The organism is Aliiroseovarius crassostreae (assembly GCF_025137635.1).
Lineage (GTDB): Bacteria > Pseudomonadota > Alphaproteobacteria > Rhodobacterales > Rhodobacteraceae > Aliiroseovarius > Aliiroseovarius crassostreae.
Genome location: NZ_CP080772.1, coordinates 115,343 through 226,512, shown reverse-complemented (window position 1 = coordinate 226,512; position 111,170 = coordinate 115,343). Strand labels below are relative to the sequence as shown.

Below are 111,170 nucleotides of genomic sequence, written 5' to 3'. Positions count from 1 at the left end.
CGTGTTCGAGACCGCCAAGTCATCGGTTCGTGAGATGGTGAGCGAGGGCGACCGCATCTCTGGCGCCAAGCTGGAAGAGCACCAGGCCGCAGCCCACGCCCTGTCCTGGCTCGCCACCTATACGGAAAGCCTGCGCCAGATGAACGCCTGGGCCACCCGCCTGAACGAGGCTGGTCAGCTTGGCGAGATGGAAACCCTGATCCTGCAAATTGCCTTTGGCGAATATCTTGCCCAGATCAAGGGCGGGATGATGATGAGCCAGAACGAAATGGCCCGTCTGGCCGATATGGGGGTGGACGGTGCTGCTCTGAACACCGACGCGATCAACACGCTGGTGGCCGGTGGCAACTCTCAGGCCGCCCGCACCCGCCTGGTTGAACTGATGCGGGACAATGCGGGCCACGCAACATTCGGCGCCACCGGTCTGGATGAAGAGCTGGAGATGATCCGCGAGCAGTTCCGGCGCTATGCCGACGAACGCGTCGCCCCCAATGCCCATGACTGGCACCTGAAAGACGATTACATCCCGCTGGAGATCCTCGAAGAACTGGCGGAGATGGGTGTGTTCGGCCTGACCATCCCCGAAGAATATGGCGGGCTGGGCCTGTCGAAAGCCTCGATGGTGGTGGTCTCGGAAGAGCTGTCGCGCGGGTATATTGGCGTCGGCTCACTGGGCACCCGCTCCGAGATTGCCGCTGAGCTGATCCTGGCGGGTGGCACGGATGAACAGAAGGAACAGTGGCTGCCCAAGATCTCATCGGCTGAGATCCTGCCCACCGCTGTCTTCACCGAACCGAACACCGGATCCGACCTTGGCAGCCTGCGCACCCGCGCGGTGAAAAACGCCGAGGGCGATTACGAGGTGACCGGCAACAAGACCTGGATCACCCACGCGGCCCGCACCCATGTGATGACGCTCTTGGCACGCACCGATCCCGACAGCACGGATCACCGCGGATTGTCGATGTTCCTGGCAGAAAAAACCCCCGGTGACGACGCAAATCCGTTCCCGACCGAAGGTATGACCGGCGGCGAGATCGAGGTGCTGGGTTATCGCGGCATGAAGGAATTTGAACTGGGCTTTGACGGGTTCAAGGTGAAGGGTGAAAATCTGCTCGGCGGGGTTGAGGGTCAGGGCTTCAAACAGCTGATGAAAACCTTCGAAGCGGCCCGGATCCAGACCGCCGCACGCGCCATTGGTGTCGCGCAGAACGCGCTGGAAATCGGCATGCAATACGCTGAAGATCGCAAGCAGTTCGGCAAATCCCTGATCAACTTCCCCCGCGTGGCCAACAAGCTTGCCATGATGGCGGTTGAGATCATGGTGGCACGTCAGCTGACCTATTTCTCGGCCTGGGAAAAGGACCACGACCAGCGTTGCGACCTCGAAGCGGGCATGGCCAAGCTCTTGGGCGCACGCATCGCCTGGGCCTGTGCCGACAACGCGCTGCAGATCCACGGCGGCAACGGGTTTGCCTTGGAATATCAGATCAGCCGGGTCCTGTGTGACGCGCGCATCCTGAATATTTTCGAAGGCGCTGCCGAAATTCAGGCGCAGGTGATTGCCCGCCGCCTGCTGGGATAAAGCTGCCCGAGCGCAATCTCAAATTCTCATGACCTTAAGCACAAGGGCCGCCCACAAGGTGGCCCTTTTCATATATGCGCCACTGTCAGCACCGCGATCAGTAGGCAAAGCGGGCCGTAGAGGATCCTGTTCAACCGGTCAAAGCAGGCTTCCTGATGCCTGCGCCAGACAGGCAGATAACTGGCCCCTCCTCGCAGCGCAAAGACACCCACCATGCCCCAACCCGCGACCGTCGTCAGCCCGGAGGGAAGCGAGACGGGCATGAGATTTGCCAGCATGGCGACCAACAGGGTGACCCCAAAAAGGGCACAGGCCACCAGCGCACTTGCCCATCTCGGGGGCATCCGGGCAATTCCCTTTACGCCGACCACCGCCCTTGCCAACGCCATCTCATCCCGGATCGGCCAGTTGAAACCCAGAGCCCAGATCAGATGCAACACCGCGATGGCAGACAGGATCGCAATCAGTAAGCCGGTCATGCGCGCGCCCTCATTCCAAACAGCATCACTGCCGGGATCAGCAGAAAAATCACCCATTGAGGCATCACCCAAAGCGATCCGAGGATCGTCGCTCCGTAATACAGGAACAACCCCGCATACCCGAGCAGCACCCCAACCAGCAGCACGCCAAGCCCCCTGTTTTCATGACGCACCATCCAGGCCAGTGACAAGGTGAACAGAGTAAGGTTGACGGTCACGGCGTGCCAGAGAACGGCTGATATCGCCCGCAAATCCGCGGGCAGGTTGCTGGACTGTATCGGCAGGTGAATGTCCGGCCCTCCAGCCAGAACATGCACTCCGGTGGTCAGCCCCATCAGGACGGCTGCCAAAATCATAGACCTTTTCATCGGTTCCTCACAAATTCTCACTCCATACGCTTGCGTATGTTAGCCACGACCGATACTCTGTCAATACGCTATCGTATGGTGAGGAAATGACGGAAAAACGAAACCGGCTGAGCAGTGAAGACTGGATAATGGCAGGCTTTCGTGCCCTGGCCCGCCAAGGGGCCAAAGCCCTGAAAGCAGAGCCGCTGGCGCGTGAGCTAGGCACGACCAAAGGGTCTTTCTACTGGCATTTCAAAGACCTGTCGGATTTTCACACCCAGATGCTCCTGCTATGGGAACATCGCGCCGTGGACGCCATCACGGATGGGCTGGCCTCTGAACCCGACCCGGTGCGACGCCTCTACCTGTTGGGAGAGATTGCCACCGCAAATGATGCCACCCATGGCGGAGACGGCACCGAGCCTGCCATCCGGGCCTGGGCACTGGACCATCCCGACGTGGCCCTGGCCGTTTCTCGGGTGGATCAAAAGCGCCTCGGTTACCTTAAAGAGATCCTGGTTGAGCTGGACCTGACCAACCCCGATTTCGCCCGGATCATCTATGGTGCCTATATCGGCCTGGGCACCCTTTCCGCCACGGATGAGGTCGACAATCGCAACGCGATGAGCACGCTGCTCGCCGCCCTTCTGGCCCTGCGGGACGCTTAGGTAACCTGATACGTATTGGAACCGGAAAATGAGACCAATTAACCTCCTGGCCATGTCGCTTCTGATCCTGGCCGCCTGCAATGACGAAACCCTGTCCGGCTATGCCCCGGAAAAAACCACCTGGGTCTGGCAGGAACTTGACGGGGGTCCTGCCCCGGCCCGCGCCACCTTAACGCTCGGCCCCCGCGGGCAGGTTTCCGGCCAAGCGCCCTGTAACAGCTATTCCGCCAAGGTGACCGTTCCATATCCGTGGTTTGAGGTCGAAAACATCATTGCAACCCGGAGAGCCTGCCCCGAGCTTGCAGCTGAAACCGCCTATTTCAGCGCGCTCGAAGCCATGAGCCTGGCCGAAGTGTCAGGCGACACTTTGCTGCTGAGCAATGATGCCGGGCGTGAAATGCTGTTTGTGGCAAGCCCCTGATCAAGCGCAGACGCTCAAACATCAGCATCCCGCCCCAAATCCCGCCCCAAATCCCGCTGCAGCCGGTCCACCAGTCGCGCCCGTGCATCGGGCAATGGGCGATCTCCAAGCGAAGCGGCCAGACGGTGCAGGAGGAAATATCCGGTTGTGCTCAACCCCTCAAGAACATCCGCAAGACGCCCCTGTCCCCGCCCCAGCATGTCCGCTGGAAGTGGCAACAGACGATCCGCCCATTCCCCCGCCCCGGCAGATGACACGGCGCGTCCGGTTCTGGGGGATACGAAACACAGATCATCACGCGTCCCGGTCACGGCACAGCTGCTCAGATCAAGCCCGAACCCCAATTCTTCCAAAAGCGCCAATTCCCATTTCAGATAGGCCACCGGCCAGGCCGGATTGGTGCCCAGCAGGTTCAACATGGATTGCGTCCGGTCATAAAGAACCGGGTGAGGTTCGCGCTCGGGCAGGGCGTAGGACAACAGGGAGGTGATGGCATTCAGACCTGCCAAGGCCGCCCGGTCAGACCAGATCTGCGCACGCGCCCGGACCGGCTCCACGGTGAAACTGCCGATATGCTCTTCCAATCGCGCCCGCCAGGTGACATCAAGCTGCGCACCGGGTTGCAGGATCGGTGTCATCTTGCGACTCACCCCCCCTCGCACCACACCCGCATGACGGCCGTGACCTTCGGTGAATACATCAATGATGGCAGAGGTTTCACCATGCTTGCGCACAGATAGAAGCGCCCCTTCATCCCGCCAGTCCATCACGTATCCTCCTGTTGGGAAGATGAGATCGACTGACCGCAAAGGCAATCCCCCTTTCCTCACGGCCACCTTATTTTCTGGTCAGAAATATCCCCGCCGGAGGCATGGCCGAGCGGAGCGAGGCCCCCCGTGACCGGACAGCCCAGCCCGCAGGGCTGGGCAGGTCGGGCGCAAAACCCGTTGGGACGATCCCTCAGTCGATCAACCCCGGCTCATCCAACAGATGCCGCCCGGATTTATCTTCCACTTCAATCACCCAAAGGTCAGGATCAAAACTCTTCTGTCGTGCAAGAGCGGCATCCACATCCCGCTCCTCTCCTTCCGACAGCACCACCCAGGCACGTTCACCGGTCATCAGATCAAAACTGCGCTGATACGCGACGGCCCGGCCGTCCAGCGTGTTCAGTTTGACCAGAACGGCCCCCGCGGTCACGTCCCCTTTCCGGGTTACAAACGCAGGTATGCCCGCAAGGCGGAGGCGGGTCAGATAAGCCGAGACCCAGACATCCGCGGTCAGCCGCGTCACGCGTTCCCGTCCTTGAAATCAAGCCCCATCTCAGAGTAGCGCTCTTTTTCCTCAAGCCAGTTCGGACGCACCTTCACCTGCAAAAACAGATGCACCTTGCGTCCCATGAACTCTTCCAGCTCCGCACGCGCCGCCTGGCTCACCGCTTTGATGGTCTCACCGCGCTTGCCCAGCACAATCCCCTTGTGCCCGTCCCGCATCACGTAAATCACCTGATCCACACGGGCCGATCCGTCCTTGCGCTCTTCCCAGCTCTCAGTCTCCACCGTCATCTGATAGGGCAATTCCTGATGCAGGCGCAGGGTCAGTTTTTCACGGGTCATCTCAGCCGCGATCATCCGCATCGGCAGATCGGCAATCTGATCTTCGGGGTAGAGCCACGGCCCGTCCGGCAGCTCGCCCGCCAGCCATTCGCGCAGCGCAACAACCCCGTGGCCTTTCTCGGCCGAAATCATGAAGGTTTCCGCGAAATCATACCGTTCATTGAGGTCTTGGGTCAGCGCCAGAAGCACTTCGGATTTCACCTTGTCGATCTTGTTGATCGCCAGCGCCACGGTGCGGCCTTGTGCAATCTCTTCCAGACCTTCAAGGATCTTTTCCACCCCTTCGGTCACACCACGATGTGCCTCGACCAGAAGCACAACGATATCCGCATCCGCAGCGCCGCCCCAGGCCGCGGCAACCATGGCGCGGTCCAGACGTCTGCGCGGACGAAAGAGGCCCGGCGTATCCACAAAGACGATCTGCGTGTCGCCCTCGATCGCAACCCCGCGAATACGCGCGCGGGTGGTCTGCACCTTATGGGTCACAATCGACACTTTTGCCCCCACCATCCGGTTGGTCAGCGTCGATTTCCCGGCATTCGGCTCGCCGATCAGGGCGACAAATCCAGCTTTGGTCATTTTGAACTTTCCAGCGCCGTCAAAAGCGCTTTGGCAGCGGCCTGTTCGGCCATGCGTTTCGAATTGGCGCGGGCCTGCGCCGTCTTGCCGTTCTCAAGCTGCGCTTCGATGGTGAATTCCGGCGCGTGATCCGGCCCTTCGCGTGCAATCTCGACATATTTTGGCGGTGCCAGTTTTCTGGCCTGTGCCCATTCCTGCAACGAGGTTTTGGCATCGCGCGCATCCGCCTCGACCTTGCCAATACGCTCCCCCCAGAGGCGCAGCACCATATCACGGGCGACCTCGAACCCGGCGTCACGATAGACCGCAGCGATCACGGCTTCCATCGCGTCGCCCAAAAGCGCCTGCTTGCGCCGCCCGCCGGTCTTCTGCTCGGACCGGCCAAGTTTCAGCACATCACCAAGGCCCACTTCGCGGGCCACATCCGCGCAGCATTCCTTGCGCACCAAGGCGTTGTAGCGCGGCGCCAGCACACCTTCCGCAGCCTCGGGATCATCTTCCAGCAGACGTTCGGCCAGCACAAGGCCCAGCACCCGGTCCCCCAGAAACTCCAGCCGCTGGTTGTCCGGCCGGGTGCGCGACGAGATCGACCCATGCGTAAGCGCACGGATCAGCAGCTCGGGGTCTTTGAACTCATGCCCGATGCGACCTTCGAAGGCCCGGAGATCCGCCGACAGTTTCACTCGATTGCCTTGAAGAAGCGATCAGACCGCCAGGTCCAGAAATATACCAGCCGTTTGCCCGCCGCCGAGAACATGATGCGATCCGCCCGCCCTAAAAGATACTCAAACGGCACCATGCCCACACCGCCAGCATTCTGGCTGACACGGCTGTCGGTCGAGTTGTCGCGGTTGTCCCCCATGAAGAAGAAATGCCCATCCGGCACGGTGAACACATTGGTGTTGTCCAGGCGGCCCGTCCCGACGTTCAACACGCTGTGTTTCACACCATTGGGAAGGGTTTCGATGCTGCGCTGTTTCTCACAGACACCGCCCAGACCAACCGGCGCATTTGAACAGCGCGGCACGGTTGCAAACCGGCCCTGGGAGGCCTTGATTTCGGTAAAGATCCCATCGGGTTCCTGCGGTGCTTCGCCCCCGTTGATGAAGACAATCCCGTTCTTGATCTGGATCTTGTCCCCCGGCAGGCCAATCAGGCGTTTGACATAGTCGGTGCCGAGGGTCGGATGGCGAAACACAACCACATCCCCACGCTCTGGCTCCGACCCCAGGATCCGACCGGAAATCGGGCAGATGCCAAACGGGCAGGAGTATTTGGAATAGCCATAAGCCATCTTGTTCACAAAGAGGAAATCGCCGATCAGCAGGGTGTCTTTCATCGACCCGGTCGGGATCCAGAATGGTTGAAAGAACAGGGTGCGGAAGACACCCGCGATGATCAGCGCCCAAAAGATGGTCTTGATGGTCTCAAAGATGCCATCGGGTTTTTTCTCGGCCATGTGGTCCTGCCTGTAAATTGGTTGGGGGCGTTGTGGTCGCTAAGGGGAAAAGAGTCAAGTTTCGCCGGGGGACACACCACTTATCGGCCGTGCTTCGATCACAACAAAGGCCTGCGCCCAGGGGTGATCATCGGTAAGGGTGAGGTGCAGGATGGCCTCATGCCCCTCAGGCGTCATCTCATCCAGACGTTCCTTGGCCCAGCCTGTGACCTCCATCACCGGCTGCCCGGTGCCAAGGTTCGACACCGCCATGTCCCGCCATGAGATCCCCATGGAAAGCCCGGTGCCCAGCGCCTTGGAACACGCTTCTTTCGCGGCCCAGCGTTTGGCCAGCGTGCCCGCCTCATCGCGGCGCCTTGCGGCCTTGGCCAGCTCTCGTTCAGTAAAGACGCGGTTGCGAAAGCGATCCCCGAACCGCTCCAGCGTGGCCTGAATGCGATCAATATTCGCAAGGTCTGTTCCGATCCCCAAAATCATTCTGGCCGCACCGTCAGGATCTTAAGCCCTGCCGCACCAAACAGCCCGGCAAAAGCCAGCTCAAACCCGCGGCGGGCGGACCGATAGACCCGCACGGCGGCGGGGGTCGAAAACAGCAAGGCATAGCCGATAAAGACCAGAATACCGCCGCTATAAAGAAAGCCGAACATGCCGAGGATCTGGGACAAGGATGCGGAGGGTGGCAGGATGATGGAAAACACCGCCCCCCAGGACAGGATCGCCTTGGGATTGGTCAGATGGACCAACGCCCCTTTTCTGAACGCTGAGAGATGCGTCCCGCCCGCGATTGCTCCGTCGATCAGCACCTTGTGCGAAAACGCCGATCTGAGCGATTTCAGCGCCAGGTAAAGCAGATAGGCTGCACCGGCGTATTTGATCACGGAGAAAAGCCAGACATGGGCCAGCATCAAGGCCCCCATGCCAAAGGCAGCGGCGAGGCCCCAGAAAGCGCCCCCTGTCAGGATACCGGCCGCAAAGGCGAGCGCCTTTGTGCGCCCCTGGTTCATAGCGGTCGCCGCAATGCCAAGGGTTGCCGGGCCGGGGGATGCCCCGGCCAAGACCCAGCCCAACCAGATCAGAAGAAGTTCAAACCCGGTCACGCGCGCGCCCAATCCATCAGTTTGCGCATCTCGGCCATTGCATCTGGCAGTCCACGGAAAATCGCTTCACCGATCAGGAAATGCCCGATATTGAGTTCCATCACCTCGGGCATTTCAGCGATTGGTTCGACAGTTTCATAGGTCAGACCATGGCCCATATGCACCTCAAGCCCAAGGGAATGAGCAAGCTGCGCACCCTCACGCAGGCGGGCAAGCTCAGCGTCGCGTTCCTCAAACCGGCCTTCGTTATGGAAATCACAATAGGCCCCGGTATGTAGTTCAATCACCGGTGCCCCGATGCGCGCGGCTGCACGGATCTGCGCCTCATCAGCCCCGATGAACAGTGACACGCGTGATCCGGCCTCTGCCAGCGGCGCGATAAATTCGGCCAGACGGTTGTCCTGCGCAGCCACTTCCAGACCGCCCTCAGTGGTCAGCTCTTCGCGTTTTTCCGGCACAATACAAACCGCGTGCGGCTGGTGTTTCAGCGCAATTGCCTGCATTTCATCGGTCGCGGCCATTTCGAAATTCAGCGGGATCGACAGCACATCCATCAGGGCGCCAATATCATCGTCCAGAATATGGCGACGGTCTTCTCGCAGATGGGCGGTGATCCCATCGGCTCCGGCCTCCTGCGCCAGAAGGGCGGCGCGCACCGGATCAGGATAGGTCCCGCCGCGCGCATTGCGCAGGGTGGCTACGTGGTCGATATTCACGCCAAGGCGTAGTTTGCTGCTTGCGTCGGACATGTCGCGCTCCTCAATCTGGATTCGCGCCAAGTGTTACCTGATTTCGTCCTTATCGCCAGCCCGGGAAATCCGTTCGGCCAGCCGTTTTTCATATCTTGCCCTGAGCTTCTTGATCCGGCGACGCTGATAGGCGTGGATCAGCGGGTTCGACAGAAAATAGCCCACCAGCCCGGCCAGAACACCTGGCGCAATCCCCCCCACCAAATAGGGCAGAAACACCCGGTGGTAGAAGTAATCGAACTGAGACCAGTCCCAATCTGCCCCGGTGAAGATGGCAAAGAAATTTGATCCAATATCACTGGTGGCCCCGCCAAAAGCGGCCATGACTGCGGGCAGGTGGATACTTTGCGGTGATCCCAGCATGGTGTTGCCCAGACTGAGGGACAGCTCTGCTATCAGCGGGAAGGTCAGAGGGTTGCCCACAAAGGTTGCCAGAAGTGCCGCCAGAATATTGCCGCGCATGATCCAGGCAAGCGTGGCCGCGATGACAAAATGCAACCCGAACAGCGGCGTAAAGCAGGTGAACACCCCCGCCGCAATCCCACGGGATATCCGATGTGCCGGATCCGGCAGGCGACGCACGCGGTGGATCACATAACGTGCCGCCCGATACCACCCCCCGCGCGGGTAAAAGAACTCTGCCACAATCCGCAGGTAGGAACGTGGGTTTCTTTTGAACAAGGCGGGCCCCTTTCAGGCTGGCGGTTTAAGATGGCGGCGGCCGCATCACGGCTTGCGATCAAGATCCCTGTAACGTTTGATAGAGGCCACGTCGCTGTCAGCTTCGAGCACCAGCATAACGGCGTGCAAATGTTCAATATCGCGTAAATCCACATCCACAAGCAGGCGATAGAAATCCGGCTTGCGATCAAGGAACTTCAGGTCCGAGATATTGGCCTTCTGCTCACCGATCAACGTGCAAATGCGCCCAAGCACGCCTGCATCATTGGAAATGGTCATTTTCAGGCTGACAGTATGGATCGGCGGGTGGTTTCCCGGCGCCCATTGCAGGTCAACCCAGCGCGAACTCTCATCCTCCAGCTCACCCAACGCATCACAGTCAATGGCGTGCACCAGCACCCCTTTGCCCCGATAGGTGATGCCGACGATCCGTTCCCCCGGCACCGCCTGACAACATTGCGCGCGCTTGAACGCCTGCCCGGTTTCCAACCCCACGACAACCGCGTCACCGTCGATCATGTCTTCGGTTTCGCTGGCTTCGGGATACAGGATATGCAGCACGTCCCGGGCTTGCAGCTCAGCCGATCCAAGCCGCGCCAGAAGCTCGACCTCACTGTCGAGCCGCAGCTGCTTGGCAGCCGTCATCAGGGCGCGATCGGTCACTTTGCGTCCGGCGCTTTCAAAGGCCACACGGGCCAGTTCACGACCCAGGCGGACAAACCGCTCGCGGTCTTCGCTGCGCAGGGATTTGCGAATGGCGGCCTTGGCGCGCCCGGTGACCACGATGTCGATCCAGGTGGCCTGCGGTGTCTGCCCCTCGGCGGTCATGATCACCACCGACTGACCGTTCTTGAGGCGGCTCCAGAGCGGCACGCGGATACCATCCACCTTGGCGCCGACGCAGCGGTCCCCGATCCGGGTGTGAATGGCATAGGCAAAATCAAGCGGCGTCGCCCCGCGCGGCAGTTTCACCACTTCCCCTTTGGGGGTGAAACAGAACACCTGGTCCGAGTACATTTCGAGCTTCACATGCTCGAGGAACTCATCATGATCATCGGCGGTTTCAAACCGTTCCGTCAGCGAGGCGATCCATTTCGCCGGGTCCACCGCAAAGGGGTTTTCCACCCGCTGCCCGTCCCGGTAGGACCAATGCGCCGCCACACCGGTTTCGGCAACTTCGTGCATCTGCTGGGTGCGGATCTGCACCTCAACCCGTTTGCCATCGCGCCCCGACACCGTGGTGTGGATCGAGCGATAGCCGTTTGACTTGGGCTGGCTGATGTAATCCTTGAACCGGCCCGGAATGGCGCGCCAGCGCTGGTGCACCACCCCCAGCACACGATAGCAATCCGCCTCATCCAGCGTGACCACGCGAAAACCGTAGATATCAGAGAGGCGCGAAAATCCCTGATCCTTCTCCTGCATCTTGCGCCAGATCGAAAAGGGTTTCTTCGCCCGGCCAAAGGCTTCGGCCTGAATGCCGGCCACGGCCAGTTCGTGACGCAGGTCACCGGTGATCTTCTCGATCACATCACCGCTTTCCTTCTGCAGCCGCAGGAAGCGGCGCATGATCGAACTGCGCCCTTCGGGATTGAGCACATGAAACGCCAGATCCTCCAGCTCTTCACGCATCCATTGCATCCCCATGCGACCGGCCAGCGGCGCGTAGATATCCATGGTTTCGCGGGATTTCTGCACCTGTTTGTCCGGGCGCATCGCGCGGATCGTGCGCATATTGTGCAGACGGTCGGCCAGCTTGACCAGAATGACCCGCATGTCCTTTGACATTGCCATGAACAGTTTGCGGAAATTTTCCGCCTGTTTGGTCTCAGAGCTGGAAAGCTGCAGATTGGTGAGCTTGGTCACGCCATCCACCAGTTCGGCCACCTCGCGGCCAAACATTTCGGCCACCGCAGTATAGGTCGCGCCGGTGTCTTCGATCGTGTCATGCAAGAGGGCCGTGATGATGGTTGCATCATCCAGCTGCATATCCGCCAGGATTTCCGCCACTTCGAACGGATGGGTGAAATAGGGATCACCCGAATGGCGATACTGACCGTAATGTTCCTGCGCGCCGAATTCAAACGCCGCGCGGATCAGTTTCGAATTGGATTTCGGATTATAGGTGGCGATCCTGTCGATCAGGCCGTCAATCTCGAGATGTTCAAGCTCTTCTTGCCAGCTCGCCACCGATGCCTACCCCGTAACCCCGTAAGACCGCAATCAGCCCTGGCCTTGCGCTTCCATCAATGCGCGCAGCAGCTTTTCTTCCGACATGTCGTCGTCTTCCGGCTTGTCGGCGGCCTCGGCCCCCATCAAAAGCGCCATCTGGTCTTCTTCCGGTTCGTCCACTTCGATCTGGGTCTGGTGGCTTTCGATCATCCGCTCGCGCAGCTCGTCGGCGGTCTGGGTCTCATCTGCAATCTCGCGCAGGGAAACAACAGGGTTTTTGTCGTTGTCGCGATCCACCGTGATTTCGGCACCTGCCGAGATCTCGCGGGCGCGATGCGACGCGAGCATTACCAGTTCAAACCGGTTCGGGACCTTATCAACGCAATCTTCGACCGTAACGCGGGCCATGTGCAGCTCCATTCCTTGCAAGGGGATGTGAACCGCCTGTTTAGGGGGTGGCCTGCCGCTTTACAAGCCGAAAGTGGGGGTTACAGGGGGCTCAGCCAAGTTCAATTGGCACAATTTCGGCTTTTTCAGCGTCCGACAGCGCCTCACAAAGCTCCGTCACGGTCTTTCCCAGCAACGGGTGGCACCAGTCGGGTGCGATATCCAGCAAGGGAATCAGCACGAACCCCCGGTCCTGCAGCCGCGGATGGGGCAAGATCAACTGGTCAGGCGCCTGACGTTTCTGCACCTCAAGCGGCAGCTCGATCCACTTACGCAGCACCTCCGGGTTCGGCGCAATTGTCTCTCCGCTGGCCAGCAGGTCAATATCCAGGCTGCGCGGCGCCCAGCGCGAAGGGCGCGTCCGACCGAACATGGCCTCCACCTCATGAAACAGATCCAGCAACGCGCGGTCTGACAACGGGCTTTGCACCTCGATCGCTGCATTGACGAAATCCGGCCCCGCGCCCGCCGGGAAACAGGGCGTGCGGTAGAATCGGCTGATTGCATTGATTCGGACGCCCTCGCCCTTTAGTTGCAAAATGGCATCCCGAACCAACCCATGAGATAATACCAGATCGGAACTGGTGTTACTTCCAAGCGCCACAAGGCGTTTTATGCTATACTTACCCAAAAGTGCTCCTTGCAGCGTCCGATTCTTACCTTAGATTGCACATCATACTTCGTTGACAGCTACTCACATTATCACTCACGGAATTGTTGGCGAAGTAAAATTGGAAAGGACATTAAATGTTTTATCGCGACGAACGGCTTGCGCTGTTCATCGATGGTTCGAACCTGTATGCGGCCGCAAAATCTCTCGGGTTTGACATCGATTACAAACTTCTTCGCCAGGAATTCATGCGCCGCGGCAAACTTCTGCGCGCGTTCTACTACACCGCCCTTTTGGAGAATGACGAGTATTCGCCGATCCGGCCGCTGGTGGATTGGCTGCATTACAATGGCTTCTCCATGGTGACCAAACCGGCCAAGGAATACACGGACTCGATGGGTCGCCGGAAGGTCAAAGGTAATATGGACATTGAGCTGACGGTGGATGCGCTGGAATTGGCGGATCATATCGACCACGCGGTTCTGTTCTCCGGGGATGGGGATTTCAAACCGCTCGTGGCCGCCCTGCAACGTAAAGGCGTGCGCGTTTCGGTCGTTTCGACCATCCGCAGCCAGCCGCCGATGATTGCCGATGAACTGCGCCGCCAGACCGATAATTTCATCGAACTGGACGAGCTGAAGGACGTGATCGGCCGCCCCCCACGCGAATTTGATCGTGAAGGGCCGAGCGAGGACTGATCCGATACGAATTCAACAAAAAGCCGGGGCCAGCGCCTCGGCTTTTTTGTTGCCTCTTTCCTGCACCGGGGAATTGCGGCACAACGGACACAACTGCGGGCGGCCCCGCACTCCCACCGCCAAACCGGACGAGCGCCACCATGACCACAAACACCAAGCCAGACCTCACCCTTTACCTCGCCGCCCCCAACGGGTTTTGCGCAGGCGTTGATCGTGCCATCAAGATCGTCGAAATGGCGATCGAGAAATGGGGCGCGCCGATTTATGTGCGCCATGAAATCGTGCACAATAAATTTGTCGTGGACGGGTTGCGGGCCAAAGGCGCGGTGTTTGTCGAGGAACTGGAGGACTGCCCCGATGACCGCCCGGTGATCTTTTCCGCCCATGGGGTGGCCAAATCCGTGCCCGAAGAGGCGACCCGGCGCGAAATGGTCTATGTCGACGCCACCTGCCCGCTGGTGAGCAAGGTGCATATCGAGGCGGAACGGCATTTTGAAAATGGTCTGCAAATGGTGATGATCGGTCATGCGGGCCACCCGGAAACCATCGGCACAATGGGGCAATTGCCCGAGGGCGAAGTGCTTCTGGTCGAAACCGCCGAGGACGTGGCCACGCTGGAACCGCGTGATCCCGAGCAGCTGGCCTATATCACCCAGACCACCCTGTCGGTGGATGACACCGCCGGTATTGTCGCCGCCCTGCGTGACCGCTTTCCGGCCATCATCGGGCCCCATAAGGAAGACATCTGCTATGCCACCACAAACCGCCAGCACGCGGTCAAGGCGGTGGCGCCAAAAGTGGACGCTCTTCTGGTGATCGGGGCGCCGAACAGCTCCAACTCGCGCCGTTTGGTTGAGGTCGCCAAGGCCAATGGCTGTGACTATTCGATGCTGGTGCAACGCGCGTCAGAGATTGACTGGCGGTCGCTCGAAGGGATCCGCGCCGTGGGCCTCACCGCTGGCGCCTCGGCCCCGCAAGTTCTGGTCGACGAGGTGATCACCGCCTTTCAGGATCGTTTCAACGTGCAGGTTGAGCTGGTTGAAACCGCGCAGGAGAACATCGAGTTCAAAGTGCCCCGCGTCTTGCGAGAACCCGCATAGGACGGAGAGCGGGCCTTGGCAGAAGATCCCCGGACCCTCAGCGTTTACGACAGCCAATCCGCTGAATATGAGGCTCGGGTAGCGGCAAAAGACACACCGGGCTTGAAGGATTTCATCGCCGCCATGCCTGCGGGTGGACGCGTGCTGGATCTGGGATGCGGTCCCGGACTGGCCGCAAAAACCATGTTGGAGCATGGGCTTGAGATCGATGCCGTTGATGGCTCCTCAGCCATGGTGACCCGAGCCATCGCGCGGGGCGTGCCAGCCCGCCAGGCCCTGTTTCACGAAATCACCGGCACCAATTGTGTTGACGGGGTTTTTGCCAATTTCAGCCTGCTGCACCTGCCCCGGTCGGCGTTTCCGAACATGCTGATCCGCCTGCGACACCTCCTGAAAGCCCAAGGGATCTTGCATATCGGGATGAAGATCGGAAATGGAGAGAACCGTGATCGTCTGGGGCGGTTTTACAGCTATTATCAGCCTGACGAACTGGATCAGCTGTTGACCTTGACGGGGTTTACACCCATCACCCGCATTCTGGGAACGGGTGCCGGTCTGGACGGCTGGTCGTCCGAATGGATTGTCATCCACGCACGAAGCTGAGGAAAGGGGTCACGCAGATGGCCGAGTTTTTTGCCTATACCGATGGTGCCTGCTCTGGCAATCCCGGCCCCGGAGGCTGGGGCGCGCTGCTGCAGGCCAAGGAGGGGGGCACAGTTGTCAAGGAACGTGAACTCAAGGGCGGTGAGGCGCTGACCACCAACAACCAGATGGAGTTGATGGCGGCGATCATGGCGCTGGAAACCTTGGGCAAGCCCTGCGCGATCACCGTCGTGACCGACAGCCAGTATGTGAAGAACGGCGTGACCGGCTGGATCCACAGCTGGAAGAAAAACGGGTGGAAAACCGCAGCCAAAAAACCGGTGAAGAACGCCGAACTGTGGCAGCGTCTGGACGCGGCACAGGCCCGCCACCATGTCACCTGGCAATGGGTCAAGGGCCATGCAGGCCACCCGGAAAACGAACGCGCGGATGAGCTGGCCCGAGCGGGCATGGCCCCGTTCAAAAAGTGACCACTTGCCCACCGGCAAACAGGTCGCCGAAAGCGTTCCGCCTCATCAAAACTCCATCCAGATCCCGATATTGAGTTTGCCGGATGATTGCGGAGCAACCTCTTCGCTCCATTCAACCTGCACATGTCGGCCAGCACTGTATTCCCAGGCGACAGACGGCAGCAGTTTGACATAGACATTGTGCGGGTCGGCAAACGCATCCACCGACATCATTGCCAGGAACCGATCATGTGGCTTCAGCCCGGCCTGGGCAATCACACCGAAAGCTGCCCCCTTCCCCTCTGCCGCCAATTCGATCCTGGCCGAAGCATCAAGCCACCCGCCACCAAACCGCGTCTCAAACCCACGTCCGATATGAAAGCTCGGGACAAATGTCAGGTGATCTTCCTGCAAATCAGCAAGCGTAAACCCCAAGGCTTTTTGCCATATCCCCCCAGGCGGAAAATGCCAGCGCGCAAAAAGTTCAGCATCGCTGATGGACATCTCCATACCCGTATAGTTGGAATAATCGACGTAAATATTGCCCTCAACCTTGCCACCCAGCGTCCACTGATCGGTCAGCCCGTATTCGAGATAGGTGGACAGGGTGGGATAGGTCAGCCAATTGCCCCATTCCTGACTGCCGGACATGGCGACAAAAAACGTCCCCTTTTCGCGAGGCCATGCACCGGAAATGGCGGCAGGGGCCTGCAGCAGGCTGATCAGCACAACCAGAGCCAATGTCAGACTGGCGCGGAGGGGGGCCTTGAAAAACATACCGCCAGACTGTCTCAACGATGGTTAACACCCGGTTAACCTGCGTTAAGGTGTTTCGGAATAACCGTGTGTTTAAACTGTATCCTGACCCACTTTCAGAGTGGTCCCGTCCAGATCATTGCCTGAAATACGTCTTATAAATCCACAACACGACCAGAGCCCCCAGGATCGCGCCGACAAATCCAGCCGCCATCCCAAAAAGTGCGGCCAACCCGCGCAGGATCAACCCACCAACCAAGGCACCAAGCACCCCAATAGCAATGGTGGTCGGAACATCTGCCTGAACCCCCATCAGACGCGTGGCGATGAACCCGGCGGCAATACCGAAAATGATCAGAAACAATATGCTCATGACAGATATATGGGGGGAAGGTGCCCCGTCTTAAAGACACCCCCTAAAAACTAGTTTTCTAGTTTTCTAGTTTTGAAAAATCTTGGCCTCGAACCCGGAGCATCACCCCAGTCTTTCAGGAAGCTCCACCCCTCTCAGGAAATCGGCAGCTTGCATCGGCTTCTTGCCGGGGCGCTGGGCACGGGTAATCTCTACCGCCCCTTCACCACAGGCGATGGTCAAACCGTCCAAAATCTGCCCGGGCGCGCCCTGTCCATCCGCCAAACGCGACGACAGCAGCTTTACCTGCTCACCATTCATCTCGCATTTTGCACCGGGAAACGGCGAAAGGCCGCGGATCAGGCGATCCACCTCTATGGCCGGGCGGGTCCAGTTCACCCGCGCCTCTTCCTTCAGGATCTTTTCCGCATAGATAACACCCTCGTCCGGCTGCACTTCCGGCGTGAGTTTATCCAATTTAGACAGCGCCTTAACGATCATCTGCGCGCCCAGCGGTGCGAGACGGTCATGCAATTGCAGCGTGGTCTCCTCATCCCCAATAGGGATGGCTTCTCGCAAAAGAACCGGCCCCGTATCCAGGCCAGCTTCCATTTGCATAATGCAAATTCCAGTTTCCGCATCCCCAGCCATGATTGCCCGGTGGATCGGCGCAGCCCCACGCCAGCGCGGCAAAAGCGATGCGTGAATATTCAAACACCCGTTCTGTGGCGCATCCAGAACCGCCTGCGGCAAGATCAACCCGTAAGCCACCACAACCGCCACATCCGCGTTCAATGCGGCGAAGTCATTTTGTTCCTGCGCCCCTTTCAGCGACACCGGATGGCGCACCTCAAGCCCCAGTTCCAATGCCCGTGCGTGCACCGGCGTGGGGCGGTCTTTCTTGCCCCGGCCTGCCGGGCGGGGCGGCTGGCAATAAACCGCGACAATGTCATGACCAGCCTCGACCAGCGCCTCAAGAACAGGGACGGAAAACTCCGGGGTTCCCATGAAGATTACGCGCATTGTTTCTCTCCTTCAGGCGGCAAGATCCGGCAGGCGACAAGGTCGAGGGGAACACACCGTCAGCGGAGCTTCTTCGACTTTCGCACCAGCATGTCCCGCTTCATCTTCGACAGGTGGTCAAAATACATTTTACCGTTGAGGTGGTCGATCTGGTGCTGCACCGAGGTGGCCCAGAGATGCACGAAATCGCGCTCCTCCACCTCTCCTGCCGCGTTCATAAATCTTACTGTGACCGCCCGAGGCCGGTCGATTTCCGCCCAGACTCCGGGCAGGTTCGGACTGCCTTCCTGATGGGTGCGCAACTGGGTCGAGGCATGCAGGATCTCGGGATTGGCCATGCGGATCGCCTGCCCCCGTTCATCCGACGCATCCACCACCGCCAACCGAAGGGGGATCCCAAGCTGTGGCGCAGCCAGCCCAACACCGGGCATCGCATCCATTGCAAAGATCATCTCATCCCAGATGGCGCTGATCTCATCGGTGATCTCAGTGACAGGGGCCGCAACACTGCGCAGCACCTTGTTTGGCCACATCACATAGGGTCGGTGCGACGTCACGACCATGCTCAGGCCTTGCCCCGCGCAATATCGCGTTTCAGCTTCTGCATTTTGCGTGTGATCATCTGACGTTTGAGCGGCTTGAGGTAGTCGATGAACAGCTTGCCGTCGAGGTGGTCGATCTCGTGCTGAACACAGGTCGCCCACAACCCGTCAAAATCCCGCTCCTGCACGTTGCCATCCATATCCAGCCAGCGCACCCCAACCTCTTTCGGGCGGGTCACTTCTGCGAACTGATCCGGGATCGACAGGCAGCCCTCTTCATAGACATTCAACTCGTCCGAAGCGCGGATGATCTCGGGGTTGAACATCACGGTTGGCTGAGCGGGTTCGTCGTCATCCCGCACGCAATCCATCACGATCAGCCGTTGCAAGATGCCGATCTGCGGCGCGGCCAGGCCGATGCCCGGCGCGTCATACATGGTTTCCAGCATGTCCTGTGCCAGCACGCGCAGCTCGTCCGACAGGTCCGGAACGGCATCGGCGACTTTCTTCAGACGCGGATCAGGGTGAATGAGAATATTACGCAGTGTCATAAGGGGGATTTAGGGCAAGCCGGGCTGGCGTGCAATGGCCGGGTAGGGGGCAATTGACCTGACATCGGAAAGAAACACCCCTTTTCAGGCCTTTCCTCGGCCCGCCCCCTCTTGCGCAGGTATTGAAAGCCGCTCAAGCGTTTCGAAATCAGCGTGAGACGCGAGTGTTTTCGAAACGCCCACAACATCAATGGGTTCCGTGCAGTTCGCGCCAAGCTTTTGTTGCAAGCCTGGCACGAAACGCTTTAACGTGCCTCGGAACAGAAAACCAGACAATGGATATCCCGCGATGACCACCGCACAGACCGCTCCCAAGGCTTTTGACTCGATGATTGATCGTCGTGGCACCCATTGCTCGAAATGGGACAAGATGGAGAAGCTTTTCGGTGTGCCGGCCGAGGATGGGTTGGCAATGTGGACAGCCGACAGCGACTTTGCCACTGCGCCTTGTGTGATCGAGGCCATTCGCAAGGCCGCGGATCACGGCGTTTTCGGCTATTCCTGGGACCATCCCGATTACCTGAATGCCGTGGCATGGTGGATGAAAACCCGGCACAACTGGGACGTGGACCCGGATTGGGTGCTCACCTCACAAGGGTTGGGAAACGCCATTGCGCTCTGCCTGCAAACCTGGACGGAACCGGGTGACGGGGTGGTGATCTTCACCCCGGTCTATCACGAATTTGCACTGAAGATCGGCAAGAACGGGCGCAAGGTGGTGGAATGCCCGCTGATGCGCGATGGTGACACCTATGTTCTGGATCTGGAGGATGCGCAATCGCGCCTGACCGGCGATGAGCGCATGATCATCTTCTGCTCGCCGCAGAACCCTTCGGGCCGGGTCTGGACCGCCGAGGAACTGAGGGATGTGGCGGATTTTGCCGCGCGCAATGATTTGATGCTTGTCTCGGACGAAATCCATCAGGATCTGGTCTATGAAGGGCATACCCATATGCCCACAGCCGTGGCCGCCCCCGAAGCCCTGCCCCGCCTGATCACCCTGTCAGCCGCATCAAAGACCTTTAACATCGCCGGGCAGCGAACCGGCAACATGATCATCCCCGACCCTGATCTGCGCCAGACCATGCGCAAGCGCCTGTCGGCACTGGACTATGGCGCGGCGATGCTGTCGGTGGACATGATCACAGCCGCCTATTCACCGGAAGGGGCGGACTGGGTGGATCAGCAGCTGGTGCATCTGACCCGCAACCGTGAGATTTTCGACACGGGTGTGAATGCTATCCCCGGTGTGCGGTCGCTGCCGCTGCAGTCGACATATCTGGCCTGGGTCGATTTTTCCGGCACCGGCATGCCCCATGACGAGGTGATTGCCCGCATTCGGGATAAGGCCCGGATTGCCGTCAGCCCCGGCCCGAGCTTTGGCACCGGCGGAGAGGGGTTCCAACGTGTCAACCTCGCCACCCAAAGCGCACGGGTGGAAGAGGCCGTGTCGCGCCTGCAACGCGCGTTTGCGGATCTGCAATAAGCCCGGCGACCCAGCCCGCCCCACTCGGCAAATCCCTGCCCGTGCATGACAGCCGGTCCGGAACCTGCTTGCACTGATCAAGGTCCCGCGCGAGCTTGGCGTCATGCGCCATCTCGCCCGCCTCTTTTCGCGCCTGACCCTTCTTGCGGTGATTGCCCTGATCGGGGTGATCCTGTGGGACAGGTTCGCGCCCCCACCCGCCCCCCCGCTGATGGAACCGATTTCCGGACAGATCGACCGGATTTTGGTGGAGAAAGCTGCGCGAAAAATGACTGTGTTCCGGGAGGGCGAAGCCCTGCGAACCTATCGGATTGCCCTGGGATTTACCCCGGAAGGCGACAAGGAGGTCGAAGGTGATGGCAAGACCCCGGAAGGTCTGTTTCACATCAATCGCCGCAATCCAAGCAGCGCATATCATCTGTCACTGGGCATTGATTACCCGCAGCCAGAGGATATCTCGCGCGCTCGGGCAATGGGGAAAAGCCCCGGCGGTGACATCTTCATCCATGGACAACCCAACGGCGCGGGGCGGTTTGTCACCTTACCCGGAGACTGGACCGCAGGCTGTATTGCCGTGTCGGACGCGGAAATTGAGGAATTGTGGTCCATTACGCCGGATGGGACCGAGGTGGAAATTCGGCCCTGATCCGGCGTTTGAGGGCGCATGATGTGAACCCGAAGGGGCTTTGCCCCTCTGCGCATACGCGCATTCACCCCAAGGTATTTGAGCAAGGAAAATCAGGAGAGCGGGATTTGCAGGAGCGGATCCGGGTTCGATTGAAGGAAGGTGAGATCCACCTCGCGCAGCATGCGTTTCTGGCCGGGAAAGCTGACGCGGGAAACGGCCTGTTCGCTTGAAAGCCAGGCGTAATCTGAATGTTCGTTGTTGAGCCGCACCTCAGCCCCCTTGGGGACAATTGCCACAAAGACAGGTGCGATCACGATCTGATCGGTCCAGGGTTCATAGAATTGTTCGCAGATATCGGCGTTGTAAAAGGCCAACGGGCTCAGACCGGTTTCTTCTTTCAACTCGCGCAACGCTGCAGCCCAAGCGGTTTCGCCCGACTCGATCTTGCCAGCCACCTGACACCAGACCCCGGCCGGTTTGGCCACACGTTTCAGAAGCAGGATTTCAGAGTGCATTTCCCCCGGCCTTATCACAACCACAGAGACCAACCATGGGCGCAAGCTTCGGGCTTTTTGAAGTGAACTCATGGTAGGTCTTTACGATTGGATACCAAGGCGGGGGGCTTGCTGCGCCTATAGCAATGCTACGCTTCTTTGGTGATCAGCCCAACAGGCGCGTTGTCCTCGCGCGCAAAATCCAGCGGGACGTTGTCGTGGGCCTCGGCCTTGCGCTTGAATTCATATTTCATCTGGCCATCCTCTTCTTCCGAAGCGACGATCAGGCATTGATAGAGGTGGCGGGTGCCATCATAGAGGTCAACCAGCCCACGCAGATGCGGGGCACGTGCGACGTCCAGGGAAAAGCCGGTTTCCCAGAATTTCAACACGGGAAACACTTCTTCATTCACCCGTATACGCAGGCGTGATTTCTTTTTCAGATCGCGCTTGCGGGCGGCTTCCAGGCCGTCGCGCACTTCCTGAGGCAAAAATTCCAGCATGTTCCATCTCCCATCGCGGATGGTTAATCATGGCACGAGATATGTAACGGTCAAGTTAACCTTTTGTCAGATTGGGTATTTTTTCAAATTATCCACAGCGCGTTACATCAAAGCCCGCAACAGGAAACGGCGCAGGCATGCCCGCGCCGTTTTTTGCATTTCAAAGCCTGACCCAATCAGGTGTTGTTATCTTCCACCAGATCCACACCCACCACAGGGCGCAGCACATGTGGGATGGATGGATCATAAAGCGCGCTATCCTTGAAGTCGCGCGCGGAGTTAAGGGCGGGGCCTACGAGGATCAGCGCGGTGCGGGTGATCTTTTCAGCCCGCACTTTCTTGCGGATATCGGCAATGGTGCCACGGATCAGCATCTCATCCGGCCAGCCCACGCGATAGGCCACGACAACCGGGCAATCCGCACCATAATATGGGGTCAGCACACGCTCAATCTCACGCATATTGCGCACGGCAAGGTGAATGGCGAGCGTGGCCCCGGTCTTGGCAAAGTTCTCCAGCGTTTCCCCTTCGGGCATCGAGGTGGATTGCATCGACATGCGCGTGAGCACAATCGACTGGGCAATCTCGGGGATGGTGAGTTCCTGCCCCAGTGCCGCCGCGGCGGCTGCGTAGGCGGGCACACCCGGGATGACCTTGTAGTCGATCCCGTCTGCTTTCAGGCGGCGGATCTGTTCGGCAATCGCCCCATAAAGCGAGGGGTCACCGGAATGCACACGGGCCACATCTTCACCGCGCGCGTGGGCGGCCTTGATTTCGGCGTGGGTGTCGTCCAGCGTCATGGGCGCGGTGTCCATGACCTTTGCCCCTTCGGGTGCGCAAGCCACAACCTGCGGCGGCACCAGAGAGCCCGCATAGAGGCACACCGGGCATTCGCCAATGATGCGCTGCGCTTTCAGGGTCAGAAGCTCGGGGTCGCCGGGGCCTGCCCCAATGAAATAGACGGTCATGACAGATCTCCATCAATGCGGCGGGCATAGCCGCGCGGGGTAAACATACGCGGGCCTTCGCCCAATTGCGCCAGACGCGAGTTCGACGATCCGACCAGCACCACGGTCAGCATATCGACCTCATCCACCTGCAATTCGTCCAAGCGGCGATAGCGGATGTTCTCAGTGGGGCGACCCAGATTGGACGCCAGCATGACAGGCGTGTCCGCCGGGCGGTGCTTCAGCAGGATGTCGCGCGCCTCAGCCAGCAGGGTGCGGCGCTTCATCGACACCGGGTTGTAGAAGGCAATCACGAAATCACCCTCGGCCGCGGCATGCAGACGCTTCACGATATCCTCGCGATGGGTCAGCAGATCCGAGAGCGAAATGGCGCAGAAGTCATGGCCCAACGGGGCACCAGCCCGCGCGGCTGCACCCTGCAGCGCGGACACACCGGGGGTGGACACCACCTCGACCCGACGCGCGGCATCACTCACGCCTTTCTCGTCTTCCGAGCGGTCCAGCAGTTCATAGACCAGTGCGCCCATGGCGTAGATGCCCGCATCGCCCGAGCAGACCAGCGCCACGTTCTTGCCTTTGCCCGCCTGTTCCAGCGCGTAACGGCAGCGGTCTTCTTCGCCACCCAGCGGGAAGTCGGACCGGGTTTTGCCAGCGGCCAGCGGGCCGATCAGGTCGATATAGAGGCCATAGCCCACCAGCTCTTCGGCCTCTTGCAGAAGGTGGCTGGCTTCCGGGGTGCGCCATGTGTGCTGGCCTGGCCCGATCGAGACGATGGAGAGCTTGCCACGGGTGCGGCCGCGCATCTCGGTGATCGGTTCGGGCGCACGGGCGATGGCGCAGGTGGTGTTGGCGGTTTTGACCTTGGGAACAACCAGTTCGGCGTCCGGACCAGCCGCGGCCAGCGCCGCGCCTTCCGACACGCCATGACAGCCGACTTCCTCAAACACCACGTCCGAGGGGTTGGCCAGACGCGCGGTTTCGGCTTCCAGTTCCTGCGCCGAGAACACGCGGAACGGCACGCCCAGACGGCGGGCCAGTTGGTTCATCGCCAGTTCGTCGGCCTTCAGGTCCAGCGAGGTCACACAGGCAATCGCTTCGGGGGCGATATTCGCGGCGGCCAGTTGCTCGGACACGTTCTGCCACAGCTCTTCTGGATCTGCGTTGCGCGCACAGCCCACGCCCAGTGTGAAACGTTGCGGATGATAGGCCAGACGGGTCGGGCCGGTCTCAACCGGAGCCTCGGACACAACCAACTCGACCGAGCCGCCAGCGTCTTCGATGTCAAAAATGTTCTCGCCCACGATGGACACGCCTGCGCCGGACAAGAGTTCCGCCATGGCTTCTTTGGCGTCTTTCTGATTGGCCAGACGATAGCCCACGGGCGGCTCATCCAGCGCCACACCCATCGACACGTCGCCTGCGGTGGTCACGGCGGCGGTTGCGCCGATTTCAGCGGCAATCTGGCTGGCCAGACGGTTGGCGCCACGATGCCCGCCCAAAAGCGGCAATACGGCGGATCCGTCATCGGCCACGGCCACGACGGGCGGTTCCGCCAGCTTATTGGCCAGAATGGGGGCAACCGCGCGGATCAGGATACCAGCGGCACAGACACCCACAACCGGCGTGCCAGCAGCAAACAGCATCCGCACATGATCCAGCGCATTTGGGAAAAACGCATCAGCCTTTTCCACACGACCTTCACGCCCATGGACCTGAGCCCCCAACAGGGCGGCAACCTTATGGGCCAGAGGCTCTCCAGAGGCATTCAGGCAAATTACAACAGGCGTTACAGCCATGGATCGGTTCCTTTCGCAAGCAGGATCATCGAGAAATAGGGCGCCTTTTCGGGGGCCTCGGACAGGGGCAGCACCACTTCTTCAGGCAGACTGGCGCGTTCCACGTAAGTGGCTTTGTCGGTGAGGCCGAGATCGGCAATCACCGCACGAATTTTTGCAAGATGGCGGCCGACCTTCATGATCGCCACCGACTCCGCGCCTTCAATCCGCGACCGAAGTTCAGCTTCGTCCAGCGGGCCGGGCAGCACGGTCAGGCGTTCGTTGCGCGCCACCAGCGGGCGCTGCGCCCGGGCGGCCACGGTGGTGATCGAGGTCACGCCGGGCACGATCTCGCAGTCGAAGCGATCCGACAGGCGGGCAAAGAGATACATGAACGAGCCGTAGAAAAACGGGTCCCCTTCACACAGCACGACAACATCGTCGCCCGCCGCCAGACGCTCAGCAATCTGCGCCGCGCCTGCGTCATAGGCGGCCTGCGCCGGGCCACGTTCAACCGTCATCGGAACGGGGATACGGATCTCATCTGTGCCCTCGGCGATCAGATCCGCGGCGATCGAACGCGCAAAGCTGTTGCCACATTCCAAAGCCGGATAGGCCACCACTTTGGCCGCCGCAATCAGCCGCGCGGCCTTCAGCGTCATCAGCTCGGGGTCGCCCGGGCCGAGGCCGATCCCGTAAAGGGTTCCGTTCATCTTTTGATCAGGCTCCATTGTGTGACCGGGCGCAGCGGTTTCCAGCCGGACAGCGGCCCGAGGGCTTCGGCACGTTCCACCGAGAGTTTCACCAGTTGGCCACCATGTTTCTTGTGCAGCGCGGTCAGGCACATCTCACTTTCGATGGTGACCGCATTGGCAACCAGCCGCCCCAGCGGGCGCAGCGCCGCCCAGGCAGCATCGAACGTTTCTTCGGTCAGACCACCGCCGATGAACACAGCGTCGGGCGCGTCGAGGCCCTCCAGCGCGGCGGGGACCATACCGTCGACAAGCTCCAGACGCGGAACACCCAGCGCCAGCGCGTTGGCAGCGGCCATGGCACGACGTTCGGGTTTGGGTTCGATCCCGATGGCACGGGCATAGCGCGCACCGCGCATCCATTCGACCGCAACCGAACCGCAACCGGTGCCAATATCCCACAGCAAAGCGCCACGCATCGGCATGAGTTTTGCAATCGTAACCGCGCGCACCTCTTGCTTGGTCATGGTGCCGTCGGATTGAAACAGCTCATCCGCCAGACCCGGCACGCGGGGCAGCAGCGCCGCATCGGGGGCGGCGATACAGTCCACCGCCAGCGTGTTGAAGGCGGGCACATCATGGTTCCAGCTTTCGGCCAACCCATCAAAACGCGCTTCTTTCTCGCCACCCATATGTGCGAGCACGGTCATGCGCGATTTGCCAAAGCCACGCTCGGTCAGGAACCTGGCGATCTGTTCGGGTGTTTCCGCCCCGGTGGTCAGGATCAACAGGCGCGCATCGGGCTGAATGAAGGCAATCATCTGCTCAACCGGGCGACCATGCACGGTGAGCGTTTCGAGATCCGCCATCGACCAGCCCATCCGCGCCGCCGCCAGCTGGAAGGCACCGACCTGCGGGTGATAAACGATCTCGGCCGGATCAAGGTGACGCCCGATCTTGGCTCCTACTGAAAACCAGAGCGGATCGCCGGAGGCAAGCACGGCCACGGTCTGCCCACGCCGTGCGTCCAGCTCGCCGATCAGGGCGTCAAAAGGAGAGGGCCATGCGAGGCGCTCGGCTTTGGTGTCCAGCATCTCGTGGTGGCGTTTGCCCCCGACGATCACATCGGCAGCTTCGATCACCGCGCGGGTGGCCGGAGTCAGACCATCCAGCCCATCTTCACCGATGCCGATGATGTGCAACCAGGGCTGAGGGATCTCGGGGGGGGTCACACTTTCTCCTCCGGCAGGCCCGCAGCCAGAGCGTTCACGGCCGCCGAAGCGATGGCTGATCCGCCACGGCGCCCGCGCAGGGCGACAAATTCGCAGCCGCGCGGGTTGGCGGCGAGCTCGGCTTTGCTTTCGGCAGCGCCGACAAACCCCACCGGGAAGCCGAGGATCACGGCGGGTTTCGGCCCGCCCGCGTCGATCAGCTCCAACAGGTGGAAAAGTGCTGTGGGCGCGTTGCCCACGGCCACAACAGCGCCTTCAAGCTTGTCGGCCCATAACTCAACCGCAGCCGCCGACCGCGTGTTGCCAATTTCTTTGGCAAGCGGCGGGGTGCGCGGATCGTTCAGGGTGACAATCACCTCATTCTCGGCGGGCAGATAGCGGCGGATAATCCCCGCGCCCACCATTTCGCAGTCACAAAAGATCGGCGCACCGGATTTCAGGGCTTCATGGCCCGCGTCATAGGCGTTTTGTGAAAAAGCCAGACGGTCCGCCACTTCGACCATGCCACAGGCGTGGATCACACGGGTGGCCAGCGCGGCCATGCCACCGGGGAACCGCTCCAACCGGGCTTCGCGACGGAGTGTCGCAAAGCTCTCAGCATAGATCGCCATCGGGTCACGTTCATACTGCAAAGGAGGCCGCATGTTTATTTGACCCGCGCCGATTCCGGACCATGCGGGTGTTTTGCATGGGGGTATTCCGGGTGGTGGTGATCATGGTCGTGATGATGGTGATGGTGCCCGTGATCATGGGTGTGGTCATGAGCGTGATCGTGTGAATGATCGTGGCCGTGCGCGTGATCATGGTCATGCGCATGGCTGTGCCCATGATCATGGTGGTGATGATGGTGATGATCCATATCCAGACGACACGCCCCGGTGCAGAAATGATCGCAGAGCGAACAGGTCTCGACCGTTGAGCCGGGCGCGTTGGCCCCCTGCCCTTCCACATGGTGGTGATGGCTTTCCTGCACCGCGCCCAGTTCACTTTCAAACCCCAGCACCTCAACCCGGTATTTGCACATCACGCAGGTGGGCGGGGGGGTGTCGGAAAAGGCCGGGTGCTTGGCACGATCCGCGGCCGAGATCGCCGCAATTTTCGGGTCATCCAGAGCCAGGATCTGATCACGATAGCCGCAGGTGCCACAATTGGGCGGCGGCATGGCGCCGACCTGTTCGGTGATCCGCTCGGCAAAGGTTTCCAGCACCTTCTCGTGGTCGTTCAGATAACCGGCTTTCACGAACTGGATGTCAGGATGACGTGCGGCCACCTGGTCGGTGAAGCCATAGATCCGGTCGATCAGGATGCCCGTGAACAGGAAATACGGGAAAACGATGACGCGCTTGTAACCCAGCTTGGCGGTGTGGGTCAGACACGGTTCCACCAGCGGGAAGGTCACGCCGGAATAGCCCACTTCAAGCCAACCAAAACCCATACCTTCTTGCAGCAGACGCGCGATTTTCGACACGTTGGCATTGGCATCCGGGTCAGACGCGCCGCGTCCGATCACCACCAGGCAGGTTTCTTCAAGCGGCACGTCGCCATGTTCGGCATTGGCAACCTCCACCGCGTCACGGATACGCGCACCGGCGGCGGCAACCATCTTGGGGTCCACGCCCAGTTCCCGCCCATAGCTGACGTCGATACCATGTTTGGTGGCATAGGTATTGAGCACGGTGGGGATATCGTTTTTCGAATGCATCGCCGCAAAGAGCATCCCCGGCACGGCCAGAATGCGGTCACACCCCGCCTCACGCAGATTGTCCAAACCCACCCGGATCACCGGATTGGCAAATTCCAGATAGCCGTAATCGACCATCCAGTCATCGGGCAGCATCGCGGGCAGCTTCTCTGCCAGCACCTTGAATTCATCCACCGCGGCCTGGCTGCGAGAGCCGTGACCGCAGATCATCACGCCGATTTTCTTACCTTGCGTATCCAGCTGGGTTTTCATCCGTTCAGGCTCCGACCAGTTCCTCTTCGCCACCCTCTTCGGTGGCCTCTTCCCCGGCGTCATCCGCCTTGGCTTTCTCGGTGCCTTTTGCCCCTTTCAAGGCCCCCCAAAGCCCTACGGCCGCCGCGGCGCCCAGAAGGATGATTGCCCCCCAGTGGCCATGTCCGGCCACTTCTCCGACGTGGCCGATATGGGCCATGGCGGGAGCAGCGGTCAGGCTGATCGCTGCAACAGACAAAAGAAGGGTTCTCGACATCATGTGTCCTTTCGCAAATCTGGGGCACAGGGAAGAGACACCGATACGCGCAAAGGGACGGCGCCCGTTACGCTGTTCCGACGATGCTGCGCTCCATCCCCTATCTGGGTCGATGTCCGACAGCCAACCTCTCTGGCCCGAATGGGCTTCGTCAGGAACCGGGTATAGGCCGCAGCTCATCTGCTCGCAATGAAAAACACGGCATCAAGGGCGCCGGGAACGACCCGATCGGGCAAAAACCAAATCATGTTTTTTCCGATTGGATCCAATTTGGCTTTCCAGAGGCTTTTTCACATGCTCAAATCGTCGCATCCGCAATGAACAAGGAGTGCCGCGATGGCCCCCGCCGCCCCGAATATTCTGTTCATCATGTATGACCAACTGCGCTTTGATTACCTGGGCTGTGCCGGTCACAAGACACTGGAAACGCCAAACTTTGATCGGGTGGCGGCGCGCGGGGTGCGGTTTGACCGCGCCTATTGCCAGTCCCCTGTCTGCGGCTCCAGCCGGATGAGCACCTATACCGGGCGCTATGTTTCGTCCCATGGGGCGGCCTTCAACAACTTTCCGCTCAAGGTCGGTGAACTGACCATGGGTGATCACCTGCGCAGCGCCGGCATGGGGTGCTGGTTGATTGGCAAGACCCATATGAAGGCGGATGCCGAGGGCATGGCGCGGCTGGGGCTGGCGCCCGATTCGGTCATTGGCACCCGCATCGGCGAATGTGGGTTTGACGTCTGGATCCGCGATGACGGGCTTTGGGCCGAAGGGCCAGACGGGTTCTATGACCCAAAACGCTCTCCCTATAACGCATATCTGCGCGACAAAGGGTATACCGACCACAATCCCTGGCACGATCACGCGAATGCCGGAATTGATGACGCCGGAGATATTGCCTCCGGTTTCCTGATGATGCACGCGGGCAAGCCCGCCAATATCCGCGAAGAAGACAGTGAAACCCCGTGGCTTACCGACCGGGCGATTGAATTCATGCAGACCCGAAAGGGCGACGGACCGTGGTGCGCGCACCTATCCTATATCAAACCGCACTGGCCCTATATCGTGCCGCCCCCCTATCACGACCTCTATGGGATCGAAGATATCCAGCCCGTGGTGCGTGCGGAAAAGGAACGGCAACAGGCGCATCCGGTATTTGACGCCTATCTGCAGGGCCAGCTCTCTGCCGCCTTTTCCCGTGACGAGGTGCGCGACGTGGTGATCCCCGCCTATATGGGGCTGATCAAGCAATGTGACGACCATCTGGGACGGATCCTCGATTACCTTGATGAGAGCGGGCAGGCCGGGAACACGGTGATTGTGCTCACCTCGGATCATGGCGATTACATGGGCGATCACTGGATGGGGGAAAAGGATTTCTTCCACGATCCCTCCGTCCGGGTGCCGCTGATCATCGCCGATCCCCGCCCACAGGCGGATGCCACGCGCGGCACGGTATCGGACAGGCTGGTTGAGCAGATCGACCTTGCCCCCACATTTGTGGACATGGCCGGTGGGGATGTGGCCGATCATATCCTCGAAGGACGCTCGCTTGTGCCGCTCCTGCACGGTGACGACGTGGCGTGGCGCGAGTTTGCGATCAGCGAATATGACTATTCCACCTCACCCATGGCCGACCGGCTTGGGCTTTCCCCCCGCGATTGCCGCCTGTTCATGGTGGTCACCGACCGGTGGAAACTGATCCATGCAGAAGGGGGCGGCAAAGGCGGGTTCCGCCCGATGTTGTTTGATCTGAAAACCGACCCCGAGGAACTGACCGATCTGGGCAATTGCACAGAGCACGCCGAAATCATCGCAATCCTCTACGATCATCTGCATCACTGGGCCAGACGCATGTCGCAACGCACCACGGTCAGTGACAACCAGATCCTTGCGCGTCGCAAAGGCGGATCCGAACAGGTTGGCGTGCTGATTGGTGTCTATGGCGACGAAGACCTGCCCGACCGCTACACCGCCGCCTATCGCGGGAAGGCCACGCCTGTTGCTCCGGAAGACAAGGACAGCTGATGAAAATCTTCTCAGACAAAAAGCGCCCCGTTCACTTTGGACCTTACCCGTTGGAGCGGCTGAAACGGACCGATCAGGCCGATCTTTCCGCCGTGCCCGCCATGGCCCCCTTGTCCTTTCACCGACCGGAACATCCCGAAAGCATCGTCAATGCCATGGGCGAATTTCAGGCGATGATGGATGCGATCCGGGATGGGGATGTGACCCCCGTGCGCGGGCGCATCCCCGAGGATCTTCAGGAGCGCGCCAACCATTTGAAAGCCTTTGGCTATTACCTCGACACCTCAATGGTCGGCATTGGGCCGGTGCCGGACAGTGCTCGCCTGTCAACCCCTCGCCAGAACCCCGACATCCCCCGCCTTTCCGACGCCCTGAAAACCCGCGAGATCCGCACGCTGGCCGCAGGGATCGACGTGATCATGGCCGATCTCAAGGCGTCGATGGACCGCGCCCCCCGCAGGGCGTCACACCCCAACGCCATCGTGTTTCTGGTCGAACATATGCGCGATCCACGCCCCGATGAGCGCGGGTCGGACTGGATCCTTGATGCCCAGGACCACCGCGCCTGTTTGCGCAGCACGGAAACCGCCGTGGTGATCGCCAATTACATCCGCCTTCTGGGCTTTGACGCGATGGCGCACAGCCCGATGTCAACCGATGTGGATCTGAACCAGCTGGCCGTGACCTCGGGGCTTGCGGTCGCGGAAAACGGTGAGTTGGTCGCCCCGTGGCTGGGCAACCGCTTTGGGGTCGCCGTGGTGACCACGGATATGGACCTGGCGCATGACGCCCCTCTTGCGCCCATGGCCGAGCAGCCGTGGCACGCCACCTCCGGCCCCGCATGGTGGCTGGGCGGCACCGGGCCGGGCAAGGGGCATGCGAAATCGGCCCTGACCCGTGATCCCTATGCGCACCGAGACTACCATATGGGACCGCACCCGTTTGAACGCCTCAAGCGCGTGGACAACCCGACAACCTATATTGATGAGCCCAACGTGGCGCGGGTGCCGAAACGGTCCGACATGTTCGCGCGCAGTCAGTTCGGCGATATGGGAAAACCGCTGCAGGAGGCCTCAAAGGGCGGTCACTACGTGCGTAAATCCGGGCCAAGTTTTGCCCAACGCCGCCTGTTGGGGGCGTTTGTGCCGCTACAGGATGGCGCCACAGCAGACGGGGCCCGCCCCAAGGATGCCAGCCGCAACGCCGACAATCTGCGGGCAGCGAGCTATTTCCTTGGCATCGACGCTGCGGGCACGTCACGCTGCCCGGACTGGTGCTGGTATTCCCATGACGCGACCGGGGCCGAGATCCACCCCCCCCATGACAATGCCATTTCCATGATTGTCGATCAGGGATTCGAGACGATGGAAGGCGCCTCCGGGGATGACTGGATTGCCGTCAGCCAGTCGATGCGCGCCTATCTGCGCTTCGCCCTCATCGGTGGGGTCATCGCCCAGCAGATCCGCAACCTTGGCTATTCGGCCAAGGCCCATACGGTGATGGACGGAACCGTGCTGCAACCACCGCTCCTGCTTCTGGCCGGGCTGGGTGAGGTAGCACGGATCGGCGACGTGGTCCTGAACCCCTATCTCGGCCCGCGCCTGAAATCCGGCGTGGTCACAACCAATATGCCGATGGAGCATGACAAGCCGATCGATTTTGGTCTGCAGGCCTTTTGCGAGGCCTGCAACAAATGTGCCCGCGAATGCCCCTCCGGTGCGATCTCCGCCGGGTCGAAAAAGATGTTCAATGGCTATGAGGTCTGGAAGTCGGACGCGCAGAAATGCACCACATACCGCGTGACCAATCCCGGCGGGGCGATGTGCGGGCGCTGTATGAAGACCTGCCCGTGGAACCTTGAGGGACTGTTTGCACAGGCCCCGTTTCGCTGGGCCGCATCCCGTTTCCCCGCAGCCGCCCCGGCCTTGGCCAAACTGGACGACGCGGTCGGGAATGGTGAGATCAACCCGGTCAAGACATGGTGGTGGGATCTGGAACTGGCCGAGGACGGAGGGTATCACCCCACCGAAAACCCCGTAAACCGGCGGGGGCTCAACCGCGAAATTGACCTCAAACCCGAGGATCAGACCCTCGCCGCCTACCCCGCCAACCTGTCGCCGCCACCCTATCCCTATCCGTTTCCGATGGATCGCGAGGCAGGGATTGCCGCTTATGACGCCCTGATCTCACCCGATGAATACCGCGCCCGCAAAGCGGCGGGCGACCTGTCGATGATCCATCGCTTTACCATCGACGGGGACGCGCCGGTGATCGAAGTGCAGGTTTCAAAAGTCGAGAAAATGACCGACAGGGTCACGAAATACGAATTCATCCGCCCCGATGGCGCGCTTTTGCCGGGGTGGAGCGCAGGCGGCCACCTGGACGTGCTCGTCAGCCCGGAATTTCTGCGTCAGTATTCCCTGTCCGGCGATCCCGCCGACCACACCAGCTATCAGATCGGCGTATTGCGCGAAGACACCGGGCGTGGTGGCTCGGCCCTTCTGCACCGCATCTTTGTACCGGGACGCAAACTGTTCATCTCGAAACCGATCAACCATTTCGAATTGGATGAGACCGCGACCAGAACCCTGCTGATGGGAGGCGGGATTGGCATCACACCGATGATTGCCTTTGCCCACCGGCTGCACGCGCTGGGGCGGGATTTTTCGCTGCATTACTCCTGCTCGCGCGCCGCAGATGCCGGGTTTGTGAATGACCTGACCAGTGCGCCCTGGGCGGATCGGGTGCATCTGCATTTTTCCGATCAGGGCACACGGGCGGATTTCAACACCACCCTGTCCGGCTATCAGCCCGGCTGGCATGTCTATTGCTGCGGATCGGAGGCCTATATGGATGCGGTGATGCGGGCCGCCGAGGCGCAGGGTTTCCCGCAAGAGGCGCGGCATCTGGAATATTTCTCGGTGCCGGACCTGCCGGATTACGAAAACCACCCGTTCACGCTGAAACTCAGGGATGGGCGCGCCTTTACCGTGCCCGAAGATCAGACCGCCGCAGATATTCTGAATGCCAATGGCGTGCATGTGGATGTAAAATGTTCGGACGGGATCTGTGGTGTGTGTAAATGCGGGGTCATCGCCGGGGATGTGGAGCATCGGGATTTCGTGCTGTCCAACGCCCAGCGCGAAGGCGCGATGATCCTATGTCAAAGCCGCGCCCGTGACGCGGGCGGGGTGATTGAGCTGGACCTGTAGACGGGTGTGATTTCGACCAATACGCACGGTTTTTTAATCAAATCCTCTCATCCTGTCCGGGAATCACGGAGAGGAGCCAGAATGGAACCGCAAACACGTATCGGCCTCGCGAACCTGACAAAGATGGCCTATCAGGGGCAGGATCTGACCCCGGTTCAGACACGATTGCTCCGCCAATGCCTGAGCGAAGGTCCCTGCGAAGGGGCATTGATGGACCTGTCCGTGATCGAACAGTTGCAGGGCAATCAGCCTTTGGGGCTGGAATGGCAGGCCAAAGCCCTCTCGCGTCAGCGCGCCTTTGTCACCAACCAAGGTGAGTGTGCGAAACGCCGGGTGCTGGTCTTTGCCAAACCGGGTCACATGGGGGCCAATACACCGGTCGAGTTCCTTTTGCAGCGGTCGGATTTCGAGATCATCACCTATTACCCGCATGTCTCGGACGGCACGCATCTGGATCTGCCCGACCATGACGTCGCCTTCTGCGCCATCCCGGCAGACACCGCCACGACAGATCCGATCTTTGGCCAGGTGCGACGGCTGGCTGCTTCGGCTGGCAGCACGGTTCTGAACCTGCCCGGCGCTCAGCTCATGCTTCAACGTCATCAGCTTGGGCAAAGGTTTTCTTATGTGCCCGGGCTTCGCTTTCCACAGACCAAACGTGTGACGCTGGATGAATTGGTGACCGCGTTGATGAACGAAACCGAAGATCAGATGCTCTCCGCGCTGGGCGGCTATCCGATTGTCATCCGTCCCTGCGGGTCACATGCGGGCAAAGGACTTGCCAATATCCCCTCGCGTGAGGCGCTGATTTCCTACCTCGTGGACCACCCGGAGCCTGCGTTTTTTCTGTCGGAATTCATTGATTACGCCACCCCACATGACAGGCAGTTTCGCAAATACCGGGTGGTGTTTGTCGATGGTCAGCCCTTCCCCTGCCACATGGCCATCGCCGCACATTGGGACATCTGGTATCTGAATGCAGGGATGGAGGCCTGCGCAGACAAACGTCGTGAAGAAGCGCGGTTCATGGATCACTTCCACGATGATTTCGCCACGCGCCACAAACATGCGCTCAGGGCCCTCACCGACGGGATCGGACTGGGGTATTTCGGCATCGACTGTGCCGAGGATGCACAGGGCAATCTGGTGGTCTTCGAAGCGGATAACGCGCTGATCGTGCATGACATGGATTGCGACACCACTTTCCCTTACAAGCCCCCCCACATGCAGCGGATTTTTGCGGCCTTCGAAGAGATGCTTCTGAAAAACTGCCGCCCAACCGGCAGTCGCGATCCTGCGCCGTTTCAGTTCCGACCAAGCGCCCCCCGGATCCGGCTTTCAGCATGAGCGCACATTGCCCACCCTACCCGGACGCGTCCTCATCCGACACGCTGGCAATCTCTTTGGGCAGGATGATCCGAAAATGGGTGCCCTCGCCGTCGGTCTTTTCCAATGTCAAACTGCCGCCGTGCCCGCGGATCAGTTCTGCCGAAATGGCCAATCCCAGCCCTGACCCGCCTTTTCTGTTGGATCCCGCGAAAGGTTGGAACAGGTTTTCACGGGTCGACAGCGGCAGGCCCGGCCCGGTATCGCGCAAATCGATCCGCCAGTGATCCCCATTATCATGCGCGATAAGGCCAATCTCACCTTCCTTGCCGCTGGCCACAATCGCCTGACGGGCATTGCGCACGAGGTTCGACAAAACGCGATAGAGCTGTTCAGGATCGGCTCGCACCACCAACCCGGCGGGCACATCTTCTGCAAAGCTGAGCGCGTGCTCGCCCGATGCCAGTCGCTCGCTGGCGAAAATGTCATCCACAAGCCGAGCCAGTTCAACCCGCTCCAGCCTTGGCGCAGGTTCTTCGGCCTTCCCGAAGGCAAGGGTGTTTTCGCACAGGCTGACCGCACGCGAGATCGAGTTCATCAGTTTCGGCCCCACCCGTTTGACCATCGGGTCCTGACTGCTTTCCATCCGGTCAGCAAACAGTTGTGCCGTGGTAAGGATATTGCGCAAATCATGTGAGATGCGCGCCACGGCCCCGCCCAATTGCGCAAGCCGCTCCTTCTGTTTCAGCGCATGGGTGAGTTCCGTCTGGAGAGACTGAAGTGCCACCTCGGCCTCGTGCAATTCCGTCAGGCCCGTATGTGGGCGCATAATACGGCGCGTGTCTTCGGGGGATTGCGCATAGGCTTTCATATTGCCCACCACCTCGCGGATCGGGCGCACCATCAGGAAACGCACCGCAAGGAACAGCAGGCTGGCGGTGATGGCCGAAATAACGGCGGAAAGAAGGGCGATATTCTTGCCATAATCAATCATCGCATTGCGAAGATCGACGGTGTGCATCGTCACCTCGATCAGCTCTCCGCCCATGCGCACAGGCTGTCCGATCACCCGGATCACCTGTGGCTCCGGGTTCAACAGGCGGGCAAGCGCGGCGCGCATCAAGCCAAGAGAGCTTTCCATGCGAAGGTCAAAGGTCACATCCACCGGCTGGGGCATGGCTGACGCCAACACCAGTTCCCGCATTTCATCGCGCCGGAGAACCACGTTGAACACATCCGCGTTTTCCAGAAGCTCTGCCTCCAGCGCGGGGTCAATCATGTCATCTGCCAACAGGACCAGCGATGCGATCTGCGCCCGTTCCAGCCGTGCCAGCAGATAATCCTCACGAAACCGGGCGACGGAGGGCACGAAGATCAGCACTTCGGCCAGCATGACAAATGCCACGGTCAGGATCAGGAAACGGCCGGAAAGGGAGTTGAGCACCAGGAACCTCGTTCAAACTCAGGGCAGCCAGCGTTGCACAAGGCCAACCACCTGTTTGACCCTAGGATTATCAAAAAGTCGCGGCGAGAAATAGGCCCCTGCAGCACGTTTCGACACTTCGGCCATGGTTGGATAGGGGGCAATCATACCTGCGATCTGGCTCATCTTCAGACGATTGGCCAGTGCCAGCGACCAGAGCGTGATCATTTCGCCGGCCCCGGGACCGACGATAGAGACCCCGACAGGGCGGCCCTTGACCACCATTACCTTGATCAGCCCCTTGGCCTGTTGGGTGGCCAATGCGCGGTCATTGCCAGCAAAGTCGAACCGCGCCACCTCCAGCCGCTCGCCATGTTGGGCACGGGCCTGTGCTTCGGTCAGGCCGACCTGCGCCAGTTCGGGGCTGGTATAGGTGGCCCAGGGGATGTGGCTTGTTTTCGCCAGGGACGGCAGCCCAAACAGCATGGATTTGATAATGACGCCTGCATGATAGCCTGCCACATGGGTGAATTGCAGCCCGCCAGCCACATCACCAATCGCATAGATCCTGCGGTTCGACGTGCGCAGCCCGTCATCAACCTTCACCCCTGCCCGCGTGACCTCTACCCCGGCCTTGTCCAGATCCAGCCTGTCGATATTCGGCTTACGCCCAACGGCAACCAACAGGTGGGAGCCTTTGAAGACGCGGCCATCCTGGACCTCAACCTCTATCGCTCCCTCGCCTCCCCTGATTTCGGCGGCAAGCGCTTCTTCTTCGATGGCAATCCCATCAGCGCGCAGCGCATCCAGCACCTGCGCGGCCAGTTCCGGGTCATCTTTGCCCAGCGCCTTTGCCCCTTCGATCACCGTCACCTCACAGCCCAGACGCCGATGGGCCTGCGCCATTTCAAGCCCGATCGGGCCACCGCCAATGATCAGAAGATGCTCGGGTTTATCCTCGAGATCAAAAATCTGTTCATTGGTCAGATGCGGCACCTGATCCAGCCCCGGGATCGGCGGCACCAGCGGCGAGGACCCGGTTGAGATCACGAAACGGCGCGCCTCGATGATCGTCTCACCCGCCTGCACTTCGCTGCGCGAAATGAAAGCGCCAAATTCGCTAATCACCTGCACACCAAGCCCCGAAAACCGCTCAACGCTGTCATGGGGTTCAATGGTTGCAATCGTGTCGCGCACATGGTCATGCGCCGCTTTCCATCCCATGCCTTTATGACCGGCATGCAACAGCGCCTTGGAGGGAACGCAGCCATAATTCAGGCAATCCCCGCCCATCTTGTGTCCTTCAAGCAGCACCACGGACGCGCCCATCTGCACCGCCCCTGCCGCCACGCTCAGCCCACCGGACCCCGCCCCGATCACACAGATATCAGCCTTGATACGTTTCATGTTTTCTGGCCTTTTTTCAGAGTTTTGAGCACCATCGGCAGAGCAGCAAGCGCCACGAGGCCAAGGATCGGCAGAAGGATATGCGGCTCGAAGATAATACCAAGGTCGGGGGTTTCACCACGGGCAAACACCTCTCCCAGCCCGGCGCCAACCGAGGTGTAGACCAAACCGCCGGGGATGATCCCCACAAAGGTCGAAATTACAAAACGGTGGAGCGGCACCCCGACCAGAGCCGGGATCAGGTTGGCAACAAAAAACGGCACAGCCGGGACAAGGCGAATGAGAAACAGCACCGACCATTGATTGTCGTCAATCCCGTCCTTGATCTGTTTTACCGCCCCGTCCGAAGCCTCCATTTTGGCGGCAAGTTTTTCGCCCAGACCCCAGCGGGCGGCGAGAAAGATCACCACAGCCCCCAGCGTGGCACCGGTGATGTTGAAAACCACACCGGGGAACGTGCCAAAAAGGAACCCACCCGTGAGCGTTGCAATGGTTGCACCGGGAAGCGAAAAGCCGACAATCACCACGTAGGCGGCCAGAAAAACCAGCACGGCCAGCAGGTAATTCGCATCGCGAAAGCTGATCAAAGCTTCACGGTTGGCGGCGAGTGCTTCAAAGCTCAGATACTCCCGCAAGGTGAAAGCCCCGATGAGGGCCACAACCAGAATGGCAATCAACGGCAGGCGCTTCAGCATCGGGTGGCCGCTGCTACCGGACGTTTCCTGTTTCGTTTCATCTCGTTTCACGGAAACCCCTTCCGCACCGTCAGTCATCGCCATCATGTCATCCTTTCGCGCGAACATGTCGCACAGATCAAGTGTGTTGAGGGCAACATGAGGGCTGCGGTGCCAATTTCATAGCGACCGAAACAGGTTCTCACGCTTGCTTGATCAGAGGTGAGGTTTCCGCACGAAAGGTTACAGTTTCCTTTATCCCCCCTCAAATGGGTCTGCGGGAGTGTTCACGCAGGTCCGATCAGGGACATGCTGCGGGGTAGAGACCCGCCATTTGGCCCAGTTCTCGGATAAACGGATTTAGTTTGAAAACATCGCTCCCGGATACCACGCGAACGGTCAAGCATGGCATCACCTTCGACAACAGGGGACAATAGAGGTGAGGCCCGTCAACCCGATCTGTCACTCTGGGCCGGGGCGCAGGTCAGCCGCCGGTGCAGCCCAGGATATCCACGCCGCGCCCGCCCCCCAATACGGTAAAGCGCAACTCGGACCGGTTCAGCGCAAAGGCGCTCCCTTTTGGGGGCACGATATCGGTTTCAGCGATGATCCGCCCACCCTCTCGGCGGCTGTCCACCTCGGCGACCCAGACTTCCGGATCGGCCGTTTCAAGCACCACCACCTCATTCGGGGCAAGCCGAGGCATGTGGATTTCCGCCCGCACGCGCAGGCCATCGCGGATGGGTTCGAAGGAACAGAGTGCCTTTTTCACCCCCGCTTCGCGCGACGTGTCAGGCCGTGCCTGCAGAGCCTTTTTGATCGCTCGGTTCTGCGTTGCAGCCCCGGTTGGCAGCGCCATCGACAGCGATGCCTGCATGGGCATGCAGATATCGAGGCAGACCCCAAATTGCAGGTCGCCCGACAATTTGATGGGTGCCCCCGCCGTTCCGGGCGTGATTGTCATGGGCAGCACCAGCTCTTCTTTATAGCCGATGGTCCGCACCCCGCCTTCAACGAAGACATCCGGCACCGGCCAGTGAAACTCCACATGGCCAACATTTTCCGACGTTTTCAGATCAAAGCTGGGGGGAATGCCGCTGTCGCCCGGCGCGCGCCAATAGGTTTTCCACCCGTCCGCCAGCTTAATGCGCAAGGCAGCCATATGCTCCCCCGTTGCCGTGCGCCAGCCGGGCAGCAACTCTATCCGGGCAATATCATCGGGGGCAGACGGCAGACCGGACCCGGCAGACGCAGGGGCGGCGGAGATCAGGGCCAGGCAGGTGGCCAGATATGTAAACGCGTGTCTCATCTGCCCTATAGATAAGACCTCTGTCCACAAAGGGAAATCACATTTCGGGGATGGGATGTTACCATGAACAGGCCCCCGGCGTTGGTCCCCCCTTGCCATTTCCCGATCTGGGGGCCAAGCTTTAAGCATGGATAGAGAAACGGATCTCAGCGGCAAGCTCCTGATTGCCATGCCCGGCATTGACGACCCCCGATTTGACCATTCGGTGGTCTATATCTGTGCCCATTCCGAAGACGGCGCGATGGGAATCATCGTGAACAAACCCTCGGACGATGTGGTGCTGGACGACCTGCTGTCACATCTCGACATTGATGGCTCTGAACTGACCGACGGACAGGCCGTGTTTTTTGGCGGCCCGGTGGAAGGTGGGCGGGGATTTATCCTGCATTCCGAGGATTACGTCGGGAATGAAACCACCCTGCATGTGGATGACGTGTTTTCGATGACGGCCACGCGCGACATCCTTGAAGATATCGCCAGGGGGAGCGGACCGAAACAGGCCCTTGCGGCCCTGGGCTATGCAGGATGGGCGGCGGGCCAGCTGGAGGGGGAGCTGCAGCAAAATGTCTGGCTGACTGTCGAGGCCGACCGCGCGATTGTCTTCTCTCCCGATCATGATCGAAAATGGACCGCCGCACTGGCCAAGCTGGGCATTGACCCGCTTCTTTTGTCCTCAAAAGGGGGGCATGCCTGAGGTCTTCAGCCCTGCCAGAAATGGCGCGGCCCCTCACATCCCCACACGATCCGGGGCACACCGCCCGGACATCCTGAAACCCGACAAGAGCGGGAACCGCGTTTCAGCTGTCGCGCGGCGCGGCGGCGCGGCGCAGCCGGTCGTTGATGGCGCGCCCCAGACCATGGTCAGGAATGGGGGAAACTGCAATCGGCGCATCCCCTTCGCCATCCAGCCTGTGCAACATGGCAAACAGATTGGCCGCCGCCTCAACAAGGTCCCCGGACGCAGAGAGGTTATACGCGGCATCCACCGGCCCGAACCCCAGCAAGCGTTCGCCGGGGGACAGGGTTTCAGCATTCAGCCGCATCCGGGCATTCGGGGCATAATGCGAGGTGAGCTGACCCGGCGCTGAAATGGCATCGCCCGCCTTATGCATTGCCAAAGATCCACGGATCGCCTGTTCCAGAACCTCGATCGGCAGGCCACCGGGCCGCAACAAAACAGGCCGGGTAAGCTCAGGCGCCGGATCAATGCCGACAATCGTGCTTTCCAGCCCAACCGCACAGGTGCCGCCATCAAGCACCGCATCAATCCGCCCGCAAAGCCCATCCATCACATGCTGAGCGGTAGAGGGGCTGATCCGTCCCGACGGGTTGGCGGATGGTGCCGCAATCGGGCGGCCGGTTTCTTCCAGAAGCTTGCGGGCCAGATCATGTTCCGGCACACGGATCGCCACGGTAGGCAACCCGGCTGAGACCAGCGGCGACAGCGGGCCACCCGGCTTCAGCGGCAGCACCAGCGTCAGCGGGCCCGGCCAGAATGCCAGGGCAAAATCGCGCATCACCCCCTCAAGCACCGCATATTCCGAAACGGCCTCAACCGACGGCAGATGCACAATCAGCGGGTTGAAGCTGGGCCGCCCCTTGGCTTCAAAGATCCGGGCCACCGCATGGTCATTGGTGGCATCCCCCCCCAGCCCGTAAACCGTTTCTGTCGGGAACGAGACAAGCCCGCCCGCCCGCAACACCTCAGCCGCACGCGTGATGCCCTCGGCAGTATCCGCCAGCAATTCAGTTGTGATTGGCGCATTCATGACGCTGCGTTTTCCTTTTGCGCTTGGGTGGCGTTCAGTATGGGATAGATCAGCCCTTACTTACCAGCCTGAAAAGGACGGACAATGCCCTATCGCGCGCCCACCGAAGATTTCCAATTCCTGTTCGATCATGTGATCGGCTATGACCAGATCGCCGAAACCGAGCTGTTCGCAGAAGCCCCAGCCGACATGGCACAGGCGGTTCTGTCAGAGGCGAGCAAGATGTGCGAGGAGGTTCTGGCCCCGCTCAATCGCAACGGAGATCTGACCCCGGCCAAGCTGGAAAACGGCGTCGTTCGCACCTCGCCAGGATTTGACAGCGGTTACAAGGCCATTGCCGAAGGCGGCTGGATCGGCATGGCTGCGGACCCGGAATATGGCGGTATGGGGCTTCCCCTGACCCTGCAAACGGCCGTGAATGACATGATGTCCTCGGCCTGCCTGTCGCTGCAACTCTGCCCGCTGATGACACAGGGACAGATTGAAGCGCTGGAACATCATGCCTCGGACGAGTTGAAATCACTGTATCTGCCCAAGCTGATCACCGGCGAATGGGCGGGCACGATGAACCTGACCGAACCGCAGGCCGGGTCGGATGTCGGGGCGCTGAGTTCAAAAGCGGTGGAGAATGGCGACGGCACCTATTCGGTGACCGGTCAGAAGATCTTTATCTCCTGGGGGGATAATGACATCACCGAGAATGTCTGCCATCTGGTGCTGGCCCGCCTGCCCGACGGGGTGGCGGGCACCAAAGGGATTTCCCTGTTCCTTGTGCCGAAACTGATCCCGGATGCCGATGGCAATCCCGGCGAACGCAATTCCCTGCGGGTGGTCAGCCTTGAGCACAAGATGGGCCTGCATGGCAGCCCCACGGCGGTGATGTCGTTTGAAGGCGCGCGCGGCTGGATGATCGGAGAGCCGCACAAAGGCATGGCCGCCATGTTCACGATGATGAACAATGCCCGTCTTGGGGTTGGTGTTCAGGGTTATGGAACTGGCGAAGGCGCGTTCCAGCAGGCGCTTGAATATGCGCTGGAGCGCAAACAAGGGCGCACTCCGCTGGGGGATGCCGGCAATGGAACCATCGTCGATTTCGCTGACGTGCGCCGGATGCTCACCCAGATGAAGGCTGAGCTGTTTGCCGCCCGCGCCATGGCGATGTCGCTGGCCAAGGCCATCGACATGGGCCGTGCCACCGGGGATGCCGACTGGAATGCGCGTGCTGCCCTGCTGACGCCGATCGTCAAGGCCTATGGGACTGAGACCGGGATCAATGTCTCGAATATGGGCATTCAGGTGCATGGCGGCATGGGGTTCATCGAGGAAACCGGCGCTGCGCAATATCTGCGCGACGTGCGTGTGACCGCAATTTACGAAGGCACCAACGGAATTCAGGCCATGGACCTCGTAGGACGCAAGATGATGGACGGGGGCGACGCGGCCTTCCGCCTGCTTGAAGAGATCGAAACACAGGCCGAAGGGGCCCGCGCCCTGTTCCCGAACATGTCCGAAGCCGTCTGGTCTGCCGCGGAAGACCTGCGCGAAACGATCGAATGGCAGGTGGAACAGACCGACATGCAGGATCGTTTTGCCGGGGCGGTCCCTTTCCTGATGGGCTTTGCCCGGGTGCTCGGGGCCCATTACCATCTCAAGGCGGCCATTGCCGAAGGCGGCAAGGGGCCGCGCACGGAACTGGCCCGTTTCCACATAAATCGCCTGCTGCCGGAACACGTGGCCCAATTTGCGCAAGCGCGCGCAGGTGCGGCGGGGCTTTATGCGCTGACACCTGACGACCTCGCCTCATGAGCGCGCCCCTGACCTTCCCCTTTCCCGATGCTCCGGGGGAGGGCGAGGCCCTGCAGGTGGCAGAAAACACGTTATGGATGCGGCTGCCCCTGCCGATGGCGCTGGATCATGTGAATGTTTTTGCATTTGAGGATCCTGAAGAAGAGGGCGGCGGCTGGACCCTTATCGACACGGGGTTTGACACCGGAAAAACCCGAAGGATCTGGGAAAAACTTCTTGCAGGTCCGCTGGGGGGCAAACCCGTCAAGCGCGTGATCGTCACCCATCACCATCCCGACCATGTCGGGCTGGCCGGGTGGTTTCAGCGCGATATGGGGGCGGAGCTTGTCACCACCCGCACGGCCTGGCTGTTTTCCCGCATGTTGCTTCTGGACGAGCAGATGGTGCCGGTCGATGAGACGATTGCCTATTGGCAGGCGGCGGGGATGGACCCGGAGGTTCTGGAAAAACGCCGCAGCGAACGGCCCTTCAACTATGCCGATATCGTTGCGGATATGCCGCTGGGGTTCAAACGCATCAAGGAAGGGTCGACGCTGCGCTTTGGTGGACGCGACTGGCGGGTGCATATTGGCAATGGCCATGCCCCGGAACACGCTACCCTCTGGTCGACAGATGGGGCGCTGGTGATCGGTGGCGATCAGCTGCTTGCAACGATCAGCCCAAATCTTGGCGTTTATGCAACCGAACCCGAGGCCGACCCGGTGGGCGACTGGCTGGAGGCTTGCGAACGCCTGTCAGGTTATGCCACCGACACGCAACTGGTTCTGCCCGGACACAAGCTGCCGTTCACCGGGTTGCCGACACGGATGCGGCAGTTGATCCAGAACCACCATCATGCTCTGGACCGGTTGGAGGCCTTTCTGGAAACGCCCCAAGTGGCGGGCGCGTGTTTCCCGCCGCTGTTCAAACGCAAGATCGGGGCGGGGGAATACGGGCTGGCGCTGGTCGAAGCGGTTGGGCATCTGAACCACCTGCTGCATCAAGGCAGGGTGACCCGGATCAAGCGCGACGATGGGGCGTGGCTTTGGCAACGGCGCGACTGACGCGCAGCACCTGGTCAAGACCACGGGTTGATTTAGACGTCTGGTGGCAGTGATTTGCCGGGATGAGCTACGGGCGCCACTCAGACAAAGCTGCGCACGAACATGCAGGCACCGTCACCGGACAGGCCGGCGTCACGGGTGAACCCTGCCTGTTCCAGCAGCTTGGCCGAAGCCGGATTGTCGCGCCCCACACCTGCCAGAACCGCTACGGGTTCCACCTCTCGCAGGATTTCCAACATGCCGCGCATCATTTCGAAGGCATATCCCTGCCCCCAGTCCTGTTCGGACAACAGGTATCCCAGCTGCATCTGCGCCACGGCCCCTTCATCTGCCAGATCCACGAGGAACATCAGACCGACCAGACGACCGGACCCCTGTTCGGGTGTGCTGATGGTGATCAGATAGACATCCCGTTCCTGCGCGCGGCTCTCAACCCAGGCCCGCAAGGCAGTGCGTGACTGATCCAGTTGCATCTCGGCCGGCATCGCAGCCAGCCCTTCCGGCGACAGCAACCCCTCCAGCGCGCGCTCTATCCGCGCCCGGCCAGCGGGATCGGCAAGCTCATCGTCCCAATGACGGATCACCAGGCGTTGGGCTGGCAGTTGGGTAAGATACATGGCGCGTTCCTTCAAACACAGACAAACTAATTCATTCACACGCATTTTTCAAACCTTTCACGTAGATGCGAGGTGACGATCCCCCGCATCTGTGGCAAAACGGAAAGGTTCAGTTTGACGCGAGTGAGGATCATGACCAAAGCCCCGAACACCAAGCCCCGTTTTCAACCCAGAAAACACGCCGCAAAATGTTCCGAAGATGCCCCCGTGGTGGTTGAGGACCAACCCCTGCCGGAGAAAATGGCCGCCACTCCGGTCGAGCAGAAATCCGCCGCTCAATGGGCGTATGAGCGCCTGATCCTCTATATCAAGAATTTCGAAGAACAGCTGGACAATGAACATGAGGTGGCGATGGGGTTCACCGGTGGCGACGCAGGTGTGCTGCGCATTGAGGGGATCGGGTTCTTTGACCCCGACGTGATCACCTTTTACGGCACCGACCAGTCCGGTGCGCGCACGCAGCTGATCCAGCATGTCAGCCAGCTTTCCGTCATGCTGCGCGCCCTGCCTGTCGCGGTTGAGGCTGAAGCCCCCAAACGGATTGGGTTCCGACTGGCGGCAGAACTCGAAGACAGTCAGGATGAGGATCCGGAAGACGGGTCCGAAGAAGGGTAAACCTCAGCCCAACTGCCCGAGTAGAACCGCGGCGGTTGCGGCAATAATCAAGACCCAGCCCAAGCCCAGTTTCAGCCGCAGGATCAGGACGGCACATAAAGCCGTCAACCCCAGGGCCCGCCCATCGAGACTGGCAAAATCCGGGATCCAGAGGGTGATCGGGCCGAGGGTGCTGTGCGTGACCTCATGGAACAACACATTGAGACCAAACCATACCGAGAGGTTCAGGATCACCCCGACCACAGCAGCGGTGATTGCGGAAAGGGCCCCCTTGAGGCGCGGCTGGGCCGCCAGCCGGTCGATATAAGGAGCCCCCGCAAAGATCCATAAGAAACAGGGCACAAACGTCACCCAAAGCGTGAGCGCGGCAGCTGCAAACGCCATGGCAAACCCCGCCTCGCGAAACCCGGCGACAAACCCTACAAACTGTGTGACCAGAATAAGTGGGCCAGGGGTGGTTTCCGCAAGCCCCAGACTGTCAAGCATCTCATCCGCTGTCAGCCAGCCAAACCCGGTGACCACATCCTGCGCCATATAGGCAAGCACGGCATAGGCGCCGCCAAAGCTGACCACGGCCAGCTTGGAAAAGAATGCTCCGATCTGGGGCAGAAAATCCGATCCCGCAATCATGTCGAGCGCAAAGAGGGGCAACAGCCAAATGGTGAGCCAGACCGCGATGGTCGCCAGAGTGCCCTGCCGACCATGGCGTGGCGGCAAGGGGACGTCCACCGCATGGTCCCTGGCGGTCAGCGCGCCATATACACCCGCCCCAACCACGATCAGCGGGAAAGGCAGCGCAAGAAAGAAGATCCCGGCAAAGGCCAGTCCAGCAATCAGCCAATGCGCCTGCCCCTGAAGGGCGCGCCGGGCAACTTTCAACAGCGCCTCAAGCACAATGATCAGCACAGCCGATTTCACACCGAGAAACAGCAGCGCCACCAGCGGCAGGTCACCAAAGCTCACATACAGGGCGGCGAGTGCAAAGATCACCGCAGCACCGGGAAGGACAAATAACAGCCCAGCCATCAGCCCCCCGGGCACGCCGCGCAGGCGCCAGCCGGAATAGGTGGCCAGCTGCATCGCCTCTGGTCCGGGCAGCAACATGCAGAAACTGAGGGCATTGAGGTATTGGCGCTCACTCAGCCAGCCTTCTTCCTCAACCAGCACCTTGTGCATCAGCGCAATCTGCGCTGCGGGACCGCCAAAGGACAAAAGCCCAATCCGCAGAAAGACGCGAAACAGGGTCGAAAAGGGCACATGAGGGACAGCAGAGGAGGGCATCATCAGCTCCGGGATTATTCGGACCAGCCCTTGCAATCCCGGCGTGGTTTGTCAATCCGTCTGGGCCGGCGCATCCCGTCCGGTGGGAATAACCTCATACCCGGGTTCCTCGGGTTCATCATCCACCATTTCCGCCGGGAACCCCGGCGCGCGGATGTCCAGCCCGGTCGCCTCTTCCAACCGCTTGATGATATTGGGCGACAACTCGCGTTCGCCATAGCGCGCAATCCCATCATCAAAGATTTTCACCAGAAGCGGGCTGATCTCAAGCGGCACGCCCTGACGGTCGGCAATGTCCTGAAACAGACCGATGTCTTTTTTGACAAGGTCCATCGTGAAAGAGATGTCCCGCGATCCGTTCAGGATCACCTGGCTTTCCGTGACATGTGAAAACGAGTTGCCCGAGCTGATCTTGATGGCCTCATACGCGGTATTGAGGTCCATCCCTGCCGCCTTGGCCGTAACCAGCGCCTCGGCATTGGCCACCAGGTGCACCGTCGCAAGATAATTGGTCAGCACCTTGAGAACCGAGGCGGAACCGAGATCCCCAGTGTGCAGAACCCGCCGCCCCATGGTGGTAAGCAGCGGAAAGATCCTGTCAAAAGTCGCACGATCACATCCCGCGAAGATCGAGATATTGCCCGTGTCCGCGCGGTGGCACCCTCCCGAAACCGGGCAATCCACCGCGGCCCCTCCCGCAGCGACAACCTTGGCCCCAAGCCGCTTCACTTCGGCCTCATCCGTGGTCGACATCTCCATCCAGATCTTGCCCGGTCCGACCTCTGACAACATTTCGCGCATCACCGCATCCGATGCCGCGGGAGAGGGAAGGCAGGTGATCACCGCATCGCAGTCGCGCATCATCCGGGCCGGGGTCGCAGCGGATATGGCACCCTGCGCCACTTTGCCTGCCACCAGATCCGCGTTCAGATCGTGCACCGTCAGATCAATCCCGTTTCTAAGCAGCGCGCCGGACAGCTTCCCCCCGACATTACCCAATCCAATGAACCCAACTTTCATGCGCTTATCCCATTCCTGTTCTTTTCAAGGTCAAACCTTGCAGCGGAAGGCGTGACAAACTGTTCTATTTGCGACATCGGATCCCCCCGACCTCAGACACGCCCTGCCCGGCTATTTCGCCTGCACGCAGGAGTAAATGGTGACAGCTTCCCGAAAATCCGCTATCCGAAAACTTAACGTGTGATTCAAATAACAGGGAAACAACATGGCTGAGCATGAAATGGGCACGATGGACACAAGCGCGCAGGAAAAAACCTATGAAGGCTTCGTCAAAGCCTGCGTCCGGTCGACGATTGCAATCCTGCTGATTTTGGTGTTCCTTGCCCTGGTAGGTGCATAAACCGCATTCAGCGGTTCGAAATCAGGGGTGAAGATGCGGAGTGTTTTTCTGGCGCTGGCATTGGTCAGCGGACTGACCGCATGTGGTGGAGCCGATAATGTCTGGGCCAGCGACACAGCGGTCCGTCAGGCAGCGTACCGGGCGGATGGCCCCCCGACCCTGACCCTGTTTACGGTGATTTCCAACCGAACCGGGTCCGGTGCCCACTCGGCGCTGATGATCAACGGGCATGAACGCGTGCTGTTTGATCCCGCGGGCACCTGGGGGCATGACCGTATCCCCGAGCGCCATGACGTGCATTACGGCATCACCCCCGGCGTGGAAGACTTCTATATCGACTACCACGCGCGCATCACCTACCACGTGATCCGCCAGGATATCGTGGTCAGCCCGGAGGTGGCAGAGCTGGCCATTCGCCTGGTCGAACAGAGCGGGGCCGTGCCCAAAGCCCATTGCACCCGCAGTGTCAGCGCCATCGTGCAACGTCTTCCTGGGTTTGAGGATGCCCCGACCCCGTGGAATCCCAAGAAGTTCAGCGATTACTTCGCCACCAAGCCCGGCGTGCAGCAGGACATCATCTATGATGATGACCCACATCTGAACTACGAAATTCTGGTAAATGGCCTGCCCTTGGGGGCTTAGCCGGGCACAGGATACGCGACTTGGCTCTGACAGGTTCGGTCGCGCTAAGTCATGGCAACCAGTATGAGGATGATCGCGCCGGCAGGTCCCGCCTGCGATGCATATCCTGCAGACCAATGTCTTTTCTGAGGTGATTTGGCAGGGCATCCACGTCCAGCCGACGGCTTTGCCATTTGCGAACCCAGACCCGTAGCTTCTTTATTCTGGCAATAAGGAATTCAAATGATACACCCTTGTATCGCCTTTCCATGATGTTCAGTATAGTGCCCATTGGATAACCTAACATGTGGTGAAGCCCTATAAATGTCGCGGTCCGCGTCAAATGACCAATCAAACCCGATTGGCAAGACATAAGGAATTTTAATACATGACCCGGCGCAACCTCCCCCCTCTCGCCGCAATCCGTGTGTTCGAGGCCGCGGCCCGGCATCAGAGCTTCACCCTTGCCGCAAGTGAGTTGGGCATGACGCAGGCGGCCGTCAGTTATCAAATCAAATTGCTGGAAGAACGGATCGGGGCTGCGCTGTTTGTGCGACAGGCAAGGGGCGTCACGCTGTCAGAGGTCGGTGCCAGATTTCTGCCCGACACCACCCGCGCACTGGATCTGCTCTCCGACGCCTATTCCAAGGCACAGGGCCAGACGCAGGAAACCCTGTCGATCAGTGTGCTGCCAACATTTGCGGTGAATATCCTGGGGCTGCGCCTTGCGGATTTTCAGCAAGCCCATCCCGAGATTTCGGTGCGCATGGAAATCAGTGAACAAATTGTCGATCTTGAAAATGGCGGGTTTGACATGGCCATTCGCGCGGGCAAAGGCGGATGGCCGGGCTTGCGCCAGCATCTGCTGCTGAAGCATAGTTTCACCCCCCTGCTCAGCCCCAATCTGCTGGACAATGCCCAACCGCTTAAGACGCCATCTGACATTTTGAAACTGCCCATTCTGGACCCAACCGATCCATGGTGGGACGCCTGGCTGTCCGCAGCAGGCGTTGCAGGGCAGGCAAAGCCCAGCATCCCCATTGGAAAATTCGGATCCCAAGTGGTCGAAGGACAGGCCGCGATTGCCGGCAAGGGGGTCGCCATTCTCACCCCGGCCTTTTTCTCAAGCGCCCTGCGCAGTGGCGAGTTGGTGCAACCCTTTGATCTGTTGGGGTCAGATGACAATGCCTATTGGCTGGTTTACCCGGAACATCGGCGCAGCTCTCGCAAGATCCAGATCTTTCGCAAATGGATTGAACACATGCTGGCCGACCTGCAGAAATGCGAACGGTGCTCATCAGTGGGCTGACCGGACCTATCAGCCCAGCAGGTAGATCATCCCATAGAGCGTCAGTGCCCCACTCAGGATTGCAAACAGAACATTTTTGCCAAAATAGCCCACACTCAGCGTCACCAGGGCCGCGGCCAGTCGGGCCGGGTCAACCATACCACCGGTCGCGTCGGGCCAGAGCACAAGCGGGGCAACCAGCCCCGGCAACACTGCAACCGGCGTATAGCGCAGGTGGCGCAGCACCCAGTCCGGCATCGGGCGGTCCCCGATCAGACCAAGGAAACTGAAACGGATCAGGAAACTGCCCACGGCCAGACCGCAAATAACCGCCCAGATCGATAGATGAGAATAGCTCATGACGAGACACCCCCTTTGCCCTGTCCTGCCCCATTCCGCGCCACACGCCGTTCCAGGAAAAGCTCAACCTGCGCGCCGACGATCATCGCCAGGATCGCAGCCACCAGAAGGCCGGTTCCATAAGGCATCCACGCCATCAGAAGGGCCACGATGATCGACGTGACGGCCGCCGCAATATGGGCCAGGGTGCGCAGCGCCGGGGCAATCATCGCGATAAAGGTGATCGGCAGGGCAAAATCCAGCGCAAATTCAGGCGGGATCTGCGTGCCCGCCACCGCCCCCACATAGGTGAGCAGATACCAGAACGGTGCCAGAGGAACGACCGTTCCCAGGTAATAGGCAAACCGGGAGGACACGGAGAGATCCGGTTCCATCTCAAACTTGATCTGCGACAGGGTATAGGCCTGATCGACCATGAAATAGGCCGCCATCGCCCGTTGCCACATCGGCGCCTTGCCCAGATACGGGGTAAGAGATGCCGAATACATCGCCATGCGCAGGTTGACCGCCAGCGCCGTCAGGATCACAATCAGCGTCGGGGCATTTTCGCTCATCACCTGAAGTGCTGCAAATTGCGAGGCCCCGGCGATGACCAGCACGGAAAAGCCCATCACCTCAACCAGGTTCAGCCCGGCCTCGGTGCCAACCACGCCGAACAACAACGCAAATGGCCCCACCACCAGAAGGAAGGGCAGCGCGTCGCGCGCTCCGCGCAGAAAGGCGGTTTTGGGGGTGACAGTTTTGCTCATCGGCCCCTAAATTGCCGATAAACCACTGGGGGGCAAGAGCAAGTTCCCGATAATCTGAGCCTGAGGATGACAGATGGCCCAATCGACCCTGACCACGGACTATATCATCGCCCCGGATCCAACCGCGCAGCGCCTGACGCGGGCGGTGAAAGGGGTGGATGAACATGGCGCCGAGATTTGCACCAATGTGGTTGAGGAGCGCCCGCTGACCATCTTTCTCAACAGCCGTGAGATTGTCACGGCAATGACAATCGGAGATTACCCCGATTACCTCGCCATCGGGTTTCTACGCAATCAGGGCATGCTGCGCGACGACGACCAGATCACCCGCGTCGATTATGACGAAGATCTGGACACGGTGGTGGTCCGCACGGCCAAGGAAACCGATTACGAAGACAAGCTGGCGCGCAAGACCCGCACGTCGGGCTGTGCCGTGGGCACGGTGTTCGGGGATATGATGGACGGGCTTGAGGGGTTGACCCTGCCCCCAACCGAGTTGCGCAGCTCGTGGCTTTACACTCTTGCCAACAAGATCAACCGGACCCCCTCGCTTTACCTCGAAGCGGGCGCCATTCACGGCACCGTCCTGTGCCAGCGCGACCGACCGCTGGTATATATGGAAGATGTGGGGCGCCATAACGCGGTCGATAAAGTGGCGGGCTGGATGTTCAGCGAAGGGGTAACGGGCACGGACAAGATCCTCTACACCACCGGGCGCCTCACCTCTGAAATGGTGATCAAGACCGCGCAGATGGGGATCCCCGCCCTGATCTCCCGCTCGGGATTTACCGCCTGGGGGGTGGAAATCGCGCAGGAGATCGGCTTGACCCTGATCGGCAGGATGCGCGGACAACGCTTCACCTGCCTGTCTGGCGCCGATCGCCTGATCCGCGACATGGACCCGGCCCATGCCCCGTCAGAGGACAAGAAACACCGGCGAAAGGGGAGCACATGAGCTTCCCCAACGCCGCCATACCCCCGACAATGCAACTGCCGGAACACCGCAATATTCCGGCACAATCCCGAAAGGTCCTGCCATGAAACTTTACGGGGTGATCCTCGCTGGTGGGCTCGCAACCCGAATGGGGGGGAGTGAAGACACGCAACTCGACAAAGGGCGGCTGGAGCTGGGCGGCAAAACCCTGCTGGACCATGTGATCACCCGGCTCACGCCGCAGGTCGATGCCATGGCATTGAATGCCAATGGCGATGCGTCCCGGTTTGCCGATACGGAGCTGCAAGTTCTGCCCGACAGCATTGACGGTTTTGCAGGCCCACTGGCGGGCGTTCTGGCGGGTATGGACTGGGCGGCGGATCAGGGCGCCACCCACATCCTGACCGCCGCAGCCGACACTCCGTTTTTCCCAACCGATCTGGCGGCCCGCCTGATCCATGCCGCCAAAACAGGCAACACACCCATCGCTCTTGCTGCCACCAATGACCCCAAACGCGGCCCCATGCGCCAGCCCACCTTTGGGCTGTGGCCCGTGACGCTGCGCGACGACCTGCGCGCAGCGCTTGAACGCGGGCTGCGCAAGGTGGTGCTCTGGACCGATGAACATGGGGCGGCACTGGCGCCTTATGACCCCACGCCTTTTGATCCGTTCTTCAACGTCAACACACCCGAGGATCTGGCCACAGCCGAAACCCTTCTGAAAGGAGCCCCCTGACATGCCCCCTATCTTTGGCGTCACAGGTTGGAAGAACTCCGGCAAAACCGGTCTGGTCGAGCGGCTGGTGGCCGAATTCACCGCGCGTGGGCTTGTGGTCTCCACCATCAAACACACCCATCACGGGGTCGATCTGGAACGCCCCGGCACAGATACCCATCGCCATCGCCTTGCCGGTGCGCAAGAGGTGCTGCTCGCCAGTGACACCCGCATCGCCCAGCTGCACGAGTTGCGCGGCGCCCCCAAGCCGGATCTGCAGGCCCTGGTCAAGCGCCTTCGCCCCTGTGACCTCGTGCTGGTTGAAGGGTTCAAGTCGGCGAGCCACCCCAAGATCGAAGCCTGCCGGTCCGAAACCGGCCAGCCACTGATCGCTCGTGACACCCCCACCGTGCGCGCAATGGCGGCTGACCACACACCACCTGATCTGCCCTGCCCGCTTTTTGATCTGGACGACACCAAGGCAATTGCCGATTTCATCGCCATGGAAACCGGCCTCTCCCCCCGGCCGGCCGAGAAACCCTCCGGCCTCAAGGACAATTGTTTTGCCCTGCCCCCCGGTGTTCACTGGACCCCGGTGGAGGACGCACTCACCTCGTTGCGGGATCGGATTGGCCCGGTCACAGACGTGGAAACCATTGCGACTGACAAGGCGCGGGGCCGCATTCTGGCGCGCGACCACATGGCGTTGCGCGCCAACCCACCCGGCGCGAACTCCGCCGTCGACGGCTATGGCTTTGCCCATGCCAGCCTGCCAACCCACACCCCCATCACCTTGCCACTGGTGGACGGGCGCGCCGCAGCGGGGGGGCCGTATGACGGTTCCGTGCCCCCCGGCAAAGCCATCCGCATTCTGACCGGCGCGCTTTTACCAGAGGGCGTGGATACAGTGGTGCTGCAAGAGGATGTGACGCTCAATGCGGGGACAGTCAGCTTCCCCTCTGCCCCCAAACCGGGGGCCAATGCCCGTGCAGCGGGCGAGGATGTGGACGCTGGTGAGCTGGCGCTTCCAATCGGTCACAAGCTGCGCGCACCGGATATCGCACTCCTCTCCGCGCTTGGTCTGGCCAAGGTCGAGACCCGCAAGCCACTGCGCGTGGGGGTCTTGTCAACCGGCGATGAACTCGCCGCCCCCGGCTCCACGATGGACGTGGCGCGCACCTTTGATGCCAATCGCCCCATGCTCCTGTCCCTTGCCGAGACCTGGGGATACACACCGGTGGATCTTGGCCATGTAGCAGATGATCGTGACGCTTTGCGCGCGGCTTTCGATGGTGGCGCTGAAAAGGCAGATGTGATCCTGACCTCTGGCGGGGCATCAGCAGGGGACGAGGATCACGTCTCGGCCCTTTTGCGAGACACCGGATCGCTGCATCACTGGCGCATCGCAATCAAACCGGGACGCCCCCTGGCCTTGGCACAATGGAATGGCACGCCGGTCTTTGGCCTGCCGGGCAACCCGGTGGCCGCCCTTGTCACCACCTTGATCTTTGCCCGCCCCGCCTTTTCGGTGCTTGCCGGGGGGAAATGGCTCGATCCGATGCCCATCGCCCTGCCCGCCGGTTTTGCAAAGAAGAAGAAGGCGGGCCGCCGCGAATACCTGCGCGCACGCATTGGCGCCGATGGTCGGGTGGAGGCGTTCAAATCCGAGGGATCAGGCCGCATTTCGGGCCTTGCCTGGGCCACAGGGCTGGTGGAACTGTCGGATGATGCGCAGGACATCACCCCCGGCGATCTGGTCAGCTTCCTTCCCTATGCGGGGTTCGACCTCACCTGACCCTCATTTTCTGGTCAAAAATATCCCGGGGTGAGCGGTGAAACCGCGAGGGGCAGAGCCCCTCACTCCCCGTGACGCAGCAGGCGTTGTTTCTGGCGGCCCCAATCACGCTTGGCTTCGGTGGCGCGTTTGTCATGCGCCTTCTTACCTTTGGCGATGCCGATCTTCACCTTCACCAGCCCCTTGTGGTTGAAATACATGACCATCGGCACAAGGGTCATCCCCTCGCGCTGGGTGGCTTTCCACATCCGGGCAATCTCGCGCCGGGACGCCAGCAATTTGCGTTTGCGCCGCTCCAGATGGCCCCAGGTGATCGCCTGTTTGTAAGGCGCGATATAGGCGTTGGTCAGGTAAAGCTCGCCATTCTCAACCGCGGCATAGCTTTCAGCAATATTCGACCCACCGGTCCTGAGGGATTTCACCTCGGACCCTTGCAGGACAATCCCGCATTCGATGTCATCTTCAATCGCATAATCATACCGCGCACGGCGATTTTCCGCGATCACCTTGTAGTTGCCATCTTCTTTGGTGGGTTTTTTCTTAGCCATAAAGCGGATGTAGGGGCTGGCGCGCGCAGTGTCTAGCCCCCGGCGCTCTCCTGTGGCTGATCAATGCTGGCAATCCACGGTTTGATATCCACCACCGGGGTGCCGTCGAAACAGTCGATCGCGTCGATCCCGATCCGCGCCCCGTCCATCGACGTGATCTTGACCGTCGCCAGTGCAATTGGATTGGGCCGCACCGGAGAGCGCAGGGAAAAGACACCCCTAGGGCCATTCGTGTGGCGCGGGCATTGCACAATCAAATCGCGCCGTCCGCGATCCATCCAATACATCACGATGATATGCCGCCCTACCTCCAGACCTTGCAGTCCCTGCACATAGCGCGGGTCCAGTTCGATGGCGAACTCCCCACCCCGCTCCCGCGCACCGGAAATATTGCCGGGCGCCGTGCCCTTTTCCCATGGGCTGCGAACGCGCCCAATGAAGGCGACCGAAGGGCCGACCTCATCAGCTGGGTCAAATGGCAGGGCAATTTCACCTTCACGAATGTCGGACATGGGGGGCTCCTTATATCTTGCGCGCGCAGTCTCACGCAAAGTGTCACGCAAAAGCTCAAAGCGAAAGGTGGAAAGGCCACCTGCAACATCACCTTCTCAAATATGCTACTATGAAAACACTGCTGAAAAGGAGGTGCCCCATGCCAGGTGACCGTATTCTGATATCAAATGGGAACCCGATGGAAGAAATCGTTGGCTTCAGCCGTGCGGTCAAAGTTGGAAACTTCATCGCGGTTGGAGGAACCGCCCCGGTTGACGAAAATGGGAAAACCGTCGGCGTCGGGGATGTCTTTGCTCAAACAACCCAGTGCTTTGAGATCATCAAGGCAGCCCTGGAACATGCGGGGTCCGGAATTGAGGATATCGTGAGAACCCGCGTTATCCTTACTGATATCGACAATTGGAAGGACGCCATCGAGGCACGGAAGGCCTATTGCACAGACTCGCGCCCGGTCGACACGATCATGGCGATCAATCGCTTTGTAAATCCCGAATGGCTGGTGGAAATCGAAGTGGATGCGGTCATACCCGACCGTCGACATTCCAAATAAAAAAGGCGCCCCGGTCGGAGCGCCTTTCGTCTGTGGTCATAGACTGGTTCAGCCCAGCAGGCCTGCGTGGCGCATCGCGTCGTCGATCAGCGCCTTGGTGCTGTCTTCCAGATCGGTCAGCGGGCTGCGCACATCTGGCGCGCACAGACCCAGTTTCGACAGACCGTATTTGGCGCCGACCAGCCCGGGCTCGGTGAAGATCGCCTTGTGCAGAGGCATCAGCTTGTCGGCAATCTCCAGCGCCTGGGCATAGTCCCCCCGCAATGTTGCCGCCTGCATATCCGCACAGAGGCGCGGGGCGACGTTTGCCGTGACCGAGATGCAGCCCTGACCGCCCTGAGCATTGAACCCATGCGCCGTGGCATCTTCTCCCGACAGCTGGCAGAAATCTGCCCCACAGGTCATGCGCTGATAGCTCACCCGCGCCAGATCGCCAGTGGCGTCTTTCACACCGATGATATTCGGATGGCTGGCAAGCTCCCCCATGGTTTCCGGGGTCATGTCCACCACCGAACGGCCGGGAATGTTGTAGATCACGATCGGCAGATCCACCGCATCGGCCACCGCAAGATAGTGATGGATCAGCCCACGCTGGGTCGGTTTGTTATAGTATGGCGTGACCACCAGACCGGCACTGGCACCGACCCGTTTGGCGTGCTCCATGAAGCGCAGCGTTTCCACGGTATTGTTCGACCCGGCCCCGGCAATCACCGGCACGCGACCGGCCGCGGTTTCCACCACCGCTTCGATCACCGCTTCATGCTCTTCATGGCTCAGCGTGGGGCTTTCGCCCGTCGTCCCAACCGGCACCAGCCCGTTCGACCCTTCGTCGATCTGCCAGTTCACGATGCGTTTGAGCGCGTCAAAATCCACTGCGCCGTCCTTGAACGGCGTGACCAGGGCAGGAAGACTTCCTTTGAACATGACACGCTCCTTTGTTGTAGTCGTCAATTCACACGGGGCGTGGTTTCTGAATCGCCCCGCAAACGCGGCGGAAACTAGCCGGGTTCCGGTCAAATGCCAAGAATGTGTGTTGATCTGGCACGCTGCGACGCTAGGTTTTCGTCATGACTGCGCGAATTTACCACATAATGACGATCTTTCTGGCCCTTACATGGCTTCAGATCACACCGGCAACGGCCCAGGAGGCCACTTCTGTCCAGGCGTTGAAGGACGCCATTGCCCTTGCCCGTATGGACGATTGGCCCGCAGCCCGGGCGCGCGCCGAGGGCGGTGGACCGTTGGTGGCGGATATCGTCGAATGGCACCGCCTCAGGCAAGGTGAAGGAGAATTTTCTGATACGGTCGCGTTTCTCGACCGCCGCCCCGACTGGCCGGGGCTGAAACTCCTGCGCAAACGTTCGGAAAAATCCATCCCCCGCAGGTCCGACCCAGAGAGAATCATCGCTTTCTTCGCCCCGCAAGCCCCACAAACCGGCCGGGGAGCATTGCGACTTGCGGAAGCTCTGAACGCCCAGCAGCGCAAGGCGGAAATCGAGGTGATTTCAGATGCCTGGCGCAACCTGTCGATGGACGAGGACGAACACAACGCCTTTGTGAGCCGCTACGGCCAGACCCTGAGCGGGCTGCATTGGCAACGGACCGACAATATGCTCTGGCGTGGCAACAGCACCGATGCCACCCGGATGCTGCCGCTTCTGGGCAGCGCAGAAGCCGCCCTGACCCGCGCCCGCATTGCGCTGCGGCGTGGTGAAAACGGGGTGGACGCTCTGATCAAAGCGGTGCCAGCCGCGTTGGCAAATGATCCGGGGCTGGCTTATGAACGTTTCCTCTGGCGCGCTGGGAAAGGGCGCAACCAGGATGCCGCCGAGCTGTTGCTTGAGCGTTCAAAATCCATGGTCCTGCTGGGACAACCCGACCGTTGGGGCAGCTGGAGGCGGGTGCTCGCCCGTTGGTCAATGCGCGAAGGCAACGACCGGCAGGCCTATCAACTGGCCGCCCAGCACCAGCTTTCAGAAGGGGGGCATTACAATGATCTGGAATGGCTGGCGGGGTATATCGCCCTGCGCAAGCTGAACGACCCGGAAACCGCCCTTTATCACTTCAAACGCTTCCGCAGCGGCGTATTCACGCCGATCTCACTGGGCCGCGCAGGGTATTGGATTGGCCGCGCCTATGAGGCCATGGGCAAGTCCGCTGAAGCCAAGACTGCCTATACGGAGGGTGCGAAATATCAAACCAGCTTCTATGGCCAGCTTGCCGCTGAAAAGGCAGGCCTACCCATGGACCCGGCACTGACCGGCCGGGAACGCCATCGGGATTTCTCCAATCAACCCTTCTGGAACACATCCGTCATGCAGGCCGCACGCCTGCTGCAAGCCGCAGGTGAGCTTTACTGGACAGAACGCTTCACCGTTCACCTGGCGGAACGTCTGAATCGGGATGAAATCGGCCATTTGACGGGTTGGGCTGAAAAAATGAGTGAACCCCATCTGCGCATCATGATTGCCAAATATGCCGCGCGGCAGGGATGGATCCTGCATCGGCCCTATTTCCCAACACCAGACATTGGACGGGGAAATGCGGGTGTGCCGCGCGCGCTGGAACTTGCCATTGCCCGCCGCGAAAGCGAATTTGATCCTGAAGTTGTCTCTGGTGTCGGCGCCCGCGGGCTGATGCAACTGATGCCCGGCACCGCCAAAGACATGGCGAAACGCCTTGATCTGTCCTATTCGAAGGCGCGCCTGACCGAGGACCCCGCCTACAACACACGACTGGGATCCGAATACCTTGCCAAGCTGATCGAAGAGTTTGACGGCAATCCTGTGCTGATCGCGGTTGGCTATAACGCGGGGCCAGGTCGATCGCGCAGCTGGTCCGAACGGTTCGGTGATCCACGAGCACCCGAAACCGACATCGTCGACTGGATTGAGCACATCCCTTTCCGTGAGACCCGCAACTACGTGATGCGCGTCACCGAAAGCCTGGCCATCTACCGCGCCCGCCTGACCGGTAAGACCGCCCCCCTGCGCCTGTCTAAAGAGCTGAAGCAATAGGCATCTCGAAAAGCCCCGAAAACGTGCACCCTTCCCGAAATACATCAGGGGCTCTGCCCCTCGCCTCTGCGAGGCTCACCCCGGGATATTTCCAACCAGAAAATGGGACCAGACGCGCATTTTTCTTGTCCCAAATATCCTGGGGTGAGGGCCTGCGCAGCGCGCAGGTCCGAGGGGCAACGCCCCTTTTGGGGAAATCACCCCCAGCAGGATCATGATGCGATCCTGCCTTTAGCTGGCGGCGCGGGCGCGCTGGAGCGTAAACACTCCTGCTGCCACAACCACCGCTGCGCCGAAAATCACGTTCAGCTCAATCTGCTCATCAAAAACCGCAACCCCCAGAATGGCCACAAAAACAAGCTGCAGATAGGCAAAGGGCTGGACCGCGCTGGCTTCGGCCACCTCATAGCATTTGATCAAGAGCCAATGCCCCAACACACCGGTCAGGCACAGCGTGCCCATCCAGATCCAGTCCCCCCGGCTCATTGGTTCCCAGAACCCGGCCCCAATCACTGTCATCACAACCGCGCCTGTCACACCGGTCCAGAAAAAACTGGTTTGGGTGCTGTCAAACCGCGCCGCATATCTGGTGAGCAGACCGTAAAGTGCAAACATGCCTGCCCCCAGAAGCGGCACCACAGCCGCAGGCGCAAAGACACCAAACCCCGGTTTCAGGATGATCAATATGCCCAGGAACCCTACCCCGATCGCCGCCCAGCGCCGCCAGCCCACATGCTCCCCCAGCACCGGTCCGGACAGCGCCGCGACCAGCAGCGGGTAACAGGCAAAAACCGCGTGACTTTCCACCAGGCCCAACAACGTGAAAGCCAGAACTGTCACGCAGATTTCCAACGCCAACAGGGCGCCACGGAAGATTTGCAAAAATGGTTTGGTTGGTTTCAGCACCCGGTGAAGGCCACCTGACCGCCGCGTCAGCCACACAACAAAGCCTGCAAAAAACCAATAGCGGATCATCACCACCATCCAGACATTATATTCCCCGGCCAGATGGCGCGAAATCCCGTCCTGCAACGCAAACACGAAGGTTGTGGCCACCATCAGCCATATCCCCAATCGGGTATTTTGTTCCATGCCGGCCCCGCTTACGCGTTTTGTGGTCTTACGATGATCAGAGGCGCAGTGCCCCCCGGCTCATATGCCGTTTTCGCCCATAACCGGGCGAGCGTTCCACGGCAAACCCCGCCGCGTCTAGGGCGCGACGAACAAAACCTGCTGCTGTATATGTCGCAAACGTGCCATTCGGGTTGGTATGACGCGCCACGTCTGCCATCAGTTCCTCTCCCCACAGTTCCGGGTTTTTCGCAGGGGAAAACCCATCGAGGAACCAGGCATCCGCGCCACCGGACCAGCGCGAAAGCTCTTCGCGCGCATCCCCTTCGATCACCTCGACCACAAGCCCGTGAACATCAAAAACCCGCTTGCCCTGCGCCCAGGCCGTAAGAAACGGATCAGCAAGGGCGCGTGCCTCGGGAAAGGCCTCCAGCGCGCGTGCGATGTCTTCGACGTCCATCGGATAGGCTTCAAACGAGGTGAATCGCGTATGTTCAGGCGCCCCAGCCCCCTGCCAGGCCATCACCGTGGCCAGCATATTCAACCCGGTGCCAAACCCCAGTTCAGCGATGTGAAATCCTGGCCGGAACCGTGCTGGCAGGTCGTTTCCCGCCAAAAACACATGGCGTGTTTCATCCAGCCCGTTCTCGAGGCTGAAATACGGGTCGTCAAACCGGGTCGCCACCGGGATCGCCCCGTCTTTCCATTCAAGCTCTGCTGTCTGGTCCTGTTTCATCTGATCGCCTATGAGGGGGATAACTACGCGACAATGAGGAAGGATGTTCACTTTGGCAACAGTTGATGTGACGGTGATGGGGGCGGGTGTGTTCGGACTGAGCACAGCCTTTGCCTGCGCCCTGCGCGGGGCGAAGGTGCGGGTGATTGAACGCACCGGGATTGGGGCGGGCTGTTCCGGCGGTGTGGTTGGGATGTTGGCCCCGCACGCGCCGGAAAACTGGAACGACATCAAGGAATTTCAGTTTCAAAGCCTGATCATGGCCGAAAACTTCTGGCAGCAAGCGACAGAACTGTCCGGCCTGCCGACCGGCTATGGTCGCGTCGGGCGCCTGCAACCCATTGACACCGAGCGGGGGTTGGAACTGGCCCGCGAACGGGCCGAAACAGCGCGCAGCTGTTGGCAGGGGAAAGCCACATGGATGGTCAAGGACGCCCCGCAGGACGGCTGGTCGCCGCGCTCTGAAACCGGGCTGGTAATCCACGACACGCTCAGCGCACGCATTCACCCACGCTCTGCCTGTGATGCCCTTTCGGGCGCAATCCGGGCCCTTGGGGGCGAAGTGGTGATTGGTGATGCCCCGAGAGAAGGGAAGCTGGTCTGGGCCACCGGGCTGGCGGGACTTCAGGCCTTGTCGGCCGAGCGCGAAAAGCAGGTCGGAAATGGGGTCAAGGGACAGGCAGCTTTGCTTGGGCTGGATGCGCGCGGCATGGCACAGATTGCCGCGGGACCGGTGCTGATCGTGCCCCATGACAACGGAACGGTGGCCGTCGGCTCCACCTCTGAGCGCGACTATGTTTCAGCAGACGAGACCGACGAACAGCTTGACGAGATCTTGCTGAAAGCCACCGAGGTGCTGCCTGTTCTGCGCGCCGCTCCTATCATCGAACGCTGGGCTGGCCTGCGCCCGCGCGCCCGTTCACGCGCGCCGATGCTGGGGCAATGGCCCGGGCGTGAGGGGGAGTTCATCGTCAATGGCGGCTTCAAGATCGGCTTTGGCATGGCGCCGAACGTGGCCGATGTCATGGCAGATCTCATACTGGATGAGGCCGACAGGGTGCCGGAGCGGTTTCGGGTCGAGGCAAGCCTTTAAATCCCGGCTTCGGCCAACATGCACAACCGGCCATCATGCCCGCGCACCCACAGCACCTGCCCCTTGCGGCAAAGCGTGGCCCCTTGCGTGTGCATCACCGGGGACATGGCACGGAACCGAAAGCTCGCAAGCGGGCCAAGCTCACGGGTAGCCTTGAGCATAAGGAGCTGCGCCAGAAGCGGACCATGCACCACCAGGCCGTCATACCCTTCGACCTCACGGGCATAGTCGAGATCATAATGGATCCGGTGCCCATTGAATGTCAGGGCCGAATAGCGAAACAGCAGGGTTGAGGAAAACCGCCAGCTTTCGGCGCTTTCCTCATCCTCGGCGGCGGGTTGCGGGTTGGGTTTCGGGGCGTTCGGCGAGGGGTCTTCGCGATATACGAGATCCTGCCATTCGGTCACCTTAAGGTCATGCCCCTGATAAATCTCATGCCGCAAAGTGACAAACCCAAGCGGACCGCTGCGCCCTTCCTTCTGGTCCGTGCTTTCTACAATGGTGGTTTTGCGCGCCTCTTCCCCGGCCTGAAGCGGGGCGTGAAAGGCAAGTCGCCCACCGGCCCACATGCGACGCGGCAGACCCATATCCGGGATCAGCCCCCCCACGCGGGGATGGCCGTCACGACCAAGATGAGAAGGCGGCTGCGCATCCCAGAAATAAAGCTGGTGAAAAAATGGGGGCAAAGGATCCCCTGCCATCGGGGCCGGACCGAGATCCAGCGCCGTGAACAGTGCTACGGCCCGGGCTGGATCCATTTGATCGGCAAAGGTGTTTTGGGTGTCGGGGTGCTCTTGCATCGGGGCGGCCCTCCTGTCAGCCTGTGCGTATCCAGCCGGAGAAGACCAGATGCCCACCGTGTCCACTTTAGATCACCTTGTCCTGACCGTGACGAACCTGCAAGACACGATCCGGTTTTACGAGGATGTTATGGGGATGCAGGCGGTGTCGTTTCACCCGGCGGATGGCAGCACAAGGTGGGCCTTGTGTTTTGGCAGCCAGAAAATCAACCTTCATCCTGCGGACAGACCTTTTGATCCCAAGGCCGCAGCCCCTGCCCCGGGGTCAGCGGATCTTTGTTTCCTGTCGGACCGGGATTTGGCGGAGTGGCAAGCTCATCTGGAGCAGATGGAAATTCCTGTTGAAGAGGGCCCCGTGCGGCGCAGCGGGGCCACCGGACCAATCCTGTCACTCTATCTGCGCGACCCGGATGGCAATCTGATCGAAGTCGCCAACACGCTGGGCTGAGGCTGGGCTTGATCTGGCGCACATATGCCGCAAGGATCAGCCTGCAAAACAGGAGAGTGGTATGAGTGTAACGTTACTGGGCTTACCCGGAGCACTGCGCAAGGGGTCGACGAACCGGATGCTTTTGTGCGAAGCGGCGCGGGTGTTTGGGGAATGCGATTTCGTCGAAGCGGATCTGAACCTGCCACTTTACGATGGGGATCTGGAAGAGGCTCAGGGGATCCCGGCCCCGGTGGCTGTGCTGACCGAACAGATCAGGTCAGCGGATGCGGTGCTGATTTCGACCCCGGAATATAACAAAATGCTGAGCGGGGTTCTGAAAAACGCATTGGATTGGGTCAGCCGGACCCGGCCCCAACCCTGGGTGGGCAAGCCGGTTGTGGTGATGTCAGCCGCCAGCGGCCGGGCGGGTGGCGAACGCGCGCAGGCCTCGCTGGTCGCAGCCATGACACCCTTTCAGCCACGTCTGATACTTGGGCCGGAAATTGCCGTGGCGGGCAGTCGGGAAGAGTTTGACGACGGCGGGCGACTGATCAGTGCGCGATATGAAAAGAACCTGACCGCGCTTATGGTCAAGCTGCGGGACGCGATCTGACCGCAGGGTGCTCCCGCGCCCTTTCTCACTTTGGTCGGCAGGTTGGTCGACAGGCTTTTGGGGTGCCTCCGGCGGGAGTATTTGAACCAAGGGGAAAGTGTGAAGAGCGGAGGGGGCCGATCGCCCCGGCCCTACCCAGACCTGTTCAGGTCGTGGTCTTTGGAGGCGCCGGAAGCTCAACCATTTGTGCCAGCTGCAAGTTTCCGATTTCACAAAAGGGGCAGTCGGCAGCAATGGTTTTGGCGGTTTCCAGATCCGGGGCCTCGAGGATGGAATATCCCATCATGGAGCCTGCAAACCCTTCCTGCGCGCCATCTTCTGAAATGGTCCATTGCGGCCCCAATGGCTGCATCGGCACCAGCAAAACGGCCGCGTGTTTCTGCATCCATTGTTGAAACCGCGCCTGCCGTTGAGATTGGACATCCGGATCAGACCCGGCCTGTTCAGCCCCGGTCTGATCCATGTGATAGGCCATATAGAACCTTGGCATGGCGTTTCCTTTTCATATCCAGCGGGCGCGCGCCCCAAAGGCAGATCAGTATTCGACGCCGATCTGCGCTTTGATGCCCGAACGGAACGGGTGTTTGACCAGTTCCATTTCGGTCACGAGATCAGCCAGTTCGATCACCTCATCCGCGGCATTGCGCCCGGTCAGAACCACATGGGTCATCTCGGGTTTTTCCTCGTCAAGGAAGGTGGCGACCTCAGCGGCATCCACATAGCCGTAACGGATGGCAATATTGATCTCATCCAGAAGCACCATCGTGTTGGCAGGATCGCGGATCAGCTCTTTGGATTTTTCCCACGCGGCCTGGGCCATTTCAGTGTCTCGGGTCTTGTCCTGAGTTTCCCAGGTAAAGCCCTCGCCCATGGTGTGAAATTCGCAGATATCTCCGAATTTTGCGGTGATCAGATCCCGCTCGCCACAATCCATGCCACCTTTGATGAACTGCACCACGGCGCATTTCATGTCATGGGCGATACAGCGGAAGATCATGCCAAACGCTGCCGAGCTTTTGCCCTTGCCCTTGCCGGTATGCACAATCACCAGCCCCTTCTTGTCGGTCTTGGTGGCCATGATCTTGTCACGTGCGGCCTTTTTCTTGGCCATTTTCATTGCGTGACGTTCAGGGTCAACAGGGGGTTTTGCGGGTTTGTCAGTCATGTGTTTCCTCAAAGCAGTTCGGAGGTGAGCAGGTGGCGGGGCAGGTCATCCGCCGGGCTGGCCCAGGGCAGAATTTCATCATGATGCACATGCGCGGTCGGCGCAAACAGCGTTGGATCCGCAAGGGCACAGGCAAGCGCATAGAACTGTCCGGGATAGTGGCTGCCTTCGAAACCCAGTGCGGACCCGCAGGTCGGACAGAAAAAACGCTGCACCCCGGGCGAGCTTTCGTAACAGGCGGGGCGCGCACCGGTCCAGCGCCATTGCCCGTTTTTCAAGCCCATGAACCCAACACTCGCCGCACCGGTTGCGCGGCGGCAGCTGTCGCAATGGCACACCACCTGCAAGAACGGCGCGCCATGAAAGGCAAAGCCGCATTTGCCACACAGGCATTGTCCGGTGATGTCATCAAGTTGGGGCATTGCGCTCACAAATCTGATCCTTTCGCCCTGCCACTGTCACGGTTTGGGGCGGGGAATGCAAGCATGCGAAAGGCAAAACGGGCGCCCGAAGGGACGCCCGCCAGCCATATCGTTGGTCCGGTCACTCTGCCGGTTGTGCAACAGCCTGACTGCGGCCGAAATGCTGTTTGTTCAGGCGCAGCACAAGGGCGATCATGGCAAATTGCAGCACAAGGGCAATGGCGGTTCCGCCCCAGTAGATCAACGAGAACTTGTCCAGCACACCCGCTTTCACCAGCCCCGCATTCAGGAAGAAATGGGTCAACACGGACAGCGCCACACCGGGGCAGACAAGAGCGTAGGAGCCGGGCGACGTCTCAACCCCAAAAACGAAGCTTTTCCAGTATCCCTGACGGGCAAGCACGGCCAGGCCCAGCAGGGCAAACAGCAGCTGAATGGTCAAGAGACGGGCAAGGAACACCATGGTTTCTGCCGGGGTCACATGAACATTGAACGTCTCATGCAACCCATGGTTCTGACGCATGAACATGATGCCCAGAACCGTCAGGATCGGGATCACGATCATCAGGGTCGGCGCACTTTCTTTCGAGGTGCCGTAATGCAGCATCGAGTTGAATGCGGTGACCAGCGCGACCAGGGCGTAAACGATTGCAGCGGTTCCGAAAAATGTCGACCCAACCAAAGAAATTGCCACAACGGCGGCGGTATGGCTCATCGCAGCCGGGGCGGCAAAACCCACCGCCACCATCGACAGTGCAAACGCAGGCAGCATCTGGGCAAAGCTGTTATGCGCGGTCACATCGAACACGCCCCCCTTGGTCAACACGCGGCCCAGGAAATCCCCGATATAGACAACCGCAACAATACCAATGGCGAGAAAGGCCAGCATGGCCAGGGGAAACAGATATTCGACGATGCTCCACAGGCCGGGGACAAAAACCAGTCCCGCCACAAACATGCCGTTGACTGACATGGCGAGCGCCAGCGGCATCGCCAGAATAGTGGTTTCGGCATTGGAGTTTTTCAGCGCTGCGTAAGCGTCGGTTTTCTTGAACGCCGAGAATTGTTTGAGGTTCCAGACCAGATATTTCAGGTTCAGAAACACCATGGCAGCGATCCCTGCCCACGCGGCGATCACAGCAATTTTCAACCCCATCGACCCCGATTGCATCACTGCAACCAGATCTTCGAAGATCGGCACCGGGCGGTCCTTATGTGGTACCCAGAACATCAGATACATGAAGAAGGTCACCGACAGACCTCCGGCCCCGACCGAGGCCAGAAAGTAGAGTGGATTGTATTTGTCAGCTGGGCGGGAGAGTTGCATGGCGCGATTCCTTTTCGCTTACATATTCATGTTTACGAATATGTTTAACCCGAGACTCCCGCCTTGGCAAGTGACAAGCGGTCGCAAGCATCAAAGCGGCTGCCGGCATCAGATTTTACCGGTGAGAATTCAGCGGATGATCCATTCTCTGCTCAGTGCTTAACCATTGATTAACCAAAACCACCGACGCTATCCCCATCGACACCTCCGCCACGAGCACCGCCATGCCCCTTCGCCCACTCTCTCTGCTGCCCTTTGCCCTATCCGCCCTGCTCGCAGGGTGTGACAGTCCCAGCCCGGAGTTTCGCAGCAAGGACACCAGGACATATGAAGCCACCGTGCAGGGGGCGACGTTCAAAATCCATCGGCGCGAGGATTGGGTGGAAAGCTACCGGGTGAATTTCGAAGCCCTGCCCAGCGTGTCTTCGGTCCTGCGACGTGCCAAGATCGCCATCGAACAAAGCACCGGATGCCCCATTCGAGAGGGAAGCCTGAGCGGGGATCAGGGCATTCAGCGCGCCCAGTTGAATTGCAAAGGCGACCTGCCACCGGTGCCCCCTCCGATCCGTGTGGATCTGGATTGCGAACTGCAGGATGAATGGAGCGCGGATGAAGACCGCGTGGTAATGCAAAATATCGAATGCACCCCCATTGCGGCACGGCAATAATCGGACCCCACATCCGGCCACGAAACCGCGCGACACTTTGGGTTGCTCCCGCTGTGAGCCTGATCCTGCTTTTGCGCCGCTTCGCGTCGCGAAAGGGGGCTCTGCCCCGCGCCTGTTTCAGGCGCTCCCCGGGATAATTTTAAACAGAAAATGAATAGGGGAAGCATCCCATACGCGCTCTGCGCCGATCCCTCATCCAAGCCACGTCAGGAAATGAGACGTTTTTCGAAACTTAGGGAGGTTGGGCGGTCAAAGCCGGGGTGGGACGATGCCCCAACCTCGTCAAATCCAAGGGCGCGGAACGCTGTGTGGTTCTGGCTGAGCTCCACACGGGTTTTCAAGCGCAGGCAGGGTTTGCCCAACGCGATGGCACGGATGCCGGCCTGCTCCACCAGTTTGCGGGCGACCCCTTTCCCCCGCGCCTTGGCAGTCACCGCCAGTTTGCTGAGATAAAGCGCGTCGGGAAGCGGCGTCAGAAACAGGCAGGCGGCGCGGTTGATCACCCAGACCTCCCCTTCCGCTATCTGCCTTTCGACATCCGCAAGCCCCAGTCGATGCATGGAACTTGGCGGATCAATGCGCCCATCATGCTCGGCAAACACGCGCTGGATCAATTCAAGGATCCATTTGGCGTCTTCTGCCGAGGCAAGGCGGGGTGTCATGCCGATGTCCCGCCAAGCTCATCCAATGAGGCGCGGGCCGAATTGGAGCGTGGCTGCCAGAGGCCCCGATCCATCGCCTCCTTGAGGCGTTCGAGGATCTCTTGCAGCGCCGGGGCGTTGTGTTCCTGGATGAATTCCCGCGTGTCGTCATCTTCGATGAAAGCGGCATGCACGAGGTCGAAATGGTGACTGCGCACCGCGCCTGTGGTGGCGGCAAAGGCAAACATGTAATCCACGGTCGCGGCGATTTCGAACGCGCCTTTATAGCCGTGGCGCTTCACCCCTTCGATCCATTTGGGGTTCACCACGCGGGATCGCACCACCCGACCGATTTCATCTTCAAGCGTACGGATCACGGGCCGCTCCGGGCGGGAGTGATCATTGTGATAGATCGGTCGGTCTTTGCCCTGGAGCGTGGAGACGGCGGCGGCGGCACCTCCTTCGAACTGGTAATAATCGTCGCTGTCCAGAAGATCGTGTTCACGATTGTCCTGGTTTTGCACAATCGCCTCGGCCTGGCTCAGACGTTGCTCAAACCCCGCACGGTCACGCTCCCCTTCGGTGGCAGCGCCATAGGCGTAGCCCCCCCATTCGAGATAGGCATCCGCCAGATCAGCCTTGTCAGCCCAAAGCCGCTCGTCAATCATCGCCTGAAGCCCCGCCCCATAGGCACCGGGTTTCGATCCATAGACGCGGTGGGCGCTTTCGCCTGCCCGCACCCGAGCAGCCGCCGGGTTCATGTCGTCAGGTTCTTCCAACCCCTGCACGGCCCGTGCGGCGCTGTCGTAAAGCGCGATGAGTTGCGGGAAGGCGTCGCGGAAGAAACCCGATACGCGCAGTGTTACATCCACACGCGGGCGACCAAGCGCGGTCACCGGGATCACTTCAAATCCGGTCACGCGACGGTTGGCACTATCCCATTTCGGTTTCACACCCATAAGGGCCATTGCCTGGGCAATGTCGTCTCCTCCAGTGCGCATATTGGCCGTCCCCCAGGCGGTGATCAGCATTGTTCTTGGCCAATCCCCGTGGGTTTGCAGATGTTTGTCGATCAGCAGATTGGCGGATTTCCAGCCCAGTGCCCAGGCGGTGGGCGTCGGCACCGCGCGGCTATCGACCGAAAAAAAGTTGCGCCCGGTGGGAAGCGTATCCAGTCGCCCGCGAGTGGGGGCGCCAGAGGGCGCCGGGGCGACGAATTGCCCCTTGAGGGCGGTGAGAAGCCCCTCTCCTTCTGCCGGACCGCAGGCGCGCACGGCAGGCAGAACCACCCCATGCAATGTTTCCAGCACCGGGCGGGTGGCGTTGAAATGCGCAGGGGTCTCGGACCATCCAACGGCAAGCTGCGCAAGTTTCTCCAGCCGCTCCACCGTGTCGCCATTGTTGCGCCAGGGGGCCGTGTCCGCCGCTTGCAGGAACTTGTGACGCGGCCCCTCATAAGCAGCGGCCATATCGCAATCAAGCGGGTCGATATCGACGTCACAATCCGCAGCGAGCGCCCGGATCAGGGACGCATCCCCCGCTTTTCCTTCCCCACGCGGCACGCGCAGCAGGGCAATTGCCAGATCGCGCTCAAGCTCCCCCACCGGTGATTGTCCAAAGATATGCAAACCATCGCGGATCTGCGCTTCTTTCAACTCGCACAGATAGGCGTCAAGCTTGGCCAGATCACTTTCCTCATCCTCGCCGGTAAGGCCCGCATCCTGATCCAGCCCGGTGACGGAGGTAAGCGACAGGATCTCGCGTTTGAGGTGGTCAATCCGGCGCGGGTCCACGCCCGCGGCCTCGTAATACTCGTCGACCAGCGCCTCAAGATCGCGCAGCGGACCATAGCTTTCGGCGCGTGTGAGCGGCGGGGTCAGGTGGTCGATGATCACCGCCTGCGCACGGCGCTTGGCCTGGGTACCTTCGCCGGGGTCATTGACAATAAACGGATAGACATGTGGCAGCGGGCCGAGGATGGCCTCGGGCCAGCATTCGTCGGAAAGCGCCACGGATTTTCCGGGCAGCCATTCAAGGTTCCCGTGCTTACCCATATGCACAATCGCGTGGGCCTGATGCTGGTGGCGCAGCCAGAAATAGAAGGCGAGGTAGTTGTGTGGCGGGACCAGATCGGGTGAGTGATAGGTTTCGGTCGGGTCGATATTATAGCCGCGCGCAGGCTGCACACCGACGACGACATTTCCATATTCCAATACCGAAAGCGCAAAGCCATCCTCGTAAAACGGGTCATTTTCCGGGGTGCCCCAACGGGTTTCCACCGCTTCACGCAACGCCCATGGGAGGGCTTTGTAATAGGTCAGGTAATCCTCAAGCGACAGGCGCACACCGCCTGTCCGCTCCGCCCGATCCACCAGCCAGTTGGTGGGACCTGCCATGACGGATTGCATCAGGGCATCGCTGTCGGCGGGTGCATTCGTGACCGTATAACCCTCATCCGCAAGCAATCCCAATGCGTGAACCACGGCGGCGGGGGTATCAAGGCCGACACCATTGGCCAGGCGCCCGTCCTTGTTTGGATAGTTTGCCATGATCAGCGCGACTTTACGCACGCCTGCCTCAGCCCGGCGCAGGCGCGCCCAGCCTGCGGCAAGTTCTGCCACAAACTGCACCCGGTCCCCCCGCGCCCGATAGGTGGCGATGGGGCATTCCGTCGCCTCGTCGAAAAACGCCTCCCCCTTAAAGGAAATCGCGCGCGACAGGATACGGCCATCCACTTCGGGCAGCGCCACGTTCATGGCGATGTCACGGGCAGACAGGCCCGCAAGCCCCTCTTCCCATGCGGCCTCACCCGATGCGGCCAACACCACCTGAAAGATCGGAGCGTCATTGCAGAAGGGCGCGGCCAGCGGGTTGGCATTCTTATGCGCTTCATCGTGATGGGGCGAGCCCACGGCAAATGAGGTGCAGTTCAGGATCACATCTGGCGCGGCCTGGGTGAACAGGCTTTCCAATGTTGCCACCGAAACCGGATCTTTCAGGGACGCCACAAAGACCGGCAACGGGTTCAGCCCCTGCCGCAAAAGCGATTTCACCAGCCGGTTAATCGGGTTCAGCCCCGCCCCCTGCACCAACGCCCGATAGAAGACAACAGGCACCACCGGCAGCCCCTCGCTCCACGCGGCCTGTGCAGCGGCAAGGTCGGACACGCCTGCACCGGGCCAATAGACCCCCGCCCGCAACAGCGGCTTGGCGGCTTCTGGCTTTTCGTCTCCGTCCAGCATCGCCTTGGCATAGTTGAGAAACAGTGTGCAATTCTCGGGCCCACCTTCGACCAGATAGGCCCAAAGCGCATCATAATCTTCGTCCGACACGGTGGACAACGCCCGCAGTTCAGCATCAGGTTTGTCATCGCCGGGCAAGAGCACCAGCGGCACCCCCGCCTCACGCAAACGCGCGGAATATTGCTCCGCCCCATATTTCCAATACCCCACACCGCCCAGCACGCGGGCAATCACCAGCCGCGACTTGGACGCGCAATCATCGATATGCAGATCCACAGACATGGGATGGGTGAGGTGCATCATGTTGCCAAGGCGCAGGCTCGGCGGGGCCTCCATCGCGGATCGCGCCTCCGACAGGCCCGCAAGCTCGGTATCTGCGGCCGAGATTACCACCAGATCGGCGGGTGTCTGGCCCAGATCGACCGCTTCTTTGCCGTCATCAATTGCGCCCGGTGTCGCTGCGAGAAGATGCATGATCCGCCTCTTGCTTGTATGATGTCACCTGATCGGGCATGACACCCGAAAATCAGAAAGGTTCAGCCATGGATTACAAAGCCGCCGGAGCGCCCAAACCCGCCAAGGGTGCGCCCCGCCACCGCGAACATAACGAACGTGGCAGCGAGAAAAACCCCTATCAGCGCAAAGACCAGAAGGCAGAGCTTCTGGCCCGGATGAAAGCGGCAGCCAATAAGCAGGCTGCGACGGAGGGCGGGAAATAATCCCGCCCATCACGATCAGAGCGGTTTTTCCATGAAGATGGAGCTGGCCGCGTCAGGATAGTCGCCAAAGGGGCCACATCGGGTAAACCCCGCGCGTTCATAAAGCCGGTGCGCCGCGTGCAGCACATTTCCGGTCTCAAGCTTCATTGCCTTATGCCCCTTGGCACGCGCTGTGGCTTCAAGCTGCGAAAGCAACGCCTCTCCCACCCCTTTGCCACGAGCATCGGGCGAGACGAACATGGATTTCACCTCGCCATACGCTCCCTTATCCGCAATTGCCCCGGTGCCGAGGATCCGCGCGCCCTCACGCGCCACGAAAAACGAAATCTCGGGCGCACAAAGATCGTCAATCTCCAGAAAGAAGTTGTCCTCCGGCGGAAACAGCTCCTCCATCAGCGCATGGCTGGCCTTAAGCAGCGCCGTGGCCTCCGGGTGATGTGGATCACCCGGTTCAATTCGGAGGGGAACGTCGATGCTCACGCCGAAAGGGCCTCTTCGATCGCGGCGCGGTCAAGGCCGGACTGGCCGATCACCACAAGGCGGGTTTCGCGCCTGTCCGCCCCAAACGGCTGATCAAAATAGGTGTCAACGCGGGGTCCGACCGCCTGCAATGTCAGGCGCATCGGCTTGCCTTCCACGGCAGCAAACCCCTTCAGACGCAGGATATTGTTCGATCGGATCACATCTGCGACCTTCTCGGCAAAGGCCTTGGGATCCGCCACTTCGCCGCGGGTCACGACAAAGCTTTCGAACGCATCATGGTCGTGGTGATGGTGGTGATCATCATGGTGGTGGTCATCCTCGTGATCATGGTTATGATCGTGGTCGTGATCATCATCGTGGTCTTGATGATGGTGGCCTTTTTCGTGCAGCGACAGGCGGGCGTCCATGTCATCTTCGGCCCCCATGCCCTGCCCCAGCAGCACCTCAACCGGCAACGCCCCCATGATCGAGCGCACAACCTGCACCCCATCGCGGCTTTCGGCGGCCAGTTTGCCAACCAGCGCGTCAGCCTCGGCATCCCCCAGCAGGTCGGACTTGTTCACGACGATCATGTCGGCGCAGGTCACCTGATCCTTGAACAGCTCTGACAACGGCGTTTCGTGATCCAGGTTGTCATCCATCTTGCGCTGCGCTTCGACCGCATCAAGGTTGGATGCAAACTGCCCGTCCGACACCGCCTTGCCATCCACAACGGTCACAACACCGTCCACGGTCACGCGGGTAGAGATTTCCGGCCACTGGAACGCGCGCACCAAGGGTTGTGGCAGGGCCAGCCCCGAGGTTTCGATCACGATGTGGTCCGGCGGGGTTTCACGGTCCAACAGTTTCTCCAGCGTCGGAATGAAATCTTCGGCCACCGTGCAGCAGATGCACCCGTTCGACAGCTCCATGATATCGTCTTCGGTGCAGGTCTCGTCTCCGCATCCCTTGAGGATGTCACCATCGACGCCCAGATCACCAAATTCGTTGATGATCAGCGCGATGCGTTTGCCATTGGCATTGTCGAGCATATGGCGGATCAGGGTGGTTTTCCCTGCGCCCAGGAAACCGGTCACAACAGTGGCGGGAATTTTGGTCAGCATCTTTTGTCTCTACTCTGTTGCCCGTCCTCCCCGACGGGACATGAAAAGTCGCATATGGCAGGTCTCCTGGCTTACGGATCTCGGCATGGCGTCACCTTCCCAGCGTTCCCGCCAGTGGCATATCAACGCCTGCGCTCCGCCTACAGTCGCGGGGGCGGCTGTCGATTTGGACCCCGACTTGGGTCGCCCGCACGACATTCCCTTTTCTCCCCGGAACATCGTTATGCGCCGGGAAACCATATCCGCCCGTTCTGCCGTGCAAGACCAGTTTTCGTCAAGAAGGATTACGACCGCAGCGGGCCTGCAAACGGCAGAAAGGGGGGCGCCCGGACAAAGGAAAACCAATATCTTGTGGATAACTCTCCCATCCCGACCAGATTTTGGCCCGTTTTAGGTGGGACCCGTTGACAGACCCCCGCCGCACACGAACACTCACTTCACCCGAGAATCAATTTGAGGCAGGCCGCTTGCGGTTTTCAAAACTACGTCTGAACGGCTTTAAAAGCTTTGTTGACCCGACCGATCTGGTGATTGCGGACGGACTGACCGGCGTGGTGGGACCAAATGGCTGCGGCAAATCAAACCTGCTCGAAGCCCTGCGTTGGGTGATGGGGGAAAACCGCCCCACCGCGATGCGTGGCGGCGGGATGGAAGATGTGATCTTTGCCGGTGCCGCCACGCGGCCTGCGCGCAACTTCGCCGAGGTCTCACTGCAGCTCGACAATTCCGAACGGCTTGCGCCCTCCGGGTTCAACGACAGTGACAATCTGGAAATCATCCGGCGCATCACACGCGATGCCGGATCCGCCTACAAGGTCAATGGCAAGGATGTCCGTGCGCGGGATGTGCAGATGCTGTTTGCAGACGCCTCCACCGGCGCCCACTCGCCTGCCCTGGTGCGACAGGGGCAGATTTCCGAGCTGATCAATGCCAAACCCAAGGCACGCCGCCGCATCCTGGAAGAGGCCGCCGGCATTTCAGGTCTCTACCAGCGCCGTCACGAGGCCGAGTTGAAGCTCAAGGGCACCGAAACAAACCTCGCCCGCGTCGAGGACGTGCTTGAACAGCTCGCCACGCAGCTGGCGCAGCTGGCCCGACAGGCCCGGCAGGCCCAGCGGTACCGCACCATTGGCGACGACCTGCGCCGCGCCGAGGGGCTGTTGCTGTATCGACGCTGGAAAGAGGCCGACCTGGCCCGTCACGAGGCGGAAGAGATCCTGACCGAGCGGGTGAAACAGGCCGGTCAGGCAGAACTCTACGCCCGCAAGGCCGCCAAGGACCGCGAAGAAGCCGAGGCCGCCCTGCCCGCCCTGCGCGAGGAAGAGGCCGTGGCCGCCGCGATCCTCAGCCGTCTGACCATCAGCCGCGATCAGCTCTCCGACCAAGTGGCACAGGCCCTTGAACGCATTCAACTCCTGACCGGTCGCATTGAACAACTGGGCAAGGATATCGACCGCGAGGCCGGGTTGAACCGCGATGCCGGCGAGACAATTGAACGGCTGGAATGGGAGCAGGAACAGCTCCGCAAAGCGTCGGAAGGGCAGGATGACGCCCTCACACAGGCCATGGATCAGGCCCGCGAAAGCGCCGCCATCCTGCAAGAGCGCGAAGGCGATCTGTCGCAACTGACCGAGGATGTGGCCCGCCTTGCCGCCCGCCACCAATCCGCCCACCGGTTGCGCGATGACAATCAGAAAACGCTGGAGAAAAGCGAGGCAGATGCCGCGCGCGCGCAAGAGGCCGTCACCCTTGCCCAAGAGGCCGTCACCCGCGCTGCGGAAGATTTTGATCTGGCAGAAGCCGCCGCCGAAACGGCCGCCGAAAACGCGGAGGAGGCCGAGGCCGCCCTGGCTGCTGCGGATGAGGCGCGCACCGAAGCGCAATCACGCGAGGCCGATGCCCGCGCTGCACGCTCTTCTGCCGAGGGCGAGGTCAACGCGCTTCATGCCGAAGTATCCGCCCTCGCGCGTCTGGTCGAACGGGACGCCGCCGAAGGGGCGCAGCTTCTGGATCAACTGCGGGTGCAATCAGGATATGAAAAGGCATTGGGCGCGGCCCTGTCAGATGATTTACGCGCGCCCGAGGTGGAGGCGGATGCCGCCTCTGGCTGGGCCACGCTACCGGCGTATCCACAGGCGCAGCCCCTGCCCGAGGGCGTGAAATCTCTGGCAAATTACGTGACCGCCCCACCGGTTCTGACACGCCGGATCGGGCAGATCGGCCTGTGTGAACCAGAAGATGCCGCGCGGCTACAGGAAGCACTGAAGCCCGGTCAGCGGCTGGTGTCGCTGGAGGGGGATCTGTGGCGTTGGGACGGCTACCGCGCCGGGGCGGAGGACCAGCCCTCAACCGCCGCCCTGCGGCTGGAACAGCTCAACCGACTGCAAAAACTGAAGCAGGACCTCGAAGAGGCCTCGGCGCGTGCAGAAGGCGCGCGGGCGGCCCACGAAGCCCTGAAGACCATGCTGTCAGATGCGGCTGAGGCCGACAAACGCGCCCGCGACGCGCGCCGTGATGCCGACCGCGCCATGTCCGATGCGGGCCGCGCGTTGTCGCGGACCGAAGCGGACCGCAATATCGCAGAAGGCAAACTGGAAAACATGGGGCTTGCGGTGCGTCGCCACGAAGAGGAAGCCCTGGCCGCCCGCACCCGCCTGATGGAAGCGGAAAAGGCGGTGGCGGGTCTTGGCGATCTTGAGGCTGCCCGTGCCGGAGTGGAACAGGTCAAAATGGCCGTTGAAGCCGCGCGGATGACCATGATGGCAAAGCGGTCCTCCCAGGACGAATTGCGTCGCGAAGGTGAGGCTCGCCTCAAGCGTAGCCAGGAAATCACCAAGGAGATCTCGGGCTGGCGGCATCGTCTGGACACGGCGGAACGCCGCATCGCCGAGCTGGAAGAACGCAAGCTGGCAAGCGAAGAGGAACTTGAAGAGGCGCAGGCCGCCCCGGAAGAGCTGGCGATCGAGCGTGAGGAGCTGACCGAGCAGATCGAAACCGCCGAGGAGCGTCGCAAATCCGCCGCCGATAAGCTCGCCGAAGCGGAAACCTGCGAACGCAGTGCCGCCAATCTTGAGCGCGATGCCGAGCGGCTGGCCGGCGAAGCGCGGGAACACCGCGCCGCAGCCGAGGCACGCGCGCAGGCCGCGCGCGAGACCGTGATCCACGCTGCCGAACGGATCGAAGACGACATGGAGACCACGCCGCAGGCCCTGCTTGAACAATTGGATGCGGACCCGGAAAAAATGCCCTCGTCCGAACAGATCGAACATGATGTGAACCGCCTGAAACGCCAACGGGATGCCCTTGGCGCGGTCAATCTGCGCGCCGAAGAGGATGCGCGCGAGGTGCAGGAAGAACACGATACTCTTTTGAAAGAAAAGACAGATCTGGAAGAGGCGATCAAGAAGCTGCGCACGGGCATTGCCAGCCTGAACAAAGAGGGGCGCGAGCGCCTGCTGACCGCATTTGAAGAGGTGAACGGCAGCTTCTCGACCCTGTTTACCCATCTGTTCGGTGGCGGAGAGGCCAAGCTGGTGCTGGTTGAAAGCGATGATCCGCTGGATGCGGGGCTGGAGATCATGTGTCAGCCACCGGGCAAGAAACTGTCGACCCTCAGCCTGCTTTCTGGGGGGGAACAGACCCTCACTGCGATTGCGCTGATCTTTGCGGTATTTCTGGCCAACCCGGCCCCGATCTGCGTGCTGGACGAGGTGGACGCACCGCTGGACGACGCCAATGTCACCCGGTTCTGCGATCTTCTGGACGAGATGACCCGACGCACCGACACGCGCTTTCTGACCATTACCCACCACGCAGTCACCATGAGCCGCATGGACCGCCTGTTTGGCGTGACTATGGCGGAACAGGGTGTCAGCCAGCTGGTCAGTGTTGATCTGAAAAAGGCCGAGGAGATGGTGGCCTGACCCCAGGGTCTTTCCGGCTTGCATTGCATCTGCCCCGCGGATTTCCGAGTGCATTTCGCGCCAAGCTTATGTTGCAAGCTTGGCGCGAAACGCTTTAGGTTGTCGGAAAATACAGGAGTTTCAGATGACAATGAGTAAATTGATTTGCGCAACGGCTTTGGCAGCTTTCACTGCAGGCGGCGCGCTGGCACAAAACATCACCGCCGCAGACCCGCAATCCTTGATGAATTTCTTTGCAGACGAGGGCGCCCCTGCCAAGCTGGATGTCGACAATGTTGGTGATCCGCTGATTGAAATGAAGCATTATGGCACCGAATTCGCGGTCTATTTCTACGGCTGTGACGATGGCAAATCCTGCGACGCCATCCAGTTTTTCTCCGGCTATTCCACTGACGGGAAAACCCCCATCGCCACCATCAATGTCTGGAACCGTGAAAACCGGTATGGTCGTGCCTACCTGACCGATGAGGGCAATGCGCGTGTGGAATATGACATCTACACCGGCGCGGATGGCATCACCCGCGAGGACTTTGCCGAAGTCTTCGAAATGTGGCTGAGCGTGATGGGCCAGTTTGAAAAACACATCGACTGGTAAGACACCAGACCCAGAACAAAAGGCCCGGCAATGCGACCGGGCCTTTTTATTGACAACTGCCCCGCGATCAGAGTTTCGACAAAAGCGCAGCCGTGGGCCACGCATCTGCAGGCAGTCCCAGGCGTTTTTGCTCCTTTTGCACCGCAACCCGTGTCTTGGCCCCAAGGATCCCGTCGATCTTGCCAACGTCATGCCCGCGCGCCGCCAGCTTCTTTTGCAACTGCTTCAACTGCGCACCTGACAGTGCCGGATCCGGGTTGCCGGCCTTGTATACTGGCGCGCCCTCCAGACGGGTGGCAAAATAGGCGGCCGTCATCACATAGGTGAAGCTCTTGTTCCATTCGAAATAGACCCGGAAATTGGGATAGGCGATGAACGCGGGCCCCTTGCGCCCCTGCGGCAAAAGGATCGAAGCCGGCAGGTTTGCGGCGAGCTTGCCTGCACGCGGCGTGACCCCCAAACGCGCCCACTGGCTCGCTTTCATCTGGGTTCCCAAACCGGTTTTGGACCAGTCGAAATCCTTGGGAAGGGTCACTTCCTGCACCCAGGGTTCATTGGCCCGCCAGCCCAGTTGGCGCAGCATATTGGCCCCGGACAGAAGCGCATCTGCGGGCGACCGGCGCAGATCCACCTTGCCATCGCCATTGCCGTCCACACCGGCCTCGATAATGTCACCGGGCAACATCTGAACCATGCCAATCTCCCCCGCCCAGGCGCCGGTGGAGGTCTTCGGATTGAAACTTCCGCGTTCAAACAGTTCAAGAGCGGCAAAAACCTGCGGCTGGAACAATTCAGGACGGCGGCAATCATGGGACAGGGTCATCAACGAGTTCAGCGTGTTGAAATTTCCCTGAAACGCACCGTAATCGGTTTCAAAGGCCCAGAAGGCGGTCAACACTCCGCGGCTCACACCATAGCTGCGCTCCATCCGGTCAAAGATTGCGGCATGTTTTTTCAGTTTTGACTGTCCAACCGCCATCCGGTTCTGACTGATCAACGCCCGCGAGAAATCAAGGAAGGATTTCTGAAAGATCCCCTGCGCGCGATCCGCCTTCAACGTGGCCGCATCCTGCCTTACGCCTGCAAAAAACGTGTCGACCGCAGCCTTGGAATGGCCTTTTGAGCGGGCCTCTTTCTTCATTGCCGTGACAAAGCCGGAAAACGATCCGCCACATTTCACCATCGCGGTCGCAGGGCTGGTCAAACCAATAGCCAAAACGGCTGTCGCAAGAATTATACGCATAAAACTTTCCTCGCTTATATAGCGCCAGCCTACCGGTTTCAGCGGATCAGACAAGCGCCAGGAATATTGCAATTGCCAAAAGCACCCACCAGGCGGACCAGAGCATGTGAACCGCCTGATCCACCTCTTTCGGGCCGATCTCCTGCGCCCCGTCCTCATTCACCCAAGGGAAATCCCGCAATTCGCCCTCATAGGATCGTGGCCCCGAAAGCGCGACGTTCAGACTTGCCGCCATTGCCGCCTCGGGCCAGCCCGCATTGGGCGAGCGATGCAGCGGGGCATCCCGACGAATAATGTCCCAGGCAGCCCAATTGCGGCGGGCAAGCATGAAAACAAGCGCCGAGAGCCGCGCCGGAACCCAGTTCAACACATCATCCAGACGGGCGGCAAACTTGCCAAATTCCTCATGCTTTTCCGTGCGATACCCAATCATGCTGTCAGCGGTATTGACCATCTTGTAGACCATCAACCCCGGCAGGCCCGCAACCGCGAACCAGAAGATCGGCGCCACCACCCCATCCGAGAAATTTTCGGCTGCCGATTCGATCGCCCCACGGGCAATTGCCGGGGCGGGCATCTCGGACGTGTCGCGCCCGACAATCATCGACACAGCCTGTCGGCCATGAAACAACGACTGGCGCAGTCCGTCCGCCACCGCCTGCACATGTTGCGCAAGGGATTTCTGCGCAATCAAGATCGCCGCCAGGAGCATTTCCCACAGACCGCCAAAGGGCAGATGCGGCACGGCCCAGCCCAGCAGCGCGGCCCCGGCACATAAGACAAGCATCACCGCGGTGCCACGCAGGATCCGCCCCTCACCCCGATTAAAGCTCTCATCCGCCCAGCCGATCAGACGCCCCATCAGCACCGCCGGATGCGGCAGGCGTTTCCACGCCCAATCCGGCTCGCCAAAGATGGCATCCAGCAGCATGGCGAGAACGAGGGTCACAGGGCAGCCTCCAATTGGGTCCAGCCCCCGGAGGGGGGCAGCCCCAGACGCAGCCAGGTTTTCGAATAGGGGAAAACGCGGCTCCAGACATGACCGCGGGCCAATTTGTCTTGCCACATCAGCGCATCCTCAACCTCGTAAAGCCGAAACAGCGTGGTGCCCCCGACCAGCTTGGCCCCATGATACATCATCGTCCCATCCAGCCGCGCAGTGTCCACCGCAAGGCGCTGGCGCATGGTGGCAGCCCAGTCGACATCCAGCAGCGCCCGCGTGCCGATCTCAAGCGCGGGGCCCGACACCTGCCACGGACCAACCGCTTCGCGCAGCTTGGCGATAAGGGCGCGATCACCGATCACAAACCCAAGCCGCAACCCGGCCAAGCCCCAGAACTTGCCAAAACTTTTCAAAATCAGCGTGCCTGGTTCAGTGGCGCGCGATATATGGCTCATCTGCGGGGTGACGTCGCAAAAACTCTCATCAATCACAGTCAGAGGCCGGGACCAGTCCGGATCCAGCCAGAACCGCCCATCGGGGTTGTTGGGGTGCACCAGCACCTGTGCCGCGCCCCCATCAGTCAGTTCCCAGCCATTGGCCTCAAAGGCGGCGGCATGTTCATTATAGGTTGGTGTCGGGATCTCGGCCTGCCCTACCCCCAGCAGGGTTGGAATGCGGGCAATCAGGGCCGAGGCCCCGGGAGCTGCAAGGATATCTGCGCCCTCCGGCACATTCCAGAATGCGCGCGCTGCGGCCTCAAGCCGTTCAAACGCGCCTTTGTCGGGCAGCGCGGTCCAGGCTTCGGCACCGATTTCACCCAGCGGATATGGATGCGGGTTGATGCCGGTGGACAGGTCGATCCAGTCCACGCGCTTGCCGCCATATTGGGCGATGGCTGCATCCAGCCCGCCCCCGTGATCACGTAACTTGGTCATGCCCGTGGTTCACTCCTCGGGGATCGGGTGATGGCGGGTGACGAAATGACCCTTCACGGATTGCGGCCACTGACGATAGGGCACAGTGCCGTTTTCGCTTTCTGCATGACCCTGGGCATAGGCCACGATGCCTTCGGCGGCATCCTGAGTGGGATCAAACCGCCCCATCGTATAGGCCAGTTTGCCATGGGCCTGAACCGTCACGTTGCAACTGTTGTCACAGCCCATCAGGCAGGAGACGCGACGCACCTTGAGCGCGCTGCCGATCGCGGCCTGTTCCACCAGATCCGCCAGCTTCTCTCCATCAGTTTTGCCGCCTGACGTGGTTTCATCCCAATCTTCGCGCTTGCATGTGTCACACACCGTGATCCAGCTTGTCATGCGTTTCTCCCTCATACTCTTCCCGCCTTGAACCGGAAATCCGCTCAAAACACAATCCTGCTTGGCATATATCCACCGATTGCCCCGACCCAAACCCTTCGATTGTCGCCCGAACGGGAACAGTGTGAAATACTGTTCCAAGAGATTTGTTAGCGAATCTGAACGGTTTGTGCCACAACGCGGCAGGGAGTTTTCATGCGCGTATTGATCGTCGAAACGAACCAGGATCTGGCCGGGGTCTGGAGCCGTTCGCTGGAACGGCAGGGGGTGGATGTGATCCGCGCCCATGATGAAGATGCGGCCATTCGTGTGCTTGATCAGACCCGCGTTGACGTGATTGTCATGAATGTGCATCTGAAAGACGGAAACGCATTGGCGCTTGCCGATTACGCCGAGTTCCGCACCCCGCATGCGCGGGTGATCTTTGTCACCAATTCCAGCTTCTTCTCAGACGGATCCATCTTCAACCTGGCCAGAAATGCCCATGCGTTCATTGCAGACCAGACACCGGTCGAAGATCTGACCGCCTTGGTCGAGTTCCACGGAGCGCACGCCTGCAACGCAGCTGAATGATCCGCATTTGCAAACCCGCGCCCCTTGGCTAAAGTCCCGTCATGACACAAAGTGATTTGCGACCGGACGCGGTTATTTTCGACATTGGAAACGTGCTCATTCGCTGGCAGCCAGAAGAGCATTATGACCGCTGGATCGGGGAAGATCGCCGTCGCGCCATGTTTGCCGCGGTTGACCTTCATTTCATGAATGAATTGATGGATCGGGGCGGTAATTTCCGCGACACGATTTATGGAACTGCCGCACAATATCCTGAATTTGAAAAGGAAATTCGCTGGTGGCATGATCGCTGGCGCGAATTGGCCAGCCCGCAGATCGACCTTTCCGTCGCCACGTTGCGTGCTTTGAAACGCCGTCAGGTGCCTGTCTTTGCCCTGTCGAATTTCGGCGTCGGCTCCTTTGCCCAATCTGAGCTGGACTATGAGTTCCTGCAGGATTTTGACCGCCGCTACATCTCTGGTCACATGAAAGTCACCAAGCCCAGCGCGCAGATCTATCAGATGGTTGAGGAGGATTGTGGTCTTTCCCCCGAACGGTTGCTGTTTGTAGATGATCGCGCCGAAAACATTGCCGCTGCCGCCGAACGCGGCTGGCAGACCCATCTGTTCAACGACCCGCGCGCCTGGGCGGATCACCTGATCCGACTTGGCTTGATTGAGGAGAGTGACCTTTGATCCATCCGAATGCTCCTGACATCATTCCGTTTGAAGCCGATGCCCTGCTGAATTGGCGCGCATTGACCGACGCGCTTCTGGCCGGTCACAGCTTTCCCGAAGCCAAGATTGGTGACACGTTTCTGTATCGCGATGCGGACACGATGCTGACCCGCTCCGCCTGGATTGACGGGCTGGGAAGTGCGGTAAAGACCGCCAATATCATGCCCGGCAACCCGGCACGTGGCGAACCGATGATCCACGGGGCGGTTAACCTTTACGACGATGTGACAGGTGCGCTTGAAGCTATGCTCAACTTCCACCTTGTCACGAAATGGAAAACCGCGGGCGATTCCGTTTTGGGTGCCAGATTGCTGGCGCGAGCCGACAGTAAAGTGATCCTGATCTGCGGCGCGGGCACGGTTGGTCACAGCCTGCGAGAGGCCTATGGCGCCCTGTTTCCCGAAGCGCATTTCCTGATCTGGAACCGCTCACCTGACGGGGCAAACGCCTTTGCCGAACGCCATGACAAAACGCGCGCAGTGGCCAGCCTGGAGGAAGGCTGGGCCGAGGCGGACATTATCACGTCTGCCACCATGACCACAGATCCGATACACTTTGGAAAATGGGCCCGCCCCGGCCAGCATATCGACATGATCGGCGCCTATCGCCCGGACATGCGCGAGGTGGATGACGAAATGCTGACCCGTGCCCGCCTGTTCATGGACAGCCGCGACACGGTGCTTGACCATATTGGCGAGCTCAAGGACCCGCTGGCACGTGGCGTGATTTCACGCGACGATATTGAGGGCGACCTTTATGATGCGGATAAAGGTGTCTTTACCCGCGCGCCCGATGACATCACCTTCTACAAAAACGGCGGCGGGGCGCATCTCGATCTGATGACCAGCCGCTATATCCTCAGCGCCTGGCGGGAAAGGTAACATCCGATGGTCACGATTACGGAAGAGCAGATCGAAGCCTATCAACGCGATGGTGTGGTCATGATCCCCGGCGCGCTGAGCGACTGGGTCGAGGTGATGCGCGACGGTGTCGAACGCAATATGGCGGAGCCCGGCGAATATGCCTCTGAAAATGCTGTAACCGAAGGGCGTTTTTTCGACGATTACGTAAACTGGACCCGGATCGCGGAGTTTGAAAACATCGTGCGCAACAGTCCTGCGGCGGAAATTGCAGCCAGGCTGATGCGGTCGGCCTCGGCACAGTTTTTCCACGACCATGTGCTGGTCAAGGAACCCGGCACACCGAAACCCACGCCATGGCATCAGGACGGGCCTTATTACTTTGTTGAAGGGGAACAGACGGCGAGTTTCTGGCTGCCGCTGGATCCGGTGCGCGAGAACTCGTTACGGTTCATCGCGGGCAGCCACAAATGGGACAAGATGGTGCGCCCGGTCAGCTGGGCCGATGACAGCGATTTTTACCAAGCCAAGCAGGAGTGGATCCCGGTGCCGGACCCGGATGCCAATCCCGGTGACATGACGGTGCTGGAATGGGAAATGGAGCCCGGCGATGCGGTGGTGTTTGACTTTCGCACCGTTCATGGCGCGCGCGGCAACACGGCTGCAACCCGCCGCCGCGCGCTCAGCCTGCGCTGGATGGGGGATGATGCCCGTTATGTCGAACGCCCCGGCCGCACCTCTCCTCCCTTCCCCGGCCACAACATGACCACGGGCCAGAAGCTGCGCGAAGACTGGTTCCCCGTGCTGTGGCATGAAGGGGACGACACGTGAGCTGGTTTGCACTGTTTCTTCTATGGATGTTGGCCAATCTGGCAGTTGCGCCCTGGGTGTTGGAACGTGCCCGGACAGTGATGGACAGTGTTGCGCGCCGCAAAGCACCCGGCGGCTTTGCGGAGCTGCCCTCTGGCCTGACCCATTACCAATGGCACGGACGGGAGCGCGGGCCGCTGATCCTTATGGTCCACGGTCTGACAACCCCCAGCTGGGTGTTTTCCGCCCTGATCCCAGGGCTTGCCAAAATGGGCTTTCGCATTCTCACCTATGATCTTTACGGGCGCGGATATTCCGATCGCCCAAAGGGCAAGCAGGACGAAACCTTTTTCCTGACCCAGCTTGAAGAGTTGCTGGAGGCGCTGCGGATTGATGGAGAGATATCCTTTTTGGGCTATTCGATGGGGGGCGCAATTGCCACGGCCTTCACCGCCCGCCATCCCCACCGGGTGGATCGCCTGATGCTGCTTGCCCCGGCAGGCATGATCTATCACACCGGGCCTTGGCTGGCCCGCGCCCGGGACTGGGGTGCAATCGGCAACTGGCTGTGGGGGCTCATCGGGGGCTGGGTGATCTGTCAGGCGGCCAAGCCTGACGCAGTGGCCGCACAAATCCCAGACTTGCCCGCGCGCGTGAAGCAGGAAACCCAGATCCGGGGATCTGTCCGTGCGGTGCTGTCATCGGAACGCAACATGCTGTCCGTAACGCAGGAAGCCGAACACCGCGCCATTGCAGCCACCTCAATTGCGGTGATTTCGGTCTGGGGCGAGAAAGACATTCCCATCCCGCTCACCGCTATGGGCAAACTGACCGAATGGAACCGCGCCTGTTATAAATATGAGATCAAAGGCGCCGGGCATGGGCTGATTTACACGCATCCCGATGAAGTGATTTCTGCCTTGCAGGAACATCTGCGCGAAGTTTGAGCCGCTTCGTAACCCTTCCGCCTCGCGAGCTTCGCATTTGACTCCATCCCCTACCGGGGGATAGGGTTCAAGCATGACTAATCAACATCACCACCCGTCCCACCCGCAGATCACCGCCCGACTGAAGCGTGCGCATGGGCATCTGGCCAAAGTCATCTCCATGCTGGAGGATGAGGCCAGCTGCACCCAGATTGCCCAGCAATTACATGCGGTTGAAAAGGCCATCACCAATGCGAAGAAAGTGTTGATCCACGATCATATCGACCATTGTCTGGATCCGGACATGCCGGTGGATATGCAGGATTTCCGGGAAATCACAAAATATCTCTGAAAGGCACCCCTCGGGATACACATCCCCCCCTCTTCCCATTTCAGGCGACAGACAGATCCCAGGGCATATCGATGATCAGCATCCTGAACAACCGAACCTACCGCCACTTGTTTGGTGCCCAGATCGTGGCACTGACCGGCACCGGGCTGGCCACGGTGGCCCTTGGCCTGCTGGCCTATGACCTGGCGGGGGACCGGGCTGCGATGGTGCTGGGCATCGCCTTGACGATCAAGATGGTCGCCTATGTGCTGGTCGCCCCGGTCGCGGCGGCCCTGGCCGAACGGATCAGTCGCCGCCGGGTCCTGGTCACGCTGGATCTGTTCCGTGCGCTGGTGGTGTTAGGCCTGCCGTTTGTCACCGAGATCTGGCAGATTTATGTGCTGATCTTCCTGCTGCAATCCGCCTCAGCCGGGTTCACCCCAACCTTTCAGGCCACCATCCCGGATGTGCTGCCAGATGAGGAAGACTACACCCGCGCCCTTTCTCTTTCCCGCCTGGCAATGGATCTGGAAACCCTGCTCAGCCCGCTTCTGGCGGCGGCCCTGTTGGGACTGACCGGGTTTGCCACGCTGTTTCTGGGCACATCTTTGGGGTTCATTGCATCGGCGCTTTTGGTTGTTTCCGTCCTATTGCCCACGCCGGAACCGGGCAAGCCCCGCCCGATCTGGGAGCGCACGACGCGAGGCATTGGCCTTTACCTGAAGACCCCCCGCCTGCGCGGGCTTTTGGCCCTGTGCTGGGTCAGCTCGACAACCGGGGCCATGGTCTTTGTCAACACGGTGCAATTGGTGAAATCCGATCTGGGACTGGGTGACAGCACGGTCGGTCTGGTGCTGGGAAGCTTCGGCGCAGGGTCCATGGTGGCGGCCCTTGCCCTGCCTCGGCTGTTGAAAGGAACCGAAGATCGCACCGTGATGTTTGCGGGGGCAGGAATAAGTCTCTCAGCCCTTGCCGGGTTCAGCCTGATCGGCCTTGTCCTGCCAGTCAGTTTTGCACTGATCTCCGGGATCTGGTGCGCCATCGGCTTTGGGTTTTCGGCCACTCTCACCCCCTCTGGTCGTGTCCTGACGCGATCCGCCCATCGCACGGACCGGCCCGCGCTGTTTGCCGCACATTTCACCCTGTCCCACGCCTGCTGGCTGGTGGCCTATCCGCTCTCAGGTCTGCTGATGTTTCATCTGGGCGCTGTCGGCGCCGCGTTGATATTATCCGCTCTTGGGATGGTGGGCGCAGGGTTGGCAGTGCGCCTTTGGCCCCGGCACTCGTCGCAGTCGGTTGAGCATCGCCATGATGATCTGCCGCCAGATCACCCACATCTGGCCGGCGACGGCCCACATTCCCACGCCATTATCATCGACGATCTGCACCCCCGGTTTCCCACCACACGGGGCTAAAACACTTTGGACCTGCCCCTTAAAAACAACAAACCCCCGAAGCGAGGCTGCGGGGGTCGTCGTGGCGAGGAATTGACAACTCCCCCACCGAATACGATCAGATCTTAAAGAAGACCCTCACGTTGCGCTTTCTTCCGAGCCAGCTTGCGCTGACGGCGAATAGCTTCCGCTTTCTCACGGGCTTTCTTCTCGGAGGGCTTCTCGAAATGCTGCCGAAGCTTCATCTCGCGGAAGACACCTTCACGCTGAAGTTTCTTCTTCAGCGCACGAAGCGCCTGGTCTACGTTGTTATCGCGAACCGAAACCTGCATGTGGTTGTCACCACCTTTCTAAGTTAGTGTTTGCAGAATTGCAGGAACGGCCCCTTTAGCAGGGAAAGTGAGTCGTGTCCAGATAAACCACCCGCTGCAGGTGGCAACAGGTGACAATCTGAATGCTACCCCCCACGCTCAGAACCTGTATAAGTAAACAAGAATTTCCCCGGCCCGGATCGATATCATGATCAGTAAAACAGACTTCCTTGACACCGCCCTCAACCATGTCCCCTTTGACGGCTGGTCCGAGGCCACGATGAAGACGACGCAGGGCGAATTGGGGGTGTCTGACGCCGAGCTGCAGGCGCTGTTTCCGCGCGGGGCGCTGGATCTGGCGCTGGCCTACCACAAAGCAGGCGACGCCGAGATGGTCGCAAAGCTCGAAGCTGCCAATCTGGACGAGATGCGCTTTCGTGACCGCATTGCCGCCGGGGTGAAGTTCCGGCTTCAGGTGGCTGATAAGGAAATGGTGCGCAAGGGTATGGCCTTTTTCGCGCTGCCCCAGAATGCAGGCGTTGGCACGGCCGCCCTTTGGGAGACCTGCGATGCAATCTGGGCCACGCTGGGGGACAGCTCCCAAGACGTGAACTGGTATACAAAACGTGCCACGCTTTCCGCCGTTTACTCCTCCACCGTGCTCTTTTGGTTGGGGGATCACAGCGAAGGCGATGCAGCCACCTGGGCTTTCCTCGACCGGCGCATCGACAATGTGATGCAGTTTGAGAAGGTGAAGGCGCAGGCGCGCAAGAACCCGCTGTTCAAATCCTTCATGGCCGGTCCGGGGAAGATCCTTGAAACGATCAAGGCCCCCGGCACCCGCGACATGAACCCCAAATATCCGGGCCGCTGGGCGCCCTCTTCCCCGAATGGAGACACGTGAATGACCGACATGATGCGCGCGGTGGAAATCTCGACCCCCGGTGGGCCCGAGGTGTTGAAACTTATCGACGCTCCAATCCCTACGCCAGCGTATGGTGAGATCCTGATCAAGGTGGCCTTTGCAGGCGTGAACCGCCCGGACGCCATTCAACGCGCAGGAAATTACGCCCCTCCCCCCAACGCGTCACCCCTTCCCGGCCTGGAAGCCTCTGGCGAAGTGGCTGCGGTGGGTGAAGGCGTAACAAATTGGAATATCGGCGATAAAGTCTGCGCCCTTCTGCCGGGCGGCGGCTATGCTGAATATGTCACCACCCCCGCCGCCCACGCCCTACCTGTGCCTGAGGGGATGGGACTGCGAGAAGCATCCTGCCTCCCCGAAACATACCTCACCGTATGGTCTAATGTTTTCATGCGCGGCGGGTTGCAGGCGGGCGAACGGTTTCTGGTCCATGGCGGCTCCTCCGGCATCGGCACCACCGCCATCCAGCTCGCCAACCATTTTGGCGCACGCGTTTTCACCACAGCAGGCAGCGATGAGAAATGCGCGGTCTGCACCGACCTTGGCGCGGAGCGGGCGATCAACTACCGCGACGAGGATTTTGTCGAGGTGCTGAAAGGGGAAGGGGGCGCCAACCTGATCCTCGACATGGTTGGCGGCGGCTATATCGCCCGCAACATCCGGGCACTCGCCACCGAGGGTCGTATGGTCCACATTGCCTTCCTGTCCGGCCCCAAGGCCGAAATCAATTTCGCGCAGATCATGGCCAAGCGCCTGACCGTGACGGGTTCCACCCTGCGCCCGCAATCCGACCTTGCGAAAGCCAAGATCGCGGAGGAATTGCTGGAAAAGGTTTGGCCGCTTCTGGACCAGGGCACCGTCAAGCCCGTGCTCGATCAGGTGTTCCCGCTGGCAGACGCCCACGCCGCCCATGCACGCATGGAAACCAGCCAGCATATCGGGAAGATTTGTCTGCAGGTGGGGTAGAACTCATCCGGGAAGGGGGCGCTTACAAGAGCGCCTTCTCCATATTCAGATCCCGCCCCTCTGCACCGCCTTGCGATAGAGATGCCAGGTGGCATGGCCCAGAATGGGCAGCACCACAACCAGCCCCAAAAGCAGCGGAAGCGCACCCAGCAACAGCGCGGCGAGCACAATCACACCCCAACGCAGCATAACGCCGGGATTGCTCCTCACCAGCTGGATCGAGCATCCCACGGCCACTGCCACACCGACCTTTCGATCCAGCAGCATAGGTACCGAGATCACGGTGGTGGCCAGAACCACCAACGCAAACGCAAAGCCGACGCCCCCACCCAGGAAAATCATCATCCAGCCTGCCGGGGTGGTCAGAGCTGATTTGGCAAAACCGTAAACAGTTTCGGGCAAATCAGGGCCCAGCGTGGCCTGATAAATTGCCCATGCCGACAGCATCCAGGCCATGAACAGCACAAACAGATAGGCCCCAATCACAAGGATCCCCCCCAGACTGGGTGCCCCGAGCACTCCGATCGCAGAGGTAAAGCTCACATCTTCCCCCGCCTCCCTTCGTCGGCTGATCTCGTAAAGCCCTACTGCGGCCACCGGCCCCAACAACGCGAACCCCATCATCAGCGGCGCCAACAAGGGTAAAAGGGACATGTTGAAGGCCATTGTGATCAGGATCAGTCCGACAACGGGATAAAACACGACCAGCATCATAACTTCCGTCCGCGCGGCGCAAAAATCCTTGTACCCCAGTCTCAGCGCCGCATTCAGATCCGCCATATGCAGAGATCGGAGCTTCGGAGGCGCATCCTTCGAGGATATATGATCAATGTTTTCAAGGACATGATGCCCCGCGTCGGCCACATGCTGAGCCATCCAGGATAATGGGTTACCGATTGTCTTGACCATTTGCCTTCCTCCCGCAGTGTTACCACCCGGCCGGCTCCCATGCATCTATGCACAAAGACCGGACCCCGGCCTTTGATCCCAGTGTATCATGACCGGCTCACACGGCCCGCACACAAGCAAGTGAACCCTGCGGTGACCCCAAGGCGGCAGCGGCGATTTCCCTCGCATCGCTCTATTTTCTGGGCAAAATTATCCCCGCCGGAGGCACAGGAGCCATCCCCCAGCCTGCTGGCCTACGGGAAGAAAGGCGCGGGAGCCCCCGCGAGATCAGCGGATCGGATCCAGTAGCGCACGTGTCTGCGAACAATCCCGGCGCACGTCCCGACCACATTCCCGCGGTTCAAGATCCTTGGTCAGGCACAGGCGCGCTTCCTGAATGCGATCGCCTTTGCAGGTGATGGTCAGCATATTGGCCTGCCACTCCGGGTTGGCCTGCAAAAAGGCGTCCTCGATCACTTTCGCAGGCAGCCGCACCGGTTTGTCGAGTTTACGCAGGATTTCCGGTCTCTCCACCGCTTCATAAGCGCGGCGCACGGTGTCGTAGTAGTCTGAGGGTTCCAGCCCAGCACAGGTGCCGTGTTTCTTCCACTGATACCAGGCGGCCCCTCCGTCGCCGAAAATATCCGCCTGCGCACGGGTCATACCGCGCGACGGGGTGCGAAAGCTGTGCCGGCAATAGCTGGGCCACCCGGTTTCATATTGCGGCCACAAACCATGCACGACCCACCCAAGGTCACGGGCCGGATCGCATTGCTCTGATCCCCGCGCATCCCCTTCGACAGCACACCAGTTTGGGGACCAGCTTAACGCCAGAACGTAATAATCGAAGTCTCCGGACGGCTCACCATCTGCCCAAAGGCCCAGCACTGAGAGCCCCCAGATCACACCCGCCAAAACCGCCTTACGCATTTGCTCTTCCCTCTTTTTCCTTTCTCCCTTATATAGACCGCAAGTTCCCCGACAACGAGAACCGGTCTGGAAAACTCCCCGTGAGACCAGACAGCCCAGCCAGGGCACGGGAAAGTCGTATCCGGGCCACGTGTTTTCAAAGGAGAGTTCCAATGTCGAACAAACCGATCATGGCAAAAGCCACCGCCGTCTGGCTGGTGGACAACACCACCATCAGCTTCAAACAGATTGCTGACTTCTGCGGACTGCACGAACTGGAAGTTCAGGGCATTGCCGATGGCGATGTGGCCACCGGCGTGAAAGGCTTTGACCCGGTTGCCAACAACCAGCTTGACCCGTCCGAGATCGAAAAGGCCGAGGCCAACCCGCTGCACAAGCTGAAGCTGAAATTCTACGCCGCAGCCGTGGGCGAAGAGAAACGCCGCGGCCCGCGCTATACCCCGCTGTCAAAGCGTCAGGACCGCCCGAACTCGATTCTGTGGCTGGTGAAGTTCCACCCGGAACTCAGCGACGGTCAGATCGCCAAACTGGTGGGCACCACCAAGCCGACCATCCAGTCGATCCGCGAGCGTACCCACTGGAACATCCAGAACATGGAACCGATCGACCCGGTGGCGCTTGGCCTGTGTAAACAGTCTGAGCTGGACCTCGCCGTGCAAAAGGCATCGAAATCGGCAGACGCAATGTCTGATGACGAGCGCCGCAAGCTGGTTTCGACCGAGCAGAGCCTTGCCATGGATGCAGAGCCGAAAATGCCGTCGGCCATCGAAGGGCTGGAGACATTCACGCTGTCCAATGAACCCAAGGAAGAGAAAGAGGAAGTTCTGGATGCAGACAGCTTCTTCAATCTGCCTTCGGGTGATGATGCGGACGAAGACGACAGCTGATCCCCCCCCGCAAGCGCATTTCGAACCCCGGCCCGGCCTCTCCGGCGCCGGGGTTTTCATTTGTGTCTGAAACTGCACCCCCTAAAGTCACCTCTGAAAATTGATTGCATTTTGCAGACGATTTTCTTCATTCCGTTAAGCCCCTGTTCACCCTCTTCATCCCATTCTGCCAGACAGACAGGAACGCAGAATGCGGAGATGCGGGTATGAAGATTGATGATGTCCTGGCACAGGAACGGCGCGCCAGAATGGCCGCTGAGAGGCTATTGGCCCAGAAACAGGCCGAGCTGTCCGATGCAAACCGGAAGCTGTCCCTTCATGCCCGTAATCTGTCTGAAGAGATTGTCGAAACGCGCGAGGACCTGAAGGAAACGCTCACCGAAAACTCGTTGGTCAAGGCTGATCTGGAACGCGCGACGGAAGAGATTGTGATTGCCAAGCGGCGTCTGTGGGACAGTCTGGAAACCATCGAAGACGGTTTTGCGGTTTTTGACCAGAACGAATGCATGATTGCCGCAAATTCCGCCTATCTGAAACCATTTGACGGGTTGGAATGTATTGCCCCCGGCATTTCCTATGTCGAGATCCTGCACGCGGTTCTGGATGAAGGCATCGTTGATATCGGCACCATGCGTCCCCTGGCCTGGCGCGATATGATGCTGACCCGCTGGCGCGCCCCCAAGCTTGAACCGCACACACTGCGCTTGTGGGACGGCACCTATATCAAACTGGTCGACCGCCGGTCCGGTGATGGGGATACGGTTTCTCTGGGACTGAACATCACCGACACGATTCAATATGAAGCCAAACTGAAAGAAGCGCGCTTCAAAGCCGAAGCTGCAAACCGCGCCAAGTCTGCCTTTCTGGCCAATATGAGCCACGAAATCAGAACCCCCATGAACGGGGTGGTTGCCATTGCAGAGCTGCTGGCCGAAGGGGAGCTGGACGAGGAGCAACAGCTTTATGTTCAGACCATCAAGAATTCTGGCGAAGCCTTGCTGACCATCATCAATGACGTGCTGGATTACTCAAAGATCGAAGCCGCCAAGCTGGCTCTGAAAACCGAACCCTTCGATCTGGAAGCCAAGCTGCACGATGTGGTTACGTTGCTCATGCCCTCCATGCAGGAGAAAGGCCTCGAAATCTCGGTGGATTTTGACCTATTTGTCCCCACCTTGTTGACGGGCGACCCGGTGCGCATTGGCCAGATCCTGACCAACCTGATTGGCAATGCGGTAAAATTCACCCCGGAAGGGCATGTTCAGGTCCGCGTTCTGGGGGTCCCGGTCGATGGGGGCGCCAAACAGAAAATTCACATCACCGTCGAAGACAGTGGCATCGGCATTCCTGCCGAAATGCAATCCCATATCTTTGGTGAGTTCAATCAGGTCGAAGACGAGCGCAACCGGCGATTTGACGGCACCGGCCTTGGGCTTGCAATCACCAAGCAACTTGTCGAGCTGATGCATGGGGAAATCTGGGTCGAAAGCGAGGAAGGCAGCGGGTCCTGTTTCGGCTTGCACATGACCCTTCCTGTTGTTCAGGACGTCGAAATCCCCAATCTTCCTCTGGGCTTGACCACGGCAACATTGTTGATGGATGCGGGACTGCACCAGACAACCCTGTGTAAAAGCCTGCAGGCGATGGGGTTGGAGGTTCACCGGATCACCAGCCCGGACGCCCTCCCATCGGAACTGAACGGCCATCACGTTCTCTTTGTTCAGGAAGAGATTCTTGCCCGTGCAACCCCCACCATGCTGCACGGCCTCTCTTCGGCAAATGTCCGTGTCATTCAAGTAAACAGTCAAAACCATCAGGCGGCGGCCCCGATGCCCCCCAACTGCAGAATTGACCGCACCCTGTCGATGCCAATCCTGCGTCAGGAGCTGTTCCAGACACTTCAGGAAATCGACTTCAAATCAGTCTCCGCAGAGTCTGCCGCCATCTCAAATGCGCAAGACACGCTTGAGGCCGTGGCAGAGCTTATCACCGCCCCACAGGCGAACCCGGCTTCTCCCGCCCCTGTCACCGAAACCGAACACTCCGACGGGCATGGCGACGATCAGCCTGCTCAAAACGATTTTCCCCGCCCGCCCGAACAAATGGATCTGCAGCACCTGCCAGAGGCACCGTTGCCACGGCTCCAACCACAGCCCGAGCAAACATCCTCTCCGATCCAGAACGACCAGACCGCTTCACAGGACCCCTCACAATCTTGCCCGCTGCCCCCCGCTGCGGCGGCCCAAGACTTGCGCCAGATGCGGGTGCTTGCGGCTGAAGACAACCGGACCAACCGGTTGGTATTTTCCAAACTGGTCAAGCCGCTCGATATTGATCTGAAATTTGCCAATAATGGCCGCGAAGCTCTGGAGCTTTTTCAATCCTTTCAGCCCGACCTCGTGTTCATGGACATTTCAATGCCGGAAATGGACGGGAAACAGGCCACGCGCTGCATTCGCGAACTCGAAGCCGAACAAGGGTTGCCGCATACCCGCGTCGTCGCGTTGACCGCCCACGCAATGGCGGGAGATGCCGAGGAGATCTTGCGTCACGGATTGGACAAACACCTGACCAAACCTCTGAAGAAACCACTGATCATTGGTGAGATCCGGGACAATTGCCCCATCAACGCCCGCCCACCGCTTCTTGAGGATTAATCCCCAGCTCAACCCTCGGCATCACGCAGAAATGCCAGGCTGTCACCGTCACTCATTTCAGGGTGATATTGATAGCCACCCAGATCAAACCCCTTAAGATCCTTGGGATCTGTCAGCCGGTTTTCCATCACATATCGCGCCATCGCCCCGCGTGCTTTCTTGGCATAGAAGGACACAATTTTCGGCGTGCCACTTTTCATTTCATAAAAGCTTGGTGTGATCACCCGGGGGATCAGGATATCCCGGTTCGCCGCTGAAAAATATTCCACCGAGGCGCAATTCACCAAGACAGAGGAGCGGGTTTGCTCGGCCCGTGCATTGATCGCCTCGGCGATGCGGTCTCCCCAGAACTCATACAGGTTCTTGCCCCGCGCATTTTTCAACCGAGATCCCATTTCCAGGCGGTGTGGCGCAATCAGGTCTTCGGGGCGCAAAAGTCCGTAAAGGCCGGACAGGATGCACAGGTGATCCTGCGCATAACGGCGCGCATCCTCTCCCAGAGAGGGTGCATCCAACCCTGCATAGGTGTCACCCGCGAACATCTCCAGCGCCTGTTTTTCCCCCTGACCCGAACCAAAAGCGGCAAATCGCTGCGCATTGAGCGCGCCAAGTTTGGGGGAAATATGCATGAGTTTTTCAAGGTCCTGCGTCGTCAATGCGCCAGCCGTGCGGGCAAGCTCGCTGGCCTGGTCCAGATAGAGCGGCGTACTGCCACCTTCAGCCTTGGGGTCTGTTTCATCCAGACGTTTCGCGGGGGACACCACAACCAGCATCACGCATTCTCCATCAAAATTTCCAAAAACACCGGCCCGAACCGTTCCACCTTGGTCTCATTCATCCCCCGCACCCGCGCAAGATCCGCAAGGGATCCGGGTCTGCGCTCGGCAATCTGGCGCAGGGTGCCCGGTGTCAGGGTCATGTATTTTCCGCAGCCATCTTCACCCCGCAACAACCGGGCGGCGGCCTCTTCCAGCTGATCGTAAAGCCCGGCCTCGTTCCGGCCGGCAAGTTTCCGACGCTGCGGATGCAATTCGGGCGCATCCCCCGCAATGACTGATAAGAACGCATCCCCATAGGTTTCAAGCTTCTTCGCCCCCACCCCGCCAATGCGCGCCATCTCATCCAGATTTCCCGGACGTTTCTCAGCCATTTCAATCAAGGTGCGGTCGGTGAAGACCACGTAGGCCGGCACGCGGGCGGCCTCGGCCAAAGCGCGGCGCTTGGCCTTCAGGGCAGACAGAAGCGGCGCGTCCTCTTCGGACACCATCATCTTTGCAGCCGGACGACGGGACGGCTTGAGCATATCGCGGCGCAGGTGGACCTGCTCTTCCCCGCGCAGCACCGGATGCGCCTTGGGCGTGATACGCAACGCGCCATGGCGCGCCGGATCCGGACGCACCAGATCCAACCCAAGCATCTGTCGGAAAATGGCCTGCCACAGCCGTTTGTCATGTTCACGCCCCACGCCGAATGTGGGCAGATTGTCATGCCCCCGTTCGCGCACCCGTTCAGTGGCATTTCCGCGTAGAATGTCGATCAGATGCCCGGATCCGTAGCTTTCGTCAGTGCGCAGCGCGGCAGAGAGCGCCTTCATCACATCTACCGTGCCATCAAACAGCTCGGGTGGACGTTCACAGAGGTCACAATTGCCACAGGGTTCGGAGGTTTCCCCAAAGTAGGCAAGCAATTGCTGGCGGCGGCAACCATGGGCTTCGGCCAACCCCAAAAGCGCATTGAGCCGCCCGTGATCCGCCCCGCGGCGTTCGGGCGAGGCCAGGCCCTCGTCAATCTGGCTGCGACGCAGGCGGATGTCATCGGGCCCAAAAAGGGTGAGGGTTTCGGCGGGGGCCCCATCCCGGCCCGCCCGGCCGATTTCCTGGTAATATGCCTCAATGGATTTGGGCAGATCGGAATGTGCCACCCAACGAATATCCGGTTTATCAATCCCCATTCCGAACGCAATCGTGGCAACCACGATCAGCCCGTCTTCCTGTTGGAAGCGACGTTCGACCTCTCGCCGGTCATCGGCCTCCATCCCACCATGATAGTGGATGGCACTATGCCCCGCATCCCGCAAAGCCCCTGCCAGAGTTTCGGTGCGGGCACGTGTGCCGGAATAGACAATGCCGGACCGCCCGCGGCGGGCATCGGCGAAATCAAGGATTTGCTTGCGCGGATTGTCCTTCGCGGCAAAGGCAAGATGGATATTGGGGCGATCAAACCCGTGCAGGAAGCTGCGCGGCGGGTCGCCGTCAAACAGCTTTTGCACAATCTCGTCACGGGTTTCCTGATCTGCGGTTGCGGTAAACGCGGCAAGCGGGACATCCAGTGTGCGCCTGAGTTCACCAATACGCAGGTAATCCGGGCGGAAATCATGCCCCCACTGACTGACGCAATGGGCCTCATCCACCGCAATCAGCGTGGTTCCCGCACGTCGCAGCAGGTTCACGGTGCCGCCAGAGGCCAGCCGCTCCGGCGCCATGTAAAGAAGTTTCAGCCGCCCATCGGACAGCGCCGCAAACACGGCGTCATTTTCTTCCTCGGTATTGCCAGAGGTGAGCGCCCCGGCCTCAACCCCCGCCGCCTGCAGCGCGCGCACCTGGTCGCGCATCAAGGCAATCAGGGGTGAGATCACCACCGTCACCCCGTCGCGCACCAGGGCAGGAAGTTGAAAACAAAGGGATTTTCCGCCACCCGTAGGCATGATGGCGAGTGTATTTTCCCCCGCGACCACGGCGTCCACAATCTCGGCCTGACCAGGCCGAAAGCCATCAAATCCGAAGACGGATTTCAGAAGATCCAGATCACGGGGCATATGGGCAGCTGCTCGTTTCTTATGACGGGCAGAGTCTCATACCCCGGCGTTCAGAACAAGGGGGGTTAGGGCGTTGTTCAGTAGATCCCCATCGCCGCATTCACCAAGAGGCGTTGCGCGGCGTAAAGACCGATGATCACCACCAGCGGGGACAGATCGAGCCCACCGGTTGCCGGCAGAAAGCTGCGGATCTTGGCATAGACCGGTCCCAGCAGTCGCTCCAGCCCGTACCAGATCTGGGCCACCAGCTGTTGGCGCAGGTTGAGCACCTGGAAATTGATCAGCCAGGACATCACCACATGGGCGATCACGATATACCAGGCGATTTGAATGACAAACAGCAGCGTTTGGATCAGGGCCAGCATGGGTGTTCCTTTCTTGGTCTTCATCCCATCTAGGGTCATGGGATCAAAAGGGCAAGGGTGACGCGCGGTCCTGGTTGACGCGGCGTTCGCACGATGGGCAAGAGATCAAAAACGGAGCTCCCCATGTATCCCTTCCTGCGCATGATCAAAGAGTTGGCGAAAAATGCCAATGCCTCCCCCCTGCCGGTCACGGGCACCCATGTGAGCCATCACCGCTGCTGGCCCTGGGATCTGGACCTGTGGCGCGAGCTGAACAACGGACGCACGCTGACCCTGTATGATCTGGGCCGCATCCCTCTGGCCGGGCGCACCGGGCTGACACGGGTCTTGCTCAAAAACCGCTGGGGGCTGACCATGGCGGGGGCCAGCGTGCGGTATCGCAAACGGATCAAGATGTTTGAACGGGTCGAGATGCACTCGCGCCTTGTCGGGTGGGATGACCGCTTTTTCTATGTGGAGCAAAGCATGTGGAAGGGCGATGACTGCGCCAACCAGATTGTCTATCGCTCTGCGGTAACCGATCGGAACGGGATCGTTTCGACAGATCGTGTGCGCGAGGCGTTGGGTCATGTGGACAGGCCACCGCAACTGCCCTCCTGGGTGCAGGCATGGATCCACGCGGATGCAATGCGGCCATGGCCCCCGGAACAGCCCACACACAAAGCACAGCCGGAAAATTCAGCCGCCAACGTGGCGTAAAGCGCACGGGCCACCTTGCCCTGTCCCTGCAAACCCTGTTTGATCCATTTCATAAACAGCAATATCACCGGACAGCAGGGACAACACCATGGCAGAGATTTCGGCGCGCAAGCGTATCTGGGGCTGGTTCTGGTTCGACTGGGCCAGCCAGCCCTACAATACGCTGATCCTGACGTTTGTCTTCGGGCCATACGTGAAATCCCTGATCGGCGACGGTGCCGAAGCCCAGGCAACCTGGGGGTTCACCGTCGCCCTCGCCGGTGTCTGCATCGCATTGCTGGCCCCCGTGCTGGGTGCCATTGCCGACACATCCGGCAATCGGCTGCGCTGGATCTGGCTGTTTTCGATCATGTATGTCATTGGTGCGGCTGGCATCTGGTTTGCGATCCCCGGCATGGAGAATCTGACCTGGATTTTTGCCAGTTTCGCCATTGGCCTCATTGGCATGGAGTTCGCCACGATCTTCACCAACTCGATGCTGCCCGACCTTGGCACGCGCGAAGAGATCGGGCGGATTTCCGGAAATGGCTGGGCATTCGGGTATGTAGGCGGACTGCTGTCGCTTGTGATCATGCTGACGCTGTTTGCGGAAAACCCCGAGGGGCGCACGCTGATCGGGATCGAGCCGCTGCTGGGGTTCGACCCGGATCAACGCGAAGGCACCCGCTTTGTCGGGCCGCTGACCGCCATCTGGTATGCCCTGTTCATGGTGCCGTTTTTCCTGTGGGTGCGCGACCCGAAACACACCAACCCCAACCCGCAGATGATCAAACACGCCATACTGGATCTTGGCCAAACCCTGCGCAGACTGCCCAAATCACAAAGCCTGTTTGCCTATCTCGGCAGCTCGATGTTCTATCGCGATGCGCTGAACGGCATGTATACTTTTGGCGGTATCTATGCGGCGGGTGTTCTGGAATGGAGCGTGGTCAATGTCGGCATTTTCGGCATCGTGGCCATTATCACCGGCGCGGTATTTGCCTGGCTTGGCGGTAAGGCAGACCACCGGTTCGGCCCCAAACCCGTGATCCGGTTCTGTATCCTCGCCCTGACGGCGGTGGCCGTCAGCGTGGTTTTCATCTCGCGCGAACAGGTGTTCGGCATGGTGGTGGGGGCAAACAGCGCAGCACCTGATATCGCCTTTTACATCATCGGTGCGGTGATCGGCGCGGCCGGAGGGGCCCTTCAATCAGCCAGCCGCACCATGATGGTGCGTCAGGCCAACCCCGAACGCATGACCGAAGCGTTTGGCCTTTATGCACTCGCAGGCAAGGCCACCAGCTTCATTGCACCCTTTTCAATCGGGGTTGTCACCGCCCTCACCGGCAGCCAGCAACTCGGCGTAACCCCGCTGATCGCCCTGTTCATGCTGGGACTTTTCCTGCTGGTCTGGGTTAAACCTGATGGCGAGCATGAATGAGGCCCTGATCATGAGCAAACACATCCTGTCCCTGCCGGCGATTGTTCTGGGCCTGTTGGCCACCCTCAGCAGCCCGGTACAGGCAGAGCGCCCTGCAAAAGAACTTTTTGGCAAGGCCCAGGCAGGATCCGCCCAACGTGCGGCTTCTTACGGCTCCTATGCCAAAGGCTGTGTGGCGGGCGCAGTGCAATTGCCGCAGACCGGTCCGACATGGCAGGCCATGCGCCTGTCGCGCAACCGAAACTGGGGCCACCCCGAGCTTGTGGATTTTGTTCAGGACCTGTCCCGAAAGGCCGCCCGCCAGACGGGCTGGAAAGGGCTTTACATTGGTGACATGAGCCAGCCACGTGGCGGGCCGATGCTATCGGGGCACCGCTCCCACCAGATCGGGCTGGATGCCGATATCTGGATGCTCCCCCCCACCCGGCTGAACCTGAGCGTGGCCGAACGCGAAAAAATCTCCTCGATCTCAATGCGGCGGGCCAAAGGGGCCTATGTGAATGGCAGCTGGACACGCCAGCACCACAATATCCTCAAGGCCGCCGCCCAGGACCCTCGCGTGGCGCGGATCTTTGTCTTCCCCGGCGCCAAGGTGCAGATGTGCAAAGATGAAAAAGGCAACCGGGCGTGGCTTCGCAAGATCCGGCCCTGGTGGGGGCATCACTATCATTTTCACGTGCGGTTGAAATGCCCGAAGGGCGCGCGCGGCTGCGAAAATCAGGCCCCGCCTCCCAAGGGGGATGGCTGCAAGGATGCCGAAAAATGGGTGCAGGACATTCTTTATCCACCTCCCCCGCCCCCTAAACCTTCGAAACCACGCAAACCGCGTGGTCCCCTCACTCTTTCGGATCTTCCAGCACAATGCGGCGCGGTCTTGTCTTCACAATAGCGGCTTTCTTGATCCTGCTCACCGCGTTCGGAGAAGCGCAGACAGCGGGCAAGGCATCTTATCTGCAGTCCTTCCGCATGCGTGGCGAGGGGCCAAATTTTGGTGGGTTCTCCGGGTTGGAACTCGGCAAAGACGGTCTCAGCTTCACTGCAATCACCGACCGGGGCTTTTTCATCAAGGGACAGATCAGTCGCAATGAAAACGGCCGGATCACCGGCATAAGCCAGACCGCCCCGGAAGGGTTACGGACCGACAAGGGCAATCCCCTCCCCCGTTTTTTCAATGACAGCGAAGGGCTGGCAATTGCCGAGGACGGACAGAATTATGTCAGCTTCGAAGCCAAGCATCGGGTGCAGACATATGCCACGCTGGGGCAACCGTCCCGCAACCTTCCGAAACACCCCGATTTTGACAAGATGCAGGTCAATTCCTCCTTTGAGGCGATCGCGGTGGACCTGCAAGGCACGCTTTTCATGTTGCCCGAGCGCAGCGGAGATACTGAAAACTTTCCGATCTACGAGCTGCGACCTGGTGCCGACCACTGGCTGAAACGGTTCAGCATCCCACGTCGCGGTCCGTATCTGCCGGTGGGGGCCGATATCGGTCCGGATGGCAGGCTCTACCTGCTGGAACGCCACCTTGCCGGCATCCTTGGGTTTACCAGCCGGGTGCGCCGGTTTGACCTGGGGCCTGCGGGACCGCAGAACGAGGTGGAGCTGTTACGCTCTGGCCTGGGGGTGCATGACAATCTGGAAGGCATTGCCGTGTGGCGCGATGATCAGGAGCAGATTCGGCTCACCATGATCTCGGATGACAATTTCCAGTTTTTCCAAGTGAGCGAGATCGTGGAATACGTGGTGCCCAACGCCCCATGATCATGCGCTGCCCTGACGTAAAGGCTTCGCCATTGGGAAATTGGGGCTTGAATTGTTGACAATCGAGCGGTATGCCCAGCCCGCTTTTGGGGCAATGCAAGAGGCACCTTCCCAGAGGCCGAGTCGCCGCTACCTTGATAAAACGGATCAAAAACATGACCAGAATCCTACCTGGCGTAATCGCCATGGCCGCTGTTGTGGTGGCCTCGAATATCCTTGTTCAGTTCCTCCTGCTTGACGGGCTGCTCACCTGGGGGGCCTTCACCTACCCGCTTGCCTTCCTGGTGACCGACGTGATGAACCGTGTCTATGGCGCGGGGCCGGCACGAAAAGTTGTGTTCGCTGGCTTTGTGGTTGGCGTCATCTGTTCGCTGATCGGCAGTCAGATCATGTTGCAGGGCGAGGGGTTTGAATATGCCGCGGTCCCGCTGCGTGTTGCAGTGGCATCGGGCGCCGGTTTCCTGACCGCCCAGCTGCTGGACGTTGCCGTATTCAACAGCCTGCGCGACGGCAAATGGTGGCGCGCGCCACTGGCGTCGACCCTTGTGGGATCGGTAGTTGATACTGTGTTGTTTTTCACCATCGCATTTTCGGCCTCGATCACCTTTTTTGGTGCCGATGCCGATGCCGCCATCAACTGGGCCTGGGACCCTGCCCCCTTCCTGACGTTTGGCCCGAAAATGCCGCTTTGGGTCTCACTTGCCGTTGCCGACTGGCTTGTAAAATTGACTCTTGCTCTCGTTGCGTTGATCCCATTCCGGGTCATTGTCACGAAACTTTCACCAAGTGTTGCGTAAAAAGTTTTGACAAATACCAAATATGTGGCACCATCCTATTATCGCTAACATTGAGAAAGGAGGTGTCCATGTCGAGAGATGCAAAGGAGCGAGGTGCCGGGACAGTTTAGGTCACGCGCCTTCCGAGCAGCCTCGGAAGGTCACGTGGGCCAAAGTTGGCGGGCAGTTTTCAGATTGAGGCCCGGCTAACCGGCCCCACCTCCAAAATCTCGAAGGGTCGTCCCACAGGCGGACGGCCCTTTTCTTTTGGGCATCCCCTGCCATCATTTCCTGACAAAACTAGTTTTCTAGTTTTCTAGTTTTCTAGTTTTCTAGTTTTCTAGTTTTCTTCGAAAGCCCTCATTTCCCTGGTCAATCAAGTCGCCTCTTCCATTTTGGATCCAATCCGCTAGGGTGCCCTCATGATCCGCGTGACTGACACAATAACCCTGCAAGATTGGGAACTGACCGAGAGCTTCACCCGCTCCTCAGGACCCGGTGGGCAGAATGTCAACAAGGTCTCGACAGCCGTTGAACTCAGGTTCGAAGCCGCACGCAGCCCTGCCCTGACCCCCGCGGTCAAAACGCGACTGAAGCGTATCGCAGGGCGAAAATGGACCCAGGACGGCGCGTTGATCCTTCGGGTTGAAGATACAAGATCACAGGCGCGCAACCGTGAAATTGCCGCCGAACGGCTGGCCGAGATGATCCGCAAGGCCCTCGTTGCCCCGAAACGCCGCATCGCCACCCGCCCAACATTAGGATCAAAGAAACGTCGCCTCGACGCCAAGAACAGGCGCGGGCAGGTCAAGGCTCTCCGGGGCCGCGTTCAGGAGGAATAGATGTCCGACACTCCCAGCCCCACCGCCAGAATTCTGGCCCGCCGTGAACAAAGGCTCGGCCCCAATATGACCACGTTCTACGACAATCCTGTGCACCTGGTACGCGGTGAAGGGGCCTGGGTCTGGGACGCCGATGGCAACCGCCTGCTCGATTGTTACAACAACGTGCCGCATGTAGGTCATGCGCACCCGAAAGTGGTCGAGGCGATTGCCAAACAGGCACTCACCCTGAACACACACACCCGTTATCTCCACGAAGGTATCCTTGACTACGCAGACCGGCTGACCGCCACATTGCGCCATGATCTGAGCGCCATGATCATGGTATGCACCGGTTCCGAGGCCAATGACATCGCCCTGCGCATGGCCCGCGCGGTGACGGGCAAGACCGGCATTATCGGCACCGACAACACCTATCACGGCAACACGGATCTGGTGTCGCATCTATCCGCCAAGAAAACACCCATCGGTGGCCATGTGGACTGGGTGAAACGCGTGCCTGCCCCGGACAATCTTCGGCCGCTTGGCGGGTCACACGACACCCACGCTCAGACCTTTGCCGATGGTGTCCAGAAAGCCATCGACGAGCTTGAAGCCACCGGTCATGGTTTTTCTGCCCTGATCCTCGACCCGTTTTTTGCCAATGAAGGCTGCCCGACCCTGCCCAAGGGCTTCCTTGACCCAACTGTCGCTGTGGTGAAACGTGCGGGCGGGGTGATTATTGCAGACGAGGTGCAGCCTGGTTTTGGTCGCACTGGCCATGACTTCTGGGGGCATGAACGTATTGGACTGGTGCCGGATATCGTGACGATGGGCAAGCCGATGGGCAATGGGCATCCGGTAGCCGGGGTCGTGGCAAAGCCCGAAATCCTGGCAGAATTCCGCAACGCTTTTGGCTATTTCAACACCTTCGGCGGCAACCCGGTCTCGGCCGCCGCAGCAATGGCCGTGCTGGATGTCCTGGAAGAGGAAAACCTTGTCGAAAACGCCCGCGACACCGGCGGGTACACGCTGGATCTGCTGCGCCAGATTGACCATCCCTATATCGCAGACGTGCGCGGCTCCGGGATGTTTCTTGGGGTGGAGTTCGTCACAGATACCGCCCTCACCCCTGCCGTGGAATTCACCAACCAGCTGATGGAAGAGATGCGAAATCGCGGCGTGATCCTGCATTCGATGGGGCGCGAGTATCACGCAATCAAGATCCGCCCACCGATGTGTTTTGACCGCAACCAGGCCGATCTTTTGGTCGACACTTTGTCCGCCGCGCTGAAGGAGATGCCCGTATGAGCGAGCTCAAAGAGGCGCTGAAAGCCTGGGGTGCACAGCATGTGCGACTGATCAAAGATCGCGAAAACGCGGTGCACGAGGTGCGGGTTGGCAAAGATCGCGCCGCCCTGCGCCTGCATCGGCCCGGATATATGTCCGCCACTGCGATCCGCTCCGAACTCGACTGGATGGGCGCACTGTCGCAGGCAGGGATGGAGGTGCCCGCCCCGATATCCACCCGGGATGAACAGGCTGTGATTGCCCTCTCGACCGGGCGCCTGGCAACAATGGTGACCTGGGTGGACGGGCGGCCCATCGGCGACGGGGGGGTGCCGTTTGACATGCCCATCAACGAGCAGGTCGCGCTTTACCATAAGCTGGGCCGCGAACTGGCCCGGCTGCATAATATCACCGACACGCTGACCCTGCCCGATGGATTTACCCGCCACCGCTGGGATCTGGATGGGCTGCTGGGGGAGGCCCCGTTCTGGGGACGTTTCTGGGAAAGCCCCGCCCTGTCCAAAAGCGATCGTCACCTGGTCAACCGCGCGCGTGCCGTGGCCTGGGACCGCGCGCAGGCCTATCTGGAAAACGGCGCCGATTTCGGCCTGATCCATGCAGATGCCCTGCGCGAAAACGTTTTCATCAAGGATGGTGAGCTGATGCTGATCGACTTTGACGATGCGGGCTTTGGCTTCCGGCTTTACGAACTCGCCGTGATGATGAGCCAGAACGAAGACGAACCCGCCGCCGACCAGATCCGCGATGCCGCCATCGCCGGCTACCGCGAATTGCGCGACTTTTCCGCAGAAGCCGAAGAGCTTTTGCCCATGTTCATCATGTTGCGCCGCTTTGCCTCGATGGGCTGGGCCGTGCCGCGGTATGAGCTGAGCGACCCAGCGCTGATTGGGTATACGGAGCGCGCAGTCGCAGCCGCCCGGCGGTTTCTGGCTTGACCTCCGGGCGCCAGTTGCAAGAATTTGACCAAACGCACCACCCGGAGCAACAAGATGCAGACTGCCGACACCGCCCTTTTGGTCATTGACCTGCAAAATGATTTCTGCCCCGGAGGCGCGCTCGCCGTGACCGGCGGGGACGAGATCGTCGCACCGATCAATGCGCTGCTTGAGGAATTCCCGGTCAGGGTCTTCACACAGGATTGGCACCCGGCGGGGCACAGCTCGTTTGCGTCCTCGCATGATGGCAAATCCCCGTTTGACACCATCGACATGCCCTATGGCCCACAAGTGCTCTGGCCTGATCACTGCGTGCAGGGCAGCGAAGGGGCAGCCTTTCATCCCGCGCTTCTGACCGACCCCGCTGACATGGTGATCCGAAAAGGGTTCCGCCCCGAGATCGACAGCTATTCCGCCTTTTTCGAAAACGACCGGACCACACCCACCGGGCTTGAGGGGTATCTGCGCACGCGGGGGGTGGAGAAGATCCTGATGGTTGGGCTGGCCACCGATTTCTGCGTGGCCTATTCCGCGATTGACGGGGCGAACCTCGGCTTTGATGTCACGGTAGACACGGCCCTTTGTCGCGCGATCGACCTTGAAGGCTCCCTGAAGGCTGCCCGCGATCAGATACAGGCAGCGGGGGTAACGCTGCGCTAACCCCCCTTTCCCTTCTGTCAGATGCCGGTTTAATCTGATCAAAACTTACTGGATGGACCCATGGTCGATATTGCCACCCGCGTCTACAATCACAGCTTCAAGGTCGATCCGATTGTCCGGTCGTTGATCGACACGGATTTCTACAAGCTGTTGATGTGCCAGTCGGTGTTTCGCAACAAGCGTGACACGCGGGTCGAGTTCAGCCTGATCAACCGCTCGATCCATGTGCCCCTGGCCCGACTGATCGACGAAGGGGAGCTGCGTGAGCAGCTGGACCATATCCGCTCACTCAGCCTCTCACGTGGCGAAAGCACCTGGCTGCGCGGCAACACGTTTTATGGCAAACGCCAGATGTTCCGCCCGGATTTCATGGAATGGTTCGAGAACCTGCGCCTGCCTGCCTATCATCTGGAACGGGTTGGCGATCAGTATGAACTGACCTTTGAGGGCAGCTGGCCCGAGGTAATGATGTGGGAAATTCCAGCGCTCGCTGTTTTGATGGAGTTGCGGGGACGCGCGGTTCTGGGCGGAATGGGCAAGTTTGAGCTGCAGGTTCTTTATGCCCGCGCAATGACCCGCATATGGGAAAAAATCGAACAGATACGACAGCTTGACGGATTGAAACTGGCAGATTTCGGCACCCGTCGCCGCCATTCCTTTCTGTGGCAGGACTGGTGTGTGCAGGCGATGATCGAAGGGCTGGGCGACAGTTTTGTCGGCACGTCAAATTGTCGGATTGCCATGAAGCGCGACATCGAGGCGATCGGCACAAATGCCCATGAGCTCCCGATGGTATATGCGGCACTGGCAGAGGACGACACTACATTGCGGCAGGCGCCTTATGATGTCCTCGCCGACTGGCAGGAGGAGCATGACGGCAATCTGCGTATCATTCTGCCCGACACTTACGGCACCCAGGGTTTTCTGGACCACGCACCGGATTGGCTGGCCGGATGGACAGGGATTCGCATCGACAGCGGCGATCCCGCGGCAGGGGCAGAGATTGCAATCGACTGGTGGACCTCACGCGGTGAGGATCCACGCGAGAAAATGGTGATCTTCTCGGACGGGCTGGACAGCGCAAAGATCATGGAGCTGCATCAACAGTTCCGAGGCCGTGTAAAGCTCAGCTTCGGTTGGGGCACCCTGTTGACAAATGACTTCCGCGGGCTGGTCCCGGACGATGCGCTGGCGCCATTTTCCCTGGTCTGCAAGGCCGTGTCTGCCAATGGGCGCCCGACGGTCAAACTTTCGGACAACCCGAATAAGGCGATGGGGCCGGAGGCGGAAATCGCCCGCTACAAACGGGTGTTTGGCGTGGGGCACCAAGCCGCACAGGCGGTTGAGGTCTGAAACATTTTGCCCCTCATCGGGGCCGCCAATTCTAAAACGCTTTAATACGAGTTCTGATGTGGTTTCCACTGCATCCGGCGATACACCCGACGCGCGCGCCGGCCGGGCAGCGGAAGGAACATGGCAGCGGTCAGATACAGAATGTAAAGATCAAGACGGATCGACTTATGTTTCTGATACAAAAGATCTATTCGGGCTTTTCGAGGCACGGAACGGCGCAGATAGACCTCTTCTGTCTCCTGCGGGCAGGAACATTGTGTCAGCAACCATTCTTCATGCCGATGGATCACCACGGACGCCAGCCCGGTGATGCCGGGGCGATCCTGCAAAACCTGCGCATAAAGGTCGGGACATGCCCGCACATAGCGCGGTTCCGGCGGGCGCGGACCAACGAAACTGATATCCCCCTTGATCACATTGATCACCTGCGGCAGTTCATCCAGGCGGAATTTGCGCAGGATGTGACCAATTTTTGTAATCCGGCTGGATTTATGCCCGCCCGTCACCCCCTTGTTGTTGCGCTCATGCACAACTGACATGGTGCGAATCTTATAGAGGCGAAATTTGCGGCGCGGCGATTTCATGCGCACCGACCGGTATAAAAACGGGTGCCCGTCATAGTGAACCGCAAGGACATAAAGCACGATCAGCATCGGCGCGATAAGCACCGACAACAGACAGGCCAGAGCCAGATCAAATATCCGCTTTGTCGTCAGTTGTCTGTTCCTCTCGCCACTGACCCCGGTCAGGGTTTCCCCTTCAGCCCTGAGAACAAGCCGCGCTTTTCCGCTGAACTCTTTTGGCTGCAACTTGGTCATGCGTATAAATCCTGCGCTTCCCACGGTCGAGGGGAGCATATCACGAGAAATGACTACCTTTAGGGTTGTAGCTTCTTCTCAAGGATTTAGCTACATTTTCCCTGTAAAAAAGCGGCGGAAATCTGCCGTTCTCCCTCAATAGTTGATGATTTCAAACAATTCGAGGTGAGTTTCTCCCGTTCTGGGGGAAACCGGTGGATCCGCAAATTTTCGCCACAGGAATGCCCCTTTCATATGATTCCTTGCGAAACGTGACACACACATGAGACAGGTGACCCATGTTGAAATCCACTTTTCTTGCCATTGCGCTGCTGACCAGTGCAGCAGTGTCAGCCGAGGCCGGATGCCGTCTGCAGCAGGTTTCCGGTGCAAATGCCCCGCTTCCGGCGAAGAATATCAACCGGGCTTTGCTGAATGCTGCCGTGATCGCGCAATCAAACTATGCGCGTTGCAAAAACGGCCTACCGCCCCTGAAAGGTGTCAGCGGCATGTCCAAACAGGCCGTGGCCCACAGCAAATGGATGGCAAAGTCACGCAAACTGACCCACAAGGGACGCACAACACTGATGGCTCGGCTGAAGGGCTCTGGTGTTCGCTTCAAAACCGGTGCTGAGAATATCGGCCTGTTCAGCCTGTATCGCATAGACGGGGTGATGACCCGGGATATTGACCTGAGCAAGTGCCGCATTGCCTATATGGATGGCACCCCGGTCCCGCGCCACAGCTATGCCTCTTTGGCCAAACTTGCCGTGGAAAGCTGGATGGCATCATCCAAACATCGCAAGAATCTGTTGATGCGCAAAGCCCATATGGTGGGCAATGGATCGGGCGTCGACTTGAAGGCTGCGCGCTGCGGAAAAGTCTACTTGACGCAGATTTTTGCCGGTTGACCCCCTGATTTGGCGCATTTTTATTGCAAACCTGCCACATCCGGCCTCTGATACGGCCAGCTTCCGCTCTTAGCCAAAAACAACCTTCCAAACCATTTTGTTCTATGCAAGAAAACTCTGGAAGGCGCGTCTGGTTGGCGCGGCCCTTGTAATTAACTTATGGAGTAATACTCATGAAAAAAGTGATCGCTCTGGCCGCTGCTGGCCTGATCGCCGCAACCCCGCTGGTTGCTGGTAACCTGGAAAACACCGTTGTTGAGCCGGAACTGGTTGTTGTTGAAGAAGCTGGTTCTTCGCTGAACGGCACCACCGGCGCTCTGCTGGGTCTGGCCCTGCTGGCCGGTATCATCGCAGTTGCTTCGGACAGCTGATAAGATTTTCCAGTTCTCTGGATGATCAGAAACGACGAGCCCTGCGGCTCGTCGTTTTTTTGTGCCTAAAGCGTTTCGGTTTTAACCTGATACAGAGCAAAACCGAAACGCTGCAAGAGATATCAATGTCGTGGGCGTTTCGGAATAAACATGTGCCTCAAGTTTATCCCGAAACGCTTTAAAGGCCATCTGGGCCAGGCAGCCCCCAAAAAAAAATGGCCCCCGAAGGGACCATTCAAATCAAAGCTTGCTCTGTCGCGGTCTCACCGCAAGGGCTGCACCAACAGATGCCCTGCGCCCTGGCTGATCCACTGATGGGATTGCACGATGCGACCGGCGGCATCGACCCAATAGCGGTTGTCAAACGACAACCCGCCCGAATAGCGGCACTGCTCTTTCATCAAGGTTGTGTTGCGATCAATTTCACCGACTGCAACGCGCATGTGTTTCTCGACCGACAGATCACATTGGGCCTTGAAACGCGTTGTCTGACCCAAACCGTTCAGATGCTCATAGGTCCGACTGTAACGAGCTTGCCC

General features: G+C 59.9%; 119 protein-coding genes and 1 riboswitch (2 of these 120 running past the window's edge). Of the genes, 55 read left to right on the top strand and 64 right to left on the bottom strand.

What is annotated here, in order from left to right:
- Window positions 1-1,585: the 3' portion of an acyl-CoA dehydrogenase family protein gene (locus K3J57_RS01055; RefSeq protein WP_259786050.1), read on the top strand. Its footprint begins 62 nt before the window's first position; 1,585 of the gene's 1,647 nt are visible here — the last part of the coding sequence; the start codon falls outside the window, past its left edge; its stop codon occupies window positions 1,583-1,585.
- Between the two features lie 68 nt (window positions 1,586-1,653).
- Here the strand turns inward: K3J57_RS01055 and K3J57_RS01050 are convergent, their stop codons facing one another.
- Together K3J57_RS01050 and K3J57_RS01045 are read right to left on the bottom strand one after the other, a co-directional pair.
- Complete coding sequence (locus tag K3J57_RS01050) at window positions 1,654-2,064, bottom strand: DUF3995 domain-containing protein (protein ID WP_259793503.1); 411 nt, start codon at window positions 2,062-2,064, stop codon at window positions 1,654-1,656.
- The gene (locus tag K3J57_RS01045) at window positions 2,061-2,420 is read right to left on the bottom strand and encodes a hypothetical protein (protein ID WP_259796747.1); all 360 of its coding nucleotides are present in this window, start codon (window positions 2,418-2,420) and stop codon (window positions 2,061-2,063) included. The genes K3J57_RS01050 and K3J57_RS01045 overlap by 4 nt, the downstream gene beginning before the upstream one ends.
- A 140-nt stretch (window positions 2,421-2,560) precedes the next feature.
- Here K3J57_RS01045 and K3J57_RS01040 point away from each other — a divergent pair, with 140 nt between their 5' ends.
- Window positions 2,561-3,079, top strand: a complete 519-nt coding sequence (locus K3J57_RS01040) for a TetR/AcrR family transcriptional regulator (protein WP_259793501.1) — start codon at window positions 2,561-2,563, stop codon at window positions 3,077-3,079.
- A 52-nt stretch (window positions 3,080-3,131) separates the two neighbouring features.
- Window positions 3,132-3,500 carry an META domain-containing protein gene (locus tag K3J57_RS01035; protein WP_259793500.1) on the top strand — a complete coding sequence of 123 codons (369 nt, stop codon included), beginning with the start codon at window positions 3,132-3,134 and terminating at the stop codon, window positions 3,498-3,500.
- Between the two features lie 14 nt (window positions 3,501-3,514).
- On the opposite strand, the gene recO is transcribed toward K3J57_RS01035, so the two are convergent.
- The 12 genes from recO to folK form a co-directional block, all read right to left on the bottom strand.
- The gene (recO, locus tag K3J57_RS01030) at window positions 3,515-4,267 is read right to left on the bottom strand and encodes a DNA repair protein RecO (protein WP_259793499.1); all 753 of its coding nucleotides are present in this window, start codon (window positions 4,265-4,267) and stop codon (window positions 3,515-3,517) included.
- A gap of 193 nt (window positions 4,268-4,460) precedes the next feature.
- Complete coding sequence (locus tag K3J57_RS01025) at window positions 4,461-4,793, bottom strand: DUF1491 family protein (protein ID WP_055187803.1); 333 nt, start codon at window positions 4,791-4,793, stop codon at window positions 4,461-4,463.
- Complete coding sequence (gene era / locus K3J57_RS01020; RefSeq protein WP_259793498.1) at window positions 4,790-5,695, bottom strand: GTPase Era; 906 nt, start codon at window positions 5,693-5,695, stop codon at window positions 4,790-4,792. Before era ends, K3J57_RS01025 begins: the two co-directional genes overlap by 4 nt.
- On the bottom strand, window positions 5,692-6,378 hold the full coding sequence (gene rnc, locus K3J57_RS01015) for a ribonuclease III (protein WP_173485891.1): 687 nt from the start codon (window positions 6,376-6,378) through the stop codon (window positions 5,692-5,694). Before rnc ends, era begins: the two co-directional genes overlap by 4 nt.
- Window positions 6,375-7,154, bottom strand: a complete 780-nt coding sequence (gene lepB / locus K3J57_RS01010; RefSeq protein WP_259793497.1) for a signal peptidase I — start codon at window positions 7,152-7,154, stop codon at window positions 6,375-6,377. The genes rnc and lepB overlap by 4 nt, the downstream gene beginning before the upstream one ends.
- Before the next feature lie 54 nt (window positions 7,155-7,208).
- Window positions 7,209-7,631 carry a holo-ACP synthase gene (gene acpS, locus K3J57_RS01005; RefSeq protein WP_259786025.1) on the bottom strand — a complete coding sequence of 141 codons (423 nt, stop codon included), beginning with the start codon at window positions 7,629-7,631 and terminating at the stop codon, window positions 7,209-7,211.
- The gene (locus K3J57_RS01000) at window positions 7,628-8,251 is read right to left on the bottom strand and encodes a LysE family translocator (protein ID WP_259793496.1); all 624 of its coding nucleotides are present in this window, start codon (window positions 8,249-8,251) and stop codon (window positions 7,628-7,630) included. The genes acpS and K3J57_RS01000 overlap by 4 nt, the downstream gene beginning before the upstream one ends.
- A complete protein-coding gene (locus K3J57_RS00995) occupies window positions 8,248-9,000 on the bottom strand; it encodes a pyridoxine 5'-phosphate synthase (protein WP_259776450.1) in 753 nt (250 codons plus the stop codon). Before K3J57_RS00995 ends, K3J57_RS01000 begins: the two co-directional genes overlap by 4 nt.
- 33 nt (window positions 9,001-9,033) lie before the next feature.
- Window positions 9,034-9,681 carry a DUF2062 domain-containing protein gene (locus K3J57_RS00990; protein ID WP_259776449.1) on the bottom strand — a complete coding sequence of 216 codons (648 nt, stop codon included), beginning with the start codon at window positions 9,679-9,681 and terminating at the stop codon, window positions 9,034-9,036.
- Between the two features lie 45 nt (window positions 9,682-9,726).
- Window positions 9,727-11,835, bottom strand: coding sequence for a RelA/SpoT family protein (locus K3J57_RS00985; protein ID WP_259774826.1), 2,109 nt, complete (start codon window positions 11,833-11,835; stop codon window positions 9,727-9,729).
- Window positions 11,836-11,904: 69 nt separating this feature from the next.
- Window positions 11,905-12,261: a DNA-directed RNA polymerase subunit omega gene (gene rpoZ, locus K3J57_RS00980; RefSeq protein WP_173485898.1), complete on the bottom strand. Its 357-nt coding sequence runs from the start codon at window positions 12,259-12,261 to the stop codon at window positions 11,905-11,907.
- Window positions 12,262-12,352: 91 nt separating this feature from the next.
- Complete coding sequence (gene folK, locus K3J57_RS00975) at window positions 12,353-12,931, bottom strand: 2-amino-4-hydroxy-6-hydroxymethyldihydropteridine diphosphokinase (protein WP_259793493.1); 579 nt, start codon at window positions 12,929-12,931, stop codon at window positions 12,353-12,355.
- Between the two features lie 116 nt (window positions 12,932-13,047).
- Between folK and K3J57_RS00970 the strand changes: the two genes are divergently transcribed.
- The 4 genes from K3J57_RS00970 (at window position 13,048) to rnhA (ending at window position 15,781) form a co-directional block, all read left to right on the top strand.
- Complete coding sequence (locus K3J57_RS00970) at window positions 13,048-13,608, top strand: LabA-like NYN domain-containing protein (protein WP_259773820.1); 561 nt, start codon at window positions 13,048-13,050, stop codon at window positions 13,606-13,608.
- A gap of 140 nt (window positions 13,609-13,748) precedes the next feature.
- Window positions 13,749-14,708: a 4-hydroxy-3-methylbut-2-enyl diphosphate reductase gene (ispH, locus tag K3J57_RS00965; RefSeq protein ID WP_259793492.1), complete on the top strand. Its 960-nt coding sequence runs from the start codon at window positions 13,749-13,751 to the stop codon at window positions 14,706-14,708.
- 15 nt (window positions 14,709-14,723) lie between these two features.
- Entirely contained in the window at window positions 14,724-15,311 is a 588-nt protein-coding gene (locus tag K3J57_RS00960) for a class I SAM-dependent DNA methyltransferase (RefSeq protein WP_259793491.1), read from the top strand.
- Between the two features lie 17 nt (window positions 15,312-15,328).
- Entirely contained in the window at window positions 15,329-15,781 is a 453-nt protein-coding gene (gene rnhA, locus K3J57_RS00955) for a ribonuclease HI (protein WP_259793490.1), read from the top strand.
- A 45-nt stretch (window positions 15,782-15,826) separates the two neighbouring features.
- On the opposite strand, the gene K3J57_RS00950 is transcribed toward rnhA, so the two are convergent.
- The 5 genes from K3J57_RS00950 to def (K3J57_RS00930) all read right to left on the bottom strand — a co-directional run bounded on the left by K3J57_RS00950 (window position 15,827) and on the right by def (K3J57_RS00930) (window position 18,984).
- Window positions 15,827-16,537, bottom strand: coding sequence for a hypothetical protein (locus tag K3J57_RS00950; protein ID WP_259793489.1), 711 nt, complete (start codon window positions 16,535-16,537; stop codon window positions 15,827-15,829).
- A gap of 115 nt (window positions 16,538-16,652) precedes the next feature.
- Complete coding sequence (locus tag K3J57_RS00945) at window positions 16,653-16,889, bottom strand: GlsB/YeaQ/YmgE family stress response membrane protein (RefSeq protein ID WP_259776443.1); 237 nt, start codon at window positions 16,887-16,889, stop codon at window positions 16,653-16,655.
- 102 nt (window positions 16,890-16,991) lie between these two features.
- A complete protein-coding gene (fmt, locus tag K3J57_RS00940) occupies window positions 16,992-17,891 on the bottom strand; it encodes a methionyl-tRNA formyltransferase (RefSeq protein WP_259793488.1) in 900 nt (299 codons plus the stop codon).
- Between the two features lie 59 nt (window positions 17,892-17,950).
- Window positions 17,951-18,454, bottom strand: a complete 504-nt coding sequence (gene def / locus K3J57_RS00935) for a peptide deformylase (protein WP_259796745.1) — start codon at window positions 18,452-18,454, stop codon at window positions 17,951-17,953.
- Window positions 18,455-18,456: 2 nt separating this feature from the next.
- Entirely contained in the window at window positions 18,457-18,984 is a 528-nt protein-coding gene (def, locus tag K3J57_RS00930; RefSeq protein ID WP_055187771.1) for a peptide deformylase, read from the bottom strand.
- Between the two features lie 289 nt (window positions 18,985-19,273).
- On the opposite strand from def (K3J57_RS00930), the gene K3J57_RS00925 reads away from it, so the two are divergent.
- Both K3J57_RS00925 and K3J57_RS00920 read left to right on the top strand, forming a co-directional pair.
- A complete protein-coding gene (locus K3J57_RS00925) occupies window positions 19,274-20,470 on the top strand; it encodes a MalY/PatB family protein (RefSeq protein WP_259796743.1) in 1,197 nt (398 codons plus the stop codon).
- 103 nt (window positions 20,471-20,573) lie between these two features.
- Window positions 20,574-21,116, top strand: a complete 543-nt coding sequence (locus K3J57_RS00920; RefSeq protein WP_259796741.1) for a L,D-transpeptidase family protein — start codon at window positions 20,574-20,576, stop codon at window positions 21,114-21,116.
- Between the two features lie 92 nt (window positions 21,117-21,208).
- Here K3J57_RS00920 and K3J57_RS00915 read toward each other — a convergent pair whose 3' ends face one another.
- From K3J57_RS00915 to K3J57_RS00875, 9 genes are all read right to left on the bottom strand, one after another.
- The gene (locus K3J57_RS00915) at window positions 21,209-21,613 is read right to left on the bottom strand and encodes an NUDIX hydrolase (protein ID WP_235477248.1); all 405 of its coding nucleotides are present in this window, start codon (window positions 21,611-21,613) and stop codon (window positions 21,209-21,211) included.
- A 128-nt stretch (window positions 21,614-21,741) separates the two neighbouring features.
- The gene (locus K3J57_RS00910) at window positions 21,742-22,095 is read right to left on the bottom strand and encodes a hypothetical protein (protein ID WP_055187763.1); all 354 of its coding nucleotides are present in this window, start codon (window positions 22,093-22,095) and stop codon (window positions 21,742-21,744) included.
- 176 nt (window positions 22,096-22,271) lie between these two features.
- Entirely contained in the window at window positions 22,272-23,063 is a 792-nt protein-coding gene (gene cobM, locus K3J57_RS00905) for a precorrin-4 C(11)-methyltransferase (protein ID WP_173485911.1), read from the bottom strand.
- A complete protein-coding gene (gene cobJ / locus K3J57_RS00900) occupies window positions 23,060-24,859 on the bottom strand; it encodes a precorrin-3B C(17)-methyltransferase (RefSeq protein ID WP_259796740.1) in 1,800 nt (599 codons plus the stop codon). The genes cobM and cobJ overlap by 4 nt, the downstream gene beginning before the upstream one ends.
- Window positions 24,850-25,551 carry a precorrin-2 C(20)-methyltransferase gene (gene cobI / locus K3J57_RS00895; protein WP_259793484.1) on the bottom strand — a complete coding sequence of 234 codons (702 nt, stop codon included), beginning with the start codon at window positions 25,549-25,551 and terminating at the stop codon, window positions 24,850-24,852. Before cobI ends, cobJ begins: the two co-directional genes overlap by 10 nt.
- Complete coding sequence (gene cbiE / locus K3J57_RS00890) at window positions 25,548-26,747, bottom strand: precorrin-6y C5,15-methyltransferase (decarboxylating) subunit CbiE (RefSeq protein ID WP_259797708.1); 1,200 nt, start codon at window positions 26,745-26,747, stop codon at window positions 25,548-25,550. Before cbiE ends, cobI begins: the two co-directional genes overlap by 4 nt.
- 11 nt (window positions 26,748-26,758) lie before the next feature.
- Window positions 26,759-27,406 (bottom strand): precorrin-8X methylmutase, encoded by a 648-nt coding sequence (locus K3J57_RS00885; protein ID WP_259793483.1) that lies wholly within the window; start codon window positions 27,404-27,406, stop codon window positions 26,759-26,761.
- Window positions 27,407-27,408: 2 nt separating this feature from the next.
- Window positions 27,409-28,716, bottom strand: a complete 1,308-nt coding sequence (locus K3J57_RS00880; RefSeq protein WP_259796739.1) for a sirohydrochlorin chelatase — start codon at window positions 28,714-28,716, stop codon at window positions 27,409-27,411.
- A gap of 4 nt (window positions 28,717-28,720) precedes the next feature.
- Window positions 28,721-28,972, bottom strand: a complete 252-nt coding sequence (locus K3J57_RS00875; protein ID WP_259796738.1) for a DUF6732 family protein — start codon at window positions 28,970-28,972, stop codon at window positions 28,721-28,723.
- A gap of 83 nt (window positions 28,973-29,055) precedes the next feature.
- Between K3J57_RS00875 and K3J57_RS00870 the strand changes: the two genes are divergently transcribed.
- The 4 genes from K3J57_RS00870 (at window position 29,056) to K3J57_RS00855 (ending at window position 35,556) form a co-directional block, all read left to right on the top strand.
- Window positions 29,056-29,349, top strand: a complete 294-nt coding sequence (locus tag K3J57_RS00870) for a hypothetical protein (RefSeq protein ID WP_173485917.1) — start codon at window positions 29,056-29,058, stop codon at window positions 29,347-29,349.
- Window positions 29,309-30,997, top strand: a complete 1,689-nt coding sequence (locus K3J57_RS00865; RefSeq protein ID WP_259796737.1) for a sulfatase-like hydrolase/transferase — start codon at window positions 29,309-29,311, stop codon at window positions 30,995-30,997. The genes K3J57_RS00870 and K3J57_RS00865 overlap by 41 nt, the downstream gene beginning before the upstream one ends.
- A complete protein-coding gene (locus K3J57_RS00860; protein ID WP_259796735.1) occupies window positions 30,997-34,209 on the top strand; it encodes a reductive dehalogenase in 3,213 nt (1,070 codons plus the stop codon). Before K3J57_RS00865 ends, K3J57_RS00860 begins: the two co-directional genes overlap by 1 nt.
- 81 nt (window positions 34,210-34,290) lie before the next feature.
- A complete protein-coding gene (locus tag K3J57_RS00855) occupies window positions 34,291-35,556 on the top strand; it encodes an ATP-grasp domain-containing protein (RefSeq protein WP_259793479.1) in 1,266 nt (421 codons plus the stop codon).
- A 16-nt stretch (window positions 35,557-35,572) separates the two neighbouring features.
- Here K3J57_RS00855 and K3J57_RS00850 read toward each other — a convergent pair whose 3' ends face one another.
- The 4 genes from K3J57_RS00850 to K3J57_RS00835 form a co-directional block, all read right to left on the bottom strand.
- Window positions 35,573-36,979, bottom strand: a complete 1,407-nt coding sequence (locus K3J57_RS00850) for a sensor histidine kinase (protein ID WP_259796732.1) — start codon at window positions 36,977-36,979, stop codon at window positions 35,573-35,575.
- A gap of 18 nt (window positions 36,980-36,997) precedes the next feature.
- A complete protein-coding gene (locus tag K3J57_RS00845; protein WP_259796728.1) occupies window positions 36,998-38,365 on the bottom strand; it encodes a dihydrolipoyl dehydrogenase family protein in 1,368 nt (455 codons plus the stop codon).
- Window positions 38,362-39,060, bottom strand: a complete 699-nt coding sequence (locus tag K3J57_RS00840) for a TVP38/TMEM64 family protein (protein WP_259794801.1) — start codon at window positions 39,058-39,060, stop codon at window positions 38,362-38,364. Before K3J57_RS00840 ends, K3J57_RS00845 begins: the two co-directional genes overlap by 4 nt.
- Window positions 39,061-39,523: 463 nt before the next feature.
- Window positions 39,524-40,348, bottom strand: a complete 825-nt coding sequence (locus K3J57_RS00835) for a protein-disulfide reductase DsbD domain-containing protein (RefSeq protein ID WP_259796726.1) — start codon at window positions 40,346-40,348, stop codon at window positions 39,524-39,526.
- 127 nt (window positions 40,349-40,475) lie between these two features.
- Between K3J57_RS00835 and K3J57_RS00830 the strand changes: the two genes are divergently transcribed.
- On the top strand, window positions 40,476-41,042 hold the full coding sequence (locus K3J57_RS00830) for a YqgE/AlgH family protein (RefSeq protein ID WP_259785932.1): 567 nt from the start codon (window positions 40,476-40,478) through the stop codon (window positions 41,040-41,042).
- 103 nt (window positions 41,043-41,145) lie between these two features.
- Here K3J57_RS00830 and K3J57_RS00825 read toward each other — a convergent pair whose 3' ends face one another.
- Window positions 41,146-42,117 (bottom strand): L-threonylcarbamoyladenylate synthase, encoded by a 972-nt coding sequence (locus K3J57_RS00825; RefSeq protein WP_259796725.1) that lies wholly within the window; start codon window positions 42,115-42,117, stop codon window positions 41,146-41,148.
- 84 nt (window positions 42,118-42,201) lie between these two features.
- Here K3J57_RS00825 and K3J57_RS00820 point away from each other — a divergent pair, with 84 nt between their 5' ends.
- Both K3J57_RS00820 and K3J57_RS00815 read left to right on the top strand, forming a co-directional pair.
- The gene (locus K3J57_RS00820) at window positions 42,202-43,923 is read left to right on the top strand and encodes an acyl-CoA dehydrogenase (RefSeq protein WP_259796722.1); all 1,722 of its coding nucleotides are present in this window, start codon (window positions 42,202-42,204) and stop codon (window positions 43,921-43,923) included.
- Window positions 43,920-44,966 (top strand): MBL fold metallo-hydrolase, encoded by a 1,047-nt coding sequence (locus tag K3J57_RS00815; protein ID WP_259785919.1) that lies wholly within the window; start codon window positions 43,920-43,922, stop codon window positions 44,964-44,966. Before K3J57_RS00820 ends, K3J57_RS00815 begins: the two co-directional genes overlap by 4 nt.
- Window positions 44,967-45,046: 80 nt before the next feature.
- On the opposite strand, the gene K3J57_RS00810 is transcribed toward K3J57_RS00815, so the two are convergent.
- Window positions 45,047-45,583: a GNAT family N-acetyltransferase gene (locus tag K3J57_RS00810; RefSeq protein WP_259793458.1), complete on the bottom strand. Its 537-nt coding sequence runs from the start codon at window positions 45,581-45,583 to the stop codon at window positions 45,047-45,049.
- Between the two features lie 132 nt (window positions 45,584-45,715).
- Here K3J57_RS00810 and K3J57_RS00805 point away from each other — a divergent pair, with 132 nt between their 5' ends.
- Window positions 45,716-46,198 (top strand): DUF6173 family protein, encoded by a 483-nt coding sequence (locus K3J57_RS00805; protein WP_259793456.1) that lies wholly within the window; start codon window positions 45,716-45,718, stop codon window positions 46,196-46,198.
- A 3-nt stretch (window positions 46,199-46,201) separates the two neighbouring features.
- On the opposite strand, the gene chrA is transcribed toward K3J57_RS00805, so the two are convergent.
- Both chrA and K3J57_RS00795 read right to left on the bottom strand, forming a co-directional pair.
- Window positions 46,202-47,482: a chromate efflux transporter gene (gene chrA, locus K3J57_RS00800; RefSeq protein WP_259796719.1), complete on the bottom strand. Its 1,281-nt coding sequence runs from the start codon at window positions 47,480-47,482 to the stop codon at window positions 46,202-46,204.
- A gap of 48 nt (window positions 47,483-47,530) precedes the next feature.
- Window positions 47,531-48,499 (bottom strand): NAD(P)-dependent oxidoreductase, encoded by a 969-nt coding sequence (locus K3J57_RS00795; RefSeq protein WP_259793446.1) that lies wholly within the window; start codon window positions 48,497-48,499, stop codon window positions 47,531-47,533.
- Between the two features lie 205 nt (window positions 48,500-48,704).
- Between K3J57_RS00795 and K3J57_RS00790 the strand changes: the two genes are divergently transcribed.
- From K3J57_RS00790 to K3J57_RS00780, 3 genes are all read left to right on the top strand, one after another.
- Window positions 48,705-48,839: an aa3-type cytochrome c oxidase subunit IV gene (locus tag K3J57_RS00790; RefSeq protein WP_259776422.1), complete on the top strand. Its 135-nt coding sequence runs from the start codon at window positions 48,705-48,707 to the stop codon at window positions 48,837-48,839.
- 33 nt (window positions 48,840-48,872) lie between these two features.
- Window positions 48,873-49,481 (top strand): hypothetical protein, encoded by a 609-nt coding sequence (locus K3J57_RS00785; RefSeq protein ID WP_259796717.1) that lies wholly within the window; start codon window positions 48,873-48,875, stop codon window positions 49,479-49,481.
- A 367-nt stretch (window positions 49,482-49,848) separates the two neighbouring features.
- Window positions 49,849-50,769, top strand: a complete 921-nt coding sequence (locus K3J57_RS00780; protein WP_259793443.1) for a LysR substrate-binding domain-containing protein — start codon at window positions 49,849-49,851, stop codon at window positions 50,767-50,769.
- Between the two features lie 9 nt (window positions 50,770-50,778).
- Here K3J57_RS00780 and K3J57_RS00775 read toward each other — a convergent pair whose 3' ends face one another.
- Window positions 50,779-51,108: a branched-chain amino acid transport AzlD family protein gene (locus K3J57_RS00775; protein WP_055187712.1), complete on the bottom strand. Its 330-nt coding sequence runs from the start codon at window positions 51,106-51,108 to the stop codon at window positions 50,779-50,781.
- Window positions 51,105-51,857 (bottom strand): AzlC family ABC transporter permease, encoded by a 753-nt coding sequence (locus K3J57_RS00770; protein WP_259793441.1) that lies wholly within the window; start codon window positions 51,855-51,857, stop codon window positions 51,105-51,107. The genes K3J57_RS00775 and K3J57_RS00770 overlap by 4 nt, the downstream gene beginning before the upstream one ends.
- A 73-nt stretch (window positions 51,858-51,930) precedes the next feature.
- On the opposite strand from K3J57_RS00770, the gene K3J57_RS00765 reads away from it, so the two are divergent.
- The 3 genes from K3J57_RS00765 (at window position 51,931) to K3J57_RS00755 (ending at window position 55,301) form a co-directional block, all read left to right on the top strand.
- Entirely contained in the window at window positions 51,931-52,812 is an 882-nt protein-coding gene (locus K3J57_RS00765) for a formate dehydrogenase accessory sulfurtransferase FdhD (RefSeq protein WP_259796714.1), read from the top strand.
- A gap of 82 nt (window positions 52,813-52,894) precedes the next feature.
- On the top strand, window positions 52,895-53,527 hold the full coding sequence (gene mobA / locus K3J57_RS00760) for a molybdenum cofactor guanylyltransferase MobA (RefSeq protein ID WP_259796711.1): 633 nt from the start codon (window positions 52,895-52,897) through the stop codon (window positions 53,525-53,527).
- 1 nt (window position 53,528) lies between these two features.
- Complete coding sequence (locus K3J57_RS00755; protein WP_259796707.1) at window positions 53,529-55,301, top strand: bifunctional molybdopterin-guanine dinucleotide biosynthesis adaptor protein MobB/molybdopterin molybdotransferase MoeA; 1,773 nt, start codon at window positions 53,529-53,531, stop codon at window positions 55,299-55,301.
- Window positions 55,302-55,363: 62 nt separating this feature from the next.
- Here K3J57_RS00755 and smpB read toward each other — a convergent pair whose 3' ends face one another.
- Together smpB and tsaA are read right to left on the bottom strand one after the other, a co-directional pair.
- Complete coding sequence (smpB, locus tag K3J57_RS00750) at window positions 55,364-55,849, bottom strand: SsrA-binding protein SmpB (RefSeq protein ID WP_259793428.1); 486 nt, start codon at window positions 55,847-55,849, stop codon at window positions 55,364-55,366.
- A 32-nt stretch (window positions 55,850-55,881) separates the two neighbouring features.
- Complete coding sequence (gene tsaA / locus K3J57_RS00745; protein WP_259793420.1) at window positions 55,882-56,361, bottom strand: tRNA (N6-threonylcarbamoyladenosine(37)-N6)-methyltransferase TrmO; 480 nt, start codon at window positions 56,359-56,361, stop codon at window positions 55,882-55,884.
- A 140-nt stretch (window positions 56,362-56,501) separates the two neighbouring features.
- Between tsaA and K3J57_RS00740 the strand changes: the two genes are divergently transcribed.
- Window positions 56,502-56,912 carry a RidA family protein gene (locus K3J57_RS00740; RefSeq protein WP_259793412.1) on the top strand — a complete coding sequence of 137 codons (411 nt, stop codon included), beginning with the start codon at window positions 56,502-56,504 and terminating at the stop codon, window positions 56,910-56,912.
- A 48-nt stretch (window positions 56,913-56,960) separates the two neighbouring features.
- Here K3J57_RS00740 and dapA read toward each other — a convergent pair whose 3' ends face one another.
- Window positions 56,961-57,836 carry a 4-hydroxy-tetrahydrodipicolinate synthase gene (dapA, locus tag K3J57_RS00735; protein ID WP_259776411.1) on the bottom strand — a complete coding sequence of 292 codons (876 nt, stop codon included), beginning with the start codon at window positions 57,834-57,836 and terminating at the stop codon, window positions 56,961-56,963.
- Between the two features lie 143 nt (window positions 57,837-57,979).
- On the opposite strand from dapA, the gene K3J57_RS00730 reads away from it, so the two are divergent.
- Window positions 57,980-59,929, top strand: a complete 1,950-nt coding sequence (locus K3J57_RS00730; protein WP_259796702.1) for a lytic transglycosylase domain-containing protein — start codon at window positions 57,980-57,982, stop codon at window positions 59,927-59,929.
- A 231-nt stretch (window positions 59,930-60,160) separates the two neighbouring features.
- On the opposite strand, the gene K3J57_RS00725 is transcribed toward K3J57_RS00730, so the two are convergent.
- Both K3J57_RS00725 and mnmC2 read right to left on the bottom strand, forming a co-directional pair.
- The gene (locus K3J57_RS00725; RefSeq protein WP_259785880.1) at window positions 60,161-61,021 is read right to left on the bottom strand and encodes a DMT family transporter; all 861 of its coding nucleotides are present in this window, start codon (window positions 61,019-61,021) and stop codon (window positions 60,161-60,163) included.
- Between the two features lie 37 nt (window positions 61,022-61,058).
- Window positions 61,059-61,736: a tRNA (5-methylaminomethyl-2-thiouridine)(34)-methyltransferase MnmC2 gene (gene mnmC2, locus K3J57_RS00720; RefSeq protein ID WP_259793397.1), complete on the bottom strand. Its 678-nt coding sequence runs from the start codon at window positions 61,734-61,736 to the stop codon at window positions 61,059-61,061.
- Window positions 61,737-61,788: 52 nt separating this feature from the next.
- Between mnmC2 and K3J57_RS00715 the strand changes: the two genes are divergently transcribed.
- Window positions 61,789-62,829 (top strand): NAD(P)/FAD-dependent oxidoreductase, encoded by a 1,041-nt coding sequence (locus K3J57_RS00715; protein ID WP_259793390.1) that lies wholly within the window; start codon window positions 61,789-61,791, stop codon window positions 62,827-62,829.
- Here K3J57_RS00715 and K3J57_RS00710 read toward each other — a convergent pair.
- Entirely contained in the window at window positions 62,826-63,629 is an 804-nt protein-coding gene (locus K3J57_RS00710) for an HTD2 family dehydratase (protein WP_259793383.1), read from the bottom strand. The genes K3J57_RS00715 and K3J57_RS00710 overlap by 4 nt on opposite strands.
- A 49-nt stretch (window positions 63,630-63,678) precedes the next feature.
- Between K3J57_RS00710 and K3J57_RS00705 the strand changes: the two genes are divergently transcribed.
- Window positions 63,679-64,077 carry a VOC family protein gene (locus K3J57_RS00705; RefSeq protein ID WP_259796699.1) on the top strand — a complete coding sequence of 133 codons (399 nt, stop codon included), beginning with the start codon at window positions 63,679-63,681 and terminating at the stop codon, window positions 64,075-64,077.
- Window positions 64,078-64,138: 61 nt separating this feature from the next.
- Entirely contained in the window at window positions 64,139-64,672 is a 534-nt protein-coding gene (locus tag K3J57_RS00700; RefSeq protein ID WP_259796696.1) for an NADPH-dependent FMN reductase, read from the top strand.
- A 145-nt stretch (window positions 64,673-64,817) separates the two neighbouring features.
- Here the strand turns inward: K3J57_RS00700 and K3J57_RS00695 are convergent, their stop codons facing one another.
- The 4 genes from K3J57_RS00695 to K3J57_RS00680 form a co-directional block, all read right to left on the bottom strand.
- Entirely contained in the window at window positions 64,818-65,162 is a 345-nt protein-coding gene (locus tag K3J57_RS00695) for a YciI family protein (RefSeq protein ID WP_259796693.1), read from the bottom strand.
- A gap of 45 nt (window positions 65,163-65,207) precedes the next feature.
- Entirely contained in the window at window positions 65,208-65,837 is a 630-nt protein-coding gene (gene cobO / locus K3J57_RS00690; protein WP_055187685.1) for a cob(I)yrinic acid a,c-diamide adenosyltransferase, read from the bottom strand.
- An 8-nt stretch (window positions 65,838-65,845) separates the two neighbouring features.
- On the bottom strand, window positions 65,846-66,259 hold the full coding sequence (locus K3J57_RS00685) for a GFA family protein (protein ID WP_254449688.1): 414 nt from the start codon (window positions 66,257-66,259) through the stop codon (window positions 65,846-65,848).
- A gap of 121 nt (window positions 66,260-66,380) precedes the next feature.
- Window positions 66,381-67,586 (bottom strand): TsoY family (seleno)protein, encoded by a 1,206-nt coding sequence (locus K3J57_RS00680; protein WP_259796691.1) that lies wholly within the window; start codon window positions 67,584-67,586, stop codon window positions 66,381-66,383.
- Window positions 67,587-67,810: 224 nt separating this feature from the next.
- Between K3J57_RS00680 and K3J57_RS00675 the strand changes: the two genes are divergently transcribed.
- Window positions 67,811-68,254 carry a hypothetical protein gene (locus tag K3J57_RS00675; RefSeq protein ID WP_259785852.1) on the top strand — a complete coding sequence of 148 codons (444 nt, stop codon included), beginning with the start codon at window positions 67,811-67,813 and terminating at the stop codon, window positions 68,252-68,254.
- A 206-nt stretch (window positions 68,255-68,460) separates the two neighbouring features.
- On the opposite strand, the gene K3J57_RS00670 is transcribed toward K3J57_RS00675, so the two are convergent.
- Entirely contained in the window at window positions 68,461-68,916 is a 456-nt protein-coding gene (locus tag K3J57_RS00670) for a GNAT family N-acetyltransferase (protein ID WP_259796689.1), read from the bottom strand.
- Complete coding sequence (gene cobN / locus K3J57_RS00665; protein WP_259796688.1) at window positions 68,913-72,611, bottom strand: cobaltochelatase subunit CobN; 3,699 nt, start codon at window positions 72,609-72,611, stop codon at window positions 68,913-68,915. The genes K3J57_RS00670 and cobN overlap by 4 nt, the downstream gene beginning before the upstream one ends.
- A gap of 68 nt (window positions 72,612-72,679) precedes the next feature.
- On the opposite strand from cobN, the gene K3J57_RS00660 reads away from it, so the two are divergent.
- Window positions 72,680-72,856, top strand: coding sequence for a hypothetical protein (locus K3J57_RS00660; protein ID WP_055187675.1), 177 nt, complete (start codon window positions 72,680-72,682; stop codon window positions 72,854-72,856).
- A 15-nt stretch (window positions 72,857-72,871) separates the two neighbouring features.
- Here K3J57_RS00660 and K3J57_RS00655 read toward each other — a convergent pair whose 3' ends face one another.
- Window positions 72,872-73,336: a GNAT family N-acetyltransferase gene (locus K3J57_RS00655; RefSeq protein WP_375542817.1), complete on the bottom strand. Its 465-nt coding sequence runs from the start codon at window positions 73,334-73,336 to the stop codon at window positions 72,872-72,874.
- Window positions 73,333-74,442 carry a cobalamin biosynthesis protein CobW gene (gene cobW, locus K3J57_RS00650; protein WP_259796687.1) on the bottom strand — a complete coding sequence of 370 codons (1,110 nt, stop codon included), beginning with the start codon at window positions 74,440-74,442 and terminating at the stop codon, window positions 73,333-73,335. The genes K3J57_RS00655 and cobW overlap by 4 nt, the downstream gene beginning before the upstream one ends.
- A 39-nt stretch (window positions 74,443-74,481) precedes the next feature.
- Window positions 74,482-74,698: riboswitch (cobalamin riboswitch) on the bottom strand.
- Window positions 74,699-74,909: 211 nt separating this feature from the next.
- On the opposite strand from cobW, the gene smc reads away from it, so the two are divergent.
- Window positions 74,910-78,365, top strand: coding sequence for a chromosome segregation protein SMC (smc, locus tag K3J57_RS00645; RefSeq protein ID WP_259796686.1), 3,456 nt, complete (start codon window positions 74,910-74,912; stop codon window positions 78,363-78,365).
- Window positions 78,366-78,489: 124 nt separating this feature from the next.
- Window positions 78,490-78,960: a YbjN domain-containing protein gene (locus K3J57_RS00640; RefSeq protein ID WP_259776396.1), complete on the top strand. Its 471-nt coding sequence runs from the start codon at window positions 78,490-78,492 to the stop codon at window positions 78,958-78,960.
- Between the two features lie 67 nt (window positions 78,961-79,027).
- On the opposite strand, the gene K3J57_RS00635 is transcribed toward K3J57_RS00640, so the two are convergent.
- Genes K3J57_RS00635 through K3J57_RS00620 form a run of 4 tightly spaced genes read right to left on the bottom strand, consistent with a single transcriptional unit; the run spans window position 79,028 to window position 82,462 of the window.
- Entirely contained in the window at window positions 79,028-80,203 is a 1,176-nt protein-coding gene (locus K3J57_RS00635) for a lytic murein transglycosylase (protein WP_259796685.1), read from the bottom strand.
- 46 nt (window positions 80,204-80,249) lie between these two features.
- Window positions 80,250-81,152, bottom strand: coding sequence for an adenosylcobinamide-phosphate synthase CbiB (gene cbiB, locus K3J57_RS00630; protein ID WP_259793355.1), 903 nt, complete (start codon window positions 81,150-81,152; stop codon window positions 80,250-80,252).
- Window positions 81,149-82,081: a threonine-phosphate decarboxylase gene (locus tag K3J57_RS00625; protein ID WP_259796684.1), complete on the bottom strand. Its 933-nt coding sequence runs from the start codon at window positions 82,079-82,081 to the stop codon at window positions 81,149-81,151. Before K3J57_RS00625 ends, cbiB begins: the two co-directional genes overlap by 4 nt.
- Before the next feature lie 9 nt (window positions 82,082-82,090).
- Window positions 82,091-82,462, bottom strand: coding sequence for a DUF1636 family protein (locus tag K3J57_RS00620; protein WP_055187662.1), 372 nt, complete (start codon window positions 82,460-82,462; stop codon window positions 82,091-82,093).
- Between the two features lie 195 nt (window positions 82,463-82,657).
- Between K3J57_RS00620 and K3J57_RS00615 the strand changes: the two genes are divergently transcribed.
- The 7 genes from K3J57_RS00615 (at window position 82,658) to K3J57_RS00585 (ending at window position 88,093) form a co-directional block, all read left to right on the top strand.
- Window positions 82,658-83,035, top strand: coding sequence for a response regulator (locus tag K3J57_RS00615; RefSeq protein ID WP_173485960.1), 378 nt, complete (start codon window positions 82,658-82,660; stop codon window positions 83,033-83,035).
- 41 nt (window positions 83,036-83,076) lie between these two features.
- Complete coding sequence (locus tag K3J57_RS00610; RefSeq protein WP_259793347.1) at window positions 83,077-83,709, top strand: HAD family hydrolase; 633 nt, start codon at window positions 83,077-83,079, stop codon at window positions 83,707-83,709.
- Complete coding sequence (locus K3J57_RS00605; RefSeq protein WP_259793345.1) at window positions 83,706-84,632, top strand: ornithine cyclodeaminase family protein; 927 nt, start codon at window positions 83,706-83,708, stop codon at window positions 84,630-84,632. Before K3J57_RS00610 ends, K3J57_RS00605 begins: the two co-directional genes overlap by 4 nt.
- Before the next feature lie 6 nt (window positions 84,633-84,638).
- Entirely contained in the window at window positions 84,639-85,442 is an 804-nt protein-coding gene (locus K3J57_RS00600) for a phytanoyl-CoA dioxygenase family protein (RefSeq protein ID WP_259796683.1), read from the top strand.
- Complete coding sequence (locus tag K3J57_RS00595) at window positions 85,439-86,368, top strand: alpha/beta fold hydrolase (protein ID WP_259796680.1); 930 nt, start codon at window positions 85,439-85,441, stop codon at window positions 86,366-86,368. Before K3J57_RS00600 ends, K3J57_RS00595 begins: the two co-directional genes overlap by 4 nt.
- Window positions 86,369-86,441: 73 nt before the next feature.
- Complete coding sequence (locus K3J57_RS00590; RefSeq protein ID WP_259785812.1) at window positions 86,442-86,699, top strand: metal-sensing transcriptional repressor; 258 nt, start codon at window positions 86,442-86,444, stop codon at window positions 86,697-86,699.
- A gap of 71 nt (window positions 86,700-86,770) precedes the next feature.
- Entirely contained in the window at window positions 86,771-88,093 is a 1,323-nt protein-coding gene (locus tag K3J57_RS00585; protein WP_259793336.1) for an MFS transporter, read from the top strand.
- 104 nt (window positions 88,094-88,197) lie between these two features.
- Here the strand turns inward: K3J57_RS00585 and rpsU are convergent, their stop codons facing one another.
- Window positions 88,198-88,404, bottom strand: coding sequence for a 30S ribosomal protein S21 (gene rpsU, locus K3J57_RS00580; RefSeq protein ID WP_018302784.1), 207 nt, complete (start codon window positions 88,402-88,404; stop codon window positions 88,198-88,200).
- 187 nt (window positions 88,405-88,591) lie between these two features.
- Here rpsU and K3J57_RS00575 point away from each other — a divergent pair, with 187 nt between their 5' ends.
- Together K3J57_RS00575 and K3J57_RS00570 are read left to right on the top strand one after the other, a co-directional pair.
- A complete protein-coding gene (locus tag K3J57_RS00575) occupies window positions 88,592-89,287 on the top strand; it encodes a COQ9 family protein (protein ID WP_259796678.1) in 696 nt (231 codons plus the stop codon).
- Window positions 89,288-90,271 carry an NAD(P)H-quinone oxidoreductase gene (locus K3J57_RS00570; protein WP_259793329.1) on the top strand — a complete coding sequence of 328 codons (984 nt, stop codon included), beginning with the start codon at window positions 89,288-89,290 and terminating at the stop codon, window positions 90,269-90,271.
- A 45-nt stretch (window positions 90,272-90,316) separates the two neighbouring features.
- Here K3J57_RS00570 and K3J57_RS00565 read toward each other — a convergent pair whose 3' ends face one another.
- Window positions 90,317-91,180 (bottom strand): DUF2189 domain-containing protein, encoded by an 864-nt coding sequence (locus K3J57_RS00565; protein ID WP_259793328.1) that lies wholly within the window; start codon window positions 91,178-91,180, stop codon window positions 90,317-90,319.
- Window positions 91,181-91,447: 267 nt separating this feature from the next.
- Window positions 91,448-92,089: a ribonuclease T2 family protein gene (locus K3J57_RS00560; RefSeq protein WP_259793326.1), complete on the bottom strand. Its 642-nt coding sequence runs from the start codon at window positions 92,087-92,089 to the stop codon at window positions 91,448-91,450.
- A gap of 152 nt (window positions 92,090-92,241) precedes the next feature.
- Between K3J57_RS00560 and K3J57_RS00555 the strand changes: the two genes are divergently transcribed.
- Both K3J57_RS00555 and K3J57_RS00550 read left to right on the top strand, forming a co-directional pair.
- Window positions 92,242-92,976: a DUF1013 domain-containing protein gene (locus tag K3J57_RS00555; protein WP_173485969.1), complete on the top strand. Its 735-nt coding sequence runs from the start codon at window positions 92,242-92,244 to the stop codon at window positions 92,974-92,976.
- Between the two features lie 206 nt (window positions 92,977-93,182).
- Complete coding sequence (locus K3J57_RS00550; protein ID WP_259793324.1) at window positions 93,183-95,633, top strand: ATP-binding protein; 2,451 nt, start codon at window positions 93,183-93,185, stop codon at window positions 95,631-95,633.
- An 8-nt stretch (window positions 95,634-95,641) separates the two neighbouring features.
- Here the strand turns inward: K3J57_RS00550 and yaaA are convergent, their stop codons facing one another.
- The 3 genes from yaaA to K3J57_RS00535 form a co-directional block, all read right to left on the bottom strand.
- Window positions 95,642-96,406 carry a peroxide stress protein YaaA gene (gene yaaA, locus K3J57_RS00545; protein WP_259793318.1) on the bottom strand — a complete coding sequence of 255 codons (765 nt, stop codon included), beginning with the start codon at window positions 96,404-96,406 and terminating at the stop codon, window positions 95,642-95,644.
- On the bottom strand, window positions 96,406-98,448 hold the full coding sequence (recQ, locus tag K3J57_RS00540; RefSeq protein ID WP_259793316.1) for a DNA helicase RecQ: 2,043 nt from the start codon (window positions 98,446-98,448) through the stop codon (window positions 96,406-96,408). The genes yaaA and recQ overlap by 1 nt, the downstream gene beginning before the upstream one ends.
- Window positions 98,449-98,525: 77 nt before the next feature.
- Window positions 98,526-98,813: a YggT family protein gene (locus tag K3J57_RS00535; protein WP_173485973.1), complete on the bottom strand. Its 288-nt coding sequence runs from the start codon at window positions 98,811-98,813 to the stop codon at window positions 98,526-98,528.
- 123 nt (window positions 98,814-98,936) lie between these two features.
- Here K3J57_RS00535 and K3J57_RS00530 point away from each other — a divergent pair, with 123 nt between their 5' ends.
- From K3J57_RS00530 to pncB, 10 genes are all read left to right on the top strand, one after another.
- Window positions 98,937-99,512, top strand: a complete 576-nt coding sequence (locus K3J57_RS00530; RefSeq protein ID WP_259796676.1) for an acyl-CoA thioesterase — start codon at window positions 98,937-98,939, stop codon at window positions 99,510-99,512.
- An 88-nt stretch (window positions 99,513-99,600) separates the two neighbouring features.
- A complete protein-coding gene (locus tag K3J57_RS00525; protein WP_259793312.1) occupies window positions 99,601-100,932 on the top strand; it encodes an MFS transporter in 1,332 nt (443 codons plus the stop codon).
- Complete coding sequence (mepA, locus tag K3J57_RS00520; protein ID WP_375542816.1) at window positions 100,916-101,821, top strand: penicillin-insensitive murein endopeptidase; 906 nt, start codon at window positions 100,916-100,918, stop codon at window positions 101,819-101,821. Before K3J57_RS00525 ends, mepA begins: the two co-directional genes overlap by 17 nt.
- 8 nt (window positions 101,822-101,829) lie before the next feature.
- Window positions 101,830-102,696 carry an esterase-like activity of phytase family protein gene (locus tag K3J57_RS00515; RefSeq protein ID WP_259793310.1) on the top strand — a complete coding sequence of 289 codons (867 nt, stop codon included), beginning with the start codon at window positions 101,830-101,832 and terminating at the stop codon, window positions 102,694-102,696.
- Window positions 102,697-102,851: 155 nt separating this feature from the next.
- The gene (locus K3J57_RS00510) at window positions 102,852-103,493 is read left to right on the top strand and encodes a queuosine precursor transporter (RefSeq protein WP_259776374.1); all 642 of its coding nucleotides are present in this window, start codon (window positions 102,852-102,854) and stop codon (window positions 103,491-103,493) included.
- A 401-nt stretch (window positions 103,494-103,894) separates the two neighbouring features.
- Window positions 103,895-104,314 (top strand): alternative ribosome rescue aminoacyl-tRNA hydrolase ArfB, encoded by a 420-nt coding sequence (arfB, locus tag K3J57_RS00505; protein ID WP_259785787.1) that lies wholly within the window; start codon window positions 103,895-103,897, stop codon window positions 104,312-104,314.
- The gene (locus K3J57_RS00500; protein ID WP_259796674.1) at window positions 104,315-105,604 is read left to right on the top strand and encodes an aspartate aminotransferase family protein; all 1,290 of its coding nucleotides are present in this window, start codon (window positions 104,315-104,317) and stop codon (window positions 105,602-105,604) included.
- On the top strand, window positions 105,601-106,539 hold the full coding sequence (locus K3J57_RS00495) for a phosphotransferase enzyme family protein (RefSeq protein ID WP_259796672.1): 939 nt from the start codon (window positions 105,601-105,603) through the stop codon (window positions 106,537-106,539). Before K3J57_RS00500 ends, K3J57_RS00495 begins: the two co-directional genes overlap by 4 nt.
- 54 nt (window positions 106,540-106,593) lie before the next feature.
- Window positions 106,594-107,199: a bifunctional nicotinamidase/pyrazinamidase gene (gene pncA / locus K3J57_RS00490; RefSeq protein WP_259796670.1), complete on the top strand. Its 606-nt coding sequence runs from the start codon at window positions 106,594-106,596 to the stop codon at window positions 107,197-107,199.
- 60 nt (window positions 107,200-107,259) lie between these two features.
- A complete protein-coding gene (gene pncB, locus K3J57_RS00485) occupies window positions 107,260-108,552 on the top strand; it encodes a nicotinate phosphoribosyltransferase (RefSeq protein ID WP_259793287.1) in 1,293 nt (430 codons plus the stop codon).
- Window positions 108,553-108,593: 41 nt separating this feature from the next.
- On the opposite strand, the gene K3J57_RS00480 is transcribed toward pncB, so the two are convergent.
- Window positions 108,594-109,370 carry a sugar transferase gene (locus K3J57_RS00480; protein ID WP_259793286.1) on the bottom strand — a complete coding sequence of 259 codons (777 nt, stop codon included), beginning with the start codon at window positions 109,368-109,370 and terminating at the stop codon, window positions 108,594-108,596.
- 278 nt (window positions 109,371-109,648) lie between these two features.
- Between K3J57_RS00480 and K3J57_RS00475 the strand changes: the two genes are divergently transcribed.
- Window positions 109,649-110,260 carry a CAP domain-containing protein gene (locus K3J57_RS00475; RefSeq protein ID WP_259793285.1) on the top strand — a complete coding sequence of 204 codons (612 nt, stop codon included), beginning with the start codon at window positions 109,649-109,651 and terminating at the stop codon, window positions 110,258-110,260.
- A gap of 173 nt (window positions 110,261-110,433) precedes the next feature.
- Window positions 110,434-110,631 carry a hypothetical protein gene (locus K3J57_RS00470; protein ID WP_173485985.1) on the top strand — a complete coding sequence of 66 codons (198 nt, stop codon included), beginning with the start codon at window positions 110,434-110,436 and terminating at the stop codon, window positions 110,629-110,631.
- Between the two features lie 263 nt (window positions 110,632-110,894).
- Here the strand turns inward: K3J57_RS00470 and K3J57_RS00465 are convergent, their stop codons facing one another.
- Window positions 110,895-111,170, bottom strand: the end of a protein-coding gene (locus K3J57_RS00465) for a YjbF family lipoprotein (RefSeq protein WP_259785772.1). The gene runs 450 nt beyond the window's last position; the window shows 276 of its 726 coding nt (coding positions 451-726); its start codon lies beyond the right edge, outside the window; the stop codon is at window positions 110,895-110,897.

Excerpts from the sequence above, each read along its gene's own strand:
- K3J57_RS01040 (WP_259793501.1), top strand. The coding sequence starts at position 2,561 with ATGGCAGGCTTTCGTGCCCTGGCCCGCCAAGGGGCCAAAGCCCTGAAA.
- K3J57_RS00910 (WP_055187763.1), bottom strand. The coding sequence starts at position 22,095 with ATGCTGGAATTTTTGCCTCAGGAAGTGCGCGACGGCCTGGAAGCCGCC.
- K3J57_RS00705 (WP_259796699.1), top strand. The coding sequence starts at position 63,679 with ATGCCCACCGTGTCCACTTTAGATCACCTTGTCCTGACCGTGACGAAC.
- acpS (WP_259786025.1), bottom strand. The coding sequence starts at position 7,631 with ATGATTTTGGGGATCGGAACAGACCTTGCGAATATTGATCGCATTCAG.
- K3J57_RS00670 (WP_259796689.1), bottom strand. The coding sequence starts at position 68,916 with ATGACACCCCGCCTTGCCTCGGCAGAAGACGCCAAATGGATCCTTGAA.
- cobN (WP_259796688.1), bottom strand. The coding sequence starts at position 72,611 with ATGCATCTTCTCGCAGCGACACCGGGCGCAATTGATGACGGCAAAGAA.
- arfB (WP_259785787.1), top strand. The coding sequence starts at position 103,895 with ATGATCCGCGTGACTGACACAATAACCCTGCAAGATTGGGAACTGACC.
- rpsU (WP_018302784.1), bottom strand. The coding sequence starts at position 88,404 with ATGCAGGTTTCGGTTCGCGATAACAACGTAGACCAGGCGCTTCGTGCG.
- K3J57_RS00565 (WP_259793328.1), bottom strand. The coding sequence starts at position 91,180 with ATGGTCAAGACAATCGGTAACCCATTATCCTGGATGGCTCAGCATGTG.
- lepB (WP_259793497.1), bottom strand. The coding sequence starts at position 7,154 with ATGGCCGAGAAAAAACCCGATGGCATCTTTGAGACCATCAAGACCATC.
- K3J57_RS00635 (WP_259796685.1), bottom strand. The coding sequence starts at position 80,203 with ATGCGTATAATTCTTGCGACAGCCGTTTTGGCTATTGGTTTGACCAGC.
- K3J57_RS00830 (WP_259785932.1), top strand. The coding sequence starts at position 40,476 with ATGGATAGAGAAACGGATCTCAGCGGCAAGCTCCTGATTGCCATGCCC.
- def (WP_055187771.1), bottom strand. The coding sequence starts at position 18,984 with ATGACACTGCGTAATATTCTCATTCACCCTGATCCGCGTCTGAAGAAA.
- K3J57_RS00740 (WP_259793412.1), top strand. The coding sequence starts at position 56,502 with ATGCCAGGTGACCGTATTCTGATATCAAATGGGAACCCGATGGAAGAA.
- K3J57_RS00710 (WP_259793383.1), bottom strand. The coding sequence starts at position 63,629 with ATGCAAGAGCACCCCGACACCCAAAACACCTTTGCCGATCAAATGGAT.
- K3J57_RS01045 (WP_259796747.1), bottom strand. The coding sequence starts at position 2,420 with ATGATTTTGGCAGCCGTCCTGATGGGGCTGACCACCGGAGTGCATGTT.
- K3J57_RS00810 (WP_259793458.1), bottom strand. The coding sequence starts at position 45,583 with ATGTATCTTACCCAACTGCCAGCCCAACGCCTGGTGATCCGTCATTGG.
- K3J57_RS00575 (WP_259796678.1), top strand. The coding sequence starts at position 88,592 with ATGATCAGTAAAACAGACTTCCTTGACACCGCCCTCAACCATGTCCCC.
- K3J57_RS00805 (WP_259793456.1), top strand. The coding sequence starts at position 45,716 with ATGACCAAAGCCCCGAACACCAAGCCCCGTTTTCAACCCAGAAAACAC.
- yaaA (WP_259793318.1), bottom strand. The coding sequence starts at position 96,406 with ATGCTGGTTGTGGTGTCCCCCGCGAAACGTCTGGATGAAACAGACCCC.
- era (WP_259793498.1), bottom strand. The coding sequence starts at position 5,695 with ATGACCAAAGCTGGATTTGTCGCCCTGATCGGCGAGCCGAATGCCGGG.
- K3J57_RS00500 (WP_259796674.1), top strand. The coding sequence starts at position 104,315 with ATGTCCGACACTCCCAGCCCCACCGCCAGAATTCTGGCCCGCCGTGAA.
- K3J57_RS00680 (WP_259796691.1), bottom strand. The coding sequence starts at position 67,586 with ATGCAACTCTCCCGCCCAGCTGACAAATACAATCCACTCTACTTTCTG.
- K3J57_RS00610 (WP_259793347.1), top strand. The coding sequence starts at position 83,077 with ATGACACAAAGTGATTTGCGACCGGACGCGGTTATTTTCGACATTGGA.
- K3J57_RS00570 (WP_259793329.1), top strand. The coding sequence starts at position 89,288 with ATGACCGACATGATGCGCGCGGTGGAAATCTCGACCCCCGGTGGGCCC.
- K3J57_RS00775 (WP_055187712.1), bottom strand. The coding sequence starts at position 51,108 with ATGAGCTATTCTCATCTATCGATCTGGGCGGTTATTTGCGGTCTGGCC.
- K3J57_RS00780 (WP_259793443.1), top strand. The coding sequence starts at position 49,849 with ATGACCCGGCGCAACCTCCCCCCTCTCGCCGCAATCCGTGTGTTCGAG.
- K3J57_RS00870 (WP_173485917.1), top strand. The coding sequence starts at position 29,056 with ATGCTGCGCTCCATCCCCTATCTGGGTCGATGTCCGACAGCCAACCTC.
- K3J57_RS00825 (WP_259796725.1), bottom strand. The coding sequence starts at position 42,117 with ATGAATGCGCCAATCACAACTGAATTGCTGGCGGATACTGCCGAGGGC.
- K3J57_RS00590 (WP_259785812.1), top strand. The coding sequence starts at position 86,442 with ATGACTAATCAACATCACCACCCGTCCCACCCGCAGATCACCGCCCGA.
- K3J57_RS00660 (WP_055187675.1), top strand. The coding sequence starts at position 72,680 with ATGGATTACAAAGCCGCCGGAGCGCCCAAACCCGCCAAGGGTGCGCCC.
- K3J57_RS00530 (WP_259796676.1), top strand. The coding sequence starts at position 98,937 with ATGTATCCCTTCCTGCGCATGATCAAAGAGTTGGCGAAAAATGCCAAT.
- K3J57_RS00560 (WP_259793326.1), bottom strand. The coding sequence starts at position 92,089 with ATGCGTAAGGCGGTTTTGGCGGGTGTGATCTGGGGGCTCTCAGTGCTG.
- K3J57_RS00875 (WP_259796738.1), bottom strand. The coding sequence starts at position 28,972 with ATGTCGAGAACCCTTCTTTTGTCTGTTGCAGCGATCAGCCTGACCGCT.
- K3J57_RS00920 (WP_259796741.1), top strand. The coding sequence starts at position 20,574 with ATGCGCCATCTCGCCCGCCTCTTTTCGCGCCTGACCCTTCTTGCGGTG.
- cobO (WP_055187685.1), bottom strand. The coding sequence starts at position 65,837 with ATGACTGACAAACCCGCAAAACCCCCTGTTGACCCTGAACGTCACGCA.
- pncB (WP_259793287.1), top strand. The coding sequence starts at position 107,260 with ATGGTCGATATTGCCACCCGCGTCTACAATCACAGCTTCAAGGTCGAT.
- K3J57_RS00620 (WP_055187662.1), bottom strand. The coding sequence starts at position 82,462 with ATGACAAGCTGGATCACGGTGTGTGACACATGCAAGCGCGAAGATTGG.
- K3J57_RS00855 (WP_259793479.1), top strand. The coding sequence starts at position 34,291 with ATGGAACCGCAAACACGTATCGGCCTCGCGAACCTGACAAAGATGGCC.
- K3J57_RS00795 (WP_259793446.1), bottom strand. The coding sequence starts at position 48,499 with ATGAAAGTTGGGTTCATTGGATTGGGTAATGTCGGGGGGAAGCTGTCC.
- K3J57_RS00585 (WP_259793336.1), top strand. The coding sequence starts at position 86,771 with ATGATCAGCATCCTGAACAACCGAACCTACCGCCACTTGTTTGGTGCC.
- fmt (WP_259793488.1), bottom strand. The coding sequence starts at position 17,891 with ATGCGCGTAATCTTCATGGGAACCCCGGAGTTTTCCGTCCCTGTTCTT.
- K3J57_RS00970 (WP_259773820.1), top strand. The coding sequence starts at position 13,048 with ATGTTTTATCGCGACGAACGGCTTGCGCTGTTCATCGATGGTTCGAAC.
- smpB (WP_259793428.1), bottom strand. The coding sequence starts at position 55,849 with ATGGCTAAGAAAAAACCCACCAAAGAAGATGGCAACTACAAGGTGATC.
- cobI (WP_259793484.1), bottom strand. The coding sequence starts at position 25,551 with ATGAACGGAACCCTTTACGGGATCGGCCTCGGCCCGGGCGACCCCGAG.
- K3J57_RS00865 (WP_259796737.1), top strand. The coding sequence starts at position 29,309 with ATGGCCCCCGCCGCCCCGAATATTCTGTTCATCATGTATGACCAACTG.
- K3J57_RS00600 (WP_259796683.1), top strand. The coding sequence starts at position 84,639 with ATGGTCACGATTACGGAAGAGCAGATCGAAGCCTATCAACGCGATGGT.
- K3J57_RS00950 (WP_259793489.1), bottom strand. The coding sequence starts at position 16,537 with ATGTTTTTCAAGGCCCCCCTCCGCGCCAGTCTGACATTGGCTCTGGTT.
- ispH (WP_259793492.1), top strand. The coding sequence starts at position 13,749 with ATGACCACAAACACCAAGCCAGACCTCACCCTTTACCTCGCCGCCCCC.
- K3J57_RS00475 (WP_259793285.1), top strand. The coding sequence starts at position 109,649 with ATGTTGAAATCCACTTTTCTTGCCATTGCGCTGCTGACCAGTGCAGCA.
- K3J57_RS00790 (WP_259776422.1), top strand. The coding sequence starts at position 48,705 with ATGGCTGAGCATGAAATGGGCACGATGGACACAAGCGCGCAGGAAAAA.
- recO (WP_259793499.1), bottom strand. The coding sequence starts at position 4,267 with ATGGACTGGCGGGATGAAGGGGCGCTTCTATCTGTGCGCAAGCATGGT.
- recQ (WP_259793316.1), bottom strand. The coding sequence starts at position 98,448 with ATGCCCCGTGATCTGGATCTTCTGAAATCCGTCTTCGGATTTGATGGC.
- K3J57_RS01035 (WP_259793500.1), top strand. The coding sequence starts at position 3,132 with ATGTCGCTTCTGATCCTGGCCGCCTGCAATGACGAAACCCTGTCCGGC.
- pncA (WP_259796670.1), top strand. The coding sequence starts at position 106,594 with ATGCAGACTGCCGACACCGCCCTTTTGGTCATTGACCTGCAAAATGAT.
- K3J57_RS00700 (WP_259796696.1), top strand. The coding sequence starts at position 64,139 with ATGAGTGTAACGTTACTGGGCTTACCCGGAGCACTGCGCAAGGGGTCG.
- cobJ (WP_259796740.1), bottom strand. The coding sequence starts at position 24,859 with ATGGCTGTAACGCCTGTTGTAATTTGCCTGAATGCCTCTGGAGAGCCT.
- K3J57_RS00765 (WP_259796714.1), top strand. The coding sequence starts at position 51,931 with ATGGCCCAATCGACCCTGACCACGGACTATATCATCGCCCCGGATCCA.
- K3J57_RS01050 (WP_259793503.1), bottom strand. The coding sequence starts at position 2,064 with ATGACCGGCTTACTGATTGCGATCCTGTCTGCCATCGCGGTGTTGCAT.
- K3J57_RS00555 (WP_173485969.1), top strand. The coding sequence starts at position 92,242 with ATGTCGAACAAACCGATCATGGCAAAAGCCACCGCCGTCTGGCTGGTG.
- K3J57_RS00785 (WP_259796717.1), top strand. The coding sequence starts at position 48,873 with ATGCGGAGTGTTTTTCTGGCGCTGGCATTGGTCAGCGGACTGACCGCA.
- K3J57_RS00815 (WP_259785919.1), top strand. The coding sequence starts at position 43,920 with ATGAGCGCGCCCCTGACCTTCCCCTTTCCCGATGCTCCGGGGGAGGGC.
- cobM (WP_173485911.1), bottom strand. The coding sequence starts at position 23,063 with ATGACCGTCTATTTCATTGGGGCAGGCCCCGGCGACCCCGAGCTTCTG.
- rnhA (WP_259793490.1), top strand. The coding sequence starts at position 15,329 with ATGGCCGAGTTTTTTGCCTATACCGATGGTGCCTGCTCTGGCAATCCC.
- K3J57_RS00615 (WP_173485960.1), top strand. The coding sequence starts at position 82,658 with ATGCGCGTATTGATCGTCGAAACGAACCAGGATCTGGCCGGGGTCTGG.
- K3J57_RS00880 (WP_259796739.1), bottom strand. The coding sequence starts at position 28,716 with ATGAAAACCCAGCTGGATACGCAAGGTAAGAAAATCGGCGTGATGATC.
- K3J57_RS00535 (WP_173485973.1), bottom strand. The coding sequence starts at position 98,813 with ATGCTGGCCCTGATCCAAACGCTGCTGTTTGTCATTCAAATCGCCTGG.
- K3J57_RS00550 (WP_259793324.1), top strand. The coding sequence starts at position 93,183 with ATGAAGATTGATGATGTCCTGGCACAGGAACGGCGCGCCAGAATGGCC.
- K3J57_RS00845 (WP_259796728.1), bottom strand. The coding sequence starts at position 38,365 with ATGAAACGTATCAAGGCTGATATCTGTGTGATCGGGGCGGGGTCCGGT.
- K3J57_RS00625 (WP_259796684.1), bottom strand. The coding sequence starts at position 82,081 with ATGACCAAGTTACGTGATCACGGGGGCGGGCTGGATGCAGCCATCGCC.
- K3J57_RS00730 (WP_259796702.1), top strand. The coding sequence starts at position 57,980 with ATGACTGCGCGAATTTACCACATAATGACGATCTTTCTGGCCCTTACA.
- K3J57_RS00820 (WP_259796722.1), top strand. The coding sequence starts at position 42,202 with ATGCCCTATCGCGCGCCCACCGAAGATTTCCAATTCCTGTTCGATCAT.
- K3J57_RS00925 (WP_259796743.1), top strand. The coding sequence starts at position 19,274 with ATGACCACCGCACAGACCGCTCCCAAGGCTTTTGACTCGATGATTGAT.
- rpoZ (WP_173485898.1), bottom strand. The coding sequence starts at position 12,261 with ATGGCCCGCGTTACGGTCGAAGATTGCGTTGATAAGGTCCCGAACCGG.
- K3J57_RS00675 (WP_259785852.1), top strand. The coding sequence starts at position 67,811 with ATGCCCCTTCGCCCACTCTCTCTGCTGCCCTTTGCCCTATCCGCCCTG.
- dapA (WP_259776411.1), bottom strand. The coding sequence starts at position 57,836 with ATGTTCAAAGGAAGTCTTCCTGCCCTGGTCACGCCGTTCAAGGACGGC.
- K3J57_RS00725 (WP_259785880.1), bottom strand. The coding sequence starts at position 61,021 with ATGGAACAAAATACCCGATTGGGGATATGGCTGATGGTGGCCACAACC.
- K3J57_RS00755 (WP_259796707.1), top strand. The coding sequence starts at position 53,529 with ATGCCCCCTATCTTTGGCGTCACAGGTTGGAAGAACTCCGGCAAAACC.
- tsaA (WP_259793420.1), bottom strand. The coding sequence starts at position 56,361 with ATGTCCGACATTCGTGAAGGTGAAATTGCCCTGCCATTTGACCCAGCT.
- K3J57_RS00470 (WP_173485985.1), top strand. The coding sequence starts at position 110,434 with ATGAAAAAAGTGATCGCTCTGGCCGCTGCTGGCCTGATCGCCGCAACC.
- K3J57_RS00885 (WP_259793483.1), bottom strand. The coding sequence starts at position 27,406 with ATGCGGCCTCCTTTGCAGTATGAACGTGACCCGATGGCGATCTATGCT.
- K3J57_RS00510 (WP_259776374.1), top strand. The coding sequence starts at position 102,852 with ATGACCAGAATCCTACCTGGCGTAATCGCCATGGCCGCTGTTGTGGTG.
- chrA (WP_259796719.1), bottom strand. The coding sequence starts at position 47,482 with ATGATGCCCTCCTCTGCTGTCCCTCATGTGCCCTTTTCGACCCTGTTT.
- K3J57_RS00835 (WP_259796726.1), bottom strand. The coding sequence starts at position 40,348 with ATGAGACACGCGTTTACATATCTGGCCACCTGCCTGGCCCTGATCTCC.
- def (WP_259796745.1), bottom strand. The coding sequence starts at position 18,454 with ATGGTCGTGACGTCGCACCGACCCTATGTGATGTGGCCAAACAAGGTG.
- K3J57_RS00995 (WP_259776450.1), bottom strand. The coding sequence starts at position 9,000 with ATGTCCGACGCAAGCAGCAAACTACGCCTTGGCGTGAATATCGACCAC.
- K3J57_RS00685 (WP_254449688.1), bottom strand. The coding sequence starts at position 66,259 with ATGCCCCAACTTGATGACATCACCGGACAATGCCTGTGTGGCAAATGC.
- K3J57_RS00945 (WP_259776443.1), bottom strand. The coding sequence starts at position 16,889 with ATGAGCATATTGTTTCTGATCATTTTCGGTATTGCCGCCGGGTTCATC.
- mnmC2 (WP_259793397.1), bottom strand. The coding sequence starts at position 61,736 with ATGAAACAGGACCAGACAGCAGAGCTTGAATGGAAAGACGGGGCGATC.
- mobA (WP_259796711.1), top strand. The coding sequence starts at position 52,895 with ATGAAACTTTACGGGGTGATCCTCGCTGGTGGGCTCGCAACCCGAATG.
- K3J57_RS00640 (WP_259776396.1), top strand. The coding sequence starts at position 78,490 with ATGACAATGAGTAAATTGATTTGCGCAACGGCTTTGGCAGCTTTCACT.
- K3J57_RS00860 (WP_259796735.1), top strand. The coding sequence starts at position 30,997 with ATGAAAATCTTCTCAGACAAAAAGCGCCCCGTTCACTTTGGACCTTAC.
- cobW (WP_259796687.1), bottom strand. The coding sequence starts at position 74,442 with ATGCTGACCAAAATTCCCGCCACTGTTGTGACCGGTTTCCTGGGCGCA.
- K3J57_RS00480 (WP_259793286.1), bottom strand. The coding sequence starts at position 109,370 with ATGACCAAGTTGCAGCCAAAAGAGTTCAGCGGAAAAGCGCGGCTTGTT.
- K3J57_RS00495 (WP_259796672.1), top strand. The coding sequence starts at position 105,601 with ATGAGCGAGCTCAAAGAGGCGCTGAAAGCCTGGGGTGCACAGCATGTG.
- K3J57_RS00840 (WP_259794801.1), bottom strand. The coding sequence starts at position 39,060 with ATGCTGAAGCGCCTGCCGTTGATTGCCATTCTGGTTGTGGCCCTCATC.
- K3J57_RS00525 (WP_259793312.1), top strand. The coding sequence starts at position 99,601 with ATGGCAGAGATTTCGGCGCGCAAGCGTATCTGGGGCTGGTTCTGGTTC.
- K3J57_RS00915 (WP_235477248.1), bottom strand. The coding sequence starts at position 21,613 with ATGCACTCTGAAATCCTGCTTCTGAAACGTGTGGCCAAACCGGCCGGG.
- mepA (WP_375542816.1), top strand. The coding sequence starts at position 100,916 with ATGGCGAGCATGAATGAGGCCCTGATCATGAGCAAACACATCCTGTCC.
- K3J57_RS00695 (WP_259796693.1), bottom strand. The coding sequence starts at position 65,162 with ATGCCAAGGTTCTATATGGCCTATCACATGGATCAGACCGGGGCTGAA.
- K3J57_RS00770 (WP_259793441.1), bottom strand. The coding sequence starts at position 51,857 with ATGAGCAAAACTGTCACCCCCAAAACCGCCTTTCTGCGCGGAGCGCGC.